The organism is Microbacterium sp. MAH-37, from assembly GCF_009758255.1.
Classification (GTDB): Bacteria; Actinomycetota; Actinomycetes; order Actinomycetales; family Microbacteriaceae; genus Microbacterium.
In genome coordinates this window covers 1-111,646 of sequence record NZ_WSEN01000009.1, presented here as the reverse complement: position 1 = coordinate 111,646, position 111,646 = coordinate 1, and the positions used below count along the sequence as shown (strand labels likewise).

Genomic DNA, 111,646 nt, shown 5'->3' with positions numbered 1-111,646 from the left:
GGTCTTCTCCTGGGTGCTCGCCGTCGTCTCGACGGCCTGGCTGTGGTGGACGACCAACTGGCTGGCCGCCACGCTGTCGGCCGTCGCGATCTTCTTCTACGTCGTCATCTACACGATGATCCTCAAGCGGCGCACCGAGCAGAACATCATCTGGGGTGGCATCGCGGGATGCTTCCCCGTCCTCATCGGCTGGACCGCGGTGACGGGCTCGCTCGCCTGGCCGCCGATGGTGCTGTTCGTCCTGGTTTTCCTCTGGACGCCGGCGCACTACTGGCCGCTGTCGATGAAGTACAAGGACGACTACGACGACGTCGACGTGCCGATGCTCGGCGTGACCCGCTCCCCGTCGCAGGTGGGCCTGCAGGTCATCCTCTACGCCTGGGCCACCGTCGCGTGCTCGCTGCTGCTCATCCCCGTCGCAGGCATGGGCCTGGTCTACACGGTCTCGGCGCTGGTCTTCGGCGGCTGGTTCATCTACGAGTCGCACCGCCTGTACAACCGCGCCGTGCACGGCAACGAGCCGCGTCCGATGCGCGTGTTCCACGCATCCATCACGTACCTGACGCTGATCTTCCTGGCAGTCGCGGTCGACCCGCTGATGCCGTTCTGATCGACGGTTGACGAAAGGGCCGGCTCCGAACGTGGAGCCGGCCCTTTCGCGTTCCTGATCAGCGAGCCGATGCCGCGCCGACGGGCTCGACGGGGGAGTCGTCCTCGGTCGGCGCCGCAGTCTCCGCGGTCTCCGCGACATCCGCGACACCTGTCGAGTCCGCGGCGGGCGTCTCCTGCTGCGCGGTCCAGTCGATCGGCTCGACGACCTCGGGCCGCGGCTGCGGGATCAGCGCCTTCGCCGCGGCGAGGGCCAGAGCCAGCAGCAGGCCGATCACGCCGGCGCCGAGCACGACCGCGCCCAGCACGACCCAGCTCTGCCCGGCATAGACCTCGACACCGGTGGCCGTGCCGTCCAGAAGCGCCGACGTCATCGCGCCGATCTGGCGGGTGGACAGCCAGCCGCCGACGCCGATCGCGGCGAGCGAGAGCAGCACCAGGAGGAGATAGGGGACGGAGCGGACCAGTGATGTCTTCTTCATGTCCGGCACTCTGCCGGACCGCTCGATGCGCGCGGTGTGCGCGGCCTATGCGTGGCCTGCGTGCGCCGCGACGGCGGGTGCCTGCTCAGCCGCCACGGGGCGCTTCAGGTTCAGGACGACGACGGTGTAAGCCGCAGCCGAGAGCGAGGCGAGCATCATGTGGATGCCGACCAGCACCGGGGGCAGGCCGTGGCGGGCCTGCAGCACCCCGACGAGGACCTGCACGAGCACGGCGCCCGCGAGCACGATCAGCCAGTTGCGGGGCGGCAGGTGCAGCGTCCAGGCGCTGATCAGCAGCACGACGATGAGCGCGGCGAGCACGTAGCCGGGCCAGGAGTGCACATGTGCCAACCAGGTCGCGTCGAAGCCGTTGCGCTGGATGTTCGCATCGCCGGAGTGCGGACCGGAGCCGGTGGTGAGCACGCCGAACAGGATCGTGAGGGCCAGGGCGAGCCCGGTGACATGGGTCAGAACGGCGAACCAGCGCGGCACCGCGCTCTCACGGGGGCCGGGCGCGGCGTACATGCGCACGAGGTACGCGGCGGTCACGCACACCAGCAGCAGCGACGAGGTGTAGTGGAATCCGACGATGAACGCGTTCAGGTCGGTCAGCACGGCGAAACCGCCCACCACGGCCTGCGCCATCACGCCCACGAGCACGATCCAGGCGAGCACCGCGAGATCGCGCCTCTGCCCGACCCTGCGCAGCGAGTCCACGGCGCCGACGAGCACGGTCAGGAGCAGGACGGTCGACATCAGCGCCGCCGCGGGCAGGCCGAGGGCGGATGCGACGATGAAGACGCCGATGGCCACGACGATGCCGCCGACGGCGAACCAGACCGCGCGCAGCACCAGGCGGCGTCCGCTCAGGGCCTGGAGGGTCAGCATCAGCACCGCCAGCGCGAGCAGCCCGACCAGACCCGTCATCGTGCGGTTACCGAACTCGATCACGCCGTGAACTCCCTGGACCTCGAGGATCGGCGTGAAGGACTCCGGAGTGCAGAGCGGCCATTCCGAGCATCCGAGACCCGAACCGGTGAGCCGCACCGCACCGCCGGTGCCGATGATGATGACCTCGGCGAGGAACGAGAGCCACGCGAGCACCCGCAGCGGTCGGGAGATCACGATGCTCGTCTCGGGGCGGGACGTGACGGAACTGGCGTGCATGGCACCTCCGGCCCGCGCGCATCCCGGGAAACGGCTCGGATGCCGGCGGAACCTGTAGAATCGGATTGTTGAGATGCGCGCGCCTGGCGCGAGACGCATCATCAACAGTTTAGGCGCGATGAACGCGTCGCTGATGAGGGCCCCACAGCGGTATCCCATCCCCGGTCACTCGACGGGGGTCGGGCATGCCGGGGCGGATGACACCGTTTGCGGCCTGTAGAGGAGAGTGTGTATGTCGGATGTGCTGATCGACCGCCCCGAGCTCGAGGGTCTGGGGGTGTACGAGTTCGGCTGGCACGATGAGGACGTCGCCGGCGCCAGCGCGAAGCGCGGCCTGAGCGAAGCCGTCGTGCGTGACATCTCCGGCCTCAAGAACGAGCCGGAGTGGATGCTCAAGACCCGTCTGAAGGGTCTCGGCCTGTTCGGTCGCAAGCCGATGCCGACCTGGGGCGCCGACCTCAGCGAGATCGACTTCGACAACATCAAGTACTTCGTCCGCTCCACCGAGAAGCAGGCGCAGTCGTGGGAGGAGCTCCCCGACGACATCAAGAACACGTACGAGCGCCTGGGCATCCCCGAGGCGGAGCGCCAGCGCCTGGTCGCCGGCGTCGCCGCGCAGTACGAGTCCGAGGTGGTCTACCACCAGATCCGTGAGGACCTGGAGGAGCAGGGTGTCATCTTCATGGACACCGACACTGCGCTGCGCGAGCACCCGGAGTTCTTCGAGGAGTACTTCGGAACCGTCATCCCTCCGGGAGACAACAAGTTCGCCGCGCTGAACACCGCGGTCTGGTCCGGCGGCTCTTTCGTCTACGTCCCGAAGGGCGTGCACGTCGAGATCCCGCTGCAGGCCTACTTCCGGATCAACACCGAGAACATGGGCCAGTTCGAGCGCACGCTGATCATCGCCGATGAGGACAGCTACGTGCACTACATCGAGGGCTGCACCGCCCCGATCTACAAGTCCGACTCGCTGCACTCGGCCGTGGTCGAGATCATCGTGAAGAAGAACGCCCGCGTGCGTTACACGACGATCCAGAACTGGTCGAACAACGTCTACAACCTGGTCACCAAGCGCGCCGTGGCGCACGAGGGCGCGACGATGGAGTGGGTCGACGGCAACATCGGCTCCAAGGTGACGATGAAGTACCCGTCGATCTACCTGATGGGCGAGCACGCCAAGGGCGAGACCCTGTCGGTCGCCTTCGCCGGTCCCGGTCAGCACCAGGACGCCGGCGCGAAGATGATCCACATGGCGCCGTACACCCAGTCGTCGATCGTCTCCAAGTCGATCGCCCGCGGCGGCGGCCGCGCCGGCTACCGTGGCGAGGTGCGGGTGGATCCCGCCGCGCACCACTCCGCGAACACGGTGCGCTGCGACGCTCTGCTGGTGGACACGCAGTCCCGCTCCGACACCTACCCGGCGATCGACATCCGTGTCGACGACGTGCAGCTCGGCCATGAGGCGACCGTCTCGAAGGTCAGCGAGGAGCAGCTGTTCTACCTGCAGTCCCGCGGGATGCCGGAGGACGAGGCGATGGCGATGATCGTGCGCGGCTTCATCGAGCCGATCGCGCGTGAGCTGCCGATGGAGTACGCGATGGAGCTGAACAAGCTCATCGAGATGGGCATGGAAGGTTCGGTGGGCTGACCCGTGACAACCGCATACATCGAGGTCGAGCCTGCCTTCGTGCCGGTGCAGACCCGTTCAGAGCGGCCGCACTCGTTCGAGCCCGAGGACTTCGGCGCCCCGAACGGCCGTGAGGTCAACTGGAAGCACACTCCCGTCGAGAAGCTGCGCGCCCTGTTCGAGGTCGCACCGCAGAACGACGGCGTGACCTACGAGATCAGCGCCGACCAGTACGTCGGCGCTCCGCTGGCTGCGGGAGCGGCCCCGCGCGGCGAGTTCTTCCGCCCCGAGGACGTCGTCTCCGCTGTGGCCTGGAAGGGCTCCGCAGAGGCGCTTCACATCGACATCCCGCAGGACGCCGAGGTCGCTGAGCCGATCGTCGTGACGATCACCGGGCAGGGCGCCGAGCGCCGCGCAGACGGCCACATCGTGATCGAGGCGGGTGTCAACAGCTCGGCGACCGTGCTGCTGCGTCACCTGGGCTCGGCCCAGTACGCGCAGAACGTCGAGATCCTGGTCCGCGACGGCGCCAAGCTCACCGTGGTGAGCGTGCAGCAGTGGCAGGACGACGCGGTGCACGCGGCATCCCACCAGGTGCAGGTCGGCCGCGACGCCGCGCTCACGCACTCGGTCGTCAGCTTCGGCGGCGGTCTGGTCCGTGTGAACCCGAACGTCGAGCTCGCCGGTAGCGGCGCTCAGGGTCGTCTGTACGGCCTGTCCTACGCCGACGCCGGACAGCACCTCGAGTCGCAGGTGTACCTGTACCACAAGGGCGCGCACACCGTCGGCGACGTGCTCTACAAGGGCGCGCTGCAGGGCGAGAGCGCGCACAGCGTGTGGATCGGCGACGTGCTCATCGGAGCCGACGCCGTCGGCACCGACTCCTACGAGGCGAACCGCAACCTGGTGCTCACCGAGGGCGCCCGCGCCGACTCGATCCCGAACCTCGAGATCGAGACCGGCGACATCCTCGGTGCCGGCCACGCCAGCGCCACCGGTCGCTTCGACGACGAGCAGCTGTTCTACCTGCAGGCCCGAGGCATCGACGAGGAGCAGGCACGCCGACTGGTGGTGCTCGGCTTCCTCAGCGACATCGTCCAGCGTCTCGGCATCCCCTCGCTGGAGGAGGAGCTCATGGACGCCATCGAGGCCGAGCTCGCCGAGGTGAACGCGTGACCGCGCAGCGCGCCTGCGCACTCAGCGAGCTCGAGCAGGACACGCCGCTGCGCGTGGTGCTCGACGGCAAGCCGATCGCGGTCGTGCGCGACTCGAACGACGTCGTGCACGCGATCGGCGACACCTGCACCCATGGCGACATCTCGCTGTCCGAGGGCTTCGTCGAGGGCGAGACGCTGGAGTGCTGGGCCCACGGTTCAGCGTTCTCGCTCGTCACGGGCAAGCCCCTCAACCTCCCTGCTTTCGAGCCCGTCCCGGTCTACACCGTCACGATCGACGGAGACGACGTGCTCATCGACCCGAGTGCGACGGTCGCGGCCTGAGCCGCCATCGCACGAGAAACGAAGGAAATCTGAATGTCTGTTCTTGAGATCCGCGACCTGCACGTGACGGTCGAGACGGATGCCGGAACCACCCCGATCCTCAACGGCATCGACCTGACGATCAAGACCGGTGAGACGCACGCCATCATGGGGCCGAACGGCTCCGGCAAGTCCACCCTGGCCTACACCATCGCCGGTCACCCGAAGTACACCGTCACCCAGGGCACCATCACCTTCGACGGCGAGGACGTCCTCGCGATGACCGTCGATGAGCGCGCCCGCGCCGGCCTGTTCCTGGCCATGCAGTACCCGGTCGAGATCCCCGGCGTCACCGTGACCAACTTCCTGCGCACCGCGAAGACCGCGCTCGACGGCGAGGCTCCCTCGATCCGCCAGTGGACCAAGGACGTCAAGGCGTCGATGGCGAACCTGCGCATGGACCCGAAGTTCGCGCAGCGCAACGTCAACGAGGGCTTCTCCGGCGGCGAGAAGAAGCGCCACGAGATCCTGCAGCTCGAGGTGCTCAAGCCGAAGTTCGCCGTGCTCGACGAGACCGACTCCGGCCTCGACGTCGACGCGCTGAAGATCGTCTCGGAGGGCGTGAACCGCGCCAAGGAGGAGACGAACCTCGGCGTGCTGCTGATCACGCACTACACCCGCATCCTGCGCTACATCCGCCCGCAGTTCGTGCACGTGGTGGTCGCCGGCAAGATCGTCGAAGAGGGCGGCCCGGAGCTGGCCGACCGCCTCGAGGACGAGGGCTACGACCGGTTCCTCGACCCCTCCGCTCCCATCGAAGCGTAGGCTGAGGCCATGACCGCAACGCTGACCGACGAGAAGTACGACGAGGTCACCGAGGCTCTGAAGGACGTCATGGATCCCGAGCTCGGGATCAACGTCGTCGACCTGGGACTGATCTACGATCTCGCCTGGGACGACGAGAACGACGCGCTCGTCATCCACATGACCCTGACCAGCGCCGGCTGCCCGCTGACGGACGTGCTCGAGGAGCAGACCGCGCAGGCGCTGGACAATGTCGTGGACCGGTTCCGCATCAACTGGGTGTGGATGCCGCCTTGGGGTCCCGAGCGGATCACCGACGACGGGCGCGACATGATGCGCGCCCTCGGCTTCGCGATCTGACAGACGAACGAAGGGCACGGCCGCCTGGCGGCCGTGCCCTTTGCCGTCCGCGGCATCGCTAGGCTCGTTCCATGACCGTCGCCCCGATCCGTGCCCTTCCCCTCGAAGTCCTGCGCCGGCGGTCGAGCGAGAAATGGCGGGAGTACCCGGAGGACGTCCTGCCGATGTTCGTCGCCGAGACGGACTTCCCGCTCGCGCCGGCCATCAGCACGGCGCTCGAGCATGCCGTGCGCATCGGCGACACCGGCTATGTCGCCTCGCAGACGCCTCTGGCGGAGGCCTACGCCTCCTTCGCGCAGCGCCGGTTCGGCTGGACGCCCGACCCCGCCCGCATCCGCTCCACGGCCGATGTGAGCATGGGGATCGTCGAGATCCTGCGCCGCGTGATCGCGCCGGGGGAGCGTGTCGTCGTCACTCCGCCGGTGTACCCGCCGTTCTTCGACCTCGTCGATGAGGCGGGAGCGGTCGTCGAGCGCGTCCCGCTGCACGACACCGGAACCGGCTGGGAACTGGACCTCGACGGCATTGACGCCGCCCTCGCCGACGGTGCGCGCGCCGTGCTGCTGTGCAATCCGCACAACCCGACCGGATCCGTGCACAGCCGCGAGGCTCTCGCGGCTCTGGCCGAGATCGCCGAGCGGCACGGTGCCGTGGTCGTCTCCGATGAGATCCACGCGCCGCTGGCGCAGCCGGACGCCGGCTTCACGCCGTTCCTCGCGGCGTCGGATGCTGCGGCGCGGGTCGGTTTCGCCGTCACGAGCGCGAGCAAGGCGTTCAACCTGGCCGGGCTGAAGTGCGCCCTGATGATCGCCGCCTCGGACGAGCACACGGCCGTCCTCCGCGGCCTGCCGGTAGAGGTGGAGTGGCGCACCGGTCAGTTCGGGCTACTCGCGGCGATCGCCGCGTTCGCGCCGGAGAGCGACCCCTGGCTGGACGGACTCCTCGCTGCTCTGGACGAGAACCGCCGGCTGCTGGGCACGCTTCTCACGGAGCACCTGCCCGGATCCCGTTACCGGATGCCGGATGCCGGCTATCTCGCCTGGATCGACCTGACCGATCTCGGCTGGGGGGAGAACCCTGCCAAGCGCATCCTCCGCGAGGCGAAGGTCGCGCTGCATTTCGGACCCGCCTTCGGCGCCGAGGGCCGCGGGCACGTGCGGCTGAACTTCGGCACCAGCCCCGAGATCGTCCGCGAGGCCGTGCAGCGCATCGCGCCGCTGGTCGAAAGGTGAGCGCCCCGGCATCCGCGGCGACGATCTGGGACAGCCAGCGACTCGGCATCACCGTCGGCTCGGTCGTCCTGATCTTCCTCGCCGCGATCGAGGCGCTGGCCGTCACCACGGTGATGCCGCTGGTCGCGACGGATCTGCACGGCGAGGCCCTCTACGCTGTCGCGTTCGCGGGGACCCTCGCCACCGGCGTGATCGGCATGGTCGTGGCCGGAGCCTGGAGCGACCGGGCCGGTCCGCGGGCGCCGCTGTACACGGCGATCGCGCTGTTCATCGTCGGCCTGGTGATCGCGGGCGCCGCCACCGACATGTACACGCTCGTCCTCGGGCGGCTCATCCAGGGCCTCGGCGGGGGTGGGCAGACCGTCGCGCTCTACGTCGTCGTCGCGCGCGTGTATCCGCCGCAGCTGCACGGGCGCATCTTCGCCGCCTATGCGGCGGCCTGGGTCGTGCCGTCGATGGTCGGCCCGTTCCTCGCGGGCGCGGTGGCGCAGTACCTGCATTGGCGCTGGGCGTTCCTCGGGGTCGCCGTGCTGACGGCGATCGCCTTCGTGCTGGTCGCCGTCCGCCTGCGCGGTGTCGACCTGAACACGCACCCGGGTGAGAGCGAGCATCATCCGACCGAGGGACTCCCCGCCGGCGCACGGATCGGGCTCCGCATCGTGCTCGCCGTGATCGTCGCCGTCGCCGCGGTCGTGGTCGGTTTCGCCGCCGATCTCGCACCGGCTGCGGGATGGCCGCTCGCGGCGGCATCCGTCGTGGCCATCGCGTTCGCGATCCGACCTCTGCTGCCGGCGGGAACGCTGCGGGCCGCACCACGGCTGCCGAGCGTCGTACTGATGCGCGGGCTGGCAGCCGGTGCGTTCTTCGCCGCGGAGGCCTATGTGCCGAAGATGCTCATGGAGCGGTTCGACTTCAGCCCGACGATCGCCGGCCTCGCGCTCACCGTCTCCGCGCTCGCATGGTCCGGCGGCTCCGCCGTGCAGGGCCGATACGGTGAGCGCCTCGGCAGCCGCCGGATGGTGGTCATCAGTACGGTGCTCATGCTCGCCGGGTTCGGCGGCGTCCTCGTGATCGCTGCGATGCACGCGGCGCCGTGGGCGGTCGTCGCGCTCTGGGGCTTCGCCGGTGGAGGCATGGGCCTGCTCTACCCGCGGCTCACGGTGCTCACTCTTGCGTACTCGACGCCGGCGGATGAGGGATTCAACTCCTCAGCACTGTCGATCTCCGACTCGACGGGCTCGGCGGTCACGATCGCGATCGCCGGACTGCTGTTCGTCAGCCTCCCGATCGCCGGTTCCGGCTTCCCCGTGGTGTTCGGACTGGCCGTGGTGGTGCTGCTGATCGCCGCGGTTCCCGGATTCCGGCTCGGCGACGGGCCGGAGGGGCGCGCGGTCAGCTCTGCTGACGCCTCATCACGCTGAGTGCGGCGAACGCGCCCACCCCGGCTCGGAACACGTCATTGAGCTCCGCCGCGGGATCGTGGGCAGCATCCGTGGCCGCGCCGATGCTCTGGGCGTGCATCCGCTGCTGTACAAGCGTGGTGTGGCCGAGGATGAACTCGAACAGCGCATCGGCCGACGCGGCATCGCCGATCACCGCCTGCAGGGCGTCTTGCGCGCGGCGCGCGCCGAGGCGCAGCGCGTAGGTGGACATGACGACCTCGGCGCCGTCGCGAAAGGCCAGTAGGGCGTCGCGGATGCCGGCGGCGACGTCGGTCACGTCGGTGCCGGGCTCCGGCTGCGGGATGCGGCTGAGGATGCGGTCCGCGATCGCGGCGAGGAGCTCCTGCTTGTTGGCGAAGTGCCAGTAGAGCGCGCTGGGCTGCACCTCGAGCTCGGCAGCGAGCCTGCGCATGGACAGGTCGGGGAGGCCGACGCGGTCGAGCAGTTCGAGGGCGAGCGTCGTGACCGAGTCGCGGTCGTGTCGTCCTGGTGCCATGCGATCAGTATACTGAACGGCGTTCAGGTGAACAGTGTTCAGGAGGCTCTTCATGTCCGCATCCCCCCGTCCTCTCGGTGCCGATCTCGCGCGCATCGCCGTCTTCGCGGCGCTCATCGTCGTGCTCGGGATGGTCGTCGTGCCGCTGCCTGGCGGGGTGCCGATCACCGCTCAGACGCTGGGCGTGATGCTCGCCGGTCTCGTGCTCGGCGCGCGCCGCGGAGCGCTGGCGGTGCTGCTGGTGCTGGCCCTCGCCGCGATCGGACTTCCCGTGCTCGCCGGCGGTCGCGGGGGACTCGGCGTCTTCGTCGGTCCGTCCGCTGGCTACCTGCTCGGCTGGGTCGCCGGCGCCGTCGTGATCGGGCTGATCGCCCATCGGGGCCGGTTCACGTGGTGGCGCGCCGGCCTCGGCGCGGTCGTGGGAGGCATCCTCGTCGTCTACCTCTTCGGCATTCCGGTGCAGGCCCTCGTCACCGGTGTGCCGCTGGCGCCGACCGCGCTGTCGAGTCTGGCGTTCCTGCCCGGCGACCTGCTGAAGGCGGCCGCCGCGACAGTCCTCGCCGTCGCTCTGCACCGTGCCTACCCGCGGGCGTTCGAGAGCCGCGCGGCGGTGGTGGTCCATGCGGCCTGAGGCCGCGACCGGCGTGGGTGTCGCGTGCGAAGGGGTCGGGGTCGAAGCGGACGGCCGTCCGATCCTCTCGAACGTCACGGTCCGGCTCACCGCGCGACGCACCGCCGTGATCGGCGGCAACGGCTCGGGGAAGTCCACCTTCGCGCGGCTGCTGAACGGGTTGCGCATGCCGACCTCCGGTCGCCTCCGCGTGCTGGGGCTGGATCCTGCACGCGAGACGAAGGCGCTGCGGCGCCGGGTCGGGTTCGTCTTCACCAACCCCGAGGCGCAGATCCTCATGCCCACACCTGCGGAGGATCTCGCGCTGTCGCTGCAGGGGGTTCCTCGGGCCGAACGGGCGGAGCGGATCGAGGCGGTGCTCACCGAGTACGGGCTGGCCGGTCGTGGCGAGGTTCCGGCGTCCGGGCTCTCGGGAGGCCAGCGTCAGCTCCTGGCACTGGCCTCCGTGCTCGTGACGGAGCCGGAACTCGTCGTCGCCGACGAGCCGACCACCCTGCTCGATCTGCGCAACGCGCGCCGCGTCGGCGACCTGCTGCTGGGGCTGGAATCCCGACTGGTGCTGGTCACCCACGACCTCGGGCTCGCCGCGCGCTGCGACGACGCGGTGCTGTTCGAGGACGGTCGGGTGCGGGCGCAGGGTGACCCGGCAGAGGTGATCGACGAGTACCGCGCGAGCTGCGCATGATCTCGCTGTACCGGCCGGGGACGGGCCTGCTGCACCGGTTGCCGGCCGGTGCGAAACTCGCGGGGCTGGTGGTGTGCGCCCTGGCGCTGTCACTGTGGCGACCCGAGCCGGCCGGAATGCTCGCCGTCGTGCTGGCGGTGTCTGCCATGTACCCGGTCGCGGGGCTGCCTGTCGTCGCGCTCGGCCAGACGTGGTGGCGCCTGCGCTGGATCGTGCTGGTGCTCGGCGGCGCACTGTGGCTGTTCACCGGAGCGGACACCGCACTGGTGAACACGGGTCGGGTGGTGGCTCTCCTATTGCTCGCCGATCTCGTCACTCGCACGACGCGGATGGGCGACCTGCTGGCGGTTCTGGAGCGCGTGCTGCGGCCGCTTCGCCGGTTCCGCGTCGACGCTGCGGCTGTCGCCCTGACGATCTCGCTCACCATTGCGATGGTGCCGGTGATCGCGGGCCTCGCCGAGCAGGTCCGCGATGCGCAGCGAGCACGAGGAACCCGGCTCGGCGTCCGTGCGGCGCTGCCGCTGCTGGTCCTCACGATGAAGCATGCCGACGACGTCGGAGACGCGCTGGTGGCGCGAGGGATGGTCCGATGATCCGCGTGGGCGAGCAGCTGGTCCGTGGTGCCGTCGTCGACGCCCAGACGCGGTGCGCGCACTACCGCACGAGCCTCGATGTGGTCGCCATGCGGTTTCACTGCTGCGGCGAATGGTATCCGTGCGTGCACTGCCACGACGAGGCCGCCGGCCACCCGCGTACGGTGTGGCCGGCGGCGCAGGGAGGTGCCGTGGCGGCGCTATGCGGTGTGTGCGCCCACGGTATGAGCGTCTCCGAGTACCGCGTGGCCACCGAGTGCCCCGGATGCGGGGCCGCGTTCAATCCGCGCTGCGCGCTGCACCACTCCCTGTACTTCGAGTGACGGCGCCGGCGTCACGATCGCGAGCGCACCCGCGAGGGCCGTGAGCGCGGCGATCACCGTCGTAGTGGAGGTGCCCTGCACCAGCAGCAGCGCGATCGCCGCCGTGCCGAGCACTGCTGCGATCGCGACAGGCCCGGCTCCGAGTGTCCTCCTCGGCAGGCGGATCGCCTCGATGCGCGACAGGCGCAGGCTGAGCAGCGCGGTGATCCCCAATGCGAGCGCCAGCCAGACAGGGCGCCCGAGCCACCAGCCCGGCGAAGCCGGTGCAGGAAGTTCGAGCATGCCGGTGCTCGCCAGCAGCGCCGAGGCGCCTGCGAGCGCCAGCAGGACGGTCATGTGCCAGAGGTAGATGGTCATCGCGCGTTGCGAGACGAAATCGGCGAACGCACGCGCACGGGGTCGTGCGGCGAAGGACGAGATCGGCGCGCGCAGCAGCGAGAAGACGGTCGTGTGCACGACGCCGACCAGGATCAGCGCAGCCGTGGGCGGGTTGATGTTCGCGATGAGGTCGGGGGAGTACGTCCCGGTGAGGAACGTGATCACGAGCAGGGCGAGGGCGACCGCTCCGATGACGGTGCGCGCCCGTCGCGACAGCGCATCGATGCGTCTGTCCGCCAGGTGGAAACCCAGCTGCTGCATCGCCAGCCACACGAAACCGAGGTTGAGGAATCCGATCGCGTCGACACCCGTCGCCGCGCGCACGATGTCGACGGCCACGGCGCCGCCCGCGAGTGCGCCGATCGTGACGAACGGTGCCGCACGGTGTGCGCGGACCAGCAGCGGTAGCAGCGCCTGCGCGAGCAGGAACACCGCGAGGAACCACAACGGCTGACCGAACCGGTAGCCCGCGACGGCGACGAGGTCCGCGGGGACGCCGGCCAGCGTGAGCGCGGCGAGGCCGACACCCGCGGTGCCGATGACCGCCACGGCAGGAAGCAGCAGCCGGTGCAGCCGCGCCGTCACGAAAGCGGTGGCGGAGCCCTCCGGCATCCGCTCGTAGGCCGTGAGCCCCGCGAACCCGCCGACCACGAAGAACAACGGCATCACCTGAAGCATCCAGCTGACGGGTACGAGCCACCACCCGGAGTCACCGGCATTGGCGAACACCGGGCCGTCGGCGGTGACCGTGACCCCGACCATGAGGGAGTGCAGCACGACGACGGCGGTCACGCACAGGGCGCGGACCAGGTCGATCGCGTGGTCGCGCCCGAGACGGGCGGCGGGGGATGGGGACATCTGGACCTCCGGGGATCGTGGTGTCCTCGGAGGCTACGGACGCGGCATCCCGGCCGGCATCCCGCGCGGGTGTCGTCCTGTCTCGTACCGGGGTATCAGGCGGCGGGCTCGACCAGGCCGTTGTCGTAGGCGTATATCACCGCGTGCACGCGGTCGCGCAGACCCAGCTTGGCGAAGACCTTCCCGACGTGGGTCTTCACGGTCTGCTCGGCGATGAACAGCGCGCCGGCGATCTCGGTGTTCGAGCGCCCCTGGGCGATGAGCACGAGCACCTCGCGCTCGCGGTCGGTGAGCTCCGCGAAGGCCGGATCGGCGCGGCGGGCATGCGGCCGGCGCGCCGAGAAGTGCTCGATCATGCGCCGCGTCACCCGTGGTGACAGCAGCGCATCGCCTGAGGCGATGACTCGCACCGCGTGCACCAGGTCGTCCGGCAGCGCGTCCTTGAGCAGGAACCCGCTCGCGCCCGCCTCGAGCGCGTCGTAGACGTAGTCGTCGATGTCGAATGTCGTCAGCATCAGGATGCGGGGGACGTGCGCCGACGGATAGGACGGACCGAGGATGCGCCGCGTCGCGGCGATGCCGTCGAGCTCCGGCATCCGCACGTCCATCAGGATGACGTCGGGGTCGAGGCGTGCGGACAGCCGCACCGCCTCCTCTCCGTCGGCGGCCTGTCCTGCGACCGAGATGCCGTCCTGGGCGTCGAGCAGCGCGGCGAAGCCCGCGCGCACCATGCCCTGGTCATCGGCCACGAGCACACGGATCGTCATGCGGTTCCCTCCTGATCAGCGCCGGATGCGGGATGCCGCGGCAGCCGTGCGGACACCACCCATCCTCCCGCGGCATCGGGGCCGGCCTGCACCGAACCGCCGAGGAGCTCAGCGCGCTCCGACATGCCGCGGAGGCCGTGGCCGCCGCCGGACGTCTGCGGAACAGGCTCAGAGGAGGTCGTGTTGGCGATCCACGCCGAGACGCACTCCTCCGTGCTCGCGAGGGCCACGGAGATGGCCGCGCCCGGCGCGTGCCGGACGGCGTTGCTGAGGGCCTCCTGCGTGATGCGATAGAGCGCGATCTGCGCGGAGACGTCGACGTCGCCCTCGACGCGCCCGGAGAGCGCGACATCAGCACCGGCCCTGCGGGTGGTCTCGACGAGGGCGCCGATGTGATCGATGCCGCGCTGCGGGGCGAGCTCGGCCGCGTGATCCTCCGTGCGGAGCACACCCAGGATGCGGCGCATCTCGCCGAGCGAGGTGCGCGCGGTCGCGGCGATGCCGTCGAACTCCGATGCGACGTCATCTGGCAGATCGGGAAGGCGGTAGCGGGCGGTCGAGGCCTGCACCTGGATGAGTGACATGCTGTGCGCGACGACGTCGTGCAGTTCCCTGGCGATGAGCGTGCGCTCCTCGACGAGCTCGCGGCGGGCCTGCTCCTGGGCCGACTGGGCGCGCTCCTTGAGCAGTTCGTCGCTGATCCGCAGCTGACCGGCGACGAGGACGGCGATGAGGAACGCCGCCGACGCGACCGACGCCGTCACGATCAGATCGGCGACCACTCCGCCGGAAACCGCGGTGTCCGGAATCGCCCCGGCCGGCAGCATCACCAGCACGATGCCGGCGGCCAGCACGAACAGGCCGTACCGCCAGCCGTGCTGGAGCGTGATCGCCGAGACGAACACGACGAACGCGATGATCATCGGCACCGACCACGGCCACGGCGACGAGGACGCCGTCTCGGGCAGGACCGCCATCAGCGGGAGCAGCACCGCCGCGACGAGGAAGAGCGCGATGGCGGTGCGGGGTAGGTGTCTGCTGATGATCGGCGCGGTGACGGCCGCCGCGCCGAGGATCATCACGGCAGGCAGGTAGGTGCCGTAGAGCTGCGTGTGCACCGGCACGAGGACAGGGTAGAGCGCGATGGCGATGATCGAGAGGACGACGACCTGGGCGGTCTGGCGGTCGCGCAGGCGCCGGAGCATCGCGATGATGCGCGAGGGGTGGGAGCGCCGCTTCGCGGCCTTCTTCGCGCTCTTCTCTGCTGCGGCGGCCTCCCGCGCGGCATCGCGCTCGCTCTTCGCCGCCCTCCGCGCGGACCTGCGCTCCGCCGTCCTCCGCATAGCTGTCATCCTGCCATCTGGGCGGGCTCCGGCAGTGCACCATCCGTCGTGGTGGCGATCTCGCGGCTCTCCGTGCGGCGGCGGCGTGCCGCGGCGACGCGGTCGACGACGATGCCGACGGCGACCGCGACCACGATGCCGACCACCGCTGCCAGGAACGGCTGGTTCGCGAGCCAGCTGCCGGCGAGGATGCCGATGGCCGCGCCGTACAGCCCCCAGGTCGCACCGGCGATGAGGCTGATCGGCAGGAAGCGGCGCCACGGATAACCGAGCGCGCCGGCGGAGATGTTCACGGCGACCCTGCCGACCGGGATGTAGCGGGCGCCGATGATCAGGGTGGCGCCGCGGCGGGAGAGTGCCTGCTGCGCGTACTCGAAGGCCGCTGCGATGCGCGGACGGCGCATCCAGCGGAACCTGCTCGTGCCGATCGCCCTGCCCAGGGCGTAGGCCAGGTTGTCGCCGAGCATCGCTCCGAGTGCGGCGGCCAGGACGAGGGCGAGGATCGTGGGCCAGCCCCCGATGGCCGCCGCTGCGGCGGCGCCGGCGACGAGCACTGTCTCGCTCGGCACTGGCGGGAAGACCGCGTCGACCGCGGCGACGGCGAACATGACGAGCAGCAGCCACGGTGAGGCTGCTGCGGCCAGGATGAAGTCGTTGATGGCGTCCACGCTCACAACGCTAGAAACGGAGGGCAGGGCGGCACATCAACCCACGGACGTAGAAGGGTCATACTCAGGTACCGTTCTCGCTCAGGTCGGCCACGTATACTGATCAGCTGGCCATTCGGCCGTTCCCTCACCCTTTGAAGATCGGATGCTGCTGTGCTCGCCGTGCACGACCTCGAGATCCGCGTCGGCGCCCGCGTGCTGATGTCGGGCGTGTCCTTCCGAGTCGCCGATGGCGACAAGATCGGACTGGTCGGTCGCAACGGCGCGGGCAAGACCACCCTGACGAAGGTGCTCGCCGGAGACCTGCTGCCCTCGGACGGCAAGGTCACGAAGTCGGGAGAGCTCGGCTACCTGCCGCAGGATCCCCGCTCGGGCGACCCGGAGATGCTCGCGCGCACCCGCATCCTGGACGCGCGCGGACTCGGGACCCTGCAGCTCGGCATCGCGACCGCATCGCACGAGATGGCCTCCGACGACCCGAAGGTCGCCGACAAGGCCATGCGCCGGTTCGCGAACCTCACCGAGCGGTTCGAGGCCATGGGAGGGTACGCCGCAGAGGCGGAGGCCGCGTCCATCGCGCACAACCTCTCGCTGCCGGATCGCATCCTCGACCAGCCGCTGAAGACGCTCTCGGGCGGTCAGCGTCGGCGCATCGAGCTGGCCCGCATCCTCTTCTCGGATGCCGGAACGATGATCCTCGACGAGCCCACGAACCACCTCGACGCCGACAGCGTCGTGTGGCTGCGCGAGTTCCTGAAGGGGTACAAGGGCGGGCTGATCGTGATCAGCCACGATGTTGAACTGGTCGGTGAGACCGTGAACCGCGTGTTCTACCTGGACGCGAACCGCCAGGTCATCGACATCTACAACATGAACTGGAAGAACTACCAGCGCCAGCGCGTGGCCGACGAGGAGCGCCGCAAGAAGGAGCGCGCCAACGCCGAGAAGAAAGCCACCCAGCTGCAGCTGCAGGCGGCCCGGTTCGGTGCCAAGGCGTCGAAGGCCGCTGCCGCGCACCAGATGGTCGCGCGCGCTGAGAAGCTGCTCTCCGGGCTGGAGGAGGTCCGTCAGGTCGATCGGGTCGCGAAGCTGCGCTTCCCGAAGCCTGCGCCGTGCGGGAAGACCCCGCTCATGGCATCCGGTCTGTCGAAGTCGTACGGCTCGCTCGAAATCTTCACCGACGTCGACCTCGCGATCGACCGCGGTTCGAAGGTCGTCGTGCTGGGGCTCAACGGCGCCGGCAAGACGACGCTGCTGCGCATCCTCGCCGGCGTGGACAAGTCCGACACCGGACAGCTCGAGCCCGGCCATGGCCTGAAGATCGGGTACTACGCCCAGGAGCACGAGAACCTCGACGTGGGCCGTTCTGTACTGGAGAACATGATGTCGGCCGCGCCCGACATCAACGAGACCGAGGCGCGCAAGGTGCTCGGCTCGTTCCTGTTCACCGGCGACGACGTGCTCAAGCCGGCCGGAGTGCTCTCCGGCGGTGAGAAGACGCGACTCTCGCTCGCGACCCTCGTGGTCTCGTCGGCGAACATGCTGCTGCTCGACGAGCCGACCAACAACCTCGACCCCGCCTCGCGCGAGGAGATCCTCGGCGCCCTGGCGCATTACGAGGGCGCCGTGGTGCTCGTCTCGCACGACCCCGGCGCGGTCGAGTCGCTGAACCCCGAGCGCGTGCTGATCCTGCCGGACGGCGTCGAGGACATCTGGAGCAAGGACTACCAGGACCTCATCGAGCTCGCGTAGGCGTGCGGGCGGCCCGGGGCGGCCCGGCCCCGGGGCAGGCTCTCGGAGATCCGCAGAACTGCGGATGCTTCGCCGTCGGACTCTCCGGGATGTTGCCGATCTCCGGGGATCCGAGCCATGCTGCGCGAATTGCCGCCCAGTCGTTCTCGGCAGAACTTCGGAGATCTGCAGAACCGCGGATGCTTCACCGTCCGGGCATCCGGGATATGGCAGAAGTCCGAGATTCCGCCAAGCTCGGCGCGATCAGCCGGCGTCCGTCTGGCGGCAGTTCCTAGGAGATCTGCAGAATCGCGGGTGTTCCCGCGCCGATGAATCCGGAGTACTGCGGTTCTCCGAGAGGCCGCTCGTCCTCCACAGACGTGCCCGGCGTGGCGGCTGTCCCCAGATCCGGAGGCTCCGCCGAAGGCGGATGTCGGCGACGGGCAAGCTGGCGGGCATGACTGGTGAGGAACGAGCGGAGCGGGCGCTGCTGACGACTCGTGCGCTCGGTGGGATCGCGCGCGTGAGCACGCTGAGGGACAACCACGTGACGCGACACGACGTCGGCCTTGCACTCGGAGTCGGTGTGCTCGACCGCGTGAGACAGGGGTGGGTAGCGGATCCCCACGCAGATCGGATGCTGGTGGAGGCCGCTCGTCACGGCGTGGTGCTGTCCTGCATCACGCAGGCGAAGCGACTGGGACTCTGGACGCACGACGACGAGGCCGAACCGCACTGGGCGGCGGACCCTCGGAGCGGAGGCGGAAAGCCTGAGCACGTCCACATGCACTGGGCGAGGCCGTTGATTCCGCGGCACCCCGATGCGCTGGAGGACCCGATCGAGAACGTCCTCGCACTCGTCGCAGACTGCCGGCCGCATGAGCAGGCACTGGCGACCTGGGAATCGGCGATGAATCAGAATCTGGTGACGCGGGAGATCCTCGCGAGGCTGCCGCTGAAGCGGGTCGCGCGTGATCTGCTTACCGAGGCGATTCCGTTCGCCGACTCCGGACTCGAGACGTATCTGCGAGCCCGCCTTCGGTGGCTCGGCCTGCCGCTGAGGTTCCAGATCTGGATCGCCGGACATCGCACCGACCTGTTGATCGGCGACCGCCTCATTCTGCAGATCGACGGTGCCACCCACACCGGCGCGCAGCGCAATGAGGATATCCGTCACGACGCGGAGCTGAGCCTGATGGGCTATCACGTGATCCGGGTCGGCTACAGACAGATCATGGACGAGTGGCACGTGGTCCAAGGGCTGATCATGCGCGCCGTCGCGCAGGGTCTGCACCTCGCTCGGCGTTGATCGCAGCCGGCAGCATCTCGGAGATCCGCTCGATTCCGGATGCCACGGGCCCGCACGATCCGCGTTCTCGCCGACCTCCGAGATCCTGCGGCGTCAGCAACTGCGGGCCAGGATGAAGGATTCCTTCTCTGCGACGTAGGACAGCCGGTCATCGGAATGTCGCGGAAGGCCAGATACCGCCCCAGCTCCGGGGCATCCGCTGAAATGACGTGCACGTTCATCAGCCGGATGCCGGGTTCCAGTTCGTAGCCGAACATCCGGTCCGCGCGCTCGTCGTCGCCGCCACCGCGGCTGGCCCGTAGTATGCCGGGGTGGGCATACGGGCGATCTGCTGGGACTGGAACGGAACGCTGCTCGACGACGTGGAGATCTGCCGCCAGGTGATGAACCGCGTGCTCGTCGCCCACGGCTGTGAGCCGTTCACCGATCTGGCGGCCTACCGCGCGACATTCCGGTTCCCGATTCGCGAGTTCTACGCGGATGCGGGGATCGGTGACGATCGATTCCGAGAGGCCGCGGAGCAGTACCTCGGATGGCTGGAGGAACGTACCGGTGAGGCGCCGCTGCATACCGGCGCGGACGAGATCCTGGCCGGAGTGACAGCACACGGCGTGATCCAGGTGCTCGCCTCCGCGACGTTGCCGGATCTGCTCGCGAGACAGCTTCAGCCCCACGCATTGGCCGAACGCTTCGACCGGATCCTGTCGATCGCGGATGCATTCCACCCGTCGAAGCACGACGTGATCGCCGGCTGGCTGCAGACGTCCGAGTTCGCTCCGGCCGAGGTGCTCATGATCGGTGACACGAACCACGACCGCGAGATCGCCACTGCCCTCGGCGCCCACTTCGTGCACTTCGATCGCGGCCACCAGGTCGCGCCCGCGAACGCGCGCAGCATCCGCTCGCTCGATCAGGTCGTCCAGCTGCTCTGACCGATACCGAACGAGGCAGGACCAAGGCAGTCCGTCCCGGCAGAATCTCGGACTTCTGCAACGTTCCGGGGGGCCCGGCAGCTGAGCATCCGCGATCCTGCCGATCTCCGAGATGCTGCCGCGCGGAATCGCACGCCGCGAGATCAGCGCTCCGAGCCGACCTCGTCGAGCAGAGCGTCTTCGGTGTCGGCGTCCTTGTCGCGGCGACGCTTCGGCGCGCGGGCCGGCCGGCCCTCGGCCTCTTCCTTCGCCTTCGTGATCTCGGTGCGGATGATGTACCCGATGAAGGCGAAGCCCATGATCGCGAACAGGATCCACTGGATCGCGTAGGAGAGGTGCGGGCCGGGATCCTCCGTCGGCTTGTCGAAGCCGCCGAGGGCGACGGCAGACGGATCCTCGGAGACGAGCTGTCCGTAGGCGGAGGTGATCACGTCGTCGAGTCCGGTCTGCTCGGCGATCAGAGGAAGGTTGATGGTCGGCACCTGGCCCTCGGGCGCACCTCGGCCCGACGACGGGAGCTGCTCGCCCGGACGCAGCCTCGCTGTCACCGTGACCTCGCCGGACGGGGGAGTGGGGACCGCCGACGGACTGGAGTCCTCGGCCGGGGGCACCCAGCCGCGGTCCACGATGAACACGCGACCATCCTCATCGCGGAACGGCACGAGCACCTCGAACGCGCTGGTGCCGCCGTGCGGCCGGTTGCGCGCGAGCACCTGCTGATCGGCGAGGTACGTGCCACGGAGTTCGACGGGCAGCCATTCATCCGACGCGTTGAGTTCGCCGTCAGCGCCGATCGCATCTGCCAACGGCACGGGATCGGCGTCGTAGTTCTTCTCGACGAGGGCGATCTGCCGTGAGCGCTCCTCGTTGCGATCGAACTGCCAGTGCGAGAGATAGGCGCAGGCGACGGCGAACAGCGCCGCCACCAGTAGGTAGACGCTCCAGCGCACCAGACGATTGCTCACTCCGGAAGACCCTCTCGCACCTCGACGGGGAACTCCCGCGATCGCAGATACTCGCTCAGGAACCCGACGTGCTCATCGCACGCGAGCCACACCTTCCGCCGGCCCTCGGCATGGATGCGCGGATTACGCCACAGGATGTGGTGAGTGGCCGCCCGCCGGCATCCGGCGCGTGAGCACTCCAGTTCTTCGGTCACCGCGCGTCGTCCCGCTTCTCGTCGATCGTGACGACGGTCGGACGCGCGGCGGAATCGTCCGCCGTCGCGGTGGGCGCCTCGAGCTGGCGTTCCGGCGACTCGGCGAGCACCTCGTTGCTGTCGCTGCCCGCGTTCGCGAACACGACGGCGATGTACGGCAGGATCGCGGCGCCGACGCCGAACGCCCAGGTCCACCAGCCGTACGGCTGCACCACGACCATGAGGACGAAGCACACCGTGCGGATCCCCATGGTCAGCGCGTACCGGCGCACGCGGTGGCTCGCCTCGTCGTGCGGCGCCTGCGGCAGAGAGGTGACGGAGGGAGCGGTTCGGGTGTTCTTCACGGTGCCTCCAGCCTACGCCGCGCACGCCCCTCCGGATCGCGCACTGCTCGATAGGATGGCCACCGACCTCGAAGAACTGGAGCCCCCATGAGCGCTGACCGCGTCGTCCTCGTCACCGGCGGAAACCGCGGCATCGGCCGCGCGATCGCCGAACGCTTCGTCCGCGACGGCTACCGCGTCGCGGTCACCGCCCGCAGCGGTGAGGGCCCGGAAGGCACGCTCACCGTGCGTGCCGACGTGACGGATGCCGTGGCGGTCGACGCCGCGTTCACCGAGGTCGAGCAGAAGCTCGGTCCTATCGAGATCCTGGTCGCGAACGCCGGCATCACGAAGGACACGCTGCTCATGCGGATGAGCGAGGACGACTTCGACAGCGTCGTCTCCACCAACCTCGGCGGCACCTTCCGCGTCGTCAAGCGCGCGTCGAAGGGGATGCTGCGTGCGCGCTTCGGCCGCGTCATCCTGATCTCCAGCGTGGTCGGGCTGCTCGGATCCGCAGGCCAGGTCAACTACGCCGCCTCGAAGAGCGCGCTGGTCGGCTTCGCTCGCTCGCTCACCCGCGAGCTCGGCGCGCGCGGCATCACCACCAACGTCGTCGCTCCCGGCTTCATCGAGACCGACATGACGGCGGAGCTGCCCGAGGAGACGCAGAAGCAGTACAAGGCCAGCATCCCGGCCGGTCGCTTCGCCACCGCCGACGAGGTCGCCGGCGTCGTCACCTGGCTGGCGTCGGATGATGCCGCGTACATCTCGGGCGCCGTGATCCCCGTCGACGGCGGTCTCGGGATGGGTCACTGATGCGCTCAGTGCGATGAACGACGTGCTGAGGGGCGCGGTCCGCGCGGCGCGTGCCGACGACTTCGATGCGATCATCGGTCTCTACCGCCAGCTGCAGCCGAACGATCCGGTGCTCTCGTACGGCGAGGACCGCGTGGTGTTCGCCTCGATCCTCAGCGCGCCGTGGCTCACGCTCTTCGTGCTCGAAGTCGATGGAGTCGTGGTCGCGACAACCTATCTGAACGTCGTGCTGAACATGACCCGCAGCGCATCTCCGTACGCGGTGATCGAGAACGTCGTGGTCGACGAGGGCCATCGCGGCACCGGGCTCGGCAAGCTCATCATGGCGGCGACCCTGGACGCGGCGTGGGCGGCCGGATGCTACAAGGCGATGCTCCTGACCGGTTCGAAGTCACCTTCGACGCATGCCTTCTACCGCGCCTGCGGCTTCTCACCCGACGAGAAGACCGCGTATCTCGCTCGGCCGACGATCCGCTCGTAGCGGGGCGTCCGTGGACGGTGTCAGCGTGCCACGGCCTCGACCAGCAGCTCGGAGAGCCGTTCCGGCACGGAGAACTGCGGCCAGTGGCCGGAGCCGATCTTCACGACCTCAGCATCGGCGATCGCGTTGTACTCCTCGCCGTAGGGACCCCAGCCGCCGACCTGCGCTTCGAACGTCGCTTGATCGAGCCCGCCCATCAGCAGCGTGATCGGTACGCCGTGTCGGCTCTCCCTGGTGAGCACGATCTCATCGGTCGGGACCCGCGCGGGAACGCTCTGCGCGAGCGGCGCCGTCCGTGCCCGTGTCTCGGCGTCGAGGTCGAACACGTCCTCGTCGGGGAAGAAGTCCCAGCCGGGGAACGGCACGACGCCGTGGACGACTGGGAACTCGCTGATCGAGCCGCCAGGGGGCGGCGGCACCGTGTCGACGAACACGACGCGGCGCACCCGCTCCGGGCGTGCGTCCGCAGCGCCCCAGACGACGTTGCCGCCGCCGGAGTGCCCGACGAGCACGACGGGCTCGTCAGCCTCGTCGATGCGGGTGACGACGGCGTCGACCCAGTCGGCCATGCCGATCTCCGAGGATTCGGACGCCGGCGCCCCGACACCCGGCATCGTCATGGCGAACGGATGATGACCGGCCGTCTTCAGAGCGTGCAGCACCGGATCCCACGAGGTGGCGTCGAGCCAGAGACCGGGAACGAGGATGATGTCCATGCACCGACGCTAACGCGGGGCACCGACTTCGGCCAGGGGGAAGCTACGGCAGCAGCGGAACGACCTGGGACAGATCCTGCGGACCCACGACCAGCGCGGCCGCCGCGCGCACAGCGGGCTTCGCGTTGAACGCGAGCCCCAGCCCCGCGACGTGCATCATCCGCAGGTCGTTCGCACCGTCGCCGATCGCCACGGTGCGGGATGCGGGCACGCTGAGCTCGTCCGCCCAGGCGAGCAGCGACGAGGCCTTGGACTCGGCGTCGACGATCTCGCCGTCGACCTCACCCGTGAGCGCTCCGTCGGCGACGACCAGCCGGTTCGCCCGCCAGCGGTCGACGCCCAGCCCCGGAGCGATGCCGTCGAGGATCTCGTGGAACCCGCCGGAGACGACGCCGACGACACCTCCGCGCTCGTGCACCGCCGCGGTCAGCTCCCGCACCCCCGGTGTCGGGCGCACCCGCGCCCGCACCCGCTCGAACGCCGCGGTCGGGACGCCAGCCAGTGCGGCGACCCGCGAGCGCAGGCTGGTCGCGAAGTCGACCTCGCCCCGCATCGCGGCCTCGGTCGCCGCCTGCACCTCGGCCCGGCGCCCGGCCTCATCGGCGAGCAGTTCGATCACCTCATCCTGGATGAGGGTGGAATCGGCATCGAGGACGACGAGGAAGCGCGCAGCGGTCACCGTCCGAGCGTAGCGGTCAGCGGGCGACGCGCAGTCCCTTGCCGACGACCGTGAGACCGGACTCGGTCACGGTGAATCCTCGGTCGATGTCGCGCTCACGATCGACTCCGACGGTCGCGCCGTCCTCGAGTACGACGTTCTTGTCCAGCACCGCACGGTGCACGCGCGCGCCCTGCCCGACGTGCACGTGGTCGAAAAGCACGGAGTCGGTGATGGTCGATCCGCCAGAGGCCAGCGTGCCCGGGCCCACCACACTGCGCTCCAGATGCGTGCCGGAGAGCACGGAACCCTGGGAGACGATCGAGTCGATGGCATTCCCTATCCGGCCCACCGCGTCGCGGACGAACTTTGCGGGAGGTGCGTTCACCGACTGGGTGCGGATCGGCCACGCGGTGTTGTAGAGGTTGAAGACCGGCAGCGTGGAGATGAGATCCATGTGCGCGTCGAAGAACGAGTCGATCGTCCCGACATCGCGCCAGTAGGCCCGATCCCGCGGCGAGGAGCCCGGCACCTCGTTCTGCTTCATGTCGTAGTACCCCGCCTCGCCGCGCGAGACGAAGTACGGCACGATGTCGCCGCCCATGTCGTGACCGGAGGTCGCCAGCTCGCCATCGGCCTCGACCGCGGAGACCAGGGCGTCGGCGTCGAAGACGTAGTTGCCCATCGATGCGAGCACCTCGTTGGGCGAGTCGGCCAGCCCTGCGGCATCCGTGGGCTTCTCGAGGAACTGCCGGATGCGCCCGGTCTCGGCGTCGGCATCGATGACGCCGAACTGCGAGGCCAGTGCGAGCGGCTGACGGATGCCGGCGACCGTGGCCGCGGCACCCGAGGCGATGTGCGCGTCGACCATCTGCTGGAAGTCCATCCGGTAGACGTGGTCGGCGCCGATGACGACCACGATGTCGGGGCGCTCGTCGTTGATGAGGTTCAGGCTCTGCAGGATCGCGTCGGCCGAGCCGGAGAACCAGCGCTTGCCGAGCCTCTGCTGCGCGGGCACGGAGGTCACATAGGAGTCCAGCAGAGACGACATCCGCCAGTTCTGCGAGATGTGCCTGTCGAGGCTGTGCGATTTGTACTGGGTCAGCACGACGACCTGTCTGAGACCCGAGTTGATGAGGTTCGAGATCGCGAAGTCGATGAGTCGGTACTGTCCGCCGAACGGGACCGCCGGTTTGGCCCGGTCCGCTGTCAGGGGCATGAGTCGCTTGCCCTCGCCGCCGGCGAGGATGATCCCGAAAATCTTCTTGGGTGCCGACATGGCTCCACCATAGAGGGCGAAAGACGTCGTGTACTAGCGTTTCGCTCATGCGAGTCGATGTGATCACCAAGGAGTATCCGCCGGAGATCTACGGGGGCGCCGGGGTGCATGTCGCGGAGCTCGTGGCGGCTCTCAGACGCAGCATCGAGGTGCAGGTCAGGGCCTTCGGCGCGGACCGTGACGAGCCGGGCACGCAGGCCTATCGGACTCCCGTGGAGCTCGCCGGAGCCAACCCCGCGCTGCAGACTCTGGGCACCGATCTCGCGATGGTCGGCGACGTCGCGGGTGCCGACGTGGTGCACAGCCACACCTGGTACGCGAACTTCGCCGGGCACCTGGCGTCGCAGCTGCACGGCATCCCGCATGTGCTGACCGCGCACAGCCTCGAGCCGCTGCGACCGTGGAAGGCCGAGCAGCTCGGCGGCGGCTACGCCGTGTCGAGCGGCATCGAGAAGCTCGCCTACGAGAACGCCGCCGCGATCATCGCGGTGAGCGCCGGCATGCGCAGTGACATCCTGCGCAGCTACCCGCAGGTCGACCCCGCGCGTGTGCGCGTGATCCACAACGGCATCGACGTGGAGCGCTGGCGACCGGTGCACGATGCCGCATTCCTGCAGAACGTGGGCATGGATCCGGCTCGCCCCTCGGTGGTGTTCGTCGGCAGGATCACACGGCAGAAGGGACTGCCCTATCTGCTGCGGGCGGCCACGGCGCTGCCGCCCGAGGTGCAGCTGGTGCTGTGCGCCGGCGCGCCGGACACCCCCGAGATCATGGCCGAGGTGCAGGACCTCGTCCGCCTTCTGCAGCAGACCAGGGACGGCGTCATCTGGATCGACCGGATGCTGCCGCGCGATGAGCTCTCGGCGATCCTCACCGCGGCGACCACGTTCGTCTGCCCCTCGATCTACGAGCCGCTCGGCATCGTGAACCTCGAGGCGATGGCCTGCGGCGCCGCGGTCGTGGGCACGGCGACAGGCGGCATCCCCGAGGTCGTCGACGAAGATGTCACAGGGCGCCTGGTGCCGATCGAGCAGGTGCAGGACGGCACCGGGACCCCCGTGGACCCGGAGCGGTACGTCGCCGACCTCGCGGCTGTGCTCACCGAGGTGGTCTCCGATCCCGTGCGGGCGCGCGAGTATGGCGAGGCGGGGCGCGAGCGCGCTCGCGCCCAGTTCAGCTGGGCGGCGATCGCCGACACGACCCAGGCGCTGTACGCGGAGCTGGTCGGCTGAGCCGATAGGCTGACGGCATGCCGAGTGCTCTGGAATTCACCGATGTCGTCGTGCGCCGCGAAGGGCGCAACATCGTCGATCACGTGACCTGGGAGGTCTCGGACGATCAGCGCTGGGTGGTGCTCGGCCCGAACGGCGCCGGCAAGACCACCCTGTTGCAGCTGGCCGACACGCTGCTGCACCCGACCTCGGGCACCGTCACGGTGCTGGGGGAGGCCCTGGGACGCACCGACGTGTTCGAGCTGCGCCCGCGGATCGGCTTCGCGTCCAGCGCGATGGCCCGCCGCGTGCCCCGGGACGAGACGGTGCTGAACGCTGTGCTCACCGCCGCCTACTCCGTGCTCGGTCGCTGGAACGAGGAGTACGAGGACATCGACGAGCGCCAGGCGATGCGCGTGCTTGCCGAGTGGCACCTCGATCACCTCGCCGACCGCCTGTTCGGCACCCTCAGCGACGGCGAGCAGAAGCGCGTGCAGATCGCCCGCGCGATCATGACCGACCCCGAGCTGCTGCTGCTCGACGAGCCGACCGCGAGCCTCGACCTCGGCTCCCGTGAAGAGCTGCTGGGCCTGCTCAGCGGCTACGCGTCCTCGCCGACGACTCCGGCCATGGTCATGGTGACCCATCACGTCGAGGAGATCCCGGTCGGGTTCACCCACGTGCTGCTGCTGCGAGACGGCGGCGTGGTCGCTGCAGGCCCGCTCGGCGAAGCGCTGACGGCGGAGAACCTCAGCACAGCGTTCGGCATGCCGATCGTGCTGACGGCCGACGGCGGCCGCTACGCCGCTCGCGCGGCATCCTGATCGCCGTCTGCTAGAATCGATCCTTGGTGCTTTTCCGCACCGCAGACTTCCCTCGCCCCTGGCCAAATCCAGGGCACCACGTAAGGAATCCCATGAAGACTGACATCCACCCCGACTACCAGGCAGTCGTGTTCCGCGACCTCGGCTCGGGCGAGACCTTCCTCACCCGCTCCACCGTCACCAGCGACAAGACCATCGAGCTCGACGGTGTGGAGTACCCGGTGATCGACGTCGAGATCTCCTCGGCCTCGCACCCGTTCTACACGGGCAAGCAGCGCATCATGGACTCGGCCGGCCGCGTCGAGAAGTTCAACCAGCGCTTCAAGAACTTCGGCGGTTCCGCCAAGTAAGGCGAACGCGCACAAGAAGGCCCCGCTTCGGCGGGGCCTTCTTCGTGTCGGGGCGCGCCATCTCATGCGGTGGACACGATCTTCCACAGATGCCCGTCCGGGTCGCCGAGATAGCCGAAGTAGCCACCCCACTGCCCGCGCTCGGCGGGGCGGACGATCGAGCCCCCGGCCCGTTCGGCGCGCTCGAGGACGTCGTCGACGCCCGCGTCGCTGTCCACGAAGCAGTTCAGAGTGATCCCGTCGAAGCCGTCGCCGCGTGGGTCGACACCGGCATCGTGCGCGAGTGCTCTGCGGGGGTACATCGAGAGTGCCGCAGTGCCCTCGCCGACGTCGAACGAGACGAACGCGGACGTGTCCTGATTGATCGTGCAGCCGAGACCGTCCGCGTAGAACTTCTTCGACGTGGCGAGGTCGTCGACCGCGAGGGTCACGGCGTTCAGCGTGAGTTCCATGTTGATGCTCCTCCTGGTGTGTGCTGTTGCCGGTCCGGATGGACCATGCTCAGCATCCGTCCCTCGGTATTCCCCGATCAAGGGCGAAAACACGGATGCTGCGATAACCTGGCGGTTATCGCCGGGAGGCGAGCGTGGAACTGCGCGACATCGAGATCTTCCTCACTCTTGCGGACGAACTGCACTTCGGCCGCACCGCGGAGCGCCTGCACATCTCGCAGGCTCGGGTGAGTCAGGCGATCAACGCTCAGGAACAGGCGATCGGCGCACGCCTGTTCACCCGAAGCAGTCGCAGAGTCGAGCTGACACCCATCGGCGCCGAACTCCGCGACGATCTCCGGATCGGATATCGCGCGATACTCGACGGAGTCGCCAAGGCCAGGAGCGCTGCGGTGGGGATCTGCGGGGAGCTCCGCCTCGGAGTCATGGGGAACGACTCGGCGATGTTCCTGGAGCACATCGCAGAGTTCCGGAAGCGATACCCAGGAGCCGACCTCGTGATCCACGAGATCCACTTCAGCGACCTGCTCGGGCCGCTCCGACGAGGGGAGATCGACGCGCTGATCGCGTGGCGCCCGGTCACCGGTCCCGACATCGTCGAGGGGCCGACGGTGTTCTCGACCGGGCGGGTGCTCGCGGTCTGGGCGGGTCATCCTCTGTCGCAGAAGGATTCCGTGTCGCTCGAGGACCTCGGTGACGAGGTGTTCGTCGATCCCGGACCGCTCGACGGCCGCTGGATCGATGCGATGATCCCGCCCCGCACGCCGCGCGGGCGCCCGCTGCGACGGCGGGGTCCTCGCGCCACGACGTTCCACGAGCTGCTCACCCTGATCGCGGAGCGTCGCTGCGTGTGCGTGGCCGGCTCCCAGGCGGCGTACTATGCGGCGATGCCGGGAGTCGCCTTCGTGCCGGTCCGGGACGCGGCGCCGCTGCAGTGGGCACTCGTGTGGAGCACCGCCGCGGAAGGGCCGCTCGTGGACGCCTCCGCCGAGGTCTGCCGGGATGCCGCGGAAGGGGAGTTCGAGACCATCCCCACGGACTGACCGGGGCGATCCGCATCACGGTCAGACGTCGATCCGGATGCGGCCCTCGCCGATGGTCCAGGGCGGGTCGCCCGGCGCCGGAGCGGGTGCGGTGCGCTGGGTCTGCCGGTCGCGCTCCATCCCCGCCTCGTAGGCGGTGGGGGAGAAGACCGCGTCCAGGCCTCCGGCAAAGCCTCCGCCGGTGTTCTCATACTTCTGCTCGATCGGTTTCGTCGAGAGGATCCAGTGGAACGCCATCGCGACGACGACGACGGGCGCGGCCAGCCACACCACGACGATCGCCCAGCCGATGACGTCTTCCATGTCCTCAGGCTAAGCCGGACGCGCCGCAGGGGCATCCCCCTTCAGGCGGACTTCTCCGCCTCGCCCGCGGAGCGCACCGGCCAGGTGCCGTCGAGCGTCTCCTCCGGATCGAGGCGGCCGATCTTCACGAAATACTCGGTGAGGCTCGCGGCCTGCGCGCGGGCCCAGCCGATCTGCTGGGTGTGCAGCTCGCCCGCCGTCTCGGGCAGGGCGAACTCGCGTGCCAGGGCCTGCGCGACCCGGCCGGCGGCGATCGCATCGGCCGACGCCTCGTGCGCGCCGTCCAGCGGGACGGCGTAGTGCGCGGCGACGACTTCGAGCGTGCGCTTGCCCGGGCGATACCGGTCGTACGCTTTGTCGATCACGAGCGGGTCGATGACCGGGCCGGGGCTGTCGAGCGGTTCGAAGCCGTGCCGCCTCGCCTCGTGCGCGAGCAGCGAGAAGTCGTACGAGGCGTTGTAGGCGACGACCGGCACCCCCTGTGCGAACAGCGACCGCAGCGCACGCGTGATCTGCTCGACCACCTCCGCGACGGGACGACCGTGCGCGCGGGCGTGCTCGGTGGTGATGCCGTGCACGGCGGTCGCGCCCTCGGGGATCGGGATGCCGGGATCGGCGAGCCAGGTCCGGGCGGCGATCTCACGACCGCGGGCATCGAGGACGCCGACGTGCGCGGTGACGATGCGGTCCGACTCGACGTCGACACCGGTGGTCTCGAGATCGAACACGCCGACTCGGGTCAGCCACGTGGGGAGGAGCTGTTCGGGTGCCATGGCTCCACGGTAGGGAAGGGGGCCGACATTCCCGGGAGGGCATGCGGGGAACCCGGATGTCGCGACCATAGACTCGAGGTATGCCCGCATCCCTGTACGCCGCACGCCTGAGCAGCATCCCTGTCGAGCGTCGCGAGGCGCAGGTGGCCGGCGGCACGACCGCGTACTGGGTGTACGGGCCCGAGCACGCCGCGACGACCATCATCGCGGTGCACGGCTTCCGCGGCGAGCACCACGGCCTCGAGCCGGTCGTCGCCTTCCTGCCCGACGTGCGGGTGATCTCACCCGACCTGCCCGGCTTCGGCGAGACGCCGCCGCTCCCCGGCAAGGAGCACGATCTGGGGGCCTACGCGGGCTGGCTGACCGAGTTCGCAGGCGCTGTCGCCCCCGGCGCGGTCATCCTGGGGCACTCGTTCGGCTCAATCGTGGCGTCCGCCGCGGTCGCCGGCGGTCTCGAGACGCCGCGGCTGATCCTGATCAATCCGATCGGTGCGCCGGCTCTCGCCGGCCCCAAGGGCGTGATGACGCGCCTGGCCGTGATGTACTACGCACTCGGCGCCAGGCTGCCGGAGCGGATCGGCACAGCGCTGCTGCGCAACGGCCTGATCGTGCGCGTGATGAGCATCACGATGGCGAAGACGTCGGACCCGGAGCTCCGGCGGTTCATCCACGACCAGCACGACACCTACTTCTCGCGTTTCGCCGACCGTGAGGTGCTGCACGACGCCTTCGTCACCAGCGTGTCCCATGATGTCCGCGCCTTCGCGCCGGTCATCGAGGTGCCCACGCTGCTGATCGCCGCGCAGCGCGACGACATCACCCCGATCGAGGACGAGCGGCGCCTGGCGACCATGTTCCCCGACGCCGAGCTGGTCGAGATCGCCGAGGTCGGCCATCTCATCCACTACGAGACGCCGGCCGAGGCGGCCGGAGCGATCCGCCGGTTCCTGAGGATCCCCGCGACGTCGCGCGCCTGATCAGGCCTCGCGCCGGGCGAGGCCGATGAGCCCTGCCGCGCGGAACGGGATGACCTCGCCCATCGCGAGTGACGTCTCGGTGCGCTCCACGCCCTCGATCGACAGGATCCGGGCATCCGTGTCGAACAGGTGACGGGCGTCTCGGCACGCGACGCGGGCCAGCAGATCGATCGATCCGCTCAGCCCGTGCGCCTGCACGACCTCGGGGATCCTGGCCAGCTCCGCGGTGATCCGGGGGAGCTCGGTCTGACGTACGCCGATGCTGATGAACGCCTGCAGCGGGAAGCCGAGCACCTCAGTGGAGAAGGACCGCTCGTAGGACTGGAAGATCCCGGATTCGTCGAGACGTGCCATTCGAGCCTGGATGGTGTTTCGGGACAGGCTGAGCTTCTCGGCGAGCGCGACGATGGTCACGCGGGGATCCTCCGCGAGGGCGGAGAGCAGATCGAGGTCGATTCGGTCGAGTCCGGGCATAGTGTCACACGATAGCAGGGATCAGCCGGTGTCCACTGGGCAACATGCTCAGGAGCTCCCGGAATGCTTGAGCGACGTGTGAAACCGACGTACCCTTCAGGAAGAGGCCGACACCGCCGTCGCGCCCCGTGAACGCCCCACAAGGGCACCCACGTCAGGAGGACACCGATGTCATCGCACACCACGCCACTCGTCGAATCTGATCTCGATCTCGCCGAGCGCATCCTCGCTCCGGACGGCACCCGCGTGCCGAATCCGCAGCTCGACCCGTACGTCGCCGACGTGGACGCTGCGCAGCTGCGCGCCCTGTACCGCGACATGATCGTGCTCCGTCGCGTCGACTCCGAGGGCGTCGCCCTGCAGCGCCAGGGGCAGCTCGGTCTGTGGGCGCCCTGCCAGGGGCAGGAGGCCGCGCAGATCGGCACCGCCCGTGCGCTCGCGCCGCAGGACTTCGTGTTCCCCAGCTACCGCGAGCACGGTGTGCTGCTGGCCCGCGGTGCCCAGCCCGGTGACTACGTGCGGATGTGGCGCGGCGAGGAGGGCTCCGCCTTCGACCCCGCCGAACTGAACGTGGCCCCGCTGCAGATCATCATCGGCGCGCAGACCCTGCACGCCGTCGGCTATGCGCTGGGCATCCAGCATGACGGCACCGATGAGGTGGCGATCGCCTACTTCGGCGACGGCGCGACCAGCCAGGGCGACGTGAACGAGGCGATGGTCTTCGCCTCGTCGTACCGCGTTCCCGTCGTCTTCGTCTGCCAGAACAACCACTGGGCGATCTCCGAGCCTGTCGGCCTGCAGTCGCAGTTCCCGCTCGCAGGACGGGCGCCCGGCTTCGGCATCCCGAGCATGCGCGTGGACGGCAACGATGTGCTGGCCTGCCTGGCGGCGATGCGCTGGGCGCTCGAGCACGCCCGCTCCGGCAAGGGGCCGGCCTACATCGAGACGGTCACGTACCGGATGGGTCCGCACACCACCGCAGACGACCCGAAGCGCTACCGCGACGAGGGCGAGTTGGAGCGCTGGCGCCGCCGCGACCCGATCGCCCGCGTGGAAGGGCATCTGCGTGCCGCCGGCGAGCTGAGCGACGAGCAGGCCGCCGAGGCCCAGGCCGACGCCGACGTGCTCGCCCGCGACATGCGCGCAGCCTGCCTCGGCATGGTGACCCGCCCGGCGCTGGCCGTGTTCGACGGCGTGTACGCCGAGCCGCACACGGGACTCGAGCGCGAGCGCGACGAGTACGCGGCCTACCTCGCGACCTTCGAAGGGGCCTGAGATGACGGAGATCACTCTGGGCAAGGCTCTGAATGCCGGCCTGCGTCAGGCCATGAAGAACGACGAGAAGGTCGTGCTCCTCGGCGAGGACATCGGCACGCTCGGCGGAGTGTTCCGCATCACCGACGGCCTCAAGGACGAGTTCGGAGCGAAGCGCGTCATCGACACGCCGCTGGCCGAGTCCGGCATCATCGGCACGGCGGTCGGGCTCGCCTTCCGCGGATACCGTCCCGTCGTCGAGATCCAGTTCGACGGCTTCGTGTACCCCGGCTTCGACCAGATCGTGTCTCAGGTCGCAAAGCTGCACTACCGCACGCAGGGTCGCGTGAAGATGCCGATCACCATCCGCATCCCGTGGGCCGGCGGCATCGGCGCGGCGGAGCACCATTCCGAGTCGCCCGAAGCCTACTTCGTGCACACCGCCGGACTGCGCGTCGTCGCGGTCTCGAACCCGCAGGACGCGTACCGCTGCCTGCAGCAGGCCATCGCCAGCGATGACCCGGTGATCTTCTTCGAGCCCAAGCGTCTCTACCATCACAAGGGAGACGTCGACCTGGAGGCCCCGCTCGCGGACGCCCCGCCGATGGGGCTGGCGAAGGTGGTCCGCCCTGGCGCGGATGCCACGGTCATCACCTATGGCGCGATGGTGCAGACCGCCCTCGACGCCGCAGAGGCGGCCGCCGACGAAGGCACCTCGCTCGAGGTCATCGACCTGCGCTCGCTCTCGCCGATCGACTACGACACCGTGGATGCCGCGGTGCGGCGCACCGGTCGCGTGGTCGTGGCGCACGAGGCCTCCCGCGAGGCGGGACTCGCCGCCGAGGTGATCGCGAGCATCACCGAGCACTGCTTCGAGTACCTCGAGTCCGCCCCGGTGCGGGTGACCGGCCACGACATCCCCTACCCGCCGGCCAAGCTCGAGAAGCATCATCTACCAGACCTGGACCGCATCCTCGACGCGGTCGACCGGGTGCTGGACCGTCCGAACAGCCTCACCGGCACGAAGATGGAGGAGCAGGCATGATCGCGGAGTTCCGTCTTCCCGATCTCGGCGAGGGCCTGACCGAGGCCGAGGTCGTGCAGTGGCTGGTGGCGCCGGGCGACACCGTGACGCTGAACCAGACGCTGGCCGAGGTCGAGACGGCGAAGGCCGTCGTCGAGCTGCCCTCGCCTTACGAGGGAACGGTGTCGTCGCTGCACGCGGACGCAGGCCAGACGATCGCCGTCGGCGCACCGCTGATCGCCTTCGAGGTCGAGGGAGCGGCGGATGCCGCGCCCGAGGTACCCGTGGAGGAGAAGGCGCAGCCCAACCTGGTCGGCTACGGGGCGGCGCCGGCGGCATCCGGTCGCCCTGCCCGCCGCACGCGCCGTTCCGGCGGCGCGCCCGCAGCGGTCGCGGACGCGGCCGTGATCGAGGCGGCGCCGCACGACGTGCTGCCCGAGGCACCCGTCGAGCCCGTGGTGGGGGAGCGTCCTCGCTCGACCCCGCCCGTCCGCGCCCACGCGAAGCGGCTCGGCGTCGACCTGGCGCTCATCGCTGCAGAGGTCGGCGATCGCGTGATCACGCGTGCCGATGTGGATGCGTACGCCGAGCGCGTGGGCGCGGCGCCTGCGGTATCCGCCCCCGCAGCGCCGGCGGCAGCGCGGGTGGTCCCTGCGGACGGCGCTCGCGAGACCCGCATCCCGATCCGCGGCGTGCGCAAGCACACCGCGGCCGCGATGGTGCAGAGTGCGTTCACTGCTCCGCACGTCACGTGCTTCCACACGGTCGACGTCACGGCGACGATGGAGCTGATCGCCGAGTTGAAGGCCGACCGCAGTCTGTCCGAGCACAGGATCGGGCCGCTGGTGCTGGTCGCCAAAGCCGTGTGCCTGGCGCTGCAGCGCAACCCGTCGCTGAACGCGCACTGGGACGAGGCGACCGGCGAGATCGTGCAGTACCACTACGTGGACCTCGGAATCGCGGCCGCCACAGAGCGCGGCCTGATCGTGCCGAACATCCGCGATGCGGACCGACTCGGACTCACCGGCATCGCTGACGCGTTGCAGGCGCTGACCTCGACTGCGCGAGCGGGCAAGACCAGCCCCGCCGAGCTCGCGGGCGGCACGTTCTCGATCACCAATATCGGTGTCTTCGGCATCGACGCGGGCACGCCGATCCTGCCGCCTGGGCAGTCCGGCATCCTCGCCGTCGGCGCCGTGCGCCGGCAGCCCTGGGAGCACGAGGGCGAGATCGCGCTGCGTCAGGTGATGACGCTGAGCGTGTCCTTCGACCACCGCCTGGTGGACGGCGCCGAAGGGGCGAAGTTCCTGAAGGATGTCGCCGACATCCTGGAGCAGCCGGGTCGCGCGATGCTGTACTGACCTGCGAGGTCAGCCGTCGGTGCTGTCGGCGAGGAGCGCGGAGAGCGCCATCGCCGACAGCACCCGAGCCGTCTCGGCCTGCGCGCGCGCAGACGAGCGGGTCGAGTGCGGTGTGGAGTTGATCAGGCCGAAGCAGGCCTGCACGCGTAGACGCTGATCCTCGGCGCCGCCAGACCGAAGGCCGGACAGGGCGTCGATCCAGAGGTCGATGTAGGTGCGCTGCAGCCGGCGCACCTCGGCGCGGTCGGCGTCGGAGAGATGCGCGACGTCCCGGTCCTGCACGCGGATCACGTCGGCGTTGCCGAGCGCGAACTCGACATGGAACCCGATCAGCGCGCGCATCCGGTGCGGAGCATCCGCCGCCGCGTCCGAGACGCGGGTGCCGCCTGCGACGAGATCGGCGCTGACCCGGGTCAGCACGGCACCGAGAAGCGCCTGTTTGCCGGGGAAGTGGCGATACACGGCCGGGCCGGAGACCCCGACGGCGGCGCCGATGTCCTCCAGGCTCACGCCCGAGTATCCGCGCGCGGCGAACAGCCTCGCGGCGGCCTCCAGAAGCGCATCCGTGCGCTCCGCCTTGGCGCGGTCACGCGCCGTACTCGTGCTCGTCATCGAAGCAGATCCTCGCAGTTCGGGTTAGTGAACACTAACCGAAATTGCGAGGCGGTTGCGAGAATGTGACGGAGCCGTGATGGTCAGGCGAGCACGGGGTCCAGCAGACGCAGGCTGTCGGGCTCGGCGACGAAGCGGTGCACCGAGCCATTGGCGAGGACATCGCCCTCGCGTGGAAGCGTGCCACCGGAGGCGTGCAGGAGCAGTGCGCGGATGACGCCGCCGTGGCTGACCACGACGATCGATTCGGCGCGCGGGCTGCTGCGGCGCCGAGCGTCGCGCACGATCGCCTCCAGCTCGTCGAGCGCGCGCTCGCACACCTCGTCCATGGTCTCGGCGCCGGGCACGCCGGCGTGCCAGTCGCCGTACTCGGCGATGTAGTCGCTGACCAGCATCCCCTCGCCGACGCCGAACTCGCGCTCGCGCACGCCTCGTACCGTCTGCGGCTCGGCGAGGCCGAGCTCGCCCGCGATGATCCGGGCGGTCTCGTGCGCGCGCGCCAGAGGGCTGCTGTAGATCATGTCGTGCGTCGTGCCGGCGAGGGCTGCTGCGGCGACCCGCGCGTCCGCGCGACCGGTGTCGTTCAGCGGGATGTCGGTGCTGCCCTGGATGCGGCGCTCCAGGTTCCAGTCGGTCTGGCCGTGTCGTACGAGGGTGAGAAGGGTCACCCACCGACCCTAGCGGCGAGACCTGAGAGTACCTCACTGGTGCCGCCGCGCACGACGGCGGCGGCCCAGGCATCCGCTCTGGTCGGCTCATGGTTCACCAGGATGATCGGGATGCCGCGCCGGCGGGCGCGCTCGATGACGCGCACGCCCGAATTCACCGTCAGCGACGTACCGGCCACCAGGAGCGCGTCGGAGGCGTGTACCAGCGATTCGGAGATGCGGAACCGATCGGCGGGCACGTACTCGCCGAAGAACACGACGTCCGGCTTCAGCATGCCGCCGCACACCGTGCAGGGCGGGATGACGAAGCCTTCCGTGCTCTCCGGTGCGACGTCGCCGTCGGGGTTCATCACGATGTTCTCGGGGACGGTGATCCACGGGTTGAGCTGCTCGAGGCGCTCCCCGATGTCCCGGCGATCGAAGATCTGGCGGCAGTCCAGGCACAGCACGCGGCGCATCGTGCCGTGGATCTCGACCACGCGCGTGCTGCCGGCGCCGAGGTGCAGCCCGTCGACGTTCTGCGTGATGACGCCGCTGACGGCACCGCGGCGCTCCATGGCCGCGAGCGCGCGATGCCCGGCGTTCGGCTGTACCGAGGTGAACGTGCGCCAGCCGAGATGGCCGCCCACCCAGTACCTGCGTCGTGCCGCCTCGTCGCCGAGGTAGGTCTGGATCGTCATCGGATTGGCTCTGGTGCGCGCGCCGGCGCCGCGATAGGCCGGGATGCCGGAATCGGTGGAGATCCCGGCGCCGGTGAGCACGGCCGTGCGGTGACCTTCCAGAACTGCTGCGGCCTCGTCGATCTGATCCTCGAGCTCTGCCGTCGTGTCCACCCCGCGAGTCTAGGGTTCCGTCCCGTCGGCGGGAAGATGGGAGCATGCATCTCGTTGCCGTCGACGACCCCGACGATACCCGTCTGGACGATTACCGCTCGCTCACCGACGTCGCGCTGCGGCGTGCGCAGGAGACCGAGCGCGGGCTGTACATGGCGGAGTCGCCGAAGGTGATCGAGCGCGCGTTGGCGGCCGGGCATCGGCCGCGGTCGGTGCTCGTGCAGCAGAAGTGGGTCGAGCAGGTCCGCGGGATGGTTCCCGACGGGACCACGGTCTTCGTCGTGCCGGATGCCGTGTCCGAGGCGCTCACGGGATTCGCTGTGCACCGCGGCGCGCTGGCGGCGATGCACCGACCCGAGCTGCCGTCTGTGGCCACGCTGGTCGGTGCGCTGCCGGCACGGTCGCGCGTGGCGGTGCTGGAGGGCCTGACGGATCACGCGAACGTCGGTGCGCTGTTCCGCTCCGCCGCCGCGCTCGGGGTGGATGCCGTGCTGGTCTCGCCGTCGTGCGCCGATCCGCTGTACCGCCGGTCGGTGCGTGTCTCGATGGGCACGGTGTTCCAGGTGCCGTGGACGCGGATCGAGGACTGGGGCGCGGGGATCGGTGAGTTGAAGAAGGCCGGGTATGTAGTCGTCGGGATGACGCTGGGGGCCGGGGCGATCACGCTGGACGAACTGGTCACGGAGGCCCCGGAGCGGGTCGCGCTGCTGTTCGGGAACGAGGGCGAAGGGCTCACGGCCGCGACGGACGCGATGCTCGACCGTCGCGTGACCATTCCGATGATGGGCGGAGTGGACTCGCTGAACGTCGCCGCGGCATCCGCCGTCGCGTTCTACGCGACGAGGTGATGCCCCCGCATTCCCGCTGCCACGAGTCTGAGAGTCGCGTCAGCCGAGGGCGTGATCTTCGAACGCGGCATCAGTGTCCTTCGGTGGGGCGACGGGTGCCCGGTCGTCGCGGAGGGCGCGGCGTGCGGTGATCGCCCATCCGACCGGGATCGCCGCACCGGCCGCGAAGCCGGTGGCGACGCCACCCAACGGAAAGGACAAGGTGGCCGTGGCGAAACGCGGTGCCGGTTCCGAACGCGACACCCAATGCGCAGTACACGAGGATGTGCGCGGCGAAACTGCGGACCCGTCGCAGGGAGCGCCCGACCCACCGGAACGGCCACGTGCCGAGAGCCATCACGATGAGACTGATCGGTGCGGCGAAGATCAGGGCGAAGCCCCCGATGGTGAGCCCCCAGATGAATCCGCCGAATGCGGTCTTCGGATCGGTGGACCACAGCACGACGCTCGTCGCGAGCGTCAGCGGCAGCAGGATCAGGAACGCCAACCACGCCCACAGCGCCCCGCGCATGAACTCCCGCTCGGTGAACGCCATAGGGAACTCGGCGCTGCGCGGGCCCGACGTGCTCATGGCGTGCTCACGCCCGCACCTCGGCGATCTGATCGAGCAGGTCTCGGGTGACGCCGCGGATGCCGGGCATCCGCAGGAACGGCAGCGCGACGGCGAACAGCCGGAGCGCGGTGTCCAGCAGGCGCCGAGTGCGCAGGTGGTCGGCGCTGTCGTCGTAGGTCCAGCGCAGCACGAGGCCGAGGTACAGGACGAACAGCGCATCCGGCATTCGGCTCGCGATGTCTTCGGGGACGCGGTGGTCGGCGCCGTCGATCGCCCGCCGGAGCAGGCCGACCGTCTGATCGCGTGCGGGTGACGATTCGCGTGAGAGCGGGTTGATGGGGGAGTCCGGCGCGATCATCGCGCTGAGGAATCCGGGCGCCACCTTCCGATACGGCTCCAGGTTCGCCAGGCCGGTCTCGAAGACGACGCGCAGCCGGTCGACGAGCCCGGTGACGCCCTCGAGCCGAGGCACGGCGATGCGCGCGTGATCGCTCTGCACCTGCTCGTACAGCTCCTGCACCAGGTGCGTCTTCGAGGGGAAGTAGTAGTAGGCGTTCCCGACCGACACGCCGGCCTCTGCGGCGATCAGCCGGATCGTCGTGTCGGGATACCCCCGCTCGATGAATGAGGCGATCGCGGCGTCCTTGATCCTGCTGCGCGTCTGCTCGGCCTTCGGCGTGAGCTCAGAACTGAACATGTTCAAATAATAGCCCGCAAGAGCCGGAGCCGGGAAGTCCCGGCTCAGTTCAGTGCGTGCAGCGCCGCGGCAGCCTCCGGAGCGCGATCCGCCTGACGCAGGGCCTCTGCCATCAGGTATCCGTCGGTCAGTGCGTCCCCGGTGATCATCACCCGGACGAGCTCGACGCCGCAGGCCTCCCGGATCTCGTCCGCGCATGCGGCCAGCACTCTTGTGCTGACCTCGTCGTTGTGCGGCAGGTCCTCGCCGTCGATCCGCCGCACCGCATCGCGCAGTGCGGCGCTGACCAGGTTGGACGCCCGTTCCTTGACGTTCACCACATCGAGCTCGAACACGCGCAGATCGTGTCCGGAGGGGATCGGGCGCCACTCGAACGACGCGTGCACCCGGTGCTGATGTCCGTTCGCTCCGGTCAGCTCGCGCACCGGCAGGTCGGTCGCTCGGCATCGCACGTCCACGAGCTTGTACCAGGCGAAGACGGGGAAGGCGCCATGCGTGCCCGGTCTCAGCACGACGACCTGACCGGGAGCGGCGGGATCGCCCTTCGGCCTGCGGATGATCGGCTTCCCGTTGCGTGTGCGGATGGCCGCCCAACCCTCCTCGACCGTGACGATGAAGATCTTCAGGAGGGCGGGGACGACGAGCAGGATCGTCAGGATCATGGTGCCCGTCTTCAGCAGGTTCATGGTCCCCTTGGCGCTCATCATGGTCAGGAGCATGTCCATGGCACCACTGTGCCCCCTCGCGGATGCCGCCGACGGCGAAAGCCGCTCGGAACGACGGGTGTTCAGCCGCCGTTCTCCGAGAGTTCCTCGAGCGTCCGGGTGACGAGGGCGGAGACGGGCGCCAGCGCACGCTCGCGTTCCTCGGGCACAAGCCCGATGCGGGTCCGTCGGTCCAGCACATCGTCCGCGGTGAGTGCGAGTTCGGTGCGCACGGCCGAGACCACGTCCTCCCGCGTCAGCGACAGGCCGTCCGCCACGGGCTCCGACGGGCCACCCGCCGGGTCCACCAGCCGCAGCGACGAGGTGCGACTCGCGCGTTGCGGCAGATCGCGCAGCTGCAGGGCCAGGTCCACCGCATCCTCTGCCATCCGCCGGTACGTCGTCAGCTTGCCGCCGAGCACCGATACGAACCCGTCGTCGGATGCCGCGACGAGATGCCGCCGGGACACGTCGGCTGTGGAGCCGCCGCCGCGGTCGACCAGCGGCCGCAGCCCGGCGAACGCGCCACGGACGCGGTCACGGCCGATCGGCTCGGTGAGCACCCTGTTCACGCTGTCGAGCAGGAAGACGATCTCGGCCTCGGTCGGCGCGGCCACCCGGGGAACCGGTCCCGGGGCGTCCTCGTCGGTCAGACCGACGATCACCCGGCCGTGCTGCTGCGGCAGCGCGAAGACGTATCTGCTGACCGAGCCCGGATGCGGGATCGTCAGGGCCGCCGCGGGATGTCCGAGATCTGCGGCGTCCAGCACGATGTGGGTACCCCGGCTCGGACGGACCGCGATCCCGGGGTCGAGCGTGCCGGCCCAGACGCCGGTCGCATTGATCACGCTCCGCGCGCGCAGCTCGAATCGCTCGCCGGTGAGCGCATCCTCGGCGCTCGCCCCGTCGCCGCGCAGCGCGACCGCGCGCACCCTCGTGAGGATGCTCGCCCCCAGACTCGCGGCGGTGCGCGCGACCGTCACGACAAGTCGCGCATCGTCGACGAGCTGCCCGTCGTACGACAGCATCCCTCCGCGCAGGCCCTGAGCGGAGAGTGCGGGGACCAGGCGCCGCGCCGTGCGCGCCGACACCGCCCGCGGCCCCGGCAGGGTCCTGCGCGAGGTGTGTGCGCGCATCCGCAGCAGATCGCCCATCATCATGCCCACCGCGCCGGCGGAGCGCTGTGAGAACGTCACACCGGGTGCGAACGGCAGCAGCTGGGGGAGCGGGCGGATCAGGTGCGGCGCGATCCGCGTCATGAGCAGGTGGCGCTCGAGCGCGCTCTCCTTCGCGGTCGCGACGTCACCGGTGGCGAGGTAGCGCAGCCCGCCGTGCACCAGCTTCGAGCTGAACCTGCTGGTGCCGAACGCGAGATCCTCGGCCTCGACGAGCGTGACGCTCAGGCCGCGCGACGCGGCGTCGAGAGCAGCGCCCGCTCCCGTGATGCCGCCCCCGATCACGAGCACGTCGACGGTCTCGTCGGCGGCGCGCGCGAGCTCTCGTAGGCGCCGCACGGCGTCGAGGTCGGCGGAGGCGGTGGTCATGGCCGCAGCAGCCCGTCCAGTGCGGCGCCCAGCTCGCGTTCCCAGGCCTCCTCGTCGATCAGCTCGGCGACCGTGCCGTGCGAGAGCACGGCGGACTGCGCGACGAGGAGCAGCATCACGGCGATCTCCTGCGGAGGGGCGGTGCGTACGGTTCCGCCGGGCTGCGCCGCGGAGATCGCCTGCGCCAGCCAGCGGATGATCATGCGCTGGCTGGAGCCGACGCGCTGCAGCGTGTATCGGGTGAACGCTTCGGGCTCCTCGGTCAGCAGCCGGCCGTACACGGCATCGCCACGGAACAGCCGGATGAACCGCAGCACATCCTGGACCACCTGTGTGCGGTCGCGTTCGCGTGCAGGGAACTGCGACAGGATGCCGGCGGCGCGGCGCAGCAGCGCCGTGCGGACGACGTCGTCGGCATCGCTCCAGTTGCGGTAGATGGTCGGTCGGCTCACCTCGGCGCGGCGGGCGAGCTCGGCGATGGTCACATCGTGCACTCCGCGGCGCACCATGACGTCGTCGGCGGCGTCCAGGATGCGGGTCTGCGTGGCGTCCCAGCTCGGGAGCACGACGGTCGGCAGGACCTCTTCGAATTGACGTTCTTCCACAATGTGTCACACTGTAACGCATGATCGACGAAGACGGCAGAGTGGCCGAGGACGCGCCGATGCGCTGGAACGGCTGGGGCGACCCGGCCAAGGAGAAGGATCTCCCGCGCGCCGTGCGCACACTGCTTCCGCTGCTGCTGGGGCGCATCCGCCGTCCGGAGCCCGCCGTGCCACTCGCGGATGTCGCAATTCCGGCATCCGCTCTGAACGAGGAGGATCTCGCCGCGTTCCGTGCCGTCGTCGGCGCAGACCATGTCGATGTCTCGGCGGAGTCGCGCGTGCGCCATGCGGGCGGGCGATCGACTCCCGACCTGCTGCGTCGCCGAATGCCGCGACAGGACGCCCCGGATGCGATCGTGCGCGCCGGAAGCCACGCCGAGGTGGTCGCCTGCCTGTCGATCGCGTCGGAACGCGACCTCGCCGTGATCCCGTTCGGCGGAGGCACGAGCGTCGTCGGAGCGCTCGACCCGGAGCGCGGGCTCCATCGCGCGGTGGTGAGCCTCGATCTGCGCCGGTTGTCGGGACTGATCGCGCTGGACGAGATCAGCGGCGAGGCGGCCCTCGCGGCCGGCACGACCGGGCCGGACGCGGAAGCGCTCCTCGTCGCCCGCGGCTACGAGCTCGGCCACTACCCGCAGAGCTTCCGCTACGCGACGATCGGCGGTTTCGCGGCGGCTCGCTCGTCGGGGCAGAACTCCGCGGGGTACGGTCGCTTCGACGCCATGGTGACCGGCATCCGCGTCGCCACGCCCACCGGAGACCTCGAGCTCGGCCGCTCGCCGGGTTCTGCGGCCGGTCCCGACCTCGTGCGCGTCTTCCTGGGCTCCGAAGGCATCTTCGGCGTCATCACCGAAGTACGCGTGCGTGTGCACCCGGTGCCACGGGAGCGGGTGTTCGAGGCATGGACGTTCCGCGACTTCGCCTCCGGCGTCGACGGCCTGCGTCGTGTCGCGCAGCGAGGAGGCGGACCGACGGTCATCCGGCTGTCCGACGAGGCCGAGACCGCCGTCAGCCTCGCGCAGGTCGGCAGGATCGGCAAGCTGCTGGCGAAGGGCGCGAGCGTCGTCACGGTGTACGAGGGTGAGGACATTGGCGAGCGCCGTGCCCTCACGGCCGAGCTGCTCGCTCAGGCAGGCGGTGTCTCGAGCGGGCAGGGCGCCGCAGAGGACTGGCTCGAGGGCCGCTTCGACGGACCCTACCTGCGGGACTCGCTGCTCGACGCCGGCGTGTTCTGCGAGACGCTGGAGACGGCGACCACCTGGTCGAATCTGCAGACTCTCCGTGATGCCGTCGAGAGCGCGCTGCGCGACGGGTTCGCTGCCGAGGGCTCGAAGAGCTACATCATGTGCCATGTCTCGCACGTCTATCCGACCGGGGCATCGCTGTACTTCACCGTGCTCGCCGGTCTCCGCACCGATCCGCTGGATGCCTGGCAGCGGGTGAAGTCCGGTGTGAACGACGCGATCATCTCCGCGGGCGGAACGATCAGTCATCATCACGCCGTCGGCAGAGACCACGCGGCCTGGCTCGAGCAGGAGATCGGTGAGACCGGCGTGCGCATCCTGCGCGCGATCAAGCGCGAGCTGGACCCCGCCGGCATCCTCAACCCCGGCGCCGTGATCGCCGGGCAGGGCATCTGAGGTGGGCGATCACATCGCGCTGCTGGCGAACCCGGACTCCGGAAAGGGGCGCGGGCGGGACGCCGCGAGCACCGCGCTCGGGCACCTCCGAGATCGCGGCGCGGAGGTGCGCATCCATGCCGGCCGGTCCGCGGCCGACACCGCCGCGCTGGCCGCGCAGGCCGTGGCCGCCCAGCCCCGCGTGCTCGTCGTCGTCGGCGGCGACGGCACACTCTCCGGCATCCTCGACGCGGTGCGCGGAACCGGAGTGCCGATCGCGCTCGTGGCCGCGGGGACCGGGAACGACCTGGCCCGAGCACTCGGGCTCCCGCGGCACGACGCCGCCGCCGCAGCGGAGCTCGCACTCACCGGGGTGCCGCGGTCGATCGACGTGGGCGAGGTCCGCACGTCCGCGGGCGTCAGACCGTTCCTCACGGTCGCCGCGCTCGGCTTCGACGCCAAGGTCAGCGATCGCACCAACCGGCTGCGCTGGCCGCGTGGCGCGCTGCGGTACTACCTGGCACTGCTGATCGAGCTGGTGCGGCTGCGGCCGATGGACTTCGTGATGTCCGCGGACGGAGACGAGGCCGCGCAGCGGCCCGGCACGCTGATCGCGGTGGCGAACACCGCGAGCTACGGCGGCGGGATGCCGGTGGCCGCCGGTGCCGCGCCCGACGATGCCCTGCTGGACGTCGTGCACGTCGCGCCGCTCGGGCGGTTCCGGCTGGCGTCGCTGTTCCCGCTGCTGCTCCGCGGGCGGCATCTGGAGCGGCCGGAGGTGACGCACCGGCATGCGCGCACGGTGTCCGTGCGCGCGCCCGGGCTCGTCGTCTACGCGGACGGCGAGCGGATCGGCGAGGAGGAGTGCACGATCACCGTGCAGCCCGCCGCACTGACCGTGATGGTCCCTGGAGAGGAGAGGCATGACTGACTTCGACGAGGACGTCGTCGTCATCGGATCGGGTTTCGGCGGATCGGTCGCCGCGCTCCGGCTGGCGGAGAAGGGCTACCGGGTGCGTGTCTACGAGGCGGGTCGCCGGTTCGAGGACGACGACTTCGCGAAGACGTCCTGGGACGTGCGCCGGTACCTGTGGGCGCCCGCGATCGGATGCTTCGGCGTGCAGCGCATCCACCGGCTGCCGGACGTGATGATCCTGGCCGGCGCGGGCGTCGGCGGCGGATCGCTGAACTACGCGAACACGCTCTACCAGCCGGGTTCGCCGTTCTTCACCGACCGCCAGTGGGACGGCATCGCCGATTGGGAGACCGAGCTCGCCCCGCACTACGCGACGGCGAAGCGGATGCTGGGCGTCGTCGAGCACTATCCGCACGATGGTCCGGTGGAGCGGATCATGGCGGGTGCCGCGGAGGACCTCGGAGTCGGAAGCACCTTCCGGCGCGCGCCGGTCGGCGTGTTCCTCGGCACGCCCGGCCTCCGGGTGCCCGACCCGTTCTTCGACGGCGAAGGACCTGAGCGCACCGGATGCACGCTGTGCGGGAACTGCATGGTCGGCTGCCGCGTCGGCGCAAAGAACACGCTGATGAAGAACTACCTCGCCCTCGCAGAACGTCGCGGAGTGGTCATCGAGCCGCTCCGCACTGTCACCGAGGTGCGCGCGCTGCGCGGCGGAGGGTTCGCCGTGACGACCTCCCGCAGCGGCGCCCGGCTGCGGCACGGCCGGCGCACGGTCACCGCGAGACAGGTCGTGCTCGCGGCCGGCACCTGGGGCACGCAGCAGCTGCTGCACCGGATGAAGGCATCTGGTGCCCTCCCGAACCTGTCCGACGCGCTCGGACGTCTCACCCGGACCAACTCCGAGGCGCTCGACGGCGCGATCGCCACGCGTGTGCCCGAGTCGCTGGAGTTCACCCGGGGCGTCGCCATCACCACGTCGTTCCACGTCGACGGGCGCACCCACGTGGAGAACGTGCGGTACGGGCCAGGCTCGAACCTGATGGGCGCCCTGGCGACGATCCTGGTGCCGGGCGACCTGCCGTTGCACCGGCGCCTCGGGCATCTGCTGTGGCGGGCGCTGCGGAATCCGGTGCGGCAGCTGCGCCTCGGCTCGCTGCGGCGATGGAGCGATCGCGGCATCATCGCGCTGGTGATGCAGACCGCCGACAACTCTCTGACCCTCTCGCTGCGCCGGCGCTTCGGTCGTCTGGTGATGACCAGCAGGCAGGGACACGGTGAGCCCAACCCCAGTCACCTGCCGCAAGCGCATCGCGCGGCCGAGGCGATCGCCGCCCGCATCGAGCGCGACGGCGGCGTGCCGCCGAGGCCCGAGGCTCGTGGCCCGAGGTGTTCGGCATCCCGCTGACAGCTCATTTCCTCGGCGGGGCCGTCGTCTCGAGGAGCCCCGAGGAGGGCGTCATCGACGCCTACCACCGCGTGTGGGGGCATCCGGATCTGCACGTCGTGGACGGCTCCGCCGTGCCGGCGAACCCCGGCGTGAATCCGTCTCTCACGATCACGGCGCTCGCGGAGCGTGCGCTGTCGTACTGGCCTGCTGCGGGGGAGCCTGACCCGCGGCCGGCACAGTAGCCCAGCACGACGAAAGGGACGGGAGAGGGTGTTCCTCTCCCGTCCCCCTCGTGACGTGATCAGGCGATGCCGCGGATCACCGGGGTGTGGAAGGTGCCGCCGAAGACGCGCTCCGAGGCTCCCTCACGGTCCAGGTACGGCGACGCGCCGCCGTCGATGAACGGCCAGCCGGCACCGAGGATCAGGCACAGGTCGATGTCCTCGACCTCGGGCACGACGCCCTCGTCCAGCATGAGACGGATCTCCTGCGCGAGGCCGTCCTGCACGCGACGGAGGATCTCGTCGGCGGATGCCGGGGTGTTGCCCGCCACCTGCTTGACGAGCTTCTCCGCAGCCTTGCTGAACCCGGTCACGCGGCCGCCCTTGTCCTTCTCGACGACCTGATCGAGGTCGGCAAGGGCATGGAAGTTCTCGTTCGCGTAGAACCGCTCCGGGAAGTGCGCCACCATCGTGTCCTGCACGTGCGCGGCGACCTTCCAGCCCACCAGGTCGATCAACTGGAACGGACCCATCGGCAGGCCGAGCGGCCCGAACGCCTTCTCCACGTCGGCCACCGGGGTGCCCTCGTAGACGGCGCGCGCAGCCTCGCCCATGACCTTGGCCAGTAGGCGGTTCACGACGAAGCCGGGTGCGTCGGCCGTGAGCACCGCGTTCTTGCCCAGGCCCTTGGCCACGACGAACGCGGTCGACAGCGCCGCCTCGGTGGTCGTCGACGTCTTCACGATCTCGATCAGCGGCATGACCGCGACCGGGTTGAAGAAGTGGAAGCCGACCAGGCGCTCGGGGTGCTCGAGCTTCGAGCCGATCTCCTCGACCGACAGCGACGAGGTGTTGGTCGCGAGGATCGCGTCCTCGGCGATGATCTTCTCGATCTCGCCGAACACCTGCTGCTTGACGCCGACCTCCTCGAACACGGCCTCGATCACGAAGTCGCAGTCCGCGTACAGGCTCTTGTCGGTGGTGCCGGTGACGAGCGCGCGCAGCTTGTTGGCGGTGTCGCCGTCCAGGCGGCCCTTCGCCTCGAGCTTGCCGATCTCCTCGTGGATGTACGCCACGCCCTTGTCGACACGCGCCTGGTCGAGGTCGGTGATCAGCACCGGCACCTGCAGCTTGCGTACGAACAGCAGCGCGAACTGGCTGGCCATCAGACCGGCACCGATGATGCCGACCTTCGTGACCTTCTTCGCGAGTGCCTTGTCCGGAGCGCCGACGGGGCGCTTGGCACGCTTCTGCACCAGGTCGAAGGCGTACATCGACGCCGCGAACTGGTCTCCGGTGACGAGTTCGGCGAGCGCCTCGTCCTCACGCGCGAAGCCCTCGGCCTTGGTGCCGCTGCGCGCCTTGTCGAGAAGCTCGAGCGCGGCGTACGGCGACTTCGGCACGGTGCCGATCTTCGACTCCAGCATCCCGCGCGCCATCTTGATGGCGACCGGCCACTTGACGGTGCGCTCGATCTTGCCCGGTGCGTTCTTGCGCTCGACCTTCTTGCCGCCGAGGACCTCGTCCGCCCAGCGCAGCGAGTTCTCGAGGAAGTTCGAGGCGGGATAGATCTCGTCGAAGATGCCGAGCTCGTAGGCCTGCTGCGGCTTGAGCATGCGGTTCTGCTTCAGCGGGTTCGAGATGACCACTTCGAGGGCGTTCTCGATGCCGATCAGGTTCGGCAGCAGGTAGGCGCCGCCCCAGCCGGGAATGATGCCCAGGAACACCTCGGGCAGCGCGAGCGCCGCCGCTGAGGCGTCCACCGTGCGGTAGGTGGAGTTCAGCGCGATCTCCATGCCGCCGCCGAGCGCGAGGCCGTTCACGAACGCGAAGCTGGGCACGCCCAGCTCGCTCAGCGAGCCGATCACCTTGTGACCGAGCTGCGCGATGAGTCGCGCGTTGTCCTTCGAGCCCACCTTGCTGATGTCGGACAGGTCGGCGCCGGCGGCGAGGATGTACTGCTTGCCGGTGATGCCGACCGCCTGGATCTCACCCGCGGCCGCGCGCGCCTTGAGACCGGCGAGGGTCTCGCCGAGCTCGGTGAGGGTGGCGGGGCCGAGGGTGTTCGGGCGGGTGTGGTCACGGCCGTTGTCGAGCGTGATGAGCGCGAGGACCTTCCCGGAGGCGAGGCGCACGTCGCGCACGGGGGAGTGCGTGATGACCTCGCCCTCGGTGAGGGCCATGATCGGCGAGAAGTCGATGTCGTCGTAGTTCGTCATGGTTCGTGCCCTTACTTGCGCTTCTTCTTGCCGTCGAAGAACGGGTTCTCCCAGATGACCGAGCCGCCCTGGCCGAGGCCGACGCACATGGCGGTGAGGCCGTACTGCACGTCGGGACGCTCGGCGAACTGCGCCGCGAGCTGGATCATCAGACGCACGCCGGTGGCGGCGAGCGGGTGGCCCACGGCGATCGCGCCGCCCCACTGGTTCACGCGCGGGTCGTCGTCGGCGATGCCGAAGTGGTCGAGCAGTGAGATGACCTGGATGGCGAACGCCTCGTTCAGCTCGAACAGGCCGATGTCATCGATCGTGAGACCGGCCTTCTTCAGGGCCTTCTCGGTCGAGGGGATCGGGCCGATGCCCATGATCTCGGGCTGCACGCCGGCGAAGGCGAACGAGACCATCCGCATCTTCGGTGTCAGGCCGAACTCCTTGACGGCGCCGCCGCCGGCGAGCAGCGACATGGTCGCGCCGTCGGTGAGCGGCGAGGAGGTGCCAGCCGTGACGCGACCGTGCGGACGGAACGGAGTCTTCAGGCTCGCCAGGTCCTCCATCGTGGTCTGCGGGCGACGGCCCTCGTCCTCCGTGGCCAGGCCCCAGGCGCCGTCGGCGCCCTTGGTGGCGACCGGGACCAGATCGGGCTGGATCTTGCCCGCGTCGTACGCGGCCTGCACCTTGTGCTGGCTGAGCATGCCGAAGCGATCCGACCGCTCCTTCGTCAGGTGCGGGAAGCGATCGAAGATGCGCTCCGCCGTGACGCCCATGTTCAGCGCGCCCGGGTCGACCATCCGCTCCGCGACGAAGCGCGGGTTCGGGTCGGCGTTGCTGCCGATCGGGTGGTGTCCCATGTGCTCGACGCCGCCGGCGAGGGCGAAGTCGTACATGCCGACGCCGATCGATGCGCCCATGGTGGTGACGCTGGTCATGGCGCCGGCGCACATGCGCTCGACCGCGAGACCGGGAACGGTCTGCGGGAGACCGGCCAGGATCGCGACTGAGCGGCCGAGGGTCAGGCCCTGGTCGCCGGTCTGGCTGGTCGCGGCGATGGCGACATCGTCGATGCGGTCCGCGGGTACGCCCGGATTGCGTTCCATGAGTCCGATGGTCGCCTTGACGGCGAGGTCATCCGCGCGGGTGTTCCAGTACATGCCCTTCTCGCCGGCGCGCCCGAAAGGTGTGCGCACTCCGTCGACGAAGAAGACGTCCGAGATCTCGGCCACTCTGCCTCCAGTGTTGTGGGTTGTTCCCAGCCTAGGAAGGCGGAGGGGGCAGGGGGAATCGGTTGGATCGAATCTACGATTCGTCGGCCGGGGCCTGCTCAGACGATTGCCCGGCTTCTACAAAGGCATCGGCGATCTTCTGTGCGGTCCGCTCAATCTGCCAGTGCCGTGCACCGAGCGCAGCCAGGGCCTCGCCGACGGCGGCGGCAGTGGGCTCCTCCGGCGGATGCCACGCGATGCGGCGCAGGTAATCAGGCGTGAGCAGGTTCTCGGTGGGCATGTGCAGCTCTTCGGCCGTGGCCTCCACCACCGGGCGGGCGGCCTTCAGCCGCGCATCGGCCTCCGGGTTGCGATCCGCCCAGGCGCGCGGCGGCGGCAGCGCGTCGCTGGGTACGCGTTCGCGCGGGAGATCGGTCGACGCTCGCCCGCGCTCGATCGCATCCCACCAGCGGTCCAGTTGCGTCCTGCTCGCGCGGCCGTTGAACTCCTTCATGCCGGCCAAGGCCTGCTTGGTCGACGGATTGCCGAGAAGTGCGGCGAGCAGTGCCCGGTCGGGAACGAGGCGCCCCGGGGAGACGTCCATCTCCCTGGCGTACTCCTCCCGCGCCGTCCACAGCTCTCGGGCCACGGCGAGGTTACGGGCTCCGCGCACCTTGTGCAGGCCGCTGAGGCGCCGCCAGGGCTCTTCGCGCGGAGGCTTCGGCAGACGCGACAGGGTCGCGGCGAACTCCTCGCCGGCGATCTCGGTCTTGCCCGTCTCGGCGAGTTCCGCCCTGAGCGCGTCCTCGACGTCGATCAGGTGCAGCACGTCGAGGGCCGCGTACTCGAGCCAGGACTCGGGCAGCGGCCGTGTGGACCAGTCCGCTGCGGAGTGCTCCTTCTTCAGCGTGATGCCGAGCGTCTCCTCGACGACGGCGGCGAGGCCCACCCGCTCGTGGCCGAGCAGCCGGGAGGCCAGCTCGGTGTCGAAGACGGATGCCGGCTCGAGGTTCAGCTCGCGCAGCGACGGGAGGTCCTGGCTGGCGGCGTGGAAGACCCACTCCGCGTCGCCGATGGCCTCCTGCAGCGGCGCGAAGTCGCCGATCGCCGGCGGATCGAAGAGGAACACTCCGGCATCCCGCCGGAAGACCTGCACGAGGTACGCGCGCTGGGAGTAGCGGAACCCTGACGCCCGCTCGACGTCGACAGCGACCGGTCCGTCCGCCTCGGCGAGCTGTGCCGCCGCCTTCTCGAAGGCCTTGCGATCGGAGATCACTTCGTAGTCAGCCACGGCCGCCCTTTCTCGCGCCGAACACGGCGACGTTCTCAGAGCCGGGCGGCAACCCTGCAAGCATACCGACCAGCTCCGCCCAGGCTTCGGCGTGCGGACGGACCGGGCCCTCGGGAGTCCAGGACGCGCGCAGTTCGATCTGAGCGCCGTCGCCCTGCTCGGAGAGGCCGCCGAAGCCCTTGGAGAGCGTCTTCGTGGAGGTGCCGGAGGCGGAATGATAGACGGCGTCGCGCGACTCGAGAGCATCGACCAGCCATGACCACGTGACGTCCGCGAGCAGTGGGTCGGTGCCGATCTCGGGCTCGAGGGGCGCCTGGGCGAACGCGACGATGCGCCACGCTCCGTCCCAGGCGGCGGGTTCCTCGGGGTCGTGCAGCAGCACGAAGCGCCCGGTGCCGTAGATCGAGTCGCCGTGATCGTCCGGCCGCACGTCGGCCGCGAGAGCCAGTGAGAACGGCGCGAGTCCTGCAGGTGAGGGGATCTCCCGGACGACGATGTCGGAGCGGAAGGCGATCTCGCGCAGCTGCGTCGCGGCGGCGTCGAAGAGCGCAGCAGAATCCGGGTGGGCGGTCACGGCAACAGGCTAGAGTCAGGAGGCGATGAAGAGTATCAGGCACGCCGTAGCGGTTGCCGTACCCGCGCTGGTCGCGGTGGCTGCGGCAGGAGCAGCCGCGGCCGCCGTGTTCGCCACAGCACGCCGCGTGGTCACACCCGCGGTCCGCAGCAACGACACCGAGATTCTGGCGGTCGACACCGGTGCCCAGACGATCGAACTGGGGCGTACCGCCGACACCGAGCTGCCAGGTCGCTACGGGCTGTTCACGACAGGCACCTACGGGTACGTCAAACTCGGAGCCGTGCTCAGCGCCGATCAGCGCAAGGTGCGTCGCAAGCTGCTCACGCAGATCGACGTCGGCGCCAAGGTCGATCGCGGCGCCGCGTTCAGCGGCTGGTACTACTCGTCGCCTGCAGAACTCCACCTGCCGTACGAGACCGTGCTCATCGGATCTCCGGCGGGTCCGTGCCCGGCGTGGCTGTTCCCCGCCGCTGCGGATGCCGCGGCATCCGATTCTCCGGCATCCGACACCTGGGTCATCCAGGTGCACGGCCGCGGCACGACGCGTGCGGAGTGCCTGAGGGCGGTGCCCGTGTTCCATTCGCTCGGCATGCCGACGCTCGTCGTCTCGTACCGCAACGACGGCGAGGCCCCGCGCAGCAGAGGCGGCTCGTACGCCCTCGGGGCCTCGGAGTGGCGCGACGTGGACGCCGCGATCGGACACGCGCTGCGGCACGGCGCGAAGCGCGTCGTGCTGATGGGCTGGTCGATGGGCGGGGCGATCGTGCTGCAGGCATCCGTCAACTCCGCGCATCGCGAGGCGATCGCCGGCCTGGTGCTCGACTCGCCGGTCGTGGACTGGCGCACCGTGCTGCGATTCCAGGCCCGCGAGGCCGGACTGGTCGAGCCGCTGCCCGCGCTGGCGATGGAGGCGCTGTCGACGCCGTGGTCCGCGCGTCTCGGCGGGTCGGAGCAGGCCATCCCGTTCGACAGTCTGGACATGGTCGCTCGGGCAGACGAACTGGCGGTGCCGATCCTCATCCTGCACAGCGACGACGACGGGTTCGTGCCTTCAGACGCCTCGCACGCCCTCGCAGCGGCGCGTCCCGACCTCGTGACGATGCCGGCGTTCAGCGTCGCACGGCACACCAAGCTCTGGAACTACGACCAGATCTCCTGGACGACGGCGATCACCGACTGGATGTCGGCGCAGCGGCTCAGCGCTTCTGCATGACCTGGTTCTTGGCGCGCATCAGCATGCCCGTCATCCCGCCGATGCGCAGCGGCGAGACCAGCTTGGTGAGGCCGAGACTCTGCGGGTAGTCGTTCGGGATGGCGAGCACCTCGTCGGCCGTGAGGCCGTCGATGCCCTGCACCAGGATGCTGGCGAATCCGCGCGTGGTCGGAGCCTCGGGCGGCGCGGTCGCGTGCATGTGCACGACGTCGTCCTGCACCTCGAGGTGGATGAACACCGGAGACTGGCACTCGGCGACGCGCTCGTACAACTCCGGGTGGTCGGCCAGCTCGGCGGGGACCGCCGGCAGCTCGTTCGCGAACTCGAGCAGCAGCGAGAGCCGGTCGCTCTCGGGCAGTTCGAGGAAGTCGTCGCGGAACTCGGCGAGGGTGTCAGGGACGTGCTCAGTCATCCCTGACATCCTCCCACGCTCAGAGCGAGCCGGGCTCCGTGCCGGTGGCGATCGGCACGCGCACGGCGCTGCCCCACTCGGTCCACGAACCGTCGTAGTTGCGCACGTTCTCGAAGCCGAGCAGGTGCTGGAGCACGAACCAGGTGTGGCTGGACCGCTCGCCGATGCGGCAGTAGGCGACGATCGCATCGCCGTCCTTCAGACCGGCGCCGTCGCGGTAGATCGCCTCGAGCTCGGCGCGGGGCCGGAACCCGCCGTCCTCGGCGACAGCCTTGCCCCACGGCACGCTCTGCGCGGTCGGGATGTGACCGGCGCGCAGCGCGCCCTCCTCGGGGTAGGCCGGGGCCGACGTGCGCTCACCGCTGTACTCCTCGGGGGAGCGGACATCGATCAGCGGGCCCTGGCCGATGAAGGCCACGACGTCGTCCTTGTATGCCCGGAGAACGGAGTCGTCGCGCTGCACGACCGGGTACTCGGTGCGCGCCCGGTCTGCCGGCGCCGTCGTGATCTCGCGGCCCTCGGAGATCCAGCGATCGCGGCCGCCGTCCAGCAGGCGGACGTCCTCGTGACCGAAAAGCGAGAACACCCACAGTGCGTAGGCGGCCCACCAGTTGTTCTTGTCGCCGTAGATCACGACCGTGTCGTCGCGGGAGATGCCCTTGCGGCTGAGCAGCTCGGCGAATCCGGCGCCGTCGACGTAGTCGCGCACCACCGGGTCGTTCAGCTCGGTGTGCCAGTCGACCTTCACCGCGCCGGGGATGTGCCCGGTCTCGTACAGCAGCACGTCCTCGTCGGACTCCACGACCACGAGTCCGGGGTCGCCCAGGTGTTCAGCGAGCCACTCCGTGGTCACGAGGCGGCCCGGCTCGGCGTACTCGGCGAACTTTGCGGATGTGGTGTCGAACTCGATGGGCACGGAGGTCTCCTGTGGTCGGGCGAACGGGTGGTTCGGGTGGACGGCGTAATGTGGAGCCGTCCCTTTGACGATAAGCCTCCCCGCGGCAGTGCGCATGCGGATTACGAAAGACGTCTACACGCGAATGACCCAGGCGACCAGCACCGGAATCGTCCACATCACCGATCGGATGCCGGTGGTCACCGGCAGCGAGATGCTGGCCAGCCTCGTGCCTCCGCCGCAGTTCGACGGCGCCACCTTCGAGAGCTACCGGGCGGATGCCGCCTACCCCTCGCAGGAGGAGGCCAAGGAGAAGCTGATGCGCTTCGCAGGGGGAGCGGCGCAGCCGGTGAAGCGCGGAGGCCTGTTCCGTCGCGCGCCGAAGGAGCCCGAGACCAAGCCGGGCGTCTACCTCGATGGCGGTTTCGGCGTGGGCAAGACTCACCTGCTCGCGGCCATCTACCACGCGATGCCCGCTCGCCGGAAGTACTTCGGGTCGTTCATCGAGTACACCGCCCTCGTCGGCGCCCTCGGCTACAAGAACACCGTCGAGCTCCTGCGTGGCTCCGACTTGCTCTGCATCGACGAGTTCGAGCTCGACGACCCGGGCGACACCATGGTCATGACCCGGCTGCTCGGCGAGCTCGTGGCATCCGGGACCAGGCTGGCGGCCACGTCGAACACCCCGCCGAACGCGCTCGGTGAGGGACGCTTCGCCGCGCAGGACTTCCTGCGCGAGATCCAGGCGATGTCGGACAGTTTCGAGACGCTGCGGATCGACGGCGTCGACTACCGGCAGCGGGCGATCGACGGGCACTCGATAACGCTCGGCGACGCGGAGTTCGCCGTCGCCGTGGAGCAGGGGTCCGCAGCCGGCGCAGTGTCCGACGACGAGTTCGGCGAGATCATCAAGCACCTCGCCCAGGTGCACCCGTCGCGCTACATCCGCCTGATCGACGGGCTGAGCCTGATCGGGCTGCGTGGCGTGGACGTCCTCACCGACCAGTCCGAGGCGCTGCGCTTCGTCGCCTTCGTCGACCGGGTGTACGACGCGCAGATCCCGATCGTCGCCGCCGGCACCCCGCTCGACGAAGTGTTCTCCGAGGAGATGCTCGGTGGCGGCTATCGCAAGAAGTATCTGCGGGCGATCTCACGCCTGAACGCGCTCACGCACTCGGCCGCGTAACACGACGTTCACACGGGGGCTCGCCCCGTAACACGTTCGCAACACCGCGAGCGATCGGCGGAAACGCGACAGTTCCACACTGAACCTCAACTTCTTCTCCCGAAAGTGAGGTTCGACATGGATGCACCAGGGAACATCTCCTGGGCCGTGACGGCGACAGCGCTGGTTCTGCTGATGACGCCGGGTGTCGCGTTCTTCTACGGCGGTCTGGTCAAGGCCAAGAGCGTCATCAGCATGATGATGATGAGCTTCGGCGCGATCGGCCTCATCGCCGTGCTGTGGATGCTCTACGGCTTCTCGATGAGCACCGTCGAGAACCCGATGCAGTTCGCCGGCAACCCGTTCGCCGACTTCGGTCTCGCCGAGTCGGCGTCCGAGCCCGGCGCGAACGTCGGACTGCTGAGCGTCGCCTACGGCGCCACATTCGCGATCATCACCGTGGCCCTGATCTCGGGCGCGATTGCCGACCGGGCGAAGTTCGGACCGTGGCTGATCTTCGTCGGCGTCTTCGGGACGATCGGATACTTCCCGATCGCCGCATGGGTCTGGGGCGGCGGCTGGATCATGAACCTCGGCACGTGGCTGTTCGGTGCCGACAGCGGGATCGCCGTGATCGACTACGCGGGCGGCACCGCGGTGCACATCAACGCCGGTGCGGCGGCGCTCGCACTGTCGATCGTGCTGGGCAAGCGCATCGGTTTCCACAAGGGCATCCAGAAGCCGCACAACGTGCCGCTCACCCTGCTCGGCGCCGCCCTGCTGTGGTTCGGCTGGTTCGGCTTCAACGCCGGTGCGGAGTGGCTCGCCGAGGACATGGGCAAGGTCGGCCTCATCGCCATCAACACGATGGGCGCCGCGGCCGCCGGTATCCTGGGCTGGATCCTGATCGAGAAGATCAAGGACGGCAAGCCGACCTCGGTCGGCGCGGTCTCGGGTGCCGTTGCCGGACTCGTGGCCATCACGCCCGCGTGCGCGAACCTCGCGCCGGGCTGGGCGCTGCTGCTGGGAGCGCTGTCCGGTGTCGCCTGCGCGCTGGCGGTCGAGCTGAAGTACCGTCTCGGCTTCGACGACTCGCTGGACGTCGTGGGCCTGCACCTGGTCGGCGGTCTGCTCGGCACCGTGTACCTGGGCTTCTTCGCGACCGGCCAGGGACTGTTCACCGGCGGTGACCTGAGGCTGCTCGCGGTACAGGTGATCGCGTCCGGCGGCGTGATGATCTACTCCTTCATCGTCGCCCTGGTGATCGGGCTCGGCATCGAGAAGACGATCGGATTCCGCGTCACCAGCGACGAGGAGATCGCCGGCGTCGACCTCGCCGTGCACGGCGAGGAGGGCTACGCCCTGGACGAGCAGCCGGTCGCGGTGCACTGAGGCACGACGCGCAAGAGGCGGGGATCCGATCGGATCCCCGCCTCTTCGTCTGCGTCTGGGACGCTCAGGACTCGTCGGAGCCCTCAGTGGCGGCTTCGCCCTCGGCGGCATCCTCAGCAGGCTTCTCCTCGTCGGACTCGGCCTGCTCAGCGGCATCCTCATCCGACGCCTCGACCTTGACGGCGGAGATCTCGAACTCGAGCGTGATCTTCTCGGAGACGAGCACGCCACCGGAATCCAGCGGGGTGTTCCACACCAGGCCGAAGTCGCGGCGGTTCAGACGACGCGTGCCCTCGAAGCCGGCGCGGAGCTCGCCGTAGGCGCCGGTCTCGAGACCGATCAGCGCGAGCGGGATCATGACCTGCTTGGTGACGTCGCGGATCGTCAGGTCACCGGTCACCGAGAACGCGCGGTCGTCGACCTCTTCGATGTGCGTGCTGACGAAGGTGATCTCCGGCCACTTCTCGGCGTCGAAGAAGTCGGCGCTGCGGAGGTGCTCATCACGCTGCTGCACTCGGGTGTCGACGCTGCCGACCTGCATGACGACCTTCGCCCAGGACTGATCCGGGTTCTCGGTGTCAACGTGCAGGTGACCGGTGATCTCATTGAACGCGCCGCGGACAGTGGTCACCATGGCGTGCTTCGCGGAGAACCCGATGCGAGTGTGTGTGGGGTCGAATTCCCAGTCGCCGTTGACTTTCTCGAGGTCGATCACGCGTGTCTCCTATTCGTTCTCGCTCGGGATGACGAGAGATCCGTTCGAGCATAGCAACACGCCCAGTGTGGACAGCCGTGTGCCTCACCTAGGGTGGGCGAGTGAGTAAGACCAACGGCATCCTGTCCACGCTCGTCGATGTGCTGCAGAAGTTGCTGCGTCAGGAATCGACCACGACCCCCGTCAGGCCGCGCCTTCCCGACCAGGCGCAGCAGGGCTCGGGGGCGGAGGCGGGGCGGATGCCGGGCACGGAGACGATCCGGATCGACCCGGACCGCATCCGCGATCTGCGCGTCTCCTACGCGCCTCAGCGCGACGGTGCGCCGGACGCCGGTGAGGTCATCTGGACCTGGGTTCCTTATGAGGAGAATGACGGCCGAGGCAAGGACCGTCCCGTGCTCGTGATCGGCCGCCAGTCTGCGGACCGGGTCTACGCGGTGCGCATGACCAGCAAGCCGCACGACGGCGACCGCGACTACCTGTCCATCGGCTCAGGAGGATGGGACGGCCAGGGGCGGGAGTCCTGGGTGGACATCGAACAGCTCTACAGCGTGCATGACCGGGGGATGCGCCGCGAGGCGGCGATCCTCGACAAGGAGAGGTACAAGCGCGTGGTCGCCGCGCTGATGCGCCGGTACGGCTGGGCTCGGACGGACTGAGTCGGAGAACGACGAAGCCCGGGATCGGAACGATCCCGGGCTTCGGACGTGGAGCGGATGACGAGACTCGAACTCGCGACCCTCACCTTGGCAAGGTGATGCGCTACCAACTGCGCTACATCCGCGTGGGCGATGCCGGACTCGAACCGACGACCTCTTCCGTGTGAAGGAAGCGCGCTACCAACTGCGCCAATCGCCCATGTGTAATTGTTCTGTGCACTGCGGCACGAATGAAAAGCATACCTGATGCCGAGGGCCGTCCAGACATCGGGGCACGGTCCGGGCGTGGCGGGTCGGCGAGGTATCGCGCGGACACGCCCGGTGGCGTCATCCGGTTTGGCGAACCTCTGATCCTGAGCTAATGTATTTCGAGTGCCCGGTACGCCGGACAGCAGGAAAAACTGAACAGTATGCGGATGTAGCGCAGTTGGTAGCGCATCACCTTGCCAAGGTGAGGGTCGCGAGTTCGAGTCTCGTCATCCGCTCGAGTGCAAGTGCCCCAGCCAGGGGTGCTGGCATGTGGGTTCGAATCCACCTCGCGGTGGCGTGGCCGAGCGGCTAGGCACCGGCCTGCAAAGCCGTTTACACGGGTTCGAATCCCGTCGCCACCTCTCGAACAACTGAATAGCCCATTGGGCGCGATTGGCGCAGCGGTAGCGCGCTTCCCTGACACGGAAGAGGTCACTGGTTCGATCCCAGTATCGCGCACAGAGAAAAGCCCCGGTAAAGCCGGGGTTTTTTCGTATCCGGGGGAGTGCGTGCCCTAAGCGTGCCCCAAGGTACAGCGATGCGCGTCCAGTACACGGGCGACGTTGCCGCGGGATCCCGGGCGACCGAGGTGGAGGGCGGGCGAGATCCGCGCTATCCGTTCGCTCACCCCGCCCTCAGCACGGTAAGGGCGCCGTACCCGAGTCCTAAGTGCCGCGCTCGACGACGATAAGGCGCTCAGCGGGACGAAAAGCCTCACCAGATTTGTGGGTAACCCCCCTACCCCCAGAAAGAGGGCGTGAACGCGTACCGCCGTACCCACACCCCTACCCACAACTCTGGTGAACCTCCGCTGCGCCTTTACCTGCCCCGCCGCCACTCGAAGGCCGGTCGGAGAGGGGAGCGCCGCCACGACACGCCCGAACGCCTCAGAACGCTCCTAAGTCGAAGCCGTGTTAATGTAGGCGCACCGGATCGGACGATGTTCCCCGCGGAACACATCGACCAAACGAAGTTCCTCCCGAGATCGGGGCCGTCGCGAGGCGGGGTTCAGGAGATCGCCTGTGTGCAGGGGGTCAGCCGGGAAAGCCGCGCGGGGCGAGTACCGGAAGAGGGCGACGCGCGATGCAGGAGCCCCGCGACGAGTAGCCCGCTCGCAAGAGTGGAGAGCCGAACTTCGTGAGTCGGCGGGACGGCGTCGGTAGCTTGCTACCGATTGGCTTGTCATGGCTGCTCACGCCGACTCTCAGCCCCGCGCTCGACGCTGGGGCACGATCTCCGATGCCGCCGTTGAGGCGACCGTCTCCGCGAAGACCATCCGTCGCCAGATCGCCGCGGGCGTCATCTACGCCGAGCGCATCTCGCCGCGTCGCATCCGCGTCGACCTCGACTCGATCTCGGGCCGTGCGCTGACGATCGCGAAGGCCGACCGATGAGCGCCGAGAAGCGGACGCCGCCGGCCACGCATCGCGGGAGCTCGCTCGGCGGTCTGCGCGCAGCGGCGAACATGCCGCCCGAGGTGCGCTCCGAGCGCGCCCGGAAGGCGTCCGAAGCGCGGTGGGCGCGTGAGAATGAGCGCCGCGCCGCCGCGGGGCTTCCGCCGACGAAGAAGCACCGTCCCGAGCCGTCCGCTGACGACCTCGAACCGTGGCTCGAAGAGGTCGATCGCCGCTACCCCGATCGCGAGTGGCCGAACCGTGAGGCGCGGCGGCGTGAGGCGATCATCATCGCGCGCACCGCCGCCGCTGAGGCCGCGGCCGATGCCGTACGACGACGGGGCGACTCGTGAGCGCCGTCGACCGTGCCGAAGCGGCCGCGGCGCTCGGCTGGCACGTGCTCCCGTGCGGCGCTGACAAGCGCCCGATCGGCAAGCTCGTGCCGCGCGGCCTCAAGGATGCGACGACCGACCTCGACACGATCCGCGCATGGTGGGAGAAGCGCCCCGACGCGCTTCCCGGCGTCGTCGCCGGTCCCTCGGGACTCGCGATCGCCGACTTCGACGTCACGGGCGGGAAGGACGGACTCGGCGCGCTCACGCGGCTCGGGTACGCGCTCCCGCCGACGTGGCGGCAGAGGACGCCGTCGGGCGGCTCGCACGCGTGGTACGCCGCGCCCGCCGGTGTCGAGCTCCCGAACGGCACCGCTGATCTCTTCGAGAAGGGCAGCGGAATCGACCGCCGCACGGGCGAGTCATACGCGATCCTCTACGCCGCGCCGCCCGCGTCGATCGACGACCTCACCCCGGCGCCCGATTGGCTGATCGCGGCCCGCGAGCGGACGGCAACCGTCGCTCGCGGCACAGACGCCGACGTCGACACCTTCCGCGCGCGGCTCACCGCCGGCAAGCCGTCGAAGCCGGTGAGGAAGGCGCTCGGGCGCTTCTGGCCGCGCGACATGAGCCACGCCGACATGCTCGAAGCCGTCGCCGATCTCGTGCGGCTCGGTCAGGCGGGGCATCCGGGCGTCGCGAAGGCGGTCGACGAAGCCCGCGAGACGTACGCGCACGGCTGGGGCGCTGAGTACGAGTCGCACTTCGATAAGGCGCTCGCGGGCAGCGTGCGCCGTTTCGGCCTTCCGCTCGTGACGTTCAAGCTCACGAAGGGCGACAAGCGCGCGATCGCCGCTCGTCACGCCGCACGCGCCGCGGAGCCGCCGCGCCCCGAGCCGATGTCGCTCACCGCCTGTCACGACGCCTTCCGCGGGTGGCTCGGCACCGATTACGACCTCGGCGCCCTCGACGCCGTGCTCGCCGCGGCTGTCATCGAGCGGATGGACGGGGATCCCGCATGGCTGCTGCTGATCTCGGGCTCGGGCAACGCGAAGACGGAGACGGTTCAATCGCTCGCGGGTGCCGGCGCGCACGTCGTCTCGGCGATCGCTTCGGAGGGCGCGCTTCTCTCGGCGACCTCGAAGGGGGAGCGCTCCGCGAACGCGACGGGCGGTCTGCTGCATGAGATCGGCAAGAGCGGGATTCTCGTCCCGAAGGACGTGACGTCGATGCTTTCGATGGATCGCACCGCGCGCGGGCAGGTGTTCGCCGCGCTCCGCGAGGTCTACGACGGGCACTGGATCCGCAACGTCGGCACCGACGGCGGACGGTCGCTCGAATGGAAAGGGCGACTCGTCGTCATCGGTGCCGTCACGACCGCATGGGATCGCGCGCACGCCGACACGATCTCGGCCTTCGGCGACCGCTTCGTCGTCGTGCGGATGGACTCGACGACGGGCCGCATTGCCGCTGGACGGAAGGCGATCGGCAACACGGGCAGCGAGGACGCGATGCGCGCCGAGCTCGCCGCCGCCGCGGCCGGCGTGCTCGAAGGGGCCGACCTCCGCGCCGAAGGGCCGGACGACGACGAGTCGGCGCGCATCCTCGCCGCCGCCGATCTCGTCACGCTCGCCCGAACGGCGGTCGACGTCGACTATCGCGGCAACGTGATCGACTCGCACGCGCCCGAGATGCCGACCCGATTCGCGAAGCAACTCGCGCAGATCTTCCGTGGCGGCATGGCGATCGGACTCGCGCGCGGCGACGCTCTCGCCCTCGCGATCCGGGTCGCCCGTGACTCGATGCCGCCGCTCCGGCTCGAAATCCTCGAAGACGTCGCGGCGAACGAGTGGACGCCGCTCCGCGACGTCGTCAAGCGCGTCGACAAGCCGCGCTCGACCGTCGACCGGCAGCTACAGGCGCTCGACCTTCTCGGCCTTCTCACGAAGGACGACGAAGTCACGGTTACGGGCATGAGCCTTCGCGAGACGACCACATGGCGCTACTCACTCGCACCCGGCATCGACGTCGCGTCGATCGCTCTCACGACCCCAGCACGACCGACCACCACCACGAAGAAGGGCAAGTCATGACCATCACCTACAACCTCCACAGCCGCGAGGGCGCATCCCTGCTTCTCACGCTCCCCGAGCCGACGCGGATCCCGATCCCCGCCGTGCGCGAGGCGGTCGAGAAGTTCGCGAAGCGGGCCGCGCAGCATCGCGAGGCGAGCGCCGCCCTCCGCGCTGCTGACAGCGCCGTCGACCGTGCCCGCGCCGAGATCGACGCCGAAGCGGCCGACGCGGCCGAAGACGGCGGCACCGTGCCGGCGAAGAAGCTCGTCAAGAAGCTCCGCGCCGCACAAGACGCGCTCGAAGAGGCCCGGATCGAGTTCGACGCCCGTGACACGGCGCTCCGCAAGGCGCACACGCGTGTCGTCGAGACGATCCGGCACCACGCGCCGGCATGGCGCGCCGAGGTCATGGGACTCGCCGACGCCGCGATCCTCCGCGTCACCTCGGCGCGCGAGACGCTTCGGAAGGCGGGCGTCGAGCTCGACGAGTCGATTTCGACCCTCGGTCTGCTCGACCGCCTGACCGACGGCGCGCGCATGCGCGGGCGCAGCGTCCCGATGACGGACGGCATCCCCGCCCTGCTCCCGCTCGACGTCTCCGCCGCGTACGTCGGCGAAGCGCTCGACCGGATCGGCATCGCGATCGGCGAGGCGATGGAAACCCTCGACGTGCAGCGCGGCGCCGAGCGCTCGACGCCCGACGTCGTCGTGCCGGTCGCCGGTGAAGATCAGGCCGACGAGCCGCCCGCTTCCGAGCCCGCCGCCCTCGGCGACATGACCATCGGCGCCGACGATGAGTAAGAAGAAGGGCGACGCCCTCGCGACGGTCGCCGCCGACGTCGAAGCCGATCGCGCCGTCGAGCGGGCACTTCGCGCGGTCGTGATGCGCCGCGAGGGCTCATCCTGGGGCGACATCGCCGACCGGCTGGGGATCTCGCTCATCGAGGCGCAGGAGCTCGCGCGCATCGCGTACGCCCGACTCGGTGAGGCCGAAGCCGAGCACCTTCGCACCGAGGTCGAAGACCGCATCGACGGCGTCATCCGTCAAGCGCACATCGACCTCGCGATGTGTCAGTCGCAGGGCGAGCGGACGGCCCTGTATCGCGTGCTGCTCGCCGCCGAAGCACAGCGGGCGCGGCTTCTCGGGCTGAACCTCCGGCCGGAAGGTGACGAGCATGCCGCTTAAGCGCAAGGCGCAGACCGCACGGCGGCGACCCCGTCTCGCGTCGGATGCCGCGGTGCGCGCCGAGCTCGGCGCGATGCTCGACCGGATGCCTGAGCCGACGCCGGGGGAGCGCCGTCGCCGCAAGAAGGGCGACGCGCGCTTCGCCCGCTGGCGCGAAGAAGGGCACGCGGTCTGGGACGCGATGACGCCGACCGAGCGCGCAGAAGCCGCCGCCGAGATCCTTCGCACCATGCGCAGGTACGACAGCGATGCGGATGAGCGCGACCTCGGCGCCGACGGAGGTCGCTCGATCTTCGGTATCGACCACGCGTGCGACCGTCAGGCGAAGCGGTGGGCGCGTCAGGACGCGAAGCGGCCGAAGGTCGACACCTACGCGGCGCACCGTGCGGGCTACACGGGGCCGGCATCCCCGGCGAAGACGGCCGCCGTTGAGGCTGTGCGCGCCGCTCCCGCGCTCTCGGAGACGACCACGCTCGACGAGTCGCCCGAGCCGAAGAAGACGCGCAGACGCCGTCCCGCGGGCGTTGCCGGATACATCGACCCGCGATTGATCGACGATGACGACTACTGGGAGGACTGACCATGACCGCCGACGAAGTCACGACCGTACTCGCCGCGCTGGAACGGCTCGAAGCGAAGCTCATCCGCATGCACGCGACCCTCGTCGCCATGACCGAGGCGGAGACAGCATGAACGCCGCCGAGCTGCAATCCGAGATCGCCTTCGCAGAGCGGGAGCGCGAAGAGGCGTACGCCGCCTATCGACGAGCGCTGCACGCGCTCACCGAGGCCGACCTTCGGCTTCTCGACGCACGGCTTGAGCTCGAAGACGCGATCGCCGCGGGCGACCTAGCACGACCCTCCGACACGACAGGAAAGGCATGACCATGACCGAGAAGACAGCATCCGAGCTCGCCGCCGAACGTCTCGGCTACGGGATCGACCCGCGCACGGAAGTGCTCGGCGACCTCGAAGACCTTCTCTCGCGCGACGAGTGGAGCGACGACGACCGCGAGGCCGCGCGCGCCACGATCGACCGCGCGAAGATGCTGCCGGCGCCCGACGTGAAGGACGACGCCCCGCCGGCAGAGACGGGACGACGGAAGACCGCATCCGAACTCGCGGCCGATCGTCTGAACGGGCAGCGAGAGAGCGCCCGTCGCTCGTCCCGTGGGTGGCGCTGATGCGTAACGGACGGAACGGCGCCCTACCTTCGGAGCTCGGCGACCTGATCGACGAGCTCGACGACGTTCAGCGGCGCCTACGGATCCTCGAAGCGCCGTCGGGCGAGGCGCTCGGGAGCACGGTCGCGAAGCTCCGCGCTCTCGTGACAGACATTCAAGCGCAGCTCGACGCATGGGCGGCAGATCGGTGGACGAACGCGGAGATCGACGCCCGCATCGATCAGAAGGTCGCCGCGTACGTCGCGTCGATTCTTGCCGGGAACGTGTCGATCGGCGGCGCGCTCACGGTACAGGGAACCGTCCGGATGCCGACCGTCCGCGGAACGGATCTCACGTCGGCGTCGAACCGCGTGACCGTGTGGCAAGCCGGCCCGGGCGACGATCGGCTCGGGCACACGTAAGCCGCCCACAGACCCCGGCGGAAGTGATGACCGCCGGAAGAGCCGCCTTACCTTTCGGGCGGCTGAGGGCCGGGATGTCGCGATCCCGGCCCTCGCCATATCCGGCGACCTGTAGCCTGACCGGATGAGCAAGTACCTCGACGAGATGACGGCGATCACCGAAGCCCGAGAGGCGTTCAACGAGCGCACTCGGCGCTTGCACGAGTCGCGCGGAGTGCCCTCTCACGTGCCGATCGTCGCGACGCCGGATGACGACGAGATCATGCAGTACATCGCCGACGGCGAAGCGCTTCTCGCCCGCGAGAAGGCGTTCAACGAGAAGTACATGCGACCGGGGATCGACCCCCACACGATCGACTAAGCGGTCGTCGAGCGGCGCGCCATGCGGGCGGCGAGTTCGTCGTCGCGGTTGCCCGAGTGCTGATAGCGGATCGCCGCGCCCATCGACGAGTGCCCGAGCCGATCCATCGTCTCTTTCGGCGTCGCGCCCGCCTGTGCGTACCGCGTGCCCGCGTAGTGACGGAGAGCGTGAAACGGCATGTCAGCGCGCCCCGCGGCCGTGCGCGCCGGGTTCCAGTGCTTCCAGAACGCCGACTGTGCGAGGAAGCCGACGCCGTCCTTCGCGGGGAAGAGCAGAGCGTCACCGATGAGCCGCTTCGTGCCCTCGACCTTGCCCGCGATGTGATCGGCGACGATCGCCGCGTCGTCGCCGAAGATCCCCACGCGGCGCACGCCCGCCGCGCTCTTCGTCTCACCCGGCACGATGCCCTCTGATGTACGGACGACACCGCGGCCGACGTCGAGACGCACGGCGACGACCGCCCCGTCTTCGGCTTTCTCGATCGTCACGTCTTTCGCGCGCAGCGCGGTCGCCTCACCGTAGCGAAGCCCGCCGATCGCGGCGACGACGACGAGAGCGCGGTACCGGGGCGTGATGCTCGCGAGGATCGTGTCGAGTTCGGCATCCGTCGGCGGCACGACCTTCCGGCCCGTGTGCGTCGACTGACCGCCCTTGACGATGCACGGATTCGTGATCCCCTTGAGGTCGGTCGCCGCCGTGGTCATGATCGCGTTGAGCAAGCCGTACGCGCGGCTCGTCTGCGTCTTCTTGCCCGTGTCGAGTTGTTCGGTGCGCCACGTCCGCACCTTCGCGGGGGAGAGCTTCGCGAGCGGTACGTCGAGAAGCGGCGCGAGCGGCCCGCCCTTGTCGTCAGGCTTGTCGGCGTCCGGGCGACGGAGAAGACGCTTGTACTCGTCGACCGTGCGGGGCCGAAGGTGATCGCCGCGGGCGTTCGTCCGCTCGACGAGCCACGTTGCGGCGTACTCGGCGAGCGTGCGACTCTGCTCGGCGCGAAGCTCCGCCTTCTCGTGCGGCGGCATCCACACGTCGCGGGCGATCTCTCCGCGCACCCCGGCGAGCCAGTCTTCCGCGTCGCCCTTCGTGTCGAAGGTCATCGGCGCGTTGTACCGCGTGTCATCCGGCCCGACGTAGCTCGCTTGCATGCGACCGCTCGGCAGCGTGCGGATCTTGCCCCACGATGCGCGGGTCGCCGAGCGCGTGCGCCCCAGTGCGTCGGTGATCGTCGCTTTCGCCTTGCGTGCCATGTCGTGCCCCAATCCCGTGCCCCAAGCGTGCCCTAAGGGTAGGCAACTTGTGTCCGTTAGTGTCCACTACTGACCTTAACACCGATGCGGCGCGATGCCAGTAATTGCAAGGGATCGGGCCGGATTACGGCGAGATTTCGGGGGAGAGAGTGACGGGCGCCCGTACTGGTTCGATCCCAGTATCGCGCACAGAGAGAGCCCCCGGAATTCCGGGGGTTTTCGCGTTTCGGGGCGCTGAAACCGACCCGCGTGCCATCGACGTGCCACACGGCGGGCTCGGGCCGCGACGCCGTGACTGTGGCGTCGAAAACGCCGTCACCTACCTCCTCGACATCAAGCGTAGGGCGCCGCAGTCCCTGGTGCGCGGGCTCTCGCCCCGGCGTCACATCGCCGGGAAACCGTCCGGCTCCCCGGCGCACGGAGGCAGCCACGACCACCCCCGCTCACACCCGACGTCGGTCTGGCGGATCGGAGACCGTACTTCGTACACGACGTACGAGTTCGCCGTCATCGGCTCGTCGATACTCACCGCGGCGTGAGCCGTGTCGGGATCATCCGCAGTCGGAAGCTTGCAGGACCAGGGCTGGTCCGAAGGAGGCTCACCTGCAGGATCGATCCAGCGCAGATCCGTGTTGCATTCGTCGCTATCGCCGTTGTCGATATCGGGCTCGAGAACACCGTAGAGCGTGACCTCGCACGTGCCTTCGCCCGACGGCTGACTGCGCAGGCGGGTTGCGACGGCGGTGCCGTCGATCAGCTCATCGGGGATCGCGTAGATCTCCGTAGCGATCAGCGCGCACTCCTGCCTCATCGCGTTCCGTGACGTGCTCTCAGCTGAAGGTCACGCGGTCGTGCGTCTCGGCGGCGAATCGCTGGCCGGGGTAGCGCAGCCCGCCGAAGTACATGTTCGTGTGCGCGACGATCTGCTCGCCGGTGATCACGACGCCGTCGTGTACCGCGTCCGTCGTCGTGTGCGCATCAGACACGAGCGTCACGTCGAAACCACGTGCCGCGGCCGCCTGGGTCGTCGTGCGGATGCAGTAGTCGCTCTGTGCTCCGGCAACCACGAGGCGTCGGGCGTCGAGGGTGTCGAGGACCTCTGCGAGGTCTGTGTCGGTGAAAGAGTCCCGGAACGCTTTCCGGATGAGCGGCTCGTCTGCTGCACGTGAAAGCGGCGCGGCGAGCTCCCACGCATCAGTGCCTTCGGCGAAGTCGCCGTGATCCTGCACCCAGACCACGGGCACGCCCTCTGCTCGGGCACGGTCGACGAGTTGCGCGGTGCGATCCAGCACTCCCTCGGCATCGACGCAGTCCTCCACGACACCTTGCTGCAGATCAATGACGAGGAGGGCGGTGGGTGAAGGCATGGGTCAAATATCTCCTGGGTATCGAGACGTCAGTCGCGGACGAGCTTGCGGAGCAGGGCCTCGAGGTGCGCTCGCTCTGCGTCGTCGAGAGGGGAGAGGAGCTGGTCTTCCAGCTGTAGATGCGCAGGGTAGGCATCGTCGATGAGTGCACGACCCTCGGGCGTGAGCTCGACGATACGGCCGCGGGCATCGTCCATCCGCTGACTGCGGGTGACGAGCCCGGTCGCCTCGAGCCGGTCGACGCGCTTCGACGTCGCCCCCGCGGTGACCATGGTGTGCTCGGCGATGTCTCCCTGCGACAGAGCGAATGGCGCGCCAGCTCGGCGGAGTGCGCAGAGCACGTCGAACTCGCCCTCGCCCAGCCCGAACCGGCGGTAGTTCTCGATCAGCTCCCGCGTGAACTCGTCCGAGACCCTGCGCATCCGACCTATCACCGCCATCGGGGTCGGATCGAGGTCCGGACGCTCGCGACGCCACTGCTCGACGAACATCCCCACGCGATCCTGACTGCTCATGCACCCATCATAGTTTCCGCGGAACGTATACTGGTTTCCATGGAAACGGAAGCATGGGCGCCACGCCTGTTGGGCAGGATTCGGTGGCCCCTGGTTGCGGCGATCGGACCTATTGCGTTCGGCTCGAACTACTTCGTCACGCACGAACTTCTGCCTGCCGACTCACCGCTGTGGGGGTCTGCGATCCGGGCGCTGCCCGCCGGGCTGGTGCTCCTGCTCGTCGCCCGGAGACTGCCGACGGGAGCGTGGTGGTGGCGTTCGGTCGTCCTCGGCACGCTGAACATGGGGATGTTCTTCTGCCTGGTCTATGTCGCAGCCCAACTGCTGCCCGCCAGCATCGCCGCCTCGCTGATGTCGCTGAGTCCGATCGTCATCGCCGCAGCCGCCTGGCTGCTCATCCAGGAGCGGCCAGCGCCGCGCGTGATCTTCGGCGCAGTGGTCGGAGGAGCCGGAGTCCTGCTCATCGTCGGCACGGCGACCGGCGCGCTGGACGGCTGGGGCATCGCAGCATCCATCGTCTCCATGATCCTCTCCTCGATCGGTGCGATCCTCACGAAACGATGGCAAGACGACACTCCCGTGCTGACCGTCACCGCCTGGCAGCTCGTCGTCGGCGGACTCGAGCTGCTTGCCGCCGCAGCCATCGTCGAGGGGGCACCCCCGGCCATCACGCCCGTCGCAGGCCTCGCCTTCGCCTACGTCAGCCTCGTGGCCACAGCGCTGGGGTTCGTCTGTTGGTTCAGCGGCTTCCGGCACCTCCCGGCGGGAGTCGTGGGCGTCATCGGCCTGCTCAACCCGGTCACCGGCGTCATGCTCGGCGTCTTCCTCGGAGGCGAGATCCTCACGCCACTACAGATCGTCGGCATTCTCCTCGTGCTCGCGAGCATCACGATCGTAAACACCCGCCGCCGCACCCCGCGACGACGACAACCCGCAAGCGCGCCGTCAGTCCGTGGCTCGGATCGGTCACAGCTCCAGAACTGAGACGCTGGTGCCCGCTGGTCGCTTCGACATCCCGCCTGGGAAGTCGGCTAATCGCGAGCCACTTCGACTCGTGTACCTACCGCGCCGGATCCGCCACCGATTCCGATAGCCCGACTTCTGCGGTCTGTTGGTGCGGCCGGCAACACTGACATGCCCGCGATCTCGATCTCAGCGTCGACGATGAGGACCCCGTTACGAGCGCACGTCGTGCCATTCGAACATCCTCCAGCTCATCAGGAGAGACTGGTCGCATGCCCGTGACGACAGAGCCGCACACCCTGGAGGCGTACGACCGCTCATCGTCCTCGGGGCGCTGGGGGCCCCGTCGGGCCGTTGTCATGTTCGCGGCGCTCACCGCCGGCATCGTCATGTTCGTCGCCATCACATGGCCGCAGGCACTGGGCGTGCACAGAGTCTTCGGCGTCGCACAGCTCATCGCATTCCGCCCGGCCCTCGTCGTCGGCTTGTTCGTGATCGCCTTGATCATCGGAGGCATCGCCCTCGTGATGAAGCGCCGGACGCGTCGCGTCGTCACGCTCGTCGTCGCAGGCAGCTTTCTGGTCGCCGCTCTCGCGCAGGCGGCTGTTCTGGGCGCCCGAGGATGGGGGAGTTCTTCCGCGCGGACGGCCAACGTCTCCACGCTCGCTCAGGACGGCCTCACCGTCTTGTCCTGGAACGCTCAAGGCGGCGCGACGTCGGCTCAGGATATCGCCGCGCTCGCCCTGACCGTCCGACCCGACGTGATCGCCCTCCCCGAGACGGACGCGGTTGCTGCGGATGAGGTGCGCGCGATCCTTGCGGAGCACGGGCTGACGATGTCATCGTCGACGGTGGGGGACAGGATCCCGACGTCCGTGCTGATCTCGACGATGCTCGGAAGCTATCGGCTTGATGCCTCGCGGGGTTCCACGCCCGGCCTCCCCAGCGGTGTCTGGCTCCCCGACGACGAGACGTCTCCACCGATCGTCGTCGCGCATCCGATGCCGCCGTTACCGGGGAGCATGAGTGAGTGGCGCCAAGGCCTCGACTGGATGATGGAGCAATGTCAGAGCCTGGGCGAGAGCGTCGTAGTCGCAGGAGACCTCAATGCGACAGTCGATCATCTCGGCGACGTTCCCGGCTGCAGTGATGCTGCAGCGGCTTCGTCTCAAGCCGCGTCCGGAACATGGCCCTCGACCGCACCACAAGCGCTCGCCTCGCCGATCGATCACGTTCTCCTGGGTGTCAAGTGGCGGGTGCTCGACGTCAAGATCGTCGATACACCGGGATCCGGCAGTGACCACAGGCCGATCGTCGCCGTGCTCGGCTCCTGACACCAGAGCACGCGTCCGCGACTATCCCTCTTGCCCGTCCTCGGCAGCGCGCAGTGCGGCGTCGACGTGGATCGCAGTGGTCGGGAAGACAGGCACAGCACTGTCGGCGGACGAGATCAGCAGTTCGATCTCGGTGCAGCCGAGGATCACGCCCTCCGCGCCCCGATCCGCCAGCGCATCGATGATCCGGCGGTACGCGTCCCTGGATGAGTCGCTGACCACACCGTGCACGAGTTCCTCGTAGATGACCTGGTGGACGATCTGACGCTCTGCAGCTTCCGGGACCAGTACTTCCAGCCCATGGGCGGCGAGACGGTCGCGGTAGAAGGCCTGCTCCATCGTGAAGGCGGTGCCGAGCAGTCCGACAGTGCGCACGCCGGCAGCGATCACGGTTTCAGCAGTGGCGTCGGCGATGTGGATGAACGGAATGCTGACGGCGGCCTCGATGGATTCGGCGACGATGTGCATCGTGTTCGTGCAGAGGACGAGGACCCCGGCGCCGGCGCGCTCCAGCCCCGTCGCGTGCCTGGCGAGCAGCCGACCAGCGGCTTCCCAGTCTCCTGAGGCCTGAAGCGCCTCGATCTCGGCGAAGTCGACCGAGTCGATCAGGAGACGCGCGGAGTGATAACCGCCCCGACGGCTGCGTACCCGCTCGTTCGCCAGTCGGTACCACTCCGCGGTCGATTCCCAGCTCATGCCACCCAGCACGCCGATCGTCTTCACAGGGCGATCCCATCACATGCGGTCCACTCCCTGCATCTCGCCGTCGTGATCTTCGCGAACCCTCGGCCGACAGGTGGAGGACACCGGCTGTTCACGTGGGCGCCGGCTCCGGGTCACCGGGATCCGATCGAGTGGCTCCGACCCTGGAGAACATCTGCCCTTTGGAGCGCCCGCATGCCTGCACCGAGCCCGAAACCACCCCTCATGCATCGTCCTGTCGCCGCAGTGGCCGCGATCATCGCGGTCGCCGTGTCCGGCGGGGCGTTCGCCGCGATCCCGGCCGTGGCGGCCGGACCCGGCGTGGTCGTGAACGAGATCGTCTACGACGACATCGTTCCGGGCGCCGTCGACGCGATCGAGCTGTTCAACGCCGGCAGCGGCGCCGTCGACCTATCGGGATGGGGCGTCTTCGACGACAAGCGCGAAGAGTCCGGCACGATCCCCGCGGGCACGATTCTCGGCGCGGGACAGTTCCTCGTCCTCGAGAAGGACGGTTCTCCGCTCGGATTCCCGTTCGGGCTCGGGAAGGGCGACACGGTCACGCTCGTGAACGCCTCCGGCACGGAGGTCGACTCCTATGCCTACACGGGGGATGCTCCGCTGGGTGACTGGTCGCGCTGCGCGGACGGCGGCGAGTGGGCACACGGGACTGAACTCACGCTTGGTGGTCCGAACAACTGCGACGCGCCGACGCTCCCGGGCCGCGTGCTGCTGAACGAGGTCGACTCGGGCCCCGCCGACTGGATCGAGCTGATCAACCCGGGCACCGAGGCGGCCGACCTCACCGGTGTGGAGATCCGCGACAACTCGGACGACCACCGCTGGTTCTTCCCGGCGGGCGCGAGCATCGCCGGCGGCGAGCGCCTCGTCGTCGAGGCCTCGACGCCTGGTCTGGATGCGAACGGTGCGCCGCAGCAGTTCCAGGCTGCGATCGGCATCGGCGCCTCCGACGCCATCCGGGTTTTCGCAGCCGACGGCACTCCGCTGGATCAGACCTCGTGGTCCGGGCATCCCGCCATCGACGGCGACGAGGCGGCCGCGAGCTACGCGCGCTGCCCCGACGCGACTGGCGCCTTCGCACTGGCACGAGTGACGCCCGGAGCGGCGAACGACTGCGTGCTGCCGGACATCGCGGTCAACGAGGTGGAGTCCAACGGCGACGCGACCGACTGGGTCGAGATCACGAACATCGGCAGCACGCCGGTCGACCTGTCCGGCTGGACGCTCATGGACAGCGACCCCGCCGGCCACGCGTCCGACGTCACCCCGGTGGCAGCGGAGACGACTCTCGCCCCTGGCGAGTTCTTCGTCTTCGACGGCGGCACCCACTTCGGCTTCGGCCTCGGCGGAGCGGATGTCGCGACGATCCGGAACGCCGACGGTCTCACGGTGGCGGAGTACGCGTGGAACGAGCACGCGGCCGCGACCTGGGCTCGCTGTCCCGACGGCACAGGGGAGTTCGCCGACGCGAAGAGCGCGAGCAAGGGCGCCGCGAACTGCGGCGACGGCGGAGGAGAGCAGCCCGGCGGACCTGAGGAGCCCGAGGCCGCGGCATGGCCGGGCTCGCCCGACGTGACGGTCGTCGACGAGACGGCGATGTTCCTCGAGGACTCCTCGGGGCTGGACACGCAGGCGACTCCCGACGGCACCGTGCTCTGGGCGGTCGACAACGGCACCGGCACTTTCTGGAAGCTGAACGTCGCCGTCGACGGCACGGTCGCGTTCGCCGACGGCTGGGAGGACGGCAAGCGCGCCCGCTTCCAGCGCGACGCCGGCGACCCCGCCGCGGCCGGGCCCGACTCGGAGGGCATCACGGTCGACGGCGAAGGCCGCGTCTACCTCGCATCCGAGCGCGACAACTCCAAGAAGGGCGTGAACCAGAACGTGGTCCTCGAGGTCGCCCCGGACGCACCCGGTCCCGACGTGGTGGCGGACCGGGAATGGGACCTCACCGCGACCCTGCCCCAGGTCGCCGCGAACACCGGCATCGAGGCGGTCGAGTGGGTGGCCGACGACCGGCTCGCCGGGAAGCTGATCGACCGGAACACCGCACAGCCCTATGACCCAGCCCGCTATCCGGGCCACGGCGACGGGCTGTTCTTCGTCGCCGTCGAGGACAACGGCTTCGTGTACGCCTATGCGCTCGGCGCGGACGGCAGCATCGCGCAGGTCGCATCCATCGACCCCGGCCTCGGCGGCGTGATGGCACTCGACTACGACACCGTCATCGGCGAGCTGTGGGCGGTCTGCGACGACGGATGCGAGGGGCGATCCGCGAGGATCGCGTTCACCGGCGCGGAGCCGGAGATCGCCGTGTTCGCTCGCACCGAGGGAATGCCCAATCTCAACAACGAAGGCTTCGCGACCTCGCCCGAGCCCATCACAGCACCGGGCGAGGCCTCACCCTCGGCTGGCAAGGCGTCCCGCGAGGCGTCGGCCGCCGTGACCGGATCGATGCGTCCGGTCTGGTGGTTCGCGGATGGTGTGCAGCCCGCGGCACTTCGTACCGGCACGCTCGCCGTGGTCTCGGGAGAGGTGCCGGGGGAGCCGGGCCCTGGCGAGGGAGGCACGGGACCCGGCTCAGGCTCCGGCGAGGGCGAGTCGCATCCGTCTCAGCCTGGGGGGAGCGGAGCGGTCACCGGCGGATCCACGGAGGGTTCGCTCGCCGCGACCGGCTTGGATCAGAGGCTGTTCGCTCTGATCCCGATCGCCCTGCTGACGGTGCTCGCGGGAACCGCGCTGCTCCTCGCCGCGCGCCGACGCAGGACCGCCTGAGCGGGGCGGGAACCCCGGGGCTCCCGGGGTTCCCGCCGTTCCTCGAGGGTGGCTGCCATGAGAACGAGCCAGGGGTCAACCCCCTGCGCCTGAGACCTCTGCGCCTCTACCCTTCACAGTGCTGTCACACGGTGTGAGAGCGGGAGGAGAACTCGTGCTTCCGGTGATCGATTCGCTGGCCCAGCTCGAGGATCTCGTCTGGGAAATGCCCGGTCTGGGCATCCGCTACTCGGCCGGGTGGGACCATGATCGCGACGAGGAGTCGATCGATCACGAGAGCGGGCTTCCGCTTCCCGGCCTGTCGGTGAACCCGCTCGATCCGGAGCCGTGGTGGGATCGCCCGCTGCGGCAGTGGCTCGCGCGGCAACTCTGTCAGTACCGCCACCTCGCTGAAGAGGACGACGACCGGCACGCCTGGATCCTCGCCGGACGCCTCGTCGCGCGCGGCCCGGACTGTGAGCCGCTGTTCGACGACGTCGAGCCGGTCGCGGATCTCGCCCCCGAGGTCATCGCCGAGGCGGAGCGGGTCTACGCGAAGCACTTCGCGGTCGGACGCGGTCCCACCGACTGAGCACTGCAGGCCGTACATCGGGGTTCCGAGGCCTCGCCGGCGTGGATACCGTGGCGTCATGACGACGTTCGTGCTCATCCACGGCGGCGGCGACACCGGCTGGTCCTTCCATCTCCTCGCGGCGCAGCTCGAGGCTCGTGGTCACGAGGTGATCGCCCCGGATCTCCCCGCCGGTGACGACGCGCTCCGGTTCGAGGATTACGCCGATGCCGTCGTGGAGCTCGTCGGAACCGGTCGCGACGTGCTCGTCCTCGGTCATTCCTTCGGGGGATTCACGGCGCCTCTGGTCGCCGCGCGACTGCCCGCGACCGCGCTCGTGCTGCTCGCGGGTATGGTCCCACTGCCGGGCGAGAGCCCGGAGCAGTGGTGGGGCACGACGAGCTACGCCGAGACCGTCGCCGCGCAGGCGGCGCGTGACGGCGGGCTCACTGGCAACGAGGACCCGTACGTGAGCTACTACCACGACGTGCCACGAGTCCTCGCTGAGGAGGCGCTGCGCCGCGAGCGGGACCATCCGTCGGCGACCGCCTACGCCGAACCCTGGCCGGGCACGGCGTGGCCCGACGTGCCCACGCATTTCCTGCTGTGCACGGAGGACCGCGTCTTCCCGGCGGATCTGTTCCGCCGCATCGTCCCCGAGCGGCTCGGCACCGTCCCCGATGAGATGCCCGGCGGGCACTGCGTCGCGCTCAGCCGGCCGGCGGAGCTCGCGGACAGACTGGAGCGGTATGCGTCGCCCGATCCGGCATAGAGCGTGCGTCGGGTCCGCCATCGGCCGCATCCGCCGACTGACAGTGATCCGCGCGGTTCAGCGCATCGAGTTGTGACGCATCCAGTCGTCCCAGCTCATCGAGGCTCCGACGTCCACCGGGTCGGAGATCGAGGCGCGCAGGCCGCGCAGGTAGTACTCGAGATGGCGCAGGTTCAGCGCCCGATCCTCATCGGGATCATCGGATGCTGACGGGCGCAGGTGCACGATCGCAGCCATGACATCTCCGGGGCCGAAGCCTGCGGGCACGAGTCCGCGCTCGGCATCCAGCGTGACGAGCGCGCTCAGCGCCTTGTGCAATTCATCAGAGAGTCGCTCGATCTCCGACGTCATCGGCGTGCTGCGGTTCAGCAGCGTCGGCAGGTGTCCACCCGCCTGACCGAGATGCGTGCGCAGGAAGAGTGCGACCGCGCCGTCCGCACCGGCATCCTCCGCACTGGCGCGCGCCGTCCGCACGATGTCCTCGAGTGAGCTGCGGCGCAGCTCGCGGATGAGATCGTCTTTGCTCGCATAGCGCCGGTAGATGCCGCCGACGCCGATGCCTGCTCGCTCTGCGATCAGCGACATCGGGGCGTCGTAGCCGCGCTCGGCGAACACGTCGCGGGCGGCGCGGAAGAGGGCGGCGTCGTTGGCGCGGGCCTCGCGGACCCGCCCGGGAGCGGCAGCGGGATCGACGGGCATTTGGCCACGGTAGCAGAGGGGGGCTAGGCTCAAGGCTTTGAACGGAACATTCCGTTCCGATTGGAGATCCGATGACGACCGACACGCTGCCCGTCGTGGCATCCGACCAGAACGACGGAGGAGTGGCGGCCCCGCGCCGGTGGTTCGTACTCGCCCTCGCCCTGGCGGTGCTGACGTACTCGATGATGCAGACCATGCTCCTGCCCGTGCTGCCCGCGCTGCAGGGGGCGCTGCACACCGACGGCATCGGCGTGAGCTGGATCCTCACCGCCTACCTGCTCAGCGGCGCGGTCGCTGCACCCGTGCTCGGCTCCTTCGGCGACCGGTTCGGGCACCGAAGGATGCTGCTCGTCGCGATGGGTGTCTTCGTGCTGGGCAGCATCATCGCGGCCGTCGCGCCGAACCTGACCGTCATCCTGGTCGGTCGTGTGCTGCAGGGCGCCTCAACGGCGTCGTTCCCGCTGGCGCTCGCGATCGTGGGCACACATCTGACCGGCGATGCCAGGCGATCGGCCACCGGCTGGCTCAGCGGCACCGTCGGGCTCGGCGCGGGACTCGCGCTCGTCATCGGCGGCATCATCGCCAGCATCGCGCCGTGGCAGGTGCTGTTCTGGGTGGGCGCGATCTTCGGCGTCGTGTCGATGGCCCTCGTCGCCGCCTCCGTGCCGTCGCACGTGGTGCACGGGCAGGCGCGGGTCGACTTCGCCGGTATCGGCCTCCTCGCAGCTCTCCTGGTCGGCATCCTCCTCGTCGTCTCGCAGGCGGCGAGCTGGGGGATCACCTCGCCGGGCATCATCGCCTCGGCCGTCGTCGCCGTGCTGTCCGGCATCGCACTGCTGATCGTCGAGCGCCGTGTGTCGGCGCCGCTGCTGGATCTGCCTGTGCTGTGGCGACCGACGATCGCGATCGGCAATCTGCTCGCCGTGCTGCTCGGATTCGTGCCCTACCTCTTCTACGTCGGAATGCCGCTGCTGCTCCAGACCCCGCAGCCCGTCGGCGCCGGCATGGGCACGCAGGCCACCGGCTGGGTGATGTTCCCCGGCACCATCGTCGCGTTCGTCGGCGGCAGGTTCGCCTCGGTGCTCATGCGCTGGATGCGCTCGGCCTGGGTCTCGGCGATCGCCATGGCGCTGATCGCGGTGGGCGCGGTGGGTATCGCGCTCTGGCCGCACGCTCTGCTCCCGAACATCCTCTTCTACGCGGTGATGGGGCTCGGCGCGGGGATCGGCACGACCGTCGTGGCTGATCTCATCGCGCAGGGATCGGAGCCGCACGAGCTCGGCGGGCTGCTCGGCGTCAACGGAGTGCTGCGCACGGTCGGGTCGTCGTTCGGCGCGCCGATCGCGATGCTGATCATCGCCGGCACGACGGGCGTCGGCGGCTTCGTCGCCCTGTTCCTCGTCGCGGCACTGGCCAGCGTGGTCGGCGTCGTGTTGTCGATGTGCCTGCGGTCCGGCGCGCGCACGCGGGGCGAGTAATCTGGACACGACCCCTGGATGGAGATTGTCTGTGTCTGAGAACGCCCAGCCGAACGCCGAGAAGCGCGACGGCTTCGCCCTGTTCACCGACCGTTCTGTCATCGCGATGCGAGTGAACGGCGTCCTGAAGGACCTCGCCGCGACGGTGACCGAGACCGACGTCGTCGAGCCCGTCACGATCGACAGTCCGGCGGGCCTGGACATTCTGCGGCACTCGACGGCGCACGTGCTCGCGCAGGCGGTGCAGCGCATCCGTCCCGAGGCGAACCTGGGCATCGGGCCGTTCATCACCGACGGCTTCTACTACGACTTCGGTGTCGAGACCCCGTTCACGCCCGAGGACCTCAAGGCGATCTCGAAGGAGATGCAGCGCATTGTCCGCGAGGGGCAGCGCTTCACCCGCCGAGTCGTCTCAGAGGACGAGGCTCGCGCCGAGCTGGCGAACGAGCCGTTCAAGCTCGAGCTGATCGATCTGGCCGGCGGCCCCGGCTCCGGGGCGGATGCCGCGGAGGGCGCATCCGTCGAGGTCGGCGCAGGCGAGCTCACCATCTACGACAACGTCACGAAGGACGGCGAGGTCGCCTGGAAGGATCTCTGTCGCGGTCCGCACGTGCCCAGCACGCGCATGGTCGGCAACGGCTGGGACCTGACCAGGGTCGCTGCGGCGTATTGGCGCGGAAGCGAGAAGAACCCGCAGCTTCAGCGCATCTACGGCACCGCATGGCCGACGAAGGATGAGCTGCGCGCATACCAGGAGCGTCTGGCCGAGGCCGAGCGCCGTGATCACCGCAAGCTCGGCGCGGAGATGGACCTGTTCTCGTTCCCCGACGAGATCGGTTCTGGACTGGCGGTGTTCCACCCCAAGGGCGGCATCATCCGCTACGAGATCGAGGAGAACCTGCGCAAGCACCTGCTGCGCAACGGGTACGACCTCGTGAACAGCCCGCACATCACCAAGAAGGATCTGTTCCAGACCTCGGGGCACCTGCAGACCTATGCCGACGGGATGTTCCCGGCGATGCACCTCGACGAGATCGTCGACGACGAGGGCAACGTCACCCGTCAGGGTCAGGACTACTACCTGAAGCCCATGAACTGCCCGTTCCACAACCTGATCTTCCGCGCTCGCGGCCGCTCGTACCGCGAGCTCCCGCTGCGGCTGGCGGAGTTCGGCACCGTGTACCGGTACGAGAAGAGCGGCACGCTGTCGGGCCTCACCCGCGTGCGCGGTCTGACCCAGGACGACGCGCACATCTACGTCACCCAGGACCAGGTGCGCGAGGAGCTCACCACCAACCTGAACCTGGTGCTCGAGCTGCTGCGCGACTACGGGCTGAACGACTTCTACCTCGAGTTGTCCACCAACGAGGAGGGCAACCCGAAGTTCCTCGGCGAGCCCGAGCAGTGGAGGACCGCGATCGACACGCTCCGCGAGGTCGCGCTGGAGTCCGGCCTCGAACTGGTCGCGGATCCGGGCGGCGCAGCCTTCTACGGCCCGAAGATCTCCGTCCAGGCACGCGACGCCATCGGACGCACCTGGCAGATGTCGACCATCCAGCTCGACTTCAATCAGCCCGAGCGCTTCGAGCTGGAGTACACCGGCCCCGACGGGCAGAAGCACCGTCCGGTCATGGTGCACCGCGCGCTGCTCGGCTCGATCGAGCGGTTCTTCGCGATCCTGCTCGAGCACTACGCCGGCGACTTCCCGCTCTGGCTCGCGCCGGTGCAGGCGGTCGGCGTGCCGGTAGCCGAGGAGTACGCCGAGTACCTCGACGGCGTCATCGGTCAGTTGAAGGCCGAGGGGCTGCGTGCCGAGGTCGACCACTCCGACGACCGGATGCAGAAGAAGATCCGAAACCACACCACGGCGAAGGTGCCGCTCATCCTCATCGCGGGCGAGCAGGATCGATCGGCGGGCACTGTCTCGTTCCGCTTCCGTGACGGCACGCAGGAGAACGGCGTGCCGGTGGCGGATGCCGTGAACCGCATCCGCGCGGCCGTCACGGCGCACACCAGGGTGATGGCGGCCGAGGACCTGGCGTGACGGACCAGCCGCACGTCGAGGGCGCCGAGCACCTGGCCGGCGTCCCCGACGAGTTCCAGCGGCTGTGGACGCCGCACCGGATGGCCTACATCCAGGCCGGTCCCGAGCCGCTGCGCGAGGAGTGCCCGTTCTGTGAGGCGCCGAAGCATCCGGATGCCGAACGGCTGATCGTCGCCCGCGGCGAGACCGCGTACGTGCTGCTGAACCTGTTCCCGTACAACTCCGGCCACCTGCTGGTGTGCCCCTATCGGCACATCGCCACCTACGACCAGGCGACTCCGGCGGAGGTCGCCGAGATCGGCTCGCTCACGCAGACCGCGATGCGGGTGCTGCGCGAGGTCTCGAACTGCGACGGCTTCAACCTGGGCATGAACCAGGGCGCGGTCGCCGGCGCCGGCGTCGACGCGCACCTGCACCAGCACATCGTGCCGCGGTGGCGGTCGGACGCGAACTTCTTCCCGATCATCGCGAAGACGAAGGCCCTGCCCCAGCTGCTCGGCGAGGTCCGAGAGGCCGTCGCAGGCGCCTGGCCTGTGGATAACTGATTCCCGCAGCCCCCGCCTGACAGACTGAGGCGACACGTTCTCAGGGGGGATCATGAACAGTACTTCTGTGCGTGCCGGAGGCACGATCGCCGCTGCGCTCGTCGCGCTGCTGCTTCTGGCCGGTTGCGCGAGCGGGCCGGCTGCGCCCGACGCCGAGCGCAGTCAGAAACCGTCGGCCTCGGCTGAGCCGGCGCCGTCTCCGGCGTCTTCGGGTGACCCTGCCGCCGGGCTCGAAGACGCGTTCGCCGAGCGGGACGCCTTCTTCGCTGAGCAGAAGTTTCCGATCGACGGCACACCGCCGCGCGCGAACACCGCCGCGCAGCAGGAGCTCGTGAAGAAGCAGAGCGAATGGGTGACGAGCCAGGGTGGCAGCTGGAGCGAACAGGACGAGAGCATCCTGCTGGCCATGGCCTCGGACACCTGCGAGACCGGCATCCTGAACGGCCACAAGATCGACGGCGAGCTGCTGAAGCAGACCATCGCCGGCTCACCGATGCTGCCGCAGAAGGGCACGCCAGAGCAGAAGGCCGCACTGGAGAAGAACTTCGCCGACGTTTCGGTGTTCGGCGCGACCTATCTGTGCCCCGATGACGGCGAGGCGTGGGTCGCCGCATTCGCCGAGGCCTACGGCGAGTGAGCCTCAGCGCACCTGGTGCGCGGTGAACTGCAGCCGCGGGTTCGCGTAGTACTCCTGCGACTCGACGAGCTGCAGCTCGCGCTCGCCCGACTCCAGCGTCGCATTCAGCAGGTCGAAGACGCTGGACACCGTTCGCTCCAGGGCGACCTTGGCGTCGCCCGTCTCCACGTAGTGCGCGGTGAACAGCGCGGCCGTCACGTCGCCAGAGCCGTTGGCCTTCATCGGCAGGTGCGGGGTGGCCACCAGCCAGGCACCCTTGTCGTCGACGGCGAGCATCTCGATGGTGCCCTCCGCGCGGTCCGGGCGCTCGACCGAGGTGACGAGCACGACGGAGGGACCCATGGCGCGGGCGAGGTCCACCGATGCCAGCGTCTCGTCGAGGGTGGACGGCTCCGTCCGGGTCAGATACCCGAGCTCGAACTGGTTCGGGGTGATGATGTCGGCGACGGGCACGACCCGGTCGCGGAGCAGCTCCGGGATCGCCGGCGCCACGAAGCATCCGGACTTGGCGTTGCCCATCACCGGGTCGCATGCGTACACGGCGCCGGGGTTGGCGGCCTTGACCCGCGCGACGGCGTCGATGATGACGTCGCCGATGCCCTCACCACCCTGGTAGCCGCTGAGCACAGCGTCGATCTGCGGCAGCACGCCGCGCTCTTCGATGCCGGTGATGACCTCGCGCACGTCGGCGGGATCGATCAGCGGTCCGCGCCAGGCGCCATAGCCGGTGTGGTTCGAGAAGTTGACGGTGTAGACCGGAAGGACCTCGACGCCGATCCGCTGCAGCGGGAAGACGGCGGCGGAGTTGCCGACGTGACCGTAGGCGACGGCGGACTGGATCGAGAGGATCTTCATCCCGACATCCTCTCACCTCGCCGCGACGTCATCTGCGCACGGCGGCCGCGAGGTCGTCCAGCAGCGCGACGGTCTCGTCCTCGTCGAGATCGTGCACGGTCATGCGCAGGTGGTGCGACGGCGTCGTCGCCTCATCGGGGCGGAACTCGTCGCCGGTGCGCGCGAGCCAGCCGCGGCGCATCAGCTGCTCGGCGGCGCTGCGCGCCGGCACCGGCAGCTCCACCCAGAGGTTCAGGCCGTCGCCCGGCTCGCACGGGATGCCGCGGACGGTGAGACCCTCTGCGAAGGCGCGGTTCTTGGCCGCGTAGTGCTCGGCCGCCGCAGCGAACAGCGCCTGCACCGAGGTATCCTGCAGCTGCGCGAGGGCGAGGCGCTGCAGCAGGTGGCTGACCCAGGTCGTGCCGGGGCTGAGACGCATGGCGAGCCGCTCCGCCGTGGTGGGGTCCGTGGCGGCGACCGCCAGGCACATGTCCGGACCGAGGAACTTCGACACCGAGCGCACCAGCGCCCAGCGGCGGTGCTCCGGCCCGATCAGCGACTCGTAAGGGCGCTGTGAGAGAGCGGAGAAGTGGTCGTCCTCGATGACCAGCACGTACGGATGATCGACGAGCAGCGCGCGCAGCGCGGCGGCGCGCGTGGGGGAGAGCGACGCCCCGGTGGGGTTCTGCGCGCGGGGCGTGCACACGATCGCCCGGACGCCGGCGTCCAGCGCGGCGCGCAGTCCGTCGACCGTCATCCCTTCGGCGTCCACGGGCACCGGGATCGTGCGGTAGCCGCCCAGGCGCGCGGTATGGATGCTGGCGAGGAAGCACGGGTCCTCGAGTGCCACCGCGTCGTCGCGCATCAGCGCCTGCGCGAGCAGGCGCTCCACGGCGTCCACCGCCCCGCTGGTGATGGTGATGCGCAGATCGTCGCGCCGCAGGTCGGCGGCGACCCATTCGCGCGCCCACGCGTCGAGCGCGGGGTCGATGACGGGCTCGCCGTAGAGAACCGGGCGCCCGACGATCCGCTGCAGCGCGGGCGTCGGGTCCGGGATGAAGGACGGATCCGGATTGCCGGAGCCGATGTCGCGCAGCACGGTGTTCGCGGCGAGCCCCTCCTGGGCGACGGTCTCGCCTCCGGCGATGACGGTGCCGGCACGACCGCGGGAGAGCACGAGGCCGGCCTGAGCGAGCTGCCGGTACGCGGCGACCGCGGTGTTCCGGTTGACGCTCAGCGAGGCGGCGAGTTCGCGTACAGGGGGAAGAGCGTCCCCCGGGCCCAGCAGCCCGCGTTCGCGGAGCGCGCGGATGCTGTCGGCGATCTCGGCCGCGGTAGAACCCGTTATCTGGTGCATCGCGTCGAGTCTACGGTGCTATCGTTTGGCATAGGCCAATAGTTGTCTTTGTCCCGAGAGGATCCCCATGTCTGAGCAGACCACCGGATCGGCCCGCGTCAAGCGCGGCCTCGCCGAGATGCTGAAGGGCGGCGTCATCATGGACGTCGTCACCGCCGAGCAGGCGAAGATCGCCGAGGACGCCGGCGCTGTCGCCGTCATGGCCCTCGAGCGTGTGCCCGCCGACATCCGTGCCCAGGGCGGCGTCTCGCGCATGAGCGACCCCGACATGATCGACAGCATCATCGACGCCGTCTCGATCCCGGTCATGGCGAAGGCCCGCATCGGACACTTCGTCGAGGCGCAGGTGCTGCAGGAGCTCGGCGTCGACTACATCGACGAGTCCGAGGTGCTGTCGCCCGCCGACTACGTCAACCACATCGACAAGTACGACTTCACCGTGCCGTTCGTGTGCGGCGCCACCAACCTCGGCGAGGCGCTGCGCCGGATCAACGAGGGCGCGGCGATGATCCGCTCCAAGGGCGAGGCCGGCACCGGCGACGTCTCCGAGGCGATGAAGCACATCCGCAAGATCCGCGGCGAGATCGCGGCGCTCGGCGCACTGTCGAAGGACGAGCTGTACGTCGCTGCGAAGGAGCTGCAGGCTCCCTACGAGCTGGTCGCCGAGATCGCGGAGACGGGCACCCTCCCCGTCGTCCTGTTCGTCGCGGGCGGCGTCGCCACTCCGGCCGATGCCGCGATGATGATGCAGCTCGGCGCCGACGGCGTTTTCGTGGGCTCCGGCATCTTCAAGTCAGGCAACCCGGCCGAGCGTGCGAAGGCCATCGTCAAGGCGACGACCTTCTACGACGACCCGAAGGTCATCGCCGAGGTCTCCCGCGGTCTCGGCGAGGCCATGGTCGGCATCAACGTGTCGGACCTGCCCGCACCGCACCGCCTCGCCGAGCGCGGCTGGTGACCACGCCGCGCGTCGGTGTTCTCGCGCTGCAGGGCGACGTGCGCGAGCACGCTGCCCTGCTCGCGGAGCTGGGTGCCGAGGTCGTACGGGTACGTCGGCCGGAGGAGCTCGCGACGGTCGGCGGCCTGGTGATCCCGGGCGGCGAGTCGACCGTGATCGACAAGCTCTCGCGCACCTTCGGTCTGCAGGCGCCGATCCGCACGGCGATCGCCGACGGGATGCCGGTGCTCGGCACCTGCGCGGGGCTCATCATGCTCTCGAACACGCTGGTCGACGGCATCGAGGGGCAGGAGACGTTCGGTGGGCTCGACGTGCTCACCCGCCGCAACGCGTTCGGACGGCAGACGGAGTCCTTCGAGGCGGAGCTGGATGTGCCGGAGTTCGGTGGCGATCCGGTGCACGCGGCTTTCATCCGTGGCCCGGTGGTGGAGTCCGTCGGCCCGTCCGCGACCACGCTCGCCGCGCTGCCCGACGGGAGGGTTGTCGCGGTGGAGCAGGGCGACCTGCTCGGAATCAGCTTCCATCCGGAGATCTCGGGGGAGCCGCGGTTCCATCAGCGGTTCCTGGACCGGGTCGCGGTTCGCGGCTGACGCTCCCGCCAGGCGGGGAGATGGGACGTCCATGCGCGACGTCTTCAGGTCATCGGACGCTCAGAGCAGCTCGCCCAGCCAGCGCAGGATCGGATCGGCCTGGGCGCGCTGGAACGCCCGCAGGCCGGGCAATTCGGGGATCTCCGGCTGCGCCTGATTCCACCACAGGAACGATGCGAACGCGGAGATGACGGGCAGCAGTTCGGTCGCGTCCGGCGCGCCGTGGTCGCGAAGCACTCGCCAGGACTCGGCGCAGGTCGGCCCGCCGGACGCCTCGATCGAGGGCACCAGCAGCGGTCCGTCCAGCCACGGAACGCCCCGGCGCGCGTGCGGCCAGTCGATGAAGCGTGCGCGGTCGCCGTCGATGAGGATGTTGTCGGCGCGCAGGTCGCCGTGCGCGAGTGCAGTCCCCTCCAGTGCGTCGGGGAGCGCGGCCTCCAGGCGCAGCAGGCGCGGCATCCTCTCCCGCAGTCCGCGGGGAAGCGCGGACACAAGATCCACGTCCTCGGCGATCTGCGCCCATCGGGCGCAACCCGGGAGCATGGACTGCTGCGCCGCGGGAACGGGTTCCTCGGCCGTGACCGCGGTGAGCCGGGCGATCGCGGCCGCGACCGTCTGGAGCTGGGCGTGGGTCCACGGTGCACCCGGGTGCGCGCCGGGCACGACCTCGAGGACGAGCGCGGTGCCGTCGTCACCGTCGAAGTCGCGCAGCATCCTCGGAGCGAGAGCGGTGGGCGCGCTCCGGAGCATCCGGATGTCGCGGCGCAGGAACGTCCGCGAATCGGCGTGCCCGTCCGCGGAGACCGCCTTGACGAACGCTTCGCCCTCGGCCGACCGGAGGATCCCGGCGTACCCGGCGCTGAAGCCGCCGTGTGCGGGGAAGTCCGACACGTACTCCCCGCCGAGGGCGTCCATGATCCGTCCGCGCAGCCTCGCCGGCAGCGAGGACCACGCCGGCCGCAGTCGATCGGCTCCCGCTGTCATGCCCCGAAACTAGCAGCGGTACCGTGAAGCCATGCGACTTCCCCTCGGATCGGCCGACGTCAGCGCGAGCGGTGGAAGCGCCGTCCTCACCGGACGCAGGGGAGAGCCCTGGAGCGACATCGCGTCCCTGCCCATGTCTCTCGCCGACGCGACAGCTCTGCTCGAGGATTCCGACCTCGCGGCGGCTCACGCGGATCCGGCCTTCCTCAGCGCCGTGCCCTCCGACGACACGGATGCTCCGCGCTTCGCGCCGGGGGCGCCGATACTGTGGCGGTACGGGCGGTACATCGAGACGGCGCGGGTCATCCGCGACGACGAGCGCGGACTGGTCGTGTGGATCCCGTCCGGCTCAGCGCGCCTCGTCTCGGTCCCGGCGGACGGTCGTTCACCGCGTGAGGTTCCGCTCGCCGAGCGCTTCAGCGTGCCGTGGCGCATCGAGGAGGCTCACTGGCGCGGTCCCGGAGTCGTGCGCGTGGCGCCGGCCGGCATGCCCTGGTCGGTGTGGTTCTTCCGATCCTCCGACGGGACGCCGGAGGGAACCTACGTGAACCTCGAACTCCCTCATCGGCGAACCACGGGCGAGAACGCGGGCGTCTTCTCCCGTGATCTCGTGCTCGATCTCTGGGTCGACGCCGGGCATCCCGGCAGCGAGGACATCTGGGTGAAGGACGCCGATGAGCTCGAGGCCGCCGTGCAGCAGGACCGTTTCACCGCCGAGCAGGCGGATGCGGTCCGCGCGATCGCGGACCACGCTGTGCGCGAGTTCGTCGCATCCGGAGGATGGCCGCTCGACGAGCGGTGGGAGACCTGGACTCCGAGCGAGGAGATCGACGTGCCGGTGCAGCTGCCCGCCGGTGCCGCGATGGATGCCGCCCGACGGCGGTCGGGTTCCACCAGTCTCGAAGGCTGACGGCAGAACGTTCACGATTCGTTAGAATGGACGATGCCCTGGAGGCGACTCCGGGAGACGAGACGAGCGGAGACTTATGTCCGGGCATTCCAAGTGGGCCACGACCAAGCACAAGAAGGCGGTCATCGACTCGCGCCGTGCCAAGTCGTGGGCCAAGCTCATCAAGAACATCGAGGTCGCGGCGAAGCTGGGCGGCCCCGATCTCGCAGGCAACCCGACGCTGTTCGACGCGGTGCAGAAGGCGAAGAAGACCTCTGTGCCCAAGGACAACATCGATCGCGCCGTCAAGCGCGGAGCGGGCATCGGCGGCGAATCCGTCGAGTACTCCTCGATCATGTACGAGGGCTACGGCCCGAACGGCGTCGCGCTGATGATCGAGTGCCTCACCGACAACAAGAACCGTGCGGCGGCCGAGGTGCGCACCGCACTGTCCCGTAACGGCGGCACCCTCGCCGACCCGGGCAGCGTGGCCTACAACTTCACCCGCAAGGGCGTCATCGTGGTCAGCTCCGACGGCACCACCGAGGACGACGTCATGATGGCCGCTCTCGAGGCGGGTGCTGAGGAGATCGAGCCGCACGCTCAGGGCTTCGAGGTCATCACCGAGGCCACCGACCTGGTGGCCGTGCGTTCCGCGCTGCAGGAGGCGGGCATCGACTACGAGTCGGCAGACGTCGAGTTCGTGCCGAACCTCAAGGTCGAGATCGACGCCGACGCGGCGCGCAAGATCTTCCGCCTCATCGACGCTCTCGAGGACAGCGACGACGTGCAGAACGTCTTCAGCAACTTCGACCTCCCCGCCGAGGTGCAGGCGGAGCTCGAGAACGACGACGAGTGAGACGTTTCGTCTCGCTGTTCCGCGGATCCTGAGCGAGCGCAGCGAGACGAAGGGCGCTCAACGACCGGTAGTCGACAGGAACCCCGGGCGCGCCTGCGCCCGGGGTTCCTTCGTCGTAACTAGCCTGGGGGAGTGACCTCCCTGCGCGTGCTCGGCATCGACCCCGGCCTCACCCGGTGCGGCGTCGGCGTCGTCGATGTGGATCGCGCACGCCGCGGCACCCTCGTGCACGTCGGCGTCATACGGACGCCGATCGATGCCCCGATCGGGGAGCGCCTCGCAGCCGTCGCCGCCGGCATCCGAGAGGTGCTCGAGACCCATCGGCCGGACGCCGTCGCCGTGGAGCGCGTGTTCGCGCAGCAGAACAGCCACACAGTGATGGGCACCGCGCAGGCGAGCGGAGTCGCACTGCTGCTCGCCGCCGAGGCGGGTCTGCCGGCCGCCACGCACACGCCGAGCGAGGTGAAGGCCGCCGTGACCGGCTACGGCTCTGCGGACAAGAAGCAGGTGCAGTCGATGATCGCCCGCATCCTGCGCCTGGACGCCCCTCCGCAGCCCGCGGATGCCGCGGACGCGCTCGCGATCGCGCTGTGTCACGCCTGGCGTCGGGATGCCACCGCCCCTGCCTCCGGCGGCGGTCCGACACCCGCCCAGCGGGCATGGGCCGACGCGGAGCGTGTCGCTCGAACATACGTACGATCCGCCCGATAGGGTGGGGGCATGATCTCCTCCCTGCACGGCGTCGTCCTGCATGCCGATTCGGGCCACGTCGTCATCGAGACCGGGGGAGTGGGCTTCGCCGTCTTCGTCCCCGCGGACGTCGCGCACACCGCGGTCGTGGGGGAGCGGATGCTGCTGCACACCAGCCTCATCGTCCGCGAGGACGCACTCACGCTGTACGGCTTCGCCGACCGCGACGAGCTGGAGATCTTCGGACAGCTGATCAGCGTCACGGGCGTCGGGCCGAAGTCCGCGCTGGGCGTGCTCTCGCATCTGACCGTCGATCAGATCGCCGCGGCGGTCGGCGCCGAGGACGATGCGCCCTTCCGTCGTGTGTCGGGTATCGGCCCGAAGACCGCGAAGCTCATCGTCGTGCAGCTGGCCGGCAAGGTGCAGCCGCGCGTCGCCGCCGCACCGGTGGGTGTAGCGGCCCCCGGCGTCACCGACCAGGTCGCCGCTGCACTGGTCGGGCTCGGCTGGTCGGAGAAGGTCGCTGCCGAGGCTGCGGAGCAGACCGCTGCGGACGCCACCGATGCCGAGCGCGAGTCGGTCGCCGCGCTGCTGCGCCGCACGCTCGCCGCCCTGGGCCCGGGAGCGGGCCGTGGCTGACCCCCGGGATGCCGCCGAGGCATTGGACGAGACCGAACTCGCCATCGAGGGTGCGCTGCGCCCATCGAGTCTCTCCGAGTTCGTCGGCCAGCCCAAGGTGCGCGGACAGCTGCAGCTGCTGCTGCAGGCCGCCCGCATCCAGGAGCGCCCCGCCGACCACATCCTGCTCGCCGGCCCTCCGGGCCTCGGCAAGACGACTCTCGCGATGATCGTCGCGCACGAGAGCGAGCGCCCGCTGCGGCTCTCCAGCGGCCCGGCGATCCAGCACGCCGGCGACCTCGCCGCGCTGCTGAGCAGCCTCATGCCGGGGGAAGTGCTGTTCATCGACGAGATTCACCGTATGGCGCGCTCCGCAGAGGAGATGCTGTACCTCGCCATGGAGGACTTCCGGATCGACATCATGGTCGGCAAGGGTGCCGGCGCCACCAGCATCCCGCTGGAGCTCGCCCCGTTCACGCTCGTCGGCGCGACCACGCGTTCGGGACTGCTCCCCAACCCCCTGCGCGACCGGTTCGGATTCACCGGGCACCTGGAGTACTACGCCGAGGACGAGCTCGAGCAGGTGATCGCCCGGTCTGCGGCGGTGCTCGGTGTGCGCCTGCCCGCGGATGCGCTCTCCGAGATCGCGCGGCGCTCGCGCGGCACGCCCCGCATCGCCAACCGGCTGCTGCGCCGCGTGCGCGACTACGCGCTGGTGCACGGCGAGCGGGACTCCGCGTCGATCGGCGACGTGCGCGCGGCGCTGGAGCTCTACGACGTCGACGCGATCGGGCTGGACCGGCTGGACCGGGCCGTGCTGGACGCGCTGGTGCGACGTTTCGGCGGGGGACCGGTGGGCCTCAGCACGCTCGCCGTCGCGGTCGGTGAAGAGGCCGAGACCGTGGAGAGCGTCGTCGAGCCGTATCTCGTGCGCATCGGCTTCCTCGGTCGCACCCCGCGCGGGCGGATCGCCATGCCCGAGGCCTATGCGCACCTCGGCGTGACGCACCCCGGCGGGGGCGCATTGTTCGATGACCTATAATCGCTGAAGACTTCGCATCCCCCTATTGCGCGCCCCACTGTCGGCGTGCGCGCGTCGGAAAGGCCCCACCCCGCCATGGAAATCATCCTCTTCGGACTGCTCGCGCTTCTGCTCGTCTTCATGTTCTTCAACACGCGCAAGCGGCAGAAGCAGATGAAGGCCGAGCAGGAGGAGAAGGCCACCAAGACCGTCCCGGGCGCCAAGGTGCTGCTCCAGGGCGGCCTGTACGGCACGATCGTCTCCTTCGACCCCGAGAACCTCGACCAGCCCGCGCAGGTCGAGATCGCCCCCGGCGTCGTGATCGAGGTGCACAGCCAGGCGATCCTCCGCATCGTCGAGCCCACCGAGGCGACTCCCGCTGAGGACGCCGCGGTCGAGGACGCTCCCGCCGCGGACGCCGTCGCCGACTCCGAGCTCCCCGACCCGAACCACGTCGAGACCCCGGAGGAGACCCGCGCGCGCCTCGAGCGCAACGAGCGCGGCGACTCCGAGAACTGATCCGCGCCATCACAGCACACGAGAAAGCGGCAATTCGTGGCATCCACCTCTCCGACCCGCCATGCGTGGCGGGTCCTTCTCGGCCTGCTCATCGTCACGGCGGTGCTGTTCAGCATCAACGCCGTCGGCGTGTTCCTCGGCAAGAGCTCGTGGGCGCCTGAGCTCGCACTCGACCTGCAGGGCGGCACCCAGATCATCCTGAGCGCCCAGACGGCCGACGGGTCCGACCCGACGCAGGAGCAGCTCGACCAGGCTGCCGCGATCATCCGGCAGCGCGTCGACGCGTCTGGTGTCGGCGAGACCGACATCACGACCGAGGGCGGCCGCAACATCGTCGTCCAGATCCCTGGCGTCGCAGACGACGAGACCCGCCAGCGGATCGCGCAGAGCGCGCAGCTCGAGCTGCGCCCCGTGCTCGCGACCACCGAGCCCGCGACCGACTTCGTCGGCGAGGACGGCAAGAGCACGCCGTACCCCACGCCGAACGAGACGATGAACTCGACGCCGACGGCGACGCCGTCGAACGGCAGCGACCTGTCCTGGATCACCGAGAAGCTGCAGGCCCAGTTCCTCAGCTACGACTGCGCCAACCCGGAGAACGACCCGGCGACCGCTCCGAAGGACGAGCCGCTCGTCGCGTGCAGCGTCGACGGCCAGGTCAAGTACCTGCTCGGCCCGACCGAACTGACCGGCACGGCGATCACCGACGCGCAGGCCGGCCGCGACCCGCAGTCGGGGCAGTGGATCGTCCAGTTGGAGATGAACGACAAGGGCACCAAGGCCTTCGCCGACGTCAGCCAGCGCCTGAACGAGTTCCGCATCCAGAACCAGAGCCCGCGCGACCAGTTCGCGTTCGTGCTGGACGGCAAGGTCATCTCCGCCCCGCAGATGCAGGCGGTCATCGCCAACGGCAAGCCCTCGATCTCGGGCAGCTTCACGCAGGAGACCTCGAAGGTCCTCGCCGACCAGCTGCGCTACGGTGCCCTTCCGCTGAGCTTCAAGGTCGAGAGCAACCAGTCGATCTCGGCGACCCTCGGATCGCAGCAGCTGCAGATCGGTCTGATCACCGGACTCATCGGCCTCGGACTGGTGGCGATCTACTCGCTGCTGAGCTACCGCGCGCTGGGCTGGGTGATCATGGCGTCCATCGGCGTCATGGGCGTGCTGACCTACATCATCATCTGCATCCTGGGCTGGCGCATGGGCTTCCGCCTGTCGCTGGCCGGTGTGGCGGGTCTGATCGTGTCCATCGGATTCACGGCCGACTCGTTCATCGTCTACTTCGAGCGAATACGAGACGAGCTGCGAGACGGCAAGTCCATCACCGGAGCGGTGGAGGACGGCTGGAGTCGCGCGAAGCGCACGATCTACATCTCGAAGTCGATCAACATCCTCGCCGCCGTGGTGCTGTACATCCTCGCGGATGCCACGGTGAAGGGCTTCGCGTTCACGCTGGGTCTGACCACGCTCATCGACGTGTTCATCTTCGTGATCTTCACGCACCCGGTGATGCAGCTGCTCGCCCGCACGAGGTTCTTCGGCGGCGGCCACCCGCTGTCCGGGCTCAACCCCGAGGAACTCGGTGCGGTCTACCGCGACCGCACGGAGTTCCGCGAGGTGCAGACCGCCTCCAGCGGCAAGGCCGCACGCACCAAGGCGTCGCGCGGTGAAGCAGAGCGCCGCCAGACCATCGCCGAACGCAAGCGCGCTGAGGCCCTCACCGGGGCGCCGGATGCCGGTTCCTCCGCAGAGCCCGGAAAGGACGGAGACGCCTGATGTTCTCCTTCAACGAGTTCGGCAACAAGCTGTACACCGGGAAGCTGTCCTTCCCGTTCGTCCAGAAGCGCAAGCTGTGGTTCATCATCGCGATCGCGCTGGTGGTCGGCTCGGCGCTGATGCTGATCGTGCGCCCGCCGCAGTTCTCGATCGAGTTCACCGGTGGCTCGCAGTTCGTCGTGCAGGCGCCCGCCAGCACGAACCAGGACCTCGCGACGCAGGCCGTCCAGTCGGTCGTGCCAGAGGCCACCGCCAAGGTCGTGATCATCGCCGACACCGACGTGCGTGTGCAGACCTCCCAGATGACCGCAAAGCAGACGAACCAGGTCGCGGAGTCGCTGGCGGAGGCGTACGACGTCCCGGTCGACCAGGTCAGCAAGTCGTTCATCGGCCCGGCCTGGGGCGAGGGCGTCACGCGCCAGTCGCTCTGGGGCCTCGCGATCTTCCTCGCGCTGACCTTCCTGATCCTGGCGATCTACTTCCGCACCTGGAAGATGTCGGCCGCCTCGATCATCGGCCTGCTGGACGTGCTCATCATCACCGTCGGCGTGTACGCGCTGGCAGGCTTCCAGATCTCGCCCGCGGCGGTGATCGGATTCCTGACGATCCTCGCGTACTCGCTGTACGACACCACCGTCGTGTTCGACAAGGTGCGTGAGAACACCACGGAGGACGGCGAGACGCTGGCCCGCACGTTCGGCGAGTCGGTGAACCTCGCGGTCAACCAGACCCTGGTGCGCTCGATCAACACCGCGATCATCGCCGCCCTCCCGGTCGGCGCGATCCTGTTCATCGGCGCGTTCTGGCTGGGCGCGGAGACGCTGACCGACATCTCGCTGTCGATCTTCGTCGGCATCATCGTCGCCACGTACTCGACGCTGTTCGTCGCCGCTCCGCTGTACGCGTTCTTCCGCCAGCACGAACCGGCGATCCTCGCGCACGACAAGAAGGTCCTGAAGGCGCGCGAGCGCGCCGTGCAGGCAGCCTGAGCAACGCCTCTCGTGCACGGGGCCGCGGAGTCTCTCCGCGGCCCCGTGCCGCGTAGGATGATCTGACCGGAGGTGTGAGCGTATGGCGGACCCGCAGACCACGCAGAGCTCGAGTCTGCGCAGGCTCGTGCCCCGCATCTTCTCGCGCGCTCCCCGGAACAACGACCTCGACAACCTCATCCGCACGGTCCGGGTCAACCATCCGCGCGGTGACCTGCCGATCATCGAGCGGGCGTACACGGTCGCCAGGGAGAAGCACGAGGGGCAGCTGCGTCAGAGCGGCGAGCCCTACATCACGCATCCGATGGCCGTCGCCCAGATCCTGGCAGAGCTCGGTCTCGGTCCTCGCGCCGTCGCCGCTGCGCTGCTGCACGACACGGTCGAGGACACCGGCTACCCGCTGAGCGAGCTGCAGGAGACGTTCGGCGACGAGGTCGCCATGCTCGTCGACGGCGTCACCAAGCTCGACAAGGTCAAGTACGGCGAGAGCGCGCAGGCCGAGACGGTCCGCAAGATGATCGTCGCGATGTCGAAGGACATCCGCGTGCTGCTCATCAAGCTCGCCGACCGGCTGCACAACGCCCGCACCTGGGGCTTCGTGCCGCCGGAGAAGGCGGCGAAGAAGGCCAAGGAGACGCTCGAGATCTATGCGCCGCTCGCGCATCGCCTGGGTATCCAGACGATCAAGAGCGAACTCGAGGACCTGTCCTTCGCGGTGCTGCATCCGAAGATCTACGCCGAGATCTCCAGCCTGATCACCCAGCGCACCCCGCAGCGTGAGAAGTACCTGCAGCAGGTCATCGAGGCGATCGACGAGGACCTGCGCGATCTGCGCATCCGCGGCAAGGTCGTCGGCCGGCCGAAGCAGCTGTACTCCGTCTACCAGAAGATGGTCGTCCGCGGTCGAGAGTTCGACGACATCTACGACCTCATCGGCATCCGCGTCCTGGTGGGCTCCGTGCGCGACTGCTACGCGGTGCTCGGTGCGATCCACGCGCGCTGGACCCCGCTGCCCGGCCGGTTCAAGGACTACATCGCCACCCCGAAGTTCAACCTCTACCAGTCGCTGCACACCACGGTGATCGGCCCCAGCGGCCGCACCGTCGAGATCCAGATCCGCACGCACGAGATGCATCAGCAGGCGGAGTTCGGCGTCGCCGCGCACTGGATGTACAAGGAGCGGATGAACGGCGGCAAGCCCGACGGCAAGCCGATGGACACCGAGATGGCCTGGCTGGCGCACATCTCGGACTGGCAGGCCGAGACCGCCGACCCGAGCGAGTTCCTCGACTCGCTGCGCTTCGAGATCGGCGCCAAGGAGGTCTACGTCTTCACCCCGAAGGGGCGCGTGATCGGCCTTCCCGCCGGGGGCACCCCGGTGGACTTCGCCTACGCCGTGCACACCGAGATCGGGCACCGCACGATGGGCGCCAAGGTGAACGGTCGTCTGGTTCCGCTGGAGACCGAGCTGCACAGCGGCGACGTGGTCGAGGTGTTCACCTCGAAGAACCCGGATGCCGGGCCCAGCCAGGACTGGCTGACGTTCGTCAAGAGCACCCGCGCACGCAACAAGATCCGCGGCTGGTTCACGAAGGAGCGTCGCGAGGAGGCGATCGAGCAGGGCAAGGAGGCGATCGCGCGAGCGATGCGGAAGCAGAACCTTCCGCTGCAGCGTCTGATGAGCCAGGACTCCTTCGCCCAGGTCGCCCAGCAGCTGCACTACGAGGACGTCTCCGCTCTGTACGCGGCCGTCGGCGAGGGTCACATCTCGACGCAGCACGTGCTCGAGAAGGTCACCGCCCTGGTCGGCCCGGAGGACACCTCCACCGGCGCCATCGACCTGCCCGGTCGTGTGCAGACGAAGGAGCCCCGCGGTGGGGACTCCGGGGTTCTGGTGCGCGGCGCCAACGACATCCTGGTCAAACTGGCACGCTGCTGCACGCCGGTGCCCGGCGACCCCATCGTCGGCTTCGTGACCCGTGGGAGCGGCGTGTCCGTGCACCGGTCCGACTGCGTGAACGTGAAGGCCCTCAGCGCCGACCCGGCACGCTTCGTCGACGTGGAGTGGGCACCGACCACGAAGAGCGTGTTCCGCGTACAGATCCAGGTCGAGGCGCTGGACCGCTCAGGGCTGCTCTCCGACGTCACCCGGGTGCTCAGCGAGCACCATGTGAACATCCTCTCCGCGACAGTCACGACAACTGATGAGCGTCTCGCGCTGAGCCGTTTCGTGTTCGAGATGGGCGATGCCGTGCACCTGGACCGGGTGCTGAACGCCGTCCGCCGGATCGACGCCGTATACGACGTCTATCGCGTCACCACTTCCTGATCGACCAGTCGGGCGAGCAGTTCCAGGGCCGGACGCTTGCCCGGGGCACGGGACCGCCCGCCGATGGTCTCGTACGTGCGTGCGGCCAGCCCGGGGAACACCTCGATCAGAGCGCGCAGCCAGTGCGCGCTCTCGGGATCCCGGCCGGCGGTGAAGGCGAGCGAGATCGCCACGGCGTCCACGGCCGCGACCGGGACGCCGGCGATCCGCACGGTCTGGTCCGGTGTCAGCGCGACCTGATGGGTGACGATCCTCGGCCCGGGGCGCAGCCGCGCAGCGGCGGCATCCGCTCGGCACACGTGATGGCGCGCGGGAGGAAGATCGCCGGCGCCGTGCACCCAGGCGGCGCTGGGGCCGCACAGCGCGCCGCTTGACGGGATCAGAGCGCACAGCGACAGTGCCCGCGCCTCCGGCCCTTCGACGGTGTCCGCAGGAAGGAATCCCTCGCCGACCTCGACGACATGGCCGTCCAGGCGCGCGGCGCCGAGCTCGGTGAGGCTGAGCCTGTCGCCGGGCAGGTAGACGAGAGCGGGATGCACCCTGACAGTCTGATGCCGGTGCCCCCGCCGCGGGGGACACCGGCATCAGACTGTGGATAAGCTCAGCGGGGTCAGCCGCCGAGGGCGTTCAGCCAGGCACGACGGGCCTCGAGGGCGTCCTTCGCGTCCTTGGCAGCCTTGGCGTCGCCGGCAGCCTCAGCGGCTGCGAGCTCCGACTCGAGCTTCTCGATCGCCTCGAGCAGCTGCGAGCTCATGTCGTTCGCGCGAGCCTTCGTCTCGGGGTTGTTGCGCTTCCAGTCGACGTCCTCGCGGCCCTTGAGAGCCTGCTCGATGCTGCGCAGACGGTCGTCGAGCGCACGCTCCTTGTCGCGCGGGAAGATACGGCCGATCTCGTCCCACTGCCGCTGGATGCGGGTGAGCAGCGCGCGCGCCTTCTTGATGTCGGACTCGTCGGCCACGGCCTTCGCCTCGACCAGCAGCGCCTCGCGGGCCTCGATCTTCGGCGCGGAGTCCGCCTCTTCCGCGGCTGCCTGCTCGGCGCGCGCCTGGTACAGCGCATCGCCGGCGGCCTTGAACTTCGCCCACAGGGCGTCATCGGCCTTCCGGCCCGCGCGCCCGGCGGCCTTCCACTCGTCGAGCAGACCGCGGTACGCGGGAATGCCGTCGATGCCGCGCGGTGCGAGGGCCTCGGCGCGCTCGACCAGACGGGTCTTGGCGTCGCGGGCGACGCGGTGCGTGTCGTCCAGCTCGGAGAAGTAGGCCCGACGCGCCTTGTCGACGACGGAGCGTGCGTCGCGGAATCGCTTCCAGAGCTGCTGGGCGGTGCCCTTCGGAAGTCTCGGACCCGTCTGCTGGTGGGCCTGCCACTGGTCGAACAGCGCCGTCATGTCGGCGGTGATCTGCTTCCACTGCACCTTCGAGAGGTCGAGGGCGGCGATCCGCTCCGCCTCCTCGACGATGGCCGTGCGCTCGACGATCGCGGCGTCGACGGCCTCCTTGGCCGCCTGGGCCTCCTGCGCCGTGGCTTCGGAGAGGGACTCGAGCAGCGAGTCGACGCGGGTACGCAGACCCGCCAGGTCGCCCACGGCGGCAGCATCCGTCAGCTCGCCGACGATGTGCTTCGCCTGCTTGGAGAGGTCGGCCGCGGATGCCTCGCCGGTCTGCACCCGCTTCTCCAGCGTCGTGACCTTGACGGCGATGTCGTCGTACTTGCGCACGAAATAGGCGAGAGCCTCCTCGGCGGTGCCGTCGGGGTACTGGCCGACGGCGCGCCAGGTGTCGCCCTCGCGGACTTCGACGGTGCCGTCCTCGACGACACGGCCCCACTCGGCAGCGTCGGACGAGACCGGAGCGGCGGGCGCGACGGGCTTCGCCACCAGCTTCGGCGGCGTCGGCATCGGCACGCGAGGGGGTGCGGGGACGGGGGGAGTCGGCTTCGAGGGCTCGGTGGCAGACACGATGTTTCTCCTTGCGCGGACATCCGCGGGAGTGGGAAAGGACGAGGCTCAGCCTAGTACGAGCGGGCAGGGCGGACAGTGCCGGCGCATTCTCACAAGGACCGTTACCGTTCTGTGAGCAGAACGTTCGCCCGCGGTAACACAGCGCAGGTCTTCGGGAAACACGGCCTTCCTATCGTCGCCGGTATGAACCGGACAGCAACGCAGATCGTGGTCATCGGCGCCGGAATGGTCGCCCACCGCTTCGTCGAGAGTCTGCTCAGCCGCACGCAGGCGGACGTTCGGGTGACGGTCTTCGGCGACGAGGCGCATGCGCCGTACGACCGCGTCGGGCTCACCGCATTCTTCTCCGGCGCGACCGACGACGAGCTGCGCCTGGACCCGTCGGTCTTCGACGACGATCGCGTGCAGCTGCACACCGGCGACCCGGTGGTCCGGATCGATCGGACTGCGCGTGCCATCCGCACCGCGAGCGGCCGGGTCGCCCGATTCGACGCCCTGGTGCTCGCGACAGGGTCCGCTGCCGCGCGCCCGCCGATCGAGGGCGCAGATCTGGCGGGCTGCTTCGTGTACCGCACCCTCGATGACGTGCGCGCGCTGCGGGACTTCGTCGACCAGCGCCAGGGTGTGCGCGGCCGGTCATTGCGCGGGATCGTCGTCGGCGGTGGGCTGCTGGGGCTCGAGGCCGCGGGTGCGCTGCAGAGCATGAACGTGGATGCCACGGTGGTGCAGTCCTCCGATCGGTTGATGTCGCAGCAGCTCGACCCCGGCGGCGGCAGCACACTGCGCAGGCTGCTGGAATCGCGCGGGATGGCAGTGCGCACCGAGTCGCGCAGCGCAGCTGTGGTGGCGGGCGACGGCGGAGCCGTGGGCGGTCTCGTGTTCGAGGACGGCCAGCAGGAGCCTGCGGACGTCGTCGTCTTCGCCGTCGGAGTGCGCCCTCGCGACGAGTTGGCGCGTGAAGCCGGTCTCGACCTCGACCCTCGCGGCGGTGTGCGCATCGACGCGGGCTGCGCGACGAGCGATCCCGGCATCCTCGCAATCGGCGAGGTGGCCAGCCACGACGGTCGTTGTGTCGGCCTGGTCGCCCCGGGCTACGCGATGGCCGAAGTCGCAGCCACGCGGCTGCTGGGCGGGGAGGCGGCCTTCCCCGGGTACGACGACTCCGCCAAGCTCAAGCTCTCCGGCGTCGACGTGGCGAGCTTCGGCGACGCGCTGGCCGCCGCCGAGGACGCGCTGGAGGTCGTCTACGCCGATGCGGCGGCGGGCGTCTACAAGAAGCTCGTGCTGTCCGATGACGCCCAGACTCTGCTGGGCGGCATCCTCGTCGGCGACGCGTCGGCCTTCGGTGCGCTGCGACCGCTGGTGGGGGCGCGGCTGGGGGCCGACCCGGCGGCGTATCTGCTCCCGGAAGGAGCAGGCGGGATTCCGGACGGCCAGCTCCCGGACGCGGCGGTGGTGTGCTCGTGCTCGAACGTGACCGCCGGCCGCATCCGTGAGGCCGTCCACGAGGAGGGATGCGCCGATGCGTCGGCGGTGAAGGCGTGCACGAAGGCCGGGGCGACCTGCGGCTCGTGCGTGCTCATGGTCAAGAAGGTGGTCGAGCAGGAGCTGACCTCCCTCGGCCGCACCGTGTCGACTGCGCTGTGCGAGCACTTCGACATGTCCCGCCGGCAGTTGTTCGATGCGGTGCAGGTAACCGGGCTGAGCAGTTTCAGCGCGATCGTGGAGCGCTTCGGCCGTGGCCGGGGATGCGACATCTGCAAGCCGGTGATCGCGAGCATCCTGTCGGTGCTCGTCGGCTCGCACGTGCTCGAAGGCGAGAGCGCGACGCTGCAGGACACGAACGACCACGTCATGGCGAACATGCAGAAGGACGGCACTTACTCGGTGGTGCCGCGCATGCCCGGCGGCGAGGTGACGCCCGACGGCCTGCTCGTGATCGGTGCGATCGCGAAGGACTTCGGGCTGTACACGAAGATCACCGGCGGGCAGCGGATCGACATGTTCGGCGCCCGCCTGGAGCAGTTGCCGCTCATCTGGGGACGGCTGGTGGATGCCGGTTTCGAATCCGGTCACGCCTACGGCAAGTCATTGCGCACCGTGAAGTCCTGCGTCGGGTCGACCTGGTGCCGGTACGGGCTGCTCGACTCGGTGGGCATGGCCGTGAAGCTCGAACTTCGCTACCGCGGGCTGCGCGCGCCGCACAAGCTCAAGCTCGGGGTCTCCGGCTGTGCGCGGGAGTGCGCGGAGGCGCGCGGCAAGGACGTGGGCGTCATCGCGACAGAGACCGGCTGGAACATGTACGTCGGCGGCAACGGCGGCTTCTCTCCGAAGCACGCCAGGCTGCTGGCATCCGATCTCGACGACGACGGGCTGATCCGCGCGATCGACCGGTTCTTCATGTACTACATCCGCACCGCCGACAGACTCCAGCGCACTGCGCCCTGGCTGGACGACCTCGAGGGCGGTCTGGACGGGCTGCGCGAGGTCATCTTCGACGACTCACTCGGCATCTGCGCCGACCTCGACGCCGCCATGGCCCAGCACGTCGACCGCTACGAGGACGAATGGGCGGCGACGCTGCGTGACCCCGAGAAGCTGGGGAGATTCCGCTCCTTCGTCAACGCCGCGAACACTCCTGATCCATCGCTCGCGTACGTCGCCGAGCGCGGCCAGATCCGCCCCGCCACATCCGAAGAACGACGAGATCGCCATGTGCTGATCGCCGGCACCACACTGGAGGTACGTCGATGACACTCATGATCGAGAGCACGCTGGTCCGGCTCTGCGCGGTGACCGACCTCGAGGTCGAGCGGGGTATGGCCGCGCTCCTGGACGTCCGGCAGCTGGCGCTGTTCCGGCTCACCGACGGCAGCGTGCACGCGGTGGACAACTTCGATCCGTTCAGCGGGGCAAACGTCATCTCGCGCGGCATCGTGGGGACCAGGGGCACGGCGGCGACGGTCGCCTCGCCGCTGTACAAGCAGGTGTTCGACCTGGCGAGCGGGCTCTGCCTCGACAGCCAGGGCAAGCGCCCCGTGGAAGGCGCGGAGGCATCGCTGCGGGTCTGGCCAGTGCGGGTCGTCGATGGCGACGTGTTCGTCGAGGTTGCACGGTGACCCCCGGACATGTCGGCAGGGTCGACCTCGTCGGAGGAGGGCCCGGTCCCGCCGACCTGATGACCGTCCGCGGCCTGCGACTGCTCGGCGAGGCCGACGTGGTCGTCGCGGACCGGCTCGGTCCGTTCGACGAGCTCCGTGCGCACATCCCGGAGAGCGTACTGGTCATCGACGTCGGAAAGCGCCCGGGGCATCACCCGGTGCCGCAGGGGCGCATCAACGCGATCCTCGTCGAGCACGCCCTGGCAGGAAAGCGCGTCGTGCGCCTCAAGGGGGGCGACCCGTTCGTGTTCGGTCGTGGTGGAGAAGAGGTCATCGCCTGCCAGGAGGCAGGCGTGCCGGTCAGCGTCACGCCGGGGATCAGCAGCGCGATCGCCGTGCCTCAGGCCGCGGGCATCCCCGTCACCCATCGCGGCGTCGCCTCGCGCATCCAGGTGATCATCGGACCGGAGCGACCCGCACCTACGATGCTCGCGGCGATGGCGGACCCCGAGGTGACGACGGTCGTGCTGATGGGCGTCTCGGCGATCCCGCGAGTGGCGGTGTACGCCCTCGACGCCGGTGTCTCCGAGCTGACACCCGTCGCCATCGTGGAGAACGGCACCACGCCGAAGCAGCGCACGATCCGCACCACACTGGGTGCACTGGTCGCGGATGCCAGGGAGAACGCGGTGACGAATCCGGCTGTCATCGTGATAGGCGCGGTTGCCGCGGAAGGATTGCTGCTTCCCGCCGCCCAGCAGGCGGTGGGCGCGACGTGACCGGCACGCCACCGGCGGAGGACACGCTCGCCGGCTGCGCGATCGTCGTCGCCGCCGATCGCCGCTCCGCGGATCTCGCCGCGGCCCTCGAACGTCGCGGCGCGGTCGTGCACAGGGCGCCCGCGATGAGCATCGTGCCGCACGCCGACGACGACGAGCTGCTCCGGCGGACGCGACTCCTCATCGAGGAGCCGCCCGAGGTCGTCGTCGTCACGACGGGGGTCGGATTCCGCGGATGGATGGACGCCGCGCACGAGCACGGCCTGGACGAAGAACTCGCGGCCGCCCTCGACGACGCCCACTTCGTCGCCCGAGGCCCGAAGGCGCACGGCGCGATCCAGCAGGCGGGCTTCCGCGCCGACTGGGTCGCCGAGTCGGAGACGGCCGCTGAGGTGGGGGAGTACCTCCTGGCGTCCGGAGTCGCGGGCAGGCGCGTCGCGGTGCAGCATCACGGCGCGGGGTCGGACGGCCTCGACGCGCTTCTGGAAGAGGCAGGAGCCGAGGTGCGCAGCGTGGTCGTGTACCGATGGGGACCCGCGCCCGATCCGGATGTGGTGCGTCGCTCGGCGCAGCAGGCAGCGTCGGGCGAAGCGGACGCCGTACTCTTCACCTCGGCACCGGGCACCTCGTCGTGGCTCGGGTTCGCCGAGCGCGAGGGGGTACTGGATGCGATCCGCGCACGCGCGGCATCCGGCCGCCTTCTGCTGGCGGCAGTGGGGCCGGTGACCGCTGCTCCGCTGTACGAGGCCGATCTCACCACCACCATCGCCCGGCGCGGACGCCTCGGCTCACTGGCGCGCACGGCGATCGCGCACTTCGGCGGCGGCCTGGCCCCGGCAGTGCGCACCCGCGCAGGACGGGTCGAGGTGCGTGCTCGCGGTGTGCTCGTCGACGGACACCACATCGCACTCTCCCGCACGGGAGTGGTGCTGCTCGAGGCCCTGTCGGATGCCGGCGGCCGGGTTCTGTCGCGCGCCGAGCTGGGCGCTCTGCTGCCAGGCGGCGAGCGCAACCCGCACGCGGTGGAGGTGGCGGTGGCGCGCGTGCGTGAGGCGCTGGGCACCGTTGAGCTGATCCAGACGGTCGTCAAACGCGGCTATCGTCTCGACGTGGACGAGGTCTGATCCCGACGCGCAGATCCCGCACGCATATCGTGTCGGAGGGATCTGCGCATATCGGGTTCTAACGGCTGCGACCGCCTCCGCCGGCTTGCCCACCGTCACCGCAGGGGTGACGGGGCGACGGGCGCTCGGCGCCTTCCTCGCTGTGGTGCGACCGTAGGTGAGGTACAGCGGCAGCCCGGTGAGCAGCAGGCCGCCGACCAGGTTGCCGGCGACGGTGGGCAACTCGTTGCGCAGCAGGTAGTCGGCAAGGGCGAAGTCCGCGCCGAATCACTCCGCGGACGGGGGAGTGCCGGTCGGTGTCGGTGTCGGTGTCACTCCGTCGGTCGGCTCGGTCGTCGAGGTCGGCTCGGTCGTCGAGGTCGGCGACGGCTCCGGCGCAGGTGCGGTCGCCTGCGCGTGGATGGCCTGGCTGGCGATCGCGGCGACGACAAGCACTCCGCCCGCGATCGACGCGATGACGTTGTCGCGGGCGCGGCGGCGGGTGCGACCCTCGTGCCAGGCCGTGCGAGCGGCGTAGCGGCGTGCGCGCTCCGCCTGCTGTCGTGCGCGCTGCGCGTCGTTGTTGCCGCGTCCGGCCATGCGGTCCTCCCGGGGATGAGAACAGATCCAGAGCGAGCCTACCGGTGACGTGGGCGGCGGCCGTGTCCGCTGCCCGCATTAGCCTGGAGGCATGAGCTCTCCCGCATCCCTGATGTCCGGCCGGACGCCCCTGGCCGTGCGGATGCGACCGGTGTCGCTCGATGAGGTCGCCGGCCAGCAGCACCTGCTGCGGCCCGGCTCGCCGATCGTCGCGCTCGCCGATCCGGATGCCGCGGCTCCCGGTGCCGTGTCGATCATTCTGTGGGGGCCACCTGGCACGGGCAAGACCACGCTCGCGCAGGCGATCGCCCGTTCGTCCGGTCGCCGGTTCGTCGAGCTCTCCGCGATCACCGCGGGCGTCAAGGACGTGCGGGAGGTCATGCAGGAGGCAGTGACCCAGCGCGATCTGTACGGGCAGACGACGATCCTGTTCCTCGACGAGATCCACCGCTTCACCAAGGCGCAGCAGGACGCGCTGCTGCCCGGAGTGGAGAACGGCTGGGTCATCCTCATCGCGGCGACCACCGAGAACCCGTCCTTCTCGGTCATCTCGCCGCTGCTCTCGCGCTCGCTGCTGCTCACTCTGCAGCCGCTCACCGACAACGACATCGGCGTCCTCATCGACCGCGCGGTGACGGATGCCAGGGGGCTGAACGGCGCGGTCGCGATGCAGCCCGCCGCACGCGCTGCGCTGATCCGGCTGGCGTCCGGCGACGGCCGACGGGCGCTCACGGGGCTCGAGGCCGCATCCGCCGTGGCGCTGTCGAACGCCGCCGAGGGCGCTGTGCCCGAGGTGACGGACGACGACGTCGCGCAGGCGGTCGACAAAGCTCTGCTGCGCTACGACCGGCAGGGTGACGAGCACTACGACGTGATCAGTGCGTTCATCAAGTCGATTCGCGGGTCGGATCCGGATGCTGCGCTGCACTATCTCGCCCGGATGATCGAGGCGGGGGAGGACCCCCGGTTCATCGCCCGTCGTCTGGTCATCTCCGCGGCTGAGGACGTGGGCCTCGCCGACCCGCAGGGGCTCGTCATCGCGACGGCGGCGGCGGATGCGGTCGCCTTCATCGGGATGCCGGAGGGACGAATCCCGCTCGCGGAGGCCACGATCTACCTCGCGACGACGGCCAAGTCGAACGCCGCCTACCTCGGGATCGACCAGGCCATCGCCGACGTCCGCGCCGGTGGTTTCGGGCGAGTGCCGCTGCACCTGCGCGACGCGCACTACCCGGGCGCCAAGCGACTCGGTCATGGCAAGGGGTACCGCTATCCGCACGACGCGGACGCCGGCGTGCTCCCGCAGCAGTATCTGCCGGACGAGCTCGACGGGCGCCGGTACTACGAGCCGAAGCAGCTCGGCGCGGAACGCGACGTGGCCGCCCGTCTGGAGCGCATCCGCCGCATCCTCGGCGACCGCTGACGCGCGAGCCGGGCGGTCAGGGCGCATCTGATAGCATGGATCGGCTCGAAACCGTGTTTTCGGGCATCCCTCCGCTCCTGCAACACTCTCCGACGCGCCCCGGCGTGCGCTCCGGAGAGGGGGAATCGAGGCGATACGTCCGCGGGCCGTGAAAGACACGGCCGCGTCATCGGAAGGAATGCTTCGTGGTCACGAAGTCCCAGGACCGCCGCAAGGTCCGTCTCAGCCGTGCGCTGGGAATCCCGCTCACCCCGAAGGCCGCCCGCTACCTCGAGAAGCGTCCCTACGCTCCGGGTGAGCACGGTCGCACCAAGCGCAAGGCCGACAGCGACTACGCCGTCCGCCTGCGTGAGAAGCAGCGTCTGCGCGAGCAGTACGGCATCCGCGAGAAGCAGCTGCGCATCGCGTTCAACGAGGCTCGCCGCAAGGACGGCCTGACCGGTGAGAACCTGGTCGAGCTGCTCGAGATGCGTCTCGACGCCCTCGTGCTGCGTGCCGGCTTCGCCCGCACCACCGCGCAGGCCCGTCAGCTGGTCGTGCACCGTCACATCCTGGTCGACGGCCAGATCGTGGACCGCCCGTCGTTCCGCGTGAAGCCGGGTCAGCTCATCCACGTCAAGGCCAAGTCCGAGGCTCTCGAGCCGTTCCAGGTCGCAGCCGCCGGTGGTCACGCCGACGTCCTGCCCCCGGTCCCGGGTTACATCGAGGTCGAGCTGGACAAGCTGCAGGCACGCCTTGTGCGTCGCCCGAAGCGCGCCGAGGTCCCCGTGACCTGTGAGGTCCAGCTGGTCGTCGAGTACTACGCGGCTCGCTGACACTCAGCGCACGAACGAGAGGCGTCGGGGGATTCCCCGGCGCCTCTCGTCATAGGATGGCGGAATGAAGAATCTGCTGTGGCTCCTGATCGGCGTGATCGGCGGGTTCGTCGCTGCGCACTTCATGAACAAGGACCCGCGCGGGCACGATGTGCTCGCGGACCTCGACTCGCGCATCACCGAGTTCACCAACATCGTCGGCGACGCGTACCGCGCCGAGGCGGCCCGGCTCACCGAGCCCGGCGCTGACGCCTGAACCGACCCCTTCCTGCGCGTCCCCCGGGCGCGCGTCGTTCCCACGCAAGGAAACCGAACACCCCCATGAAAACTGCGGAGATCGCGCAGCGCTACCTGAACTACTTCGAGAAGAACGACCACCTCATCGTCCCCTCGGCGTCCCTGGTGAGCGACGACCCCTCGCTGCTGTTCACGGTCGCCGGCATGGTGCCGATGATCCCGTACCTCACGGGCGTCGTTCCCGCGCCGCATCCCCGCATCGCGGACGTGCAGAAGTGCATCCGCACCAATGACATCGAAGAGGTGGGTCGCACCGCGCGGCACGGCACCTTCTTCCAGATGCTCGGCAACTGGTCGTTCGGCGACTACTTCAAGGAAGGCGCCATCCGGTACGCCTGGGAGCTGCTGACTTCCTCCGAGGCCGACGGCGGGCTCGGCTTCGACGAGAAGGACCTGTGGGTCACCGTCTACGAGACAGACGACGAGGCAGAGTCGATCTGGCGCGACATCATCGGCCTGAAGCCCGAGCGCATCCAGCGCCTGGGGCGCGCGGACAACTACTGGAACACGGGTCAGCCCGGTCCCGGTGGCCCCGACTCGGAGATCTTCTTCGACCGCGGCCCGGCATACGGCAAGGACGGCGGGCCAGCCGTCGACGACTCGCGGTTCCTGGAGATCTGGAACCTCGTGTTCATGCAGGACTTCATCGAGAACATCCGCAGCAAGACCGAGTTCGACATCGTCGGCGAGCTGCCGCAGAAGAACATCGACACCGGTATGGGCCTGGAGCGCGTCGCGTTCCTCAAGCAGGGCGTCGAGAACATGTACGAGACCGACCAGGTGCGCCCCGTGCTCGACCGTGCCGTCGAGCTCTCCGGCCGCACCTACGGCGCCGTGCACGAGGATGACGTGCGCTTCCGCGTCGTCGCCGACCACGTGCGCTCGTCACTGATGCTGCTCTCCGACGGCGTGCGTCCCTCCAACGAGGGCCGCGGCTACATCCTGCGTCGCCTGATGCGTCGTACGGTCCGTGCCATGCGCCTGCTCGGCGTCGACGCCCCGAGCTTCCCCGAGCTGTTCGAGGTGTCGAAGGAGGCCATGAAGGCGGCCTACCCGGTGCTGGAGGAAGACTGGACGATCCTGTCCTCGGCCGCCTTCGCCGAGGAGGAGACGTTCCGGCGCACGCTGGCCTCGGGCTCGACCATCCTCGACCTCGCCCTCGACGAGACGAAGAAGGCCGGCGGCTCGACCCTCAGCGGCTCCGAGGCGTTCCTGCTGCACGACACCTACGGCTTCCCGATCGACCTCACCCTCGAGGTCGCCGAGGAGGCAGGGCTGGACGTCGACCGCCCGGCGTTCGACGAGCTCATGCGCGGTCAGCGGGAGCGCGCGAAGGCCGATGCGCGCGACCGCAAGCGTCAGCTGGCCGATGTCTCGGTGTACCGCGAGTTCCGCGCCGTCGGCGAGACGCTGTTCGCCGGCTACACCGACCTGCAGATCGACTCGCGCATCCTCGGTCTGATCGTGGACGGCGCGCCCGTGCAGACCGCGTCGGAGGGGCAGATCGCCGAGGTGATCCTCGCCGAGACCACCCTCTACGCCGAGTCCGGCGGCCAGGTCGCCGACAAGGGCACCATCGTGGGAACCGGCTTCGAACTGGACGTGCTCGACGTGCAGAAGCCTGTGCCGGGCCTGATCAGTCACACGGTGCATGTCGCCTCGGGCTCTGTGGCCGTGGACGACCGCGCCACGACCGTGGTCGACGCCGCGAACCGTCGCGCCGCCCGACAGGCGCACTCCGCGACGCACCTCGTGCACGCGGCGCTTCGTGACACTCTGGGCAAGACCGCCACGCAGGCCGGTTCGCTGAACCGCGCCGGTTACATGCGCTTCGACTTCGCCTGGTCTCAGCCGCTGTCGGCTGAGACCCGCTCGGAGATCGAGGACATCACCAACCGCGCCGTGAACGACGCGCTCGAGGTGACCACCCGCATCGTCTCGCTCGACGAGGCCAAGGAAGCCGGCGCCATGGCGCTGTTCGGCGAGAAGTACGGCTCCGTCGTGCGGATGGTCGACATCGGCGGCCCGTGGTCGCGGGAGCTCTGCGCGGGGACGCACGTCTCGTCCAGTGCCGAGATCGGTCTGGTGAGCGTCGTCGGCGAGTCGTCAGTGGGCGCGTCCAACCGTCGCATCGAGGCGCTGGTGGGCCAGGACGCCTTCCGCGAACTGGCCGCGGAGCGCACGGTCGTGTCGCAGCTGTCCGCCGCGCTGAAGGCTCCGCGCGACCAGCTGTCCACGCGCATCGAGGAGCTGCAGTCGAACCTGAAGGCAGCTGAGAAGCGCATCGCGCAGTTCGAGGCCAAGGAGCGTGAGGGAAGGGTTCCCGCGCTGGCGGAGTCCGCCAAGCCTGCCGGCGTCTTCCACGTCGTCGCCTCCTCGCTCGGCGAGATCGGATCCGCCGACGACGTGCGCACCCTCGCGCTGAGTGTGCGTGAGCGGCTCGGATCGGATGCCGCGGTCGTCGTCCTCGGCGGTGTCGCGAACGGCCGCCCGATCGTCGTGATCGCCACCAACGACGCCGCGCGCGCCGCCGGAGCGAAGGCCGGCGCTCTCGTGCGCGTGGCGGCCGGGGTACTCGGCGGCGGCGGAGGCGGCAAGGACGATGTGGCACAGGGCGGCGGCACCGATGCCTCCGCGCTCGACGCCGCGCTGGACGCGATCGTGACGGAGCTGAAGGGCGCGTGAGCGGGTTCCGACGCGGCGTCCGCCTCGGCATCGACGTCGGGAAGGCGCGGGTCGGTGTGGCCCGCTCCGATCCCGACGGGATGCTGGCGGTGCCCGTCGAGACCGTTCCGCGATCCGACACCTCGGTGACGCGGATCGCGGAACTGTGCGCCGAGTGGGAGCCGATCGAACTGGTGGTCGGCCTGCCGGTGAACATGCGCGGTGAGGAGACGCTGTCGACGACGGATGCGCGGGAGTTCGCCGTGGCCCTGGGGACGCGGACCGGGCTGCCCGTGCGGATGGTCGACGAGCGGCTCAGCACGGTGTCCGCACACACCGCGCTGCGCTCTTCGGGCAGATCTCAGAAGAAGTCTCGTAGCATTGTGGATCAGGTCGCCGCAGTAGTGCTGCTGCAGCATGCGATCGACACCGAGAAGAGCACCGGTACCCCCGCCGGCGCGATCATCGACTCACCCGAGGAGCAATCCTGACCATGCCCGACCCTGGCAGTCAGAATCCGCAGAGCCAGCCCCCGAGGCTCAGCGATCTCTTCGACAATCTGCCTACCGCCGGTTCGCAGTTGCCGGAGTCCGACAGAACACCCCCGCCTCCCGGATCGCGTCGCGCGGCGCGCCAGGCGCGCCAGGCGTCCGGAGCCATTCCGGTCGTCTCGGAGCGCGCGGCGCAGGAGGTAGCAGCGCAACAGGCCGAGGCGGCGCAGTTCGCCGCTCAGCAGCAGGAGGCTCAGCAGCGGCCGGCGCAGCAGTTCACTTATCAGCAGCAGCCGGCAGCGCAGCCGCAGCCGCAGCCGCAGCCGCAGCCGCGGCCTACGCAACAGGCGGCAGCGCAGCCACAGGCCGCAACGCCCCCGTACTCCGCGCCGCAGCAGATGGCGCCGGCGCCGCAGCATGCCGCCCCTGTGCCGCCCACGCCAGCAGTGCAGCCCGGTCTCGCATCATCCGAGCAACCGCGCCCGGTCGTACCGCTGTCCACTTCGGAGACCGATCAGCGGGCGCCTGAGATGCCGTCGATCACGGGCCCCTTCTCGATCACGGTGACCGGTTCTCATGCCATCGCGGAGCAGCCGGCGGGCTCCGCCCCGATCATGACGGTACCCGCGTTCCAGGGCGCGGCCGCCTCGGCATCGATGCCGCGCGCGGCATCCGAGCCGGAACCCGCGGCGCAGCCGTTCCCTCGGACTGCGGCGTCGGAGCCCGAGCAGCCGCCCGAGTCGCGCATGCCGGCGGAGCAGGATCCGGCCCACGCTGCAGACCCTTCGGAGCCGGATGCGGCGACCGATCTGTTCGGTGGCGGCTCTGGCGGCCCGACGGACTTCGACGCGCTCTTCTCGTCGGAGTCGCACCGTGAGCCGAAGAAGAAGCGCGGCAAGGGCTGCCTGATCTCGCTGATCGTGCTGCTCGCGATCCTCGGTGGCATCGCTGGCGCCGGCGCGTGGGTGTACAACACCTACAGCGACAAGATCAACGAGGTCATGGGCTGGGGGCCGTCCAAGGATTACGAGCCCGGCCAGGAGAAGGGCGAGGCCTTCGTCACGATCAAGGACGGCGACACCGGACAGCCCATCTCCACCGCGCTGCACGCGGCGGGTGTGACCAAGACCGACTCGGTGTTCTACGACATGCTCGTCGACCAGAACCTCGCGGTGACCTTCTATCCCGGCGTGTACAAGCTGAAGAAGCAGATGACGGCGGAGGCGGCGCTCGATGCGCTGCGCGACGAGGACAACCGCATGGAGAACACCGCCTCCGTGCCTGAGGGCGGCCGCATCAAGGCCTTCCTGCCGACGGTCGCCGACTCGCTCGGAATGCCGCTGGAAGAGCTCCAGGCCGCCGTCGCGAACCCGGCGGACTACGGCGTGCAGGCGCAGAGCCTCGAGGGCTGGCTGTTTCCGGCCGTGTACACGTTCGACCCCGGCTCGACCGCCAAGGATGTCATCCAGAAGATGGTCGACCGCACCCGGCAGTCGTTGAAGAAGGCCGGCGTCGCGGCGGGCGATGAGGAGCGCATCCTCACCATCGCTTCGATCGTGCAGCGCGAGGGCCACACGGCGGACTTCGACAAGGTCTCCCGCGTCATCGACAACCGGCTGCAGCCGAACAACGACGAGACGCACGGACTGCTGCAGATGGACTCGACCGCGCAGTACGGCTACGGCCTGACGCACGACGGAGCGGTCTCGTCCTGGCCGTGGAAGGAGGTGTCGACGGACCAGAACCCGTGGAACACCTATGTGCACGCCGGGCTGCCGGCGGGGCCGATCGCCAGCCCGAGCGATGCCGCGATCGAGGCTGCGCAGAAGCCGGCAGACGGCCCGTGGTTCTATTTCGTGACGGTGAACCTGGACACGGGTGAGACGGTGTTCTCGGCGACGTACGCCGAGCAGCAGGCCGCCGAGAAGAAGTACCAGCAGTGGTGCAAGGACAACCCCGACAGGGGCTGCTACTGATGCCGACCCGACTGGCGGTGTGGGGCGACCCGATCGCCCACAGCCGTTCGCCGCAGCTGCATGCTGCGGCGTACAGGCTGCTCGGCCTGGACTGGACGTACGACCGGCGGCGGGTGGATGCCGCAGGCTTCGGAGATGCGCTGCACGGCCTGGACGACAGCTGGCGTGGCCTGTCACTGACGATGCCGCTCAAGGAGCAGGCGTTCCGGGCGGCGGACGAGCTCGATCGGCACGCCGAGCTGACCGGCGCGGTGAACACCTTGCTGCTGGGCGACGTCCTCCGCGGTTTCAACACGGACGTGGGCGGTCTGGTCGACGCCTTCATTGAGGCCGGCGTCACCGGCATCCGGAGTGCGCGGATCCTGGGTGCGGGAGCGACAGCGGCATCCGCTCTGGTCGCTGCCTCAGAACTCGGCGCGGAGCGCGTCGAGATCCGTGCCCGCCGGCCGGAGGCCGCGGTGCACCTGGTCGGGCTGGGCGAGCGGGTCGGGGTGCAGACATCTGTGAACGCATTCGCTGAGCCGGCGACCACGGTCGACCTCACGATCGCGACCCTGCCCAGCGGCACGGTGCTCGACGACCCCGTCGCCGATGCACTGTCGGCATCGGGCGGAGCGCTGCTCGACGCGGCGTACGCGCCGTGGCCGTCGGCGCTGGCCGCGCGCTGGAGCGCGCCGACCGTTCTCTCGGGCCTCGAGATGCTGCTGCACCAGGCCGTGCGGCAGATCCGCATCTTCCGGAACGGGAGCCAGGACGCAGTGCTGCCCGACGAAGCCGCACTGATCGAGGTAATGCGGCTCATCGCATTTGAGCGTGTAGGACTGGTCTGAAGCCGCCGGCCTCGAGTAGCGATCG

Annotated in this window: 115 protein-coding genes, 5 tRNA genes and 2 pseudogenes (1 of these 122 cut by a window edge); 77 read left to right on the top strand and 45 right to left on the bottom strand. The window is 69.4% G+C overall.

Translation table 11 applies throughout. The features are described from left to right. Positions 1-610, top strand: the 3' portion of a protein-coding gene (locus tag GON06_RS12790; protein WP_378734819.1) for a heme o synthase. The gene continues 323 nt to the left of window position 1, outside the view; 610 of the gene's 933 nt are visible here — the last part of the coding sequence; its start codon lies off the left edge, out of view; it ends in the stop codon at positions 608-610. Positions 611-668: 58 nt separating this feature from the next. On the opposite strand, the gene GON06_RS12785 is transcribed toward GON06_RS12790, so the two are convergent. Next, positions 669-1,091: a hypothetical protein gene (locus GON06_RS12785; protein WP_157312676.1), complete on the bottom strand. Its 423-nt coding sequence runs from the start codon at positions 1,089-1,091 to the stop codon at positions 669-671. A 45-nt stretch (positions 1,092-1,136) separates the two neighbouring features. Beyond that, positions 1,137-2,258 carry a COX15/CtaA family protein gene (locus tag GON06_RS12780; RefSeq protein WP_157312675.1) on the bottom strand — a complete coding sequence of 374 codons (1,122 nt, stop codon included), beginning with the start codon at positions 2,256-2,258 and terminating at the stop codon, positions 1,137-1,139. Positions 2,259-2,490: 232 nt separating this feature from the next. Here GON06_RS12780 and sufB point away from each other — a divergent pair, with 232 nt between their 5' ends. The 7 genes from sufB (at position 2,491) to GON06_RS12745 (ending at position 9,183) form a co-directional block, all read left to right on the top strand. Then, positions 2,491-3,909: a Fe-S cluster assembly protein SufB gene (gene sufB / locus GON06_RS12775; protein ID WP_157312674.1), complete on the top strand. Its 1,419-nt coding sequence runs from the start codon at positions 2,491-2,493 to the stop codon at positions 3,907-3,909. A 3-nt stretch (positions 3,910-3,912) separates the two neighbouring features. Continuing rightward, the gene (gene sufD / locus GON06_RS12770; RefSeq protein ID WP_332837507.1) at positions 3,913-5,064 is read left to right on the top strand and encodes a Fe-S cluster assembly protein SufD; all 1,152 of its coding nucleotides are present in this window, start codon (positions 3,913-3,915) and stop codon (positions 5,062-5,064) included. Next, a complete protein-coding gene (locus tag GON06_RS12765; RefSeq protein ID WP_332837506.1) occupies positions 5,061-5,387 on the top strand; it encodes a non-heme iron oxygenase ferredoxin subunit in 327 nt (108 codons plus the stop codon). The genes sufD and GON06_RS12765 overlap by 4 nt, the downstream gene beginning before the upstream one ends. 33 nt (positions 5,388-5,420) lie before the next feature. Then, the gene (gene sufC / locus GON06_RS12760) at positions 5,421-6,191 is read left to right on the top strand and encodes a Fe-S cluster assembly ATPase SufC (RefSeq protein WP_157312673.1); all 771 of its coding nucleotides are present in this window, start codon (positions 5,421-5,423) and stop codon (positions 6,189-6,191) included. Positions 6,192-6,200: 9 nt separating this feature from the next. Then, complete coding sequence (locus GON06_RS12755) at positions 6,201-6,530, top strand: metal-sulfur cluster assembly factor (protein ID WP_116242845.1); 330 nt, start codon at positions 6,201-6,203, stop codon at positions 6,528-6,530. A 71-nt stretch (positions 6,531-6,601) separates the two neighbouring features. Further along, positions 6,602-7,762: a MalY/PatB family protein gene (locus tag GON06_RS12750; RefSeq protein ID WP_157312672.1), complete on the top strand. Its 1,161-nt coding sequence runs from the start codon at positions 6,602-6,604 to the stop codon at positions 7,760-7,762. After that, a complete protein-coding gene (locus tag GON06_RS12745) occupies positions 7,759-9,183 on the top strand; it encodes an MFS transporter (RefSeq protein ID WP_332837505.1) in 1,425 nt (474 codons plus the stop codon). The genes GON06_RS12750 and GON06_RS12745 overlap by 4 nt, the downstream gene beginning before the upstream one ends. Here GON06_RS12745 and GON06_RS12740 read toward each other — a convergent pair. Further along, a complete protein-coding gene (locus GON06_RS12740) occupies positions 9,155-9,700 on the bottom strand; it encodes a TetR family transcriptional regulator (RefSeq protein ID WP_157312671.1) in 546 nt (181 codons plus the stop codon). The genes GON06_RS12745 and GON06_RS12740 overlap by 29 nt on opposite strands. A gap of 52 nt (positions 9,701-9,752) precedes the next feature. On the opposite strand from GON06_RS12740, the gene GON06_RS12735 reads away from it, so the two are divergent. The 4 genes and pseudogenes from GON06_RS12735 to GON06_RS19100 all read left to right on the top strand — a co-directional run. Beyond that, on the top strand, positions 9,753-10,331 hold the full coding sequence (locus GON06_RS12735; RefSeq protein WP_157312670.1) for a biotin transporter BioY: 579 nt from the start codon (positions 9,753-9,755) through the stop codon (positions 10,329-10,331). Beyond that, the gene (locus GON06_RS12730) at positions 10,321-11,016 is read left to right on the top strand and encodes an energy-coupling factor ABC transporter ATP-binding protein (RefSeq protein WP_157312669.1); all 696 of its coding nucleotides are present in this window, start codon (positions 10,321-10,323) and stop codon (positions 11,014-11,016) included. Before GON06_RS12735 ends, GON06_RS12730 begins: the two co-directional genes overlap by 11 nt. Beyond that, on the top strand, positions 11,013-11,609 hold the full coding sequence (locus GON06_RS12725; protein WP_157312668.1) for an energy-coupling factor transporter transmembrane component T family protein: 597 nt from the start codon (positions 11,013-11,015) through the stop codon (positions 11,607-11,609). The genes GON06_RS12730 and GON06_RS12725 overlap by 4 nt, the downstream gene beginning before the upstream one ends. After that, positions 11,606-11,791, top strand: a pseudogene (locus tag GON06_RS19100) (CHY zinc finger protein); the annotation flags it as partial. The gene GON06_RS12725 and the pseudogene GON06_RS19100, both read left to right, overlap by 4 nt. A gap of 18 nt (positions 11,792-11,809) precedes the next feature. Here GON06_RS19100 and GON06_RS12715 read toward each other — a convergent pair. From GON06_RS12715 to GON06_RS12700, 4 genes are all read right to left on the bottom strand, one after another. After that, positions 11,810-13,168 (bottom strand): acyltransferase family protein, encoded by a 1,359-nt coding sequence (locus tag GON06_RS12715; RefSeq protein WP_232528463.1) that lies wholly within the window; start codon positions 13,166-13,168, stop codon positions 11,810-11,812. A 95-nt stretch (positions 13,169-13,263) separates the two neighbouring features. Further along, entirely contained in the window at positions 13,264-13,935 is a 672-nt protein-coding gene (locus GON06_RS12710) for a response regulator (RefSeq protein WP_157312666.1), read from the bottom strand. Further along, positions 13,932-15,278, bottom strand: coding sequence for a sensor histidine kinase (locus GON06_RS12705; protein WP_198346694.1), 1,347 nt, complete (start codon positions 15,276-15,278; stop codon positions 13,932-13,934). The genes GON06_RS12710 and GON06_RS12705 overlap by 4 nt, the downstream gene beginning before the upstream one ends. A gap of 5 nt (positions 15,279-15,283) precedes the next feature. Then, a complete protein-coding gene (locus GON06_RS12700) occupies positions 15,284-15,946 on the bottom strand; it encodes a DedA family protein (RefSeq protein WP_332837504.1) in 663 nt (220 codons plus the stop codon). Between the two features lie 153 nt (positions 15,947-16,099). Between GON06_RS12700 and GON06_RS12695 the strand changes: the two genes are divergently transcribed. From GON06_RS12695 to GON06_RS12685, 3 genes are all read left to right on the top strand, one after another. Further along, positions 16,100-17,698, top strand: coding sequence for an ABC-F family ATP-binding cassette domain-containing protein (locus GON06_RS12695; protein WP_332837503.1), 1,599 nt, complete (start codon positions 16,100-16,102; stop codon positions 17,696-17,698). Positions 17,699-18,134: 436 nt separating this feature from the next. Beyond that, positions 18,135-18,986, top strand: coding sequence for an endonuclease domain-containing protein (locus GON06_RS12690; RefSeq protein WP_157312664.1), 852 nt, complete (start codon positions 18,135-18,137; stop codon positions 18,984-18,986). Between the two features lie 311 nt (positions 18,987-19,297). After that, entirely contained in the window at positions 19,298-19,918 is a 621-nt protein-coding gene (locus GON06_RS12685) for an HAD family hydrolase (RefSeq protein WP_157312662.1), read from the top strand. Between the two features lie 143 nt (positions 19,919-20,061). Here GON06_RS12685 and GON06_RS12680 read toward each other — a convergent pair whose 3' ends face one another. Continuing rightward, positions 20,062-20,883 (bottom strand): SURF1 family cytochrome oxidase biogenesis protein, encoded by an 822-nt coding sequence (locus tag GON06_RS12680; protein WP_332837502.1) that lies wholly within the window; start codon positions 20,881-20,883, stop codon positions 20,062-20,064. 190 nt (positions 20,884-21,073) lie between these two features. Further along, positions 21,074-21,421: a DUF3099 domain-containing protein gene (locus GON06_RS12675; protein ID WP_332837500.1), complete on the bottom strand. Its 348-nt coding sequence runs from the start codon at positions 21,419-21,421 to the stop codon at positions 21,074-21,076. 87 nt (positions 21,422-21,508) lie between these two features. On the opposite strand from GON06_RS12675, the gene GON06_RS12670 reads away from it, so the two are divergent. Together GON06_RS12670 and GON06_RS12665 are read left to right on the top strand one after the other, a co-directional pair. After that, positions 21,509-22,219, top strand: coding sequence for a beta-ketoacyl-ACP reductase (locus GON06_RS12670; RefSeq protein ID WP_157312660.1), 711 nt, complete (start codon positions 21,509-21,511; stop codon positions 22,217-22,219). Between the two features lie 13 nt (positions 22,220-22,232). Then, the gene (locus GON06_RS12665) at positions 22,233-22,700 is read left to right on the top strand and encodes a GNAT family N-acetyltransferase (protein WP_157312659.1); all 468 of its coding nucleotides are present in this window, start codon (positions 22,233-22,235) and stop codon (positions 22,698-22,700) included. Positions 22,701-22,720: 20 nt separating this feature from the next. Here the strand turns inward: GON06_RS12665 and GON06_RS12660 are convergent, their stop codons facing one another. The 3 genes from GON06_RS12660 to glgC are packed head-to-tail and all read right to left on the bottom strand — an operon-like array spanning position 22,721 to position 25,353. After that, entirely contained in the window at positions 22,721-23,416 is a 696-nt protein-coding gene (locus GON06_RS12660; RefSeq protein WP_157312657.1) for an alpha/beta fold hydrolase, read from the bottom strand. Between the two features lie 43 nt (positions 23,417-23,459). Beyond that, positions 23,460-24,095, bottom strand: coding sequence for a phosphoserine phosphatase SerB (gene serB, locus GON06_RS12655; protein WP_332837499.1), 636 nt, complete (start codon positions 24,093-24,095; stop codon positions 23,460-23,462). Between the two features lie 16 nt (positions 24,096-24,111). Further along, entirely contained in the window at positions 24,112-25,353 is a 1,242-nt protein-coding gene (glgC, locus tag GON06_RS12650; RefSeq protein WP_157312656.1) for a glucose-1-phosphate adenylyltransferase, read from the bottom strand. A gap of 47 nt (positions 25,354-25,400) precedes the next feature. On the opposite strand from glgC, the gene glgA reads away from it, so the two are divergent. The 3 genes from glgA (at position 25,401) to GON06_RS12635 (ending at position 27,738) form a co-directional block, all read left to right on the top strand. Next, a complete protein-coding gene (gene glgA / locus GON06_RS12645; RefSeq protein WP_157312655.1) occupies positions 25,401-26,585 on the top strand; it encodes a glycogen synthase in 1,185 nt (394 codons plus the stop codon). A 17-nt stretch (positions 26,586-26,602) separates the two neighbouring features. Further along, positions 26,603-27,388 (top strand): ABC transporter ATP-binding protein, encoded by a 786-nt coding sequence (locus GON06_RS12640; RefSeq protein ID WP_157312654.1) that lies wholly within the window; start codon positions 26,603-26,605, stop codon positions 27,386-27,388. A 92-nt stretch (positions 27,389-27,480) separates the two neighbouring features. Continuing rightward, a complete protein-coding gene (locus GON06_RS12635) occupies positions 27,481-27,738 on the top strand; it encodes a type B 50S ribosomal protein L31 (protein WP_157312653.1) in 258 nt (85 codons plus the stop codon). 62 nt (positions 27,739-27,800) lie between these two features. Here the strand turns inward: GON06_RS12635 and GON06_RS12630 are convergent, their stop codons facing one another. Next, positions 27,801-28,190, bottom strand: coding sequence for a VOC family protein (locus GON06_RS12630; RefSeq protein WP_157312652.1), 390 nt, complete (start codon positions 28,188-28,190; stop codon positions 27,801-27,803). A gap of 134 nt (positions 28,191-28,324) precedes the next feature. Between GON06_RS12630 and GON06_RS12625 the strand changes: the two genes are divergently transcribed. Next, the gene (locus GON06_RS12625) at positions 28,325-29,233 is read left to right on the top strand and encodes a LysR family transcriptional regulator (protein ID WP_157312651.1); all 909 of its coding nucleotides are present in this window, start codon (positions 28,325-28,327) and stop codon (positions 29,231-29,233) included. 21 nt (positions 29,234-29,254) lie between these two features. Here GON06_RS12625 and GON06_RS12620 read toward each other — a convergent pair whose 3' ends face one another. After that, entirely contained in the window at positions 29,255-29,536 is a 282-nt protein-coding gene (locus tag GON06_RS12620) for a hypothetical protein (RefSeq protein ID WP_157312650.1), read from the bottom strand. Positions 29,537-29,577: 41 nt separating this feature from the next. Continuing rightward, positions 29,578-30,309 carry a 3'-5' exonuclease gene (locus GON06_RS12615; protein WP_232528462.1) on the bottom strand — a complete coding sequence of 244 codons (732 nt, stop codon included), beginning with the start codon at positions 30,307-30,309 and terminating at the stop codon, positions 29,578-29,580. Positions 30,310-30,389: 80 nt separating this feature from the next. Between GON06_RS12615 and GON06_RS12610 the strand changes: the two genes are divergently transcribed. Next, positions 30,390-31,286, top strand: coding sequence for an alpha/beta fold hydrolase (locus GON06_RS12610; RefSeq protein ID WP_157312648.1), 897 nt, complete (start codon positions 30,390-30,392; stop codon positions 31,284-31,286). Here GON06_RS12610 and GON06_RS12605 read toward each other — a convergent pair whose 3' ends face one another. Continuing rightward, positions 31,287-31,760, bottom strand: a complete 474-nt coding sequence (locus GON06_RS12605) for an Lrp/AsnC family transcriptional regulator (RefSeq protein ID WP_157312647.1) — start codon at positions 31,758-31,760, stop codon at positions 31,287-31,289. Between the two features lie 168 nt (positions 31,761-31,928). On the opposite strand from GON06_RS12605, the gene pdhA reads away from it, so the two are divergent. From pdhA to GON06_RS12590, 3 genes are read left to right on the top strand one after another with little or no spacing between them, the layout of a single operon-like run. Beyond that, the gene (gene pdhA, locus GON06_RS12600) at positions 31,929-33,035 is read left to right on the top strand and encodes a pyruvate dehydrogenase (acetyl-transferring) E1 component subunit alpha (RefSeq protein ID WP_157312646.1); all 1,107 of its coding nucleotides are present in this window, start codon (positions 31,929-31,931) and stop codon (positions 33,033-33,035) included. Between the two features lies 1 nt (position 33,036). Beyond that, entirely contained in the window at positions 33,037-34,059 is a 1,023-nt protein-coding gene (locus GON06_RS12595; protein WP_157312645.1) for an alpha-ketoacid dehydrogenase subunit beta, read from the top strand. After that, positions 34,056-35,399: a dihydrolipoamide acetyltransferase family protein gene (locus GON06_RS12590; RefSeq protein WP_157312644.1), complete on the top strand. Its 1,344-nt coding sequence runs from the start codon at positions 34,056-34,058 to the stop codon at positions 35,397-35,399. The genes GON06_RS12595 and GON06_RS12590 overlap by 4 nt, the downstream gene beginning before the upstream one ends. A gap of 9 nt (positions 35,400-35,408) precedes the next feature. Here GON06_RS12590 and GON06_RS12585 read toward each other — a convergent pair whose 3' ends face one another. From GON06_RS12585 to GON06_RS12575, 3 genes are all read right to left on the bottom strand, one after another. Continuing rightward, positions 35,409-36,011, bottom strand: a complete 603-nt coding sequence (locus GON06_RS12585) for a TetR/AcrR family transcriptional regulator (protein ID WP_157312643.1) — start codon at positions 36,009-36,011, stop codon at positions 35,409-35,411. Between the two features lie 83 nt (positions 36,012-36,094). After that, positions 36,095-36,679: a histidine phosphatase family protein gene (locus tag GON06_RS12580; RefSeq protein ID WP_332837498.1), complete on the bottom strand. Its 585-nt coding sequence runs from the start codon at positions 36,677-36,679 to the stop codon at positions 36,095-36,097. After that, positions 36,676-37,512, bottom strand: a complete 837-nt coding sequence (locus GON06_RS12575) for a Sir2 family NAD-dependent protein deacetylase (RefSeq protein WP_332837497.1) — start codon at positions 37,510-37,512, stop codon at positions 36,676-36,678. The genes GON06_RS12580 and GON06_RS12575 overlap by 4 nt, the downstream gene beginning before the upstream one ends. A 44-nt stretch (positions 37,513-37,556) precedes the next feature. Here GON06_RS12575 and GON06_RS12570 point away from each other — a divergent pair, with 44 nt between their 5' ends. Further along, positions 37,557-38,360, top strand: a complete 804-nt coding sequence (locus GON06_RS12570; protein ID WP_157312642.1) for a TrmH family RNA methyltransferase — start codon at positions 37,557-37,559, stop codon at positions 38,358-38,360. A gap of 70 nt (positions 38,361-38,430) precedes the next feature. Here GON06_RS12570 and GON06_RS12565 read toward each other — a convergent pair whose 3' ends face one another. From GON06_RS12565 to GON06_RS12545, 5 genes are all read right to left on the bottom strand, one after another. Further along, positions 38,431-38,931, bottom strand: coding sequence for a hypothetical protein (locus GON06_RS12565; RefSeq protein WP_157312641.1), 501 nt, complete (start codon positions 38,929-38,931; stop codon positions 38,431-38,433). Positions 38,932-38,938: 7 nt separating this feature from the next. Further along, positions 38,939-39,610: a TetR/AcrR family transcriptional regulator gene (locus GON06_RS12560; protein WP_157312640.1), complete on the bottom strand. Its 672-nt coding sequence runs from the start codon at positions 39,608-39,610 to the stop codon at positions 38,939-38,941. Between the two features lie 44 nt (positions 39,611-39,654). Continuing rightward, complete coding sequence (locus GON06_RS12555; protein WP_157312639.1) at positions 39,655-40,335, bottom strand: SPFH domain-containing protein; 681 nt, start codon at positions 40,333-40,335, stop codon at positions 39,655-39,657. 62 nt (positions 40,336-40,397) lie between these two features. Further along, positions 40,398-41,858 (bottom strand): glycerol-3-phosphate dehydrogenase/oxidase, encoded by a 1,461-nt coding sequence (locus tag GON06_RS12550; protein ID WP_157312638.1) that lies wholly within the window; start codon positions 41,856-41,858, stop codon positions 40,398-40,400. Beyond that, positions 41,855-42,463, bottom strand: a complete 609-nt coding sequence (locus GON06_RS12545; protein WP_332837496.1) for a TetR/AcrR family transcriptional regulator — start codon at positions 42,461-42,463, stop codon at positions 41,855-41,857. Before GON06_RS12545 ends, GON06_RS12550 begins: the two co-directional genes overlap by 4 nt. A 20-nt stretch (positions 42,464-42,483) precedes the next feature. Between GON06_RS12545 and GON06_RS12540 the strand changes: the two genes are divergently transcribed. The 3 genes and pseudogenes from GON06_RS12540 (at position 42,484) to GON06_RS12530 (ending at position 46,627) form a co-directional block, all read left to right on the top strand. Beyond that, on the top strand, positions 42,484-44,103 hold the full coding sequence (locus GON06_RS12540; protein ID WP_232528461.1) for an FAD-binding oxidoreductase: 1,620 nt from the start codon (positions 42,484-42,486) through the stop codon (positions 44,101-44,103). Position 44,104: 1 nt separating this feature from the next. Further along, a complete protein-coding gene (locus GON06_RS12535; protein WP_332837495.1) occupies positions 44,105-45,013 on the top strand; it encodes a diacylglycerol/lipid kinase family protein in 909 nt (302 codons plus the stop codon). Beyond that, positions 45,006-46,627: pseudogene (locus GON06_RS12530) on the top strand (GMC oxidoreductase). Before GON06_RS12535 ends, GON06_RS12530 begins: the two are co-directional and overlap by 8 nt. A 59-nt stretch (positions 46,628-46,686) precedes the next feature. Here GON06_RS12530 and GON06_RS12525 read toward each other — a convergent pair. The 4 genes from GON06_RS12525 to GON06_RS12510 form a co-directional block, all read right to left on the bottom strand. Further along, entirely contained in the window at positions 46,687-48,825 is a 2,139-nt protein-coding gene (locus tag GON06_RS12525) for a 3-hydroxyacyl-CoA dehydrogenase NAD-binding domain-containing protein (protein ID WP_157312637.1), read from the bottom strand. 11 nt (positions 48,826-48,836) lie between these two features. Continuing rightward, a complete protein-coding gene (locus GON06_RS12520) occupies positions 48,837-50,045 on the bottom strand; it encodes a thiolase family protein (RefSeq protein ID WP_332837494.1) in 1,209 nt (402 codons plus the stop codon). Positions 50,046-50,118: 73 nt separating this feature from the next. Next, complete coding sequence (locus tag GON06_RS12515) at positions 50,119-51,315, bottom strand: ribonuclease D (RefSeq protein ID WP_332837493.1); 1,197 nt, start codon at positions 51,313-51,315, stop codon at positions 50,119-50,121. Continuing rightward, the gene (locus GON06_RS12510; RefSeq protein WP_332837492.1) at positions 51,308-51,889 is read right to left on the bottom strand and encodes a DUF3000 domain-containing protein; all 582 of its coding nucleotides are present in this window, start codon (positions 51,887-51,889) and stop codon (positions 51,308-51,310) included. Before GON06_RS12510 ends, GON06_RS12515 begins: the two co-directional genes overlap by 8 nt. 25 nt (positions 51,890-51,914) lie before the next feature. On the opposite strand from GON06_RS12510, the gene GON06_RS12505 reads away from it, so the two are divergent. Then, the gene (locus GON06_RS12505) at positions 51,915-53,105 is read left to right on the top strand and encodes an alpha/beta hydrolase family protein (RefSeq protein ID WP_157312636.1); all 1,191 of its coding nucleotides are present in this window, start codon (positions 51,915-51,917) and stop codon (positions 53,103-53,105) included. On the opposite strand, the gene GON06_RS12500 is transcribed toward GON06_RS12505, so the two are convergent. Continuing rightward, on the bottom strand, positions 53,089-53,517 hold the full coding sequence (locus GON06_RS12500) for a SufE family protein (RefSeq protein WP_157312635.1): 429 nt from the start codon (positions 53,515-53,517) through the stop codon (positions 53,089-53,091). The two genes, GON06_RS12505 and GON06_RS12500, sit on opposite strands and share 17 nt — an antisense overlap. 19 nt (positions 53,518-53,536) lie before the next feature. Continuing rightward, positions 53,537-54,433 carry a sulfurtransferase gene (locus tag GON06_RS12495; RefSeq protein WP_332837491.1) on the bottom strand — a complete coding sequence of 299 codons (897 nt, stop codon included), beginning with the start codon at positions 54,431-54,433 and terminating at the stop codon, positions 53,537-53,539. Positions 54,434-54,557: 124 nt separating this feature from the next. On the opposite strand from GON06_RS12495, the gene zapE reads away from it, so the two are divergent. Beyond that, positions 54,558-55,598 carry a cell division protein ZapE gene (gene zapE, locus GON06_RS12490; RefSeq protein ID WP_157312633.1) on the top strand — a complete coding sequence of 347 codons (1,041 nt, stop codon included), beginning with the start codon at positions 54,558-54,560 and terminating at the stop codon, positions 55,596-55,598. Between the two features lie 117 nt (positions 55,599-55,715). After that, a complete protein-coding gene (locus GON06_RS12485; protein ID WP_157312632.1) occupies positions 55,716-56,969 on the top strand; it encodes an ammonium transporter in 1,254 nt (417 codons plus the stop codon). Between the two features lie 64 nt (positions 56,970-57,033). Here the strand turns inward: GON06_RS12485 and GON06_RS12480 are convergent, their stop codons facing one another. Further along, the gene (locus GON06_RS12480) at positions 57,034-57,684 is read right to left on the bottom strand and encodes a YceI family protein (RefSeq protein WP_332837489.1); all 651 of its coding nucleotides are present in this window, start codon (positions 57,682-57,684) and stop codon (positions 57,034-57,036) included. 101 nt (positions 57,685-57,785) lie between these two features. Between GON06_RS12480 and GON06_RS12475 the strand changes: the two genes are divergently transcribed. Continuing rightward, positions 57,786-58,343: a type II toxin-antitoxin system PemK/MazF family toxin gene (locus GON06_RS12475; RefSeq protein ID WP_332837488.1), complete on the top strand. Its 558-nt coding sequence runs from the start codon at positions 57,786-57,788 to the stop codon at positions 58,341-58,343. A 49-nt stretch (positions 58,344-58,392) separates the two neighbouring features. Here the strand turns inward: GON06_RS12475 and GON06_RS12470 are convergent. Then, a tRNA-Gly gene (locus GON06_RS12470) sits at positions 58,393-58,468 on the bottom strand. Between the two features lies 1 nt (position 58,469). Continuing rightward, positions 58,470-58,542: transfer RNA gene (locus tag GON06_RS12465), tRNA-Val, on the bottom strand. A gap of 213 nt (positions 58,543-58,755) precedes the next feature. Here GON06_RS12465 and GON06_RS12460 point away from each other — a divergent pair. The 13 genes from GON06_RS12460 (at position 58,756) to GON06_RS12400 (ending at position 65,523) form a co-directional block, all read left to right on the top strand. Next, a tRNA-Gly gene (locus tag GON06_RS12460) sits at positions 58,756-58,828 on the top strand. Positions 58,829-58,883: 55 nt separating this feature from the next. Next, a tRNA-Cys gene (locus tag GON06_RS12455) sits at positions 58,884-58,954 on the top strand. Between the two features lie 25 nt (positions 58,955-58,979). Continuing rightward, positions 58,980-59,051: transfer RNA gene (locus tag GON06_RS12450), tRNA-Val, on the top strand. Between the two features lie 725 nt (positions 59,052-59,776). Then, positions 59,777-59,986: a DNA-binding protein gene (locus tag GON06_RS12445; RefSeq protein WP_157312631.1), complete on the top strand. Its 210-nt coding sequence runs from the start codon at positions 59,777-59,779 to the stop codon at positions 59,984-59,986. After that, positions 59,983-60,339: a hypothetical protein gene (locus GON06_RS12440; RefSeq protein ID WP_157312630.1), complete on the top strand. Its 357-nt coding sequence runs from the start codon at positions 59,983-59,985 to the stop codon at positions 60,337-60,339. Before GON06_RS12445 ends, GON06_RS12440 begins: the two co-directional genes overlap by 4 nt. Continuing rightward, positions 60,336-62,411: a bifunctional DNA primase/polymerase gene (locus GON06_RS12435; protein ID WP_157312629.1), complete on the top strand. Its 2,076-nt coding sequence runs from the start codon at positions 60,336-60,338 to the stop codon at positions 62,409-62,411. Before GON06_RS12440 ends, GON06_RS12435 begins: the two co-directional genes overlap by 4 nt. Further along, positions 62,408-63,193, top strand: a complete 786-nt coding sequence (locus GON06_RS12430; RefSeq protein WP_157312628.1) for a hypothetical protein — start codon at positions 62,408-62,410, stop codon at positions 63,191-63,193. The genes GON06_RS12435 and GON06_RS12430 overlap by 4 nt, the downstream gene beginning before the upstream one ends. Then, the gene (locus tag GON06_RS12425; RefSeq protein WP_157312627.1) at positions 63,186-63,578 is read left to right on the top strand and encodes a hypothetical protein; all 393 of its coding nucleotides are present in this window, start codon (positions 63,186-63,188) and stop codon (positions 63,576-63,578) included. The genes GON06_RS12430 and GON06_RS12425 overlap by 8 nt, the downstream gene beginning before the upstream one ends. Continuing rightward, a complete protein-coding gene (locus tag GON06_RS12420; RefSeq protein WP_157312626.1) occupies positions 63,568-64,158 on the top strand; it encodes a hypothetical protein in 591 nt (196 codons plus the stop codon). The genes GON06_RS12425 and GON06_RS12420 overlap by 11 nt, the downstream gene beginning before the upstream one ends. A gap of 109 nt (positions 64,159-64,267) precedes the next feature. Continuing rightward, entirely contained in the window at positions 64,268-64,462 is a 195-nt protein-coding gene (locus GON06_RS12415; protein ID WP_157312625.1) for a hypothetical protein, read from the top strand. A 2-nt stretch (positions 64,463-64,464) separates the two neighbouring features. Continuing rightward, positions 64,465-64,761 carry a hypothetical protein gene (locus GON06_RS12410; protein ID WP_157312624.1) on the top strand — a complete coding sequence of 99 codons (297 nt, stop codon included), beginning with the start codon at positions 64,465-64,467 and terminating at the stop codon, positions 64,759-64,761. Then, positions 64,761-65,162: a hypothetical protein gene (locus tag GON06_RS12405; RefSeq protein ID WP_157312623.1), complete on the top strand. Its 402-nt coding sequence runs from the start codon at positions 64,761-64,763 to the stop codon at positions 65,160-65,162. The genes GON06_RS12410 and GON06_RS12405 overlap by 1 nt, the downstream gene beginning before the upstream one ends. Before the next feature lie 124 nt (positions 65,163-65,286). Next, positions 65,287-65,523 carry a hypothetical protein gene (locus GON06_RS12400; protein ID WP_157312622.1) on the top strand — a complete coding sequence of 79 codons (237 nt, stop codon included), beginning with the start codon at positions 65,287-65,289 and terminating at the stop codon, positions 65,521-65,523. On the opposite strand, the gene GON06_RS12395 is transcribed toward GON06_RS12400, so the two are convergent. From GON06_RS12395 to GON06_RS12380, 4 genes are all read right to left on the bottom strand, one after another. Then, positions 65,520-66,767: a tyrosine-type recombinase/integrase gene (locus GON06_RS12395; RefSeq protein WP_157312621.1), complete on the bottom strand. Its 1,248-nt coding sequence runs from the start codon at positions 66,765-66,767 to the stop codon at positions 65,520-65,522. The genes GON06_RS12400 and GON06_RS12395 overlap by 4 nt on opposite strands. A 382-nt stretch (positions 66,768-67,149) precedes the next feature. Further along, complete coding sequence (locus tag GON06_RS12390) at positions 67,150-67,578, bottom strand: hypothetical protein (RefSeq protein WP_157312620.1); 429 nt, start codon at positions 67,576-67,578, stop codon at positions 67,150-67,152. 19 nt (positions 67,579-67,597) lie between these two features. Next, a complete protein-coding gene (locus tag GON06_RS12385; protein WP_157312619.1) occupies positions 67,598-68,134 on the bottom strand; it encodes a cysteine hydrolase family protein in 537 nt (178 codons plus the stop codon). A 29-nt stretch (positions 68,135-68,163) separates the two neighbouring features. After that, positions 68,164-68,649: a MarR family winged helix-turn-helix transcriptional regulator gene (locus GON06_RS12380; RefSeq protein WP_157312618.1), complete on the bottom strand. Its 486-nt coding sequence runs from the start codon at positions 68,647-68,649 to the stop codon at positions 68,164-68,166. A 39-nt stretch (positions 68,650-68,688) separates the two neighbouring features. Here GON06_RS12380 and GON06_RS12375 point away from each other — a divergent pair, with 39 nt between their 5' ends. Both GON06_RS12375 and GON06_RS12370 read left to right on the top strand, forming a co-directional pair. Then, positions 68,689-69,633, top strand: a complete 945-nt coding sequence (locus GON06_RS12375; RefSeq protein WP_198346693.1) for a DMT family transporter — start codon at positions 68,689-68,691, stop codon at positions 69,631-69,633. Positions 69,634-69,971: 338 nt separating this feature from the next. Continuing rightward, complete coding sequence (locus tag GON06_RS12370) at positions 69,972-70,946, top strand: endonuclease/exonuclease/phosphatase family protein (protein WP_157312617.1); 975 nt, start codon at positions 69,972-69,974, stop codon at positions 70,944-70,946. Between the two features lie 21 nt (positions 70,947-70,967). On the opposite strand, the gene GON06_RS12365 is transcribed toward GON06_RS12370, so the two are convergent. Beyond that, positions 70,968-71,669, bottom strand: coding sequence for an aspartate/glutamate racemase family protein (locus tag GON06_RS12365; RefSeq protein WP_332837487.1), 702 nt, complete (start codon positions 71,667-71,669; stop codon positions 70,968-70,970). Between the two features lie 204 nt (positions 71,670-71,873). Between GON06_RS12365 and GON06_RS12360 the strand changes: the two genes are divergently transcribed. The 3 genes from GON06_RS12360 (at position 71,874) to GON06_RS12350 (ending at position 75,766) form a co-directional block, all read left to right on the top strand. Next, positions 71,874-74,444: a lamin tail domain-containing protein gene (locus GON06_RS12360; RefSeq protein ID WP_232528460.1), complete on the top strand. Its 2,571-nt coding sequence runs from the start codon at positions 71,874-71,876 to the stop codon at positions 74,442-74,444. 154 nt (positions 74,445-74,598) lie between these two features. After that, a complete protein-coding gene (locus tag GON06_RS12355; protein WP_332837486.1) occupies positions 74,599-75,015 on the top strand; it encodes a DUF6098 family protein in 417 nt (138 codons plus the stop codon). A gap of 58 nt (positions 75,016-75,073) precedes the next feature. Continuing rightward, positions 75,074-75,766 (top strand): alpha/beta fold hydrolase, encoded by a 693-nt coding sequence (locus tag GON06_RS12350; RefSeq protein WP_157312615.1) that lies wholly within the window; start codon positions 75,074-75,076, stop codon positions 75,764-75,766. Positions 75,767-75,823: 57 nt separating this feature from the next. On the opposite strand, the gene GON06_RS12345 is transcribed toward GON06_RS12350, so the two are convergent. Then, on the bottom strand, positions 75,824-76,465 hold the full coding sequence (locus tag GON06_RS12345) for a TetR/AcrR family transcriptional regulator (RefSeq protein WP_157312614.1): 642 nt from the start codon (positions 76,463-76,465) through the stop codon (positions 75,824-75,826). Between the two features lie 71 nt (positions 76,466-76,536). Here GON06_RS12345 and GON06_RS12340 point away from each other — a divergent pair, with 71 nt between their 5' ends. From GON06_RS12340 to GON06_RS12325, 4 genes are all read left to right on the top strand, one after another. After that, positions 76,537-77,943 carry an MFS transporter gene (locus GON06_RS12340; RefSeq protein WP_157312613.1) on the top strand — a complete coding sequence of 469 codons (1,407 nt, stop codon included), beginning with the start codon at positions 76,537-76,539 and terminating at the stop codon, positions 77,941-77,943. A gap of 106 nt (positions 77,944-78,049) precedes the next feature. Further along, positions 78,050-79,987 carry a threonine--tRNA ligase gene (gene thrS / locus GON06_RS12335; protein WP_232528476.1) on the top strand — a complete coding sequence of 646 codons (1,938 nt, stop codon included), beginning with the start codon at positions 78,050-78,052 and terminating at the stop codon, positions 79,985-79,987. After that, on the top strand, positions 79,984-80,532 hold the full coding sequence (locus GON06_RS12330) for an HIT family protein (protein ID WP_332837484.1): 549 nt from the start codon (positions 79,984-79,986) through the stop codon (positions 80,530-80,532). Before thrS ends, GON06_RS12330 begins: the two co-directional genes overlap by 4 nt. A 52-nt stretch (positions 80,533-80,584) precedes the next feature. Continuing rightward, positions 80,585-81,169 (top strand): hypothetical protein, encoded by a 585-nt coding sequence (locus tag GON06_RS12325; protein ID WP_157312611.1) that lies wholly within the window; start codon positions 80,585-80,587, stop codon positions 81,167-81,169. Positions 81,170-81,172: 3 nt separating this feature from the next. On the opposite strand, the gene pdxY is transcribed toward GON06_RS12325, so the two are convergent. Together pdxY and GON06_RS12315 are read right to left on the bottom strand one after the other, a co-directional pair. Beyond that, positions 81,173-82,024, bottom strand: a complete 852-nt coding sequence (gene pdxY / locus GON06_RS12320) for a pyridoxal kinase PdxY (RefSeq protein ID WP_157312610.1) — start codon at positions 82,022-82,024, stop codon at positions 81,173-81,175. 28 nt (positions 82,025-82,052) lie between these two features. Further along, positions 82,053-83,360 (bottom strand): aminotransferase class I/II-fold pyridoxal phosphate-dependent enzyme, encoded by a 1,308-nt coding sequence (locus tag GON06_RS12315; RefSeq protein WP_157312609.1) that lies wholly within the window; start codon positions 83,358-83,360, stop codon positions 82,053-82,055. Between the two features lie 67 nt (positions 83,361-83,427). Between GON06_RS12315 and pdxS the strand changes: the two genes are divergently transcribed. After that, positions 83,428-84,318, top strand: a complete 891-nt coding sequence (pdxS, locus tag GON06_RS12310; RefSeq protein WP_157312608.1) for a pyridoxal 5'-phosphate synthase lyase subunit PdxS — start codon at positions 83,428-83,430, stop codon at positions 84,316-84,318. Then, positions 84,312-84,908, top strand: coding sequence for a pyridoxal 5'-phosphate synthase glutaminase subunit PdxT (gene pdxT, locus GON06_RS12305; protein ID WP_157312899.1), 597 nt, complete (start codon positions 84,312-84,314; stop codon positions 84,906-84,908). Before pdxS ends, pdxT begins: the two co-directional genes overlap by 7 nt. Positions 84,909-84,968: 60 nt before the next feature. Here the strand turns inward: pdxT and GON06_RS12300 are convergent, their stop codons facing one another. Then, entirely contained in the window at positions 84,969-85,892 is a 924-nt protein-coding gene (locus tag GON06_RS12300) for a phosphotransferase (RefSeq protein WP_157312607.1), read from the bottom strand. Between the two features lie 31 nt (positions 85,893-85,923). Between GON06_RS12300 and GON06_RS12295 the strand changes: the two genes are divergently transcribed. The 9 genes from GON06_RS12295 to GON06_RS12255 all read left to right on the top strand — a co-directional run bounded on the left by GON06_RS12295 (position 85,924) and on the right by GON06_RS12255 (position 95,582). Beyond that, entirely contained in the window at positions 85,924-86,802 is an 879-nt protein-coding gene (locus tag GON06_RS12295; protein ID WP_157312606.1) for a DUF402 domain-containing protein, read from the top strand. A 76-nt stretch (positions 86,803-86,878) separates the two neighbouring features. After that, positions 86,879-87,640 (top strand): YebC/PmpR family DNA-binding transcriptional regulator, encoded by a 762-nt coding sequence (locus GON06_RS12290; protein WP_157312605.1) that lies wholly within the window; start codon positions 86,879-86,881, stop codon positions 87,638-87,640. Positions 87,641-87,772: 132 nt separating this feature from the next. Beyond that, positions 87,773-88,351, top strand: coding sequence for a crossover junction endodeoxyribonuclease RuvC (gene ruvC, locus GON06_RS12285; RefSeq protein ID WP_332837483.1), 579 nt, complete (start codon positions 87,773-87,775; stop codon positions 88,349-88,351). 9 nt (positions 88,352-88,360) lie between these two features. Continuing rightward, positions 88,361-88,969, top strand: coding sequence for a Holliday junction branch migration protein RuvA (gene ruvA / locus GON06_RS12280; RefSeq protein WP_157312604.1), 609 nt, complete (start codon positions 88,361-88,363; stop codon positions 88,967-88,969). Continuing rightward, positions 88,962-89,990 carry a Holliday junction branch migration DNA helicase RuvB gene (gene ruvB / locus GON06_RS12275; RefSeq protein ID WP_332837482.1) on the top strand — a complete coding sequence of 343 codons (1,029 nt, stop codon included), beginning with the start codon at positions 88,962-88,964 and terminating at the stop codon, positions 89,988-89,990. Before ruvA ends, ruvB begins: the two co-directional genes overlap by 8 nt. Before the next feature lie 75 nt (positions 89,991-90,065). After that, on the top strand, positions 90,066-90,488 hold the full coding sequence (locus GON06_RS12270) for a preprotein translocase subunit YajC (protein WP_157312603.1): 423 nt from the start codon (positions 90,066-90,068) through the stop codon (positions 90,486-90,488). A gap of 36 nt (positions 90,489-90,524) precedes the next feature. Then, positions 90,525-92,264, top strand: a complete 1,740-nt coding sequence (secD, locus tag GON06_RS12265; RefSeq protein ID WP_332837481.1) for a protein translocase subunit SecD — start codon at positions 90,525-90,527, stop codon at positions 92,262-92,264. Then, positions 92,264-93,253 (top strand): protein translocase subunit SecF, encoded by a 990-nt coding sequence (secF, locus tag GON06_RS12260; RefSeq protein WP_157312602.1) that lies wholly within the window; start codon positions 92,264-92,266, stop codon positions 93,251-93,253. The genes secD and secF overlap by 1 nt, the downstream gene beginning before the upstream one ends. Positions 93,254-93,335: 82 nt before the next feature. Then, positions 93,336-95,582, top strand: a complete 2,247-nt coding sequence (locus GON06_RS12255) for a RelA/SpoT family protein (RefSeq protein ID WP_157312601.1) — start codon at positions 93,336-93,338, stop codon at positions 95,580-95,582. Here GON06_RS12255 and GON06_RS12250 read toward each other — a convergent pair. Together GON06_RS12250 and GON06_RS12245 are read right to left on the bottom strand one after the other, a co-directional pair. Next, complete coding sequence (locus tag GON06_RS12250; protein WP_157312600.1) at positions 95,561-96,121, bottom strand: hypothetical protein; 561 nt, start codon at positions 96,119-96,121, stop codon at positions 95,561-95,563. The two genes, GON06_RS12255 and GON06_RS12250, sit on opposite strands and share 22 nt — an antisense overlap. 71 nt (positions 96,122-96,192) lie before the next feature. Further along, positions 96,193-97,539: a DUF349 domain-containing protein gene (locus tag GON06_RS12245; protein ID WP_332837480.1), complete on the bottom strand. Its 1,347-nt coding sequence runs from the start codon at positions 97,537-97,539 to the stop codon at positions 96,193-96,195. Between the two features lie 186 nt (positions 97,540-97,725). Between GON06_RS12245 and nirB the strand changes: the two genes are divergently transcribed. Genes nirB through GON06_RS12225 form a run of 4 tightly spaced genes read left to right on the top strand, consistent with a single transcriptional unit; the run spans position 97,726 to position 102,546 of the window. After that, positions 97,726-100,296, top strand: coding sequence for a nitrite reductase large subunit NirB (gene nirB / locus GON06_RS12240; protein ID WP_157312599.1), 2,571 nt, complete (start codon positions 97,726-97,728; stop codon positions 100,294-100,296). Beyond that, positions 100,293-100,661, top strand: a complete 369-nt coding sequence (gene nirD / locus GON06_RS12235) for a nitrite reductase small subunit NirD (protein ID WP_157312598.1) — start codon at positions 100,293-100,295, stop codon at positions 100,659-100,661. Before nirB ends, nirD begins: the two co-directional genes overlap by 4 nt. Continuing rightward, positions 100,658-101,422 carry a uroporphyrinogen-III C-methyltransferase gene (gene cobA, locus GON06_RS12230; RefSeq protein ID WP_332837479.1) on the top strand — a complete coding sequence of 255 codons (765 nt, stop codon included), beginning with the start codon at positions 100,658-100,660 and terminating at the stop codon, positions 101,420-101,422. Before nirD ends, cobA begins: the two co-directional genes overlap by 4 nt. Further along, entirely contained in the window at positions 101,419-102,546 is a 1,128-nt protein-coding gene (locus GON06_RS12225) for a uroporphyrinogen-III synthase (protein WP_332837478.1), read from the top strand. Before cobA ends, GON06_RS12225 begins: the two co-directional genes overlap by 4 nt. A 267-nt stretch (positions 102,547-102,813) precedes the next feature. Here GON06_RS12225 and GON06_RS12220 read toward each other — a convergent pair whose 3' ends face one another. Next, positions 102,814-103,125: a hypothetical protein gene (locus GON06_RS12220; protein WP_157312597.1), complete on the bottom strand. Its 312-nt coding sequence runs from the start codon at positions 103,123-103,125 to the stop codon at positions 102,814-102,816. Positions 103,126-103,216: 91 nt separating this feature from the next. Between GON06_RS12220 and GON06_RS12215 the strand changes: the two genes are divergently transcribed. The 7 genes from GON06_RS12215 (at position 103,217) to GON06_RS12185 (ending at position 111,621) form a co-directional block, all read left to right on the top strand. After that, entirely contained in the window at positions 103,217-104,548 is a 1,332-nt protein-coding gene (locus GON06_RS12215; RefSeq protein ID WP_157312596.1) for a replication-associated recombination protein A, read from the top strand. A 185-nt stretch (positions 104,549-104,733) separates the two neighbouring features. Continuing rightward, the gene (rpsD, locus tag GON06_RS12210) at positions 104,734-105,363 is read left to right on the top strand and encodes a 30S ribosomal protein S4 (protein ID WP_332837477.1); all 630 of its coding nucleotides are present in this window, start codon (positions 104,734-104,736) and stop codon (positions 105,361-105,363) included. A 64-nt stretch (positions 105,364-105,427) separates the two neighbouring features. After that, positions 105,428-105,619, top strand: a complete 192-nt coding sequence (locus tag GON06_RS12205; RefSeq protein ID WP_116242083.1) for a hypothetical protein — start codon at positions 105,428-105,430, stop codon at positions 105,617-105,619. A 65-nt stretch (positions 105,620-105,684) separates the two neighbouring features. Then, complete coding sequence (alaS, locus tag GON06_RS12200; RefSeq protein WP_157312595.1) at positions 105,685-108,345, top strand: alanine--tRNA ligase; 2,661 nt, start codon at positions 105,685-105,687, stop codon at positions 108,343-108,345. After that, positions 108,342-108,815, top strand: a complete 474-nt coding sequence (ruvX, locus tag GON06_RS12195) for a Holliday junction resolvase RuvX (protein ID WP_332837476.1) — start codon at positions 108,342-108,344, stop codon at positions 108,813-108,815. The genes alaS and ruvX overlap by 4 nt, the downstream gene beginning before the upstream one ends. Before the next feature lie 2 nt (positions 108,816-108,817). Beyond that, the gene (gene mltG / locus GON06_RS18785) at positions 108,818-110,791 is read left to right on the top strand and encodes an endolytic transglycosylase MltG (protein WP_232528459.1); all 1,974 of its coding nucleotides are present in this window, start codon (positions 108,818-108,820) and stop codon (positions 110,789-110,791) included. Further along, the gene (locus GON06_RS12185; RefSeq protein WP_157312594.1) at positions 110,791-111,621 is read left to right on the top strand and encodes a shikimate dehydrogenase family protein; all 831 of its coding nucleotides are present in this window, start codon (positions 110,791-110,793) and stop codon (positions 111,619-111,621) included. The genes mltG and GON06_RS12185 overlap by 1 nt, the downstream gene beginning before the upstream one ends. Positions 111,622-111,646 lie beyond the last annotated feature (25 nt).

What these genes read in the sequence shown, in the direction of transcription:
- GON06_RS12385 (WP_157312619.1), bottom strand. Translation starts at nt 68,134, where the DNA reads ATGCCTTCACCCACCGCCCTCCTCGTCATTGATCTGCAGCAAGGTGTC.
- GON06_RS12415 (WP_157312625.1), top strand. Translation starts at nt 64,268, where the DNA reads ATGAACGCCGCCGAGCTGCAATCCGAGATCGCCTTCGCAGAGCGGGAG.
- GON06_RS12255 (WP_157312601.1), top strand. Translation starts at nt 93,336, where the DNA reads ATGGCGGACCCGCAGACCACGCAGAGCTCGAGTCTGCGCAGGCTCGTG.
- ruvA (WP_157312604.1), top strand. Translation starts at nt 88,361, where the DNA reads ATGATCTCCTCCCTGCACGGCGTCGTCCTGCATGCCGATTCGGGCCAC.
- GON06_RS12630 (WP_157312652.1), bottom strand. Translation starts at nt 28,190, where the DNA reads ATGGAACTCACGCTGAACGCCGTGACCCTCGCGGTCGACGACCTCGCC.
- GON06_RS12400 (WP_157312622.1), top strand. Translation starts at nt 65,287, where the DNA reads ATGAGCAAGTACCTCGACGAGATGACGGCGATCACCGAAGCCCGAGAG.
- alaS (WP_157312595.1), top strand. Translation starts at nt 105,685, where the DNA reads ATGAAAACTGCGGAGATCGCGCAGCGCTACCTGAACTACTTCGAGAAG.
- GON06_RS12740 (WP_157312671.1), bottom strand. Translation starts at nt 9,700, where the DNA reads ATGGCACCAGGACGACACGACCGCGACTCGGTCACGACGCTCGCCCTC.
- GON06_RS12590 (WP_157312644.1), top strand. Translation starts at nt 34,056, where the DNA reads ATGATCGCGGAGTTCCGTCTTCCCGATCTCGGCGAGGGCCTGACCGAG.
- GON06_RS12620 (WP_157312650.1), bottom strand. Translation starts at nt 29,536, where the DNA reads ATGGAAGACGTCATCGGCTGGGCGATCGTCGTGGTGTGGCTGGCCGCG.
- GON06_RS12370 (WP_157312617.1), top strand. Translation starts at nt 69,972, where the DNA reads ATGTTCGCGGCGCTCACCGCCGGCATCGTCATGTTCGTCGCCATCACA.
- nirD (WP_157312598.1), top strand. Translation starts at nt 100,293, where the DNA reads ATGACACTCATGATCGAGAGCACGCTGGTCCGGCTCTGCGCGGTGACC.
- GON06_RS12405 (WP_157312623.1), top strand. Translation starts at nt 64,761, where the DNA reads ATGCGTAACGGACGGAACGGCGCCCTACCTTCGGAGCTCGGCGACCTG.
- mltG (WP_232528459.1), top strand. Translation starts at nt 108,818, where the DNA reads ATGCCCGACCCTGGCAGTCAGAATCCGCAGAGCCAGCCCCCGAGGCTC.
- GON06_RS12340 (WP_157312613.1), top strand. Translation starts at nt 76,537, where the DNA reads ATGACGACCGACACGCTGCCCGTCGTGGCATCCGACCAGAACGACGGA.
- GON06_RS12560 (WP_157312640.1), bottom strand. Translation starts at nt 39,610, where the DNA reads ATGTTCAGTTCTGAGCTCACGCCGAAGGCCGAGCAGACGCGCAGCAGG.
- GON06_RS12735 (WP_157312670.1), top strand. Translation starts at nt 9,753, where the DNA reads ATGTCCGCATCCCCCCGTCCTCTCGGTGCCGATCTCGCGCGCATCGCC.
- secF (WP_157312602.1), top strand. Translation starts at nt 92,264, where the DNA reads ATGTTCTCCTTCAACGAGTTCGGCAACAAGCTGTACACCGGGAAGCTG.
- GON06_RS12555 (WP_157312639.1), bottom strand. Translation starts at nt 40,335, where the DNA reads ATGGACATGCTCCTGACCATGATGAGCGCCAAGGGGACCATGAACCTG.
- GON06_RS12430 (WP_157312628.1), top strand. Translation starts at nt 62,408, where the DNA reads ATGACCATCACCTACAACCTCCACAGCCGCGAGGGCGCATCCCTGCTT.
- zapE (WP_157312633.1), top strand. Translation starts at nt 54,558, where the DNA reads ATGACCCAGGCGACCAGCACCGGAATCGTCCACATCACCGATCGGATG.
- GON06_RS12290 (WP_157312605.1), top strand. Translation starts at nt 86,879, where the DNA reads ATGTCCGGGCATTCCAAGTGGGCCACGACCAAGCACAAGAAGGCGGTC.
- GON06_RS12715 (WP_232528463.1), bottom strand. Translation starts at nt 13,168, where the DNA reads ATGTCCCCATCCCCCGCCGCCCGTCTCGGGCGCGACCACGCGATCGAC.
- pdhA (WP_157312646.1), top strand. Translation starts at nt 31,929, where the DNA reads ATGTCATCGCACACCACGCCACTCGTCGAATCTGATCTCGATCTCGCC.
- GON06_RS12350 (WP_157312615.1), top strand. Translation starts at nt 75,074, where the DNA reads ATGACGACGTTCGTGCTCATCCACGGCGGCGGCGACACCGGCTGGTCC.
- GON06_RS12295 (WP_157312606.1), top strand. Translation starts at nt 85,924, where the DNA reads ATGCGACTTCCCCTCGGATCGGCCGACGTCAGCGCGAGCGGTGGAAGC.
- GON06_RS12540 (WP_232528461.1), top strand. Translation starts at nt 42,484, where the DNA reads ATGATCGACGAAGACGGCAGAGTGGCCGAGGACGCGCCGATGCGCTGG.
- GON06_RS12390 (WP_157312620.1), bottom strand. Translation starts at nt 67,578, where the DNA reads ATGAGGCAGGAGTGCGCGCTGATCGCTACGGAGATCTACGCGATCCCC.
- GON06_RS12670 (WP_157312660.1), top strand. Translation starts at nt 21,509, where the DNA reads ATGAGCGCTGACCGCGTCGTCCTCGTCACCGGCGGAAACCGCGGCATC.
- GON06_RS12605 (WP_157312647.1), bottom strand. Translation starts at nt 31,760, where the DNA reads ATGCCCGGACTCGACCGAATCGACCTCGATCTGCTCTCCGCCCTCGCG.
- GON06_RS12375 (WP_198346693.1), top strand. Translation starts at nt 68,689, where the DNA reads ATGGAAACGGAAGCATGGGCGCCACGCCTGTTGGGCAGGATTCGGTGG.
- GON06_RS12690 (WP_157312664.1), top strand. Translation starts at nt 18,135, where the DNA reads ATGACTGGTGAGGAACGAGCGGAGCGGGCGCTGCTGACGACTCGTGCG.
- GON06_RS12565 (WP_157312641.1), bottom strand. Translation starts at nt 38,931, where the DNA reads ATGAGCACGTCGGGCCCGCGCAGCGCCGAGTTCCCTATGGCGTTCACC.
- GON06_RS12345 (WP_157312614.1), bottom strand. Translation starts at nt 76,465, where the DNA reads ATGCCCGTCGATCCCGCTGCCGCTCCCGGGCGGGTCCGCGAGGCCCGC.
- GON06_RS12640 (WP_157312654.1), top strand. Translation starts at nt 26,603, where the DNA reads ATGCCGAGTGCTCTGGAATTCACCGATGTCGTCGTGCGCCGCGAAGGG.
- pdxS (WP_157312608.1), top strand. Translation starts at nt 83,428, where the DNA reads ATGTCTGAGCAGACCACCGGATCGGCCCGCGTCAAGCGCGGCCTCGCC.
- GON06_RS12205 (WP_116242083.1), top strand. Translation starts at nt 105,428, where the DNA reads ATGAAGAATCTGCTGTGGCTCCTGATCGGCGTGATCGGCGGGTTCGTC.
- GON06_RS12570 (WP_157312642.1), top strand. Translation starts at nt 37,557, where the DNA reads ATGCATCTCGTTGCCGTCGACGACCCCGACGATACCCGTCTGGACGAT.
- thrS (WP_232528476.1), top strand. Translation starts at nt 78,050, where the DNA reads ATGCGAGTGAACGGCGTCCTGAAGGACCTCGCCGCGACGGTGACCGAG.
- glgC (WP_157312656.1), bottom strand. Translation starts at nt 25,353, where the DNA reads ATGTCGGCACCCAAGAAGATTTTCGGGATCATCCTCGCCGGCGGCGAG.
- GON06_RS12410 (WP_157312624.1), top strand. Translation starts at nt 64,465, where the DNA reads ATGACCGAGAAGACAGCATCCGAGCTCGCCGCCGAACGTCTCGGCTAC.
- GON06_RS12315 (WP_157312609.1), bottom strand. Translation starts at nt 83,360, where the DNA reads ATGCACCAGATAACGGGTTCTACCGCGGCCGAGATCGCCGACAGCATC.
- GON06_RS12660 (WP_157312657.1), bottom strand. Translation starts at nt 23,416, where the DNA reads ATGGACATCATCCTCGTTCCCGGTCTCTGGCTCGACGCCACCTCGTGG.
- GON06_RS12730 (WP_157312669.1), top strand. Translation starts at nt 10,321, where the DNA reads ATGCGGCCTGAGGCCGCGACCGGCGTGGGTGTCGCGTGCGAAGGGGTC.
- GON06_RS12485 (WP_157312632.1), top strand. Translation starts at nt 55,716, where the DNA reads ATGGATGCACCAGGGAACATCTCCTGGGCCGTGACGGCGACAGCGCTG.
- GON06_RS12705 (WP_198346694.1), bottom strand. Translation starts at nt 15,278, where the DNA reads ATGCGGAGGACGGCGGAGCGCAGGTCCGCGCGGAGGGCGGCGAAGAGC.
- nirB (WP_157312599.1), top strand. Translation starts at nt 97,726, where the DNA reads ATGAACCGGACAGCAACGCAGATCGTGGTCATCGGCGCCGGAATGGTC.
- sufB (WP_157312674.1), top strand. Translation starts at nt 2,491, where the DNA reads ATGTCGGATGTGCTGATCGACCGCCCCGAGCTCGAGGGTCTGGGGGTG.
- GON06_RS12710 (WP_157312666.1), bottom strand. Translation starts at nt 13,935, where the DNA reads ATGACGATCCGTGTGCTCGTGGCCGATGACCAGGGCATGGTGCGCGCG.
- GON06_RS12780 (WP_157312675.1), bottom strand. Translation starts at nt 2,258, where the DNA reads ATGCACGCCAGTTCCGTCACGTCCCGCCCCGAGACGAGCATCGTGATC.
- GON06_RS12360 (WP_232528460.1), top strand. Translation starts at nt 71,874, where the DNA reads ATGCATCGTCCTGTCGCCGCAGTGGCCGCGATCATCGCGGTCGCCGTG.
- GON06_RS12270 (WP_157312603.1), top strand. Translation starts at nt 90,066, where the DNA reads ATGGAAATCATCCTCTTCGGACTGCTCGCGCTTCTGCTCGTCTTCATG.
- GON06_RS12785 (WP_157312676.1), bottom strand. Translation starts at nt 1,091, where the DNA reads ATGAAGAAGACATCACTGGTCCGCTCCGTCCCCTATCTCCTCCTGGTG.
- GON06_RS12505 (WP_157312636.1), top strand. Translation starts at nt 51,915, where the DNA reads ATGAAGAGTATCAGGCACGCCGTAGCGGTTGCCGTACCCGCGCTGGTC.
- GON06_RS12445 (WP_157312631.1), top strand. Translation starts at nt 59,777, where the DNA reads ATGGCTGCTCACGCCGACTCTCAGCCCCGCGCTCGACGCTGGGGCACG.
- GON06_RS12215 (WP_157312596.1), top strand. Translation starts at nt 103,217, where the DNA reads ATGAGCTCTCCCGCATCCCTGATGTCCGGCCGGACGCCCCTGGCCGTG.
- sufC (WP_157312673.1), top strand. Translation starts at nt 5,421, where the DNA reads ATGTCTGTTCTTGAGATCCGCGACCTGCACGTGACGGTCGAGACGGAT.
- GON06_RS12425 (WP_157312627.1), top strand. Translation starts at nt 63,186, where the DNA reads ATGAGTAAGAAGAAGGGCGACGCCCTCGCGACGGTCGCCGCCGACGTC.
- GON06_RS12595 (WP_157312645.1), top strand. Translation starts at nt 33,037, where the DNA reads ATGACGGAGATCACTCTGGGCAAGGCTCTGAATGCCGGCCTGCGTCAG.
- GON06_RS12500 (WP_157312635.1), bottom strand. Translation starts at nt 53,517, where the DNA reads ATGACTGAGCACGTCCCTGACACCCTCGCCGAGTTCCGCGACGACTTC.
- GON06_RS12325 (WP_157312611.1), top strand. Translation starts at nt 80,585, where the DNA reads ATGAACAGTACTTCTGTGCGTGCCGGAGGCACGATCGCCGCTGCGCTC.
- GON06_RS12615 (WP_232528462.1), bottom strand. Translation starts at nt 30,309, where the DNA reads ATGGCACCCGAACAGCTCCTCCCCACGTGGCTGACCCGAGTCGGCGTG.
- GON06_RS12420 (WP_157312626.1), top strand. Translation starts at nt 63,568, where the DNA reads ATGCCGCTTAAGCGCAAGGCGCAGACCGCACGGCGGCGACCCCGTCTC.
- pdxY (WP_157312610.1), bottom strand. Translation starts at nt 82,024, where the DNA reads ATGAAGATCCTCTCGATCCAGTCCGCCGTCGCCTACGGTCACGTCGGC.
- GON06_RS12380 (WP_157312618.1), bottom strand. Translation starts at nt 68,649, where the DNA reads ATGAGCAGTCAGGATCGCGTGGGGATGTTCGTCGAGCAGTGGCGTCGC.
- GON06_RS12635 (WP_157312653.1), top strand. Translation starts at nt 27,481, where the DNA reads ATGAAGACTGACATCCACCCCGACTACCAGGCAGTCGTGTTCCGCGAC.
- GON06_RS12525 (WP_157312637.1), bottom strand. Translation starts at nt 48,825, where the DNA reads ATGACGAACTACGACGACATCGACTTCTCGCCGATCATGGCCCTCACC.
- GON06_RS12220 (WP_157312597.1), bottom strand. Translation starts at nt 103,125, where the DNA reads ATGGCCGGACGCGGCAACAACGACGCGCAGCGCGCACGACAGCAGGCG.
- GON06_RS12395 (WP_157312621.1), bottom strand. Translation starts at nt 66,767, where the DNA reads ATGGCACGCAAGGCGAAAGCGACGATCACCGACGCACTGGGGCGCACG.
- GON06_RS12300 (WP_157312607.1), bottom strand. Translation starts at nt 85,892, where the DNA reads ATGACAGCGGGAGCCGATCGACTGCGGCCGGCGTGGTCCTCGCTGCCG.
- GON06_RS12725 (WP_157312668.1), top strand. Translation starts at nt 11,013, where the DNA reads ATGATCTCGCTGTACCGGCCGGGGACGGGCCTGCTGCACCGGTTGCCG.
- glgA (WP_157312655.1), top strand. Translation starts at nt 25,401, where the DNA reads ATGCGAGTCGATGTGATCACCAAGGAGTATCCGCCGGAGATCTACGGG.
- GON06_RS12750 (WP_157312672.1), top strand. Translation starts at nt 6,602, where the DNA reads ATGACCGTCGCCCCGATCCGTGCCCTTCCCCTCGAAGTCCTGCGCCGG.
- GON06_RS12665 (WP_157312659.1), top strand. Translation starts at nt 22,233, where the DNA reads ATGAACGACGTGCTGAGGGGCGCGGTCCGCGCGGCGCGTGCCGACGAC.
- GON06_RS12610 (WP_157312648.1), top strand. Translation starts at nt 30,390, where the DNA reads ATGCCCGCATCCCTGTACGCCGCACGCCTGAGCAGCATCCCTGTCGAG.
- GON06_RS12185 (WP_157312594.1), top strand. Translation starts at nt 110,791, where the DNA reads ATGCCGACCCGACTGGCGGTGTGGGGCGACCCGATCGCCCACAGCCGT.
- GON06_RS12440 (WP_157312630.1), top strand. Translation starts at nt 59,983, where the DNA reads ATGAGCGCCGAGAAGCGGACGCCGCCGGCCACGCATCGCGGGAGCTCG.
- GON06_RS12585 (WP_157312643.1), bottom strand. Translation starts at nt 36,011, where the DNA reads ATGACGAGCACGAGTACGGCGCGTGACCGCGCCAAGGCGGAGCGCACG.
- GON06_RS12550 (WP_157312638.1), bottom strand. Translation starts at nt 41,858, where the DNA reads ATGACCACCGCCTCCGCCGACCTCGACGCCGTGCGGCGCCTACGAGAG.
- GON06_RS12755 (WP_116242845.1), top strand. Translation starts at nt 6,201, where the DNA reads ATGACCGCAACGCTGACCGACGAGAAGTACGACGAGGTCACCGAGGCT.